Here is a 115,343-nt window from a genome sequence, read left to right on the forward strand (position 1 = left end):
CAAAGTTCGTTTCTTCGTGGATAATATCCATATCGTGCTCTGTTGTTCCCACATCCTCTGCCGTAATGTAGCGGCCGGCAAGGCCTTCAATATAGCGGCCGAATGCACGAAACATTTCTTCGTTTTTATCCGTACGGGCGTCTCCCATAATTACGGCTTTTCCCCCGCCAAGATTCAGCCCGGCCGCTGCATTTTTGTAGGTCATGCCCTTAGCGAGGCGCAGCACATCTTCAAACGCTGCTTCCTCGTTATCATACGTCCACATTCTCGTTCCACCCAGGGCTGGCCCGAGTGTCGTATCATGTATGGCAATAATTGCTTTTAATCCTGAGTTCCGGTCCTGGCAGACTACTACCTGCTCATAGTCGTGCATCTCCATGCGTTTAAACAATTCCATTTTGCATGCTCCTTTTGTATAAACTCATATTTATATCTGCTCTGTGCGCAAACGATCAGATACCACTGCGATAAATTCACTATTTGACGGTTTATACGGCAGAGCGCTGTCCTGGCTCCATCCAAATAAATCAGAAATAGCATGCGTATGGCCACGGTCCCACGCTACAACAATGGCATGTCTTAACGCCCGTTCAACACGGCTTGGTGTCGTCTGAAACTTTCGGGCGATTTCAGGATACAACTGCTTGGTTACTGCATTAATCATGTGCATGTCTTCCATCACAAGCTTCACTGCTTCCTGCATATACACGTAGCCTTTTATGTGCGAAGGAATGCCAACATATTGGATAATATCTTTTATCCGCTCTTCCATGGACTGCTGGGCGGCTATTTTTACTGGGATCGTACCGGTTAACACTTGTGAATTTAAGCTTTCCCTGTGCACGTCCCGGATGTTTGCCATCAGTGCCTCCATATCGAAAGGCTTTAAAACGTAATAAGCGGCTCCATACTCCACTGCTTTTTTTGTTACATCCTCATGGCCAAATGCAGTTAACATAATAATTTTCGTGTTAATGTTATGTTTATTCTTTAAGGCCGTTAATACAGACAGGCCGTCCCGGTGCGGCATAATGATATCTAAAAGCAGCACTTCCGGCTGCTCCTGTTCTACTACCTCAAGGGCTTCTTCTCCATTGTGGGCCGTACCTGCTATCTCCATGTCTTCCTGCTCTTCTATATGTTCGATCAATACCTCAACAAGCTCTTTGTTATCATCAGCTACCGCGACCCGTATCATTTTCCCCCGCCCTTCTGCCACTCTCTTTCTCTCTCAACATTATTTTACCATAGCGTGTCGCATAGAAAAAGACAACTTTGATAGTTGTCTTTCTCAAGTGGACATATTCTTTTGGGGTTACACATTGCTTTTCGCCTTCTCTGCCATCTGCAGCAGCTCAGTGGCGTTTTCTCTCGTTAAGGCTGTCACCTCAACTCCAGAGATCATCCGGGCAATTTCATCGATCTTATAATCAGCGGTTAACGGAGTCACAATTGTTTGGACTCGTTCTGCTTTTTCTTCTTTTTGAATATACAAATGACTGTCTGCCATCGCAGCCACCTGTGGGAGATGGGTGATGCATAGTACTTGAGAGCCTCTGGACACCAAATGGATTTTTTCTGCAATCGCCTGGGCCACCCGGCCGCTGACCCCAGTGTCCACCTCGTCAAAAATCAGGGAGGTAACGTGCTGGAAGCCGGATAGAATAGTTTTCAGTGCCAGCATGATCCTGGAAATTTCCCCGCCGGAAGCTACCTTTGCGAGCGGTTTCAATGGTTCACCGGCATTGGCGGAAATAAGAAATTCAATCTTGTCGGCTCCCTTTTCATTAAACACCCACGTCTCCCCCTCCTCCGTTTGATAGGACTTTCCCCGGCTGAGAGGTGATATCTGCACTTCCATTGTAGCTTTTTCCATATAAAGGGCCTGAAGCTCCTGCTGCACGCTGCCTGCGAGGGCGTGCCCTGCCTGCCTCCGCAGATCGGTTAATGTTTTCGCTTCGGCAATCAGCTCATCTGCCGCCTGGGAAAGAGCCTGTTCGTACTCAGCGATACGTTCTTCTTTATTGGCAAGCGAATCGATTTCTTCTTCAATCTTTGAGGCATAAACTAAAATATCCTCAACCGAATCGCCATATTTTCGTTTCAGCTTATTCAACTCATCAAGCCGGTTTTCCACCTCATTTAACCTCTCCGGATTAAACGCCATGGAATCAGCCTTATCCCGGAGTGTAAACGTCGCTTCTTCCATCATGTAGTAGGCCGAGCTGACCGATTCGGAAAGGCCCCCCAGATCCGTATCGATTTCTGCGGCTTCTTCTACGCTCGATACTGCCATGCCGGCCCAGTCGAGTGCTTTTCCTTCACCATACAGGTGGTCATATGCACCGCGAATCGCCTCGAAAAGCTTTTCGCTGTTGGCGAGAATATGGCGTTCTTTTTCCAAATCTTCGTCTTCTCCTGGCTGCAGGCCGGCAGCTTCAATTTCCTGGAGCTGATATTGAATAAAATCCAACCGGTTTGCGGTTTCCTGATCACTTTCTTTCAACTGCTTCAATTTTGCCTGCAGCTGGTCGAAGCGATGATAGCGTTTTTGATAATCTTCGAGGGCTTCTTCCAGCTCTGTTTTCCCGAAGCGGTCAAGCATCTGCTGGTGACGCTCCGCGTGCATTAAATCCTGGTGTTCATGCTGCCCGTGGATATCTACGAGACTGTGGCCGGTTTCTCTCAATACCGCAAGGGTAACCAGTTTGCCGTTAATCCGGCAGATGCTCTTGCCCTGATGAGTGATGTCCCTGCGCAATACGACCATGTCGTCTTCAATCTCAATGCCTGCGGCTTCTAATTTTTCAACTGCGGGGTGGTTATCCTCCAGGCGGAACAGCCCTTCCATTTCCGCCCGTTTCTCTCCGTGGCGTACATATTCAGCCGAACCCCTTCCACCGATAAGCAGGCCGATCGCATCAATGATGATAGATTTCCCGGCTCCTGTTTCACCGCTTAATACCGTTAATCCATTTTCAAATGAAACGGTTAACTCCTCGATAATGGCAAAATTCTTGATGGAAATTTCTTCAAGCATTTCTGTACCCCATTTCCAATTAGCATTAAAGCATTTCTAAAAACCGGTTGACAATTTCCGGGGAATTTTCTTTCTGCTTGCATATAATAAGTATCGTGTCGTCTCCGCAAATGGTTCCCATAATGTTTTCCCAGTCCAGGTTATCAATGAGAGCACCTACTGCATTGGCGTTTCCCGGCAGTGTTTTCATAACAATTAAATTTTCAGAATGATCGATGCCGACAAAGCTGTCCACGAGCGCTCTTTTCAGTTTTTGCATTGGATTAAAACGCTGATCGGCAGGCAGGCTGTACTTATATCTGCCGTCAATCATCGGCACCTTCACTAAATGAAGCTCCTTAATATCCCGTGATACCGTCGCCTGAGTTACGTTGTAGCCATCTCCCCGGAGTCTCGCTACTAAATCGTCCTGTGTTTCTATATCTGTATTTGAAATTAATTCTCTGATTTTTATGTGCCTTTGTCCCTTATTCATCCCGAAACCTCCCGTGCAAAACTACTTTCATCATAACTATTTCATTATAATTATACAAGTTTATGAGTAAATAGCACGCTCCGTTTTAGGAATTCTTTTGATGTTATGGCCTGAATAGAAAAAAACGCCGAAAAAGATCGGCGTCTACGAAGGTTCAAGTTTTTTCTTAAAGGAGTCATGTGCTTCCCGGACTACAGCAGCTATACGCTCTTCTCCAGGCAGCGGATGTTCACTGCTTGATACAGAACCATAGAGCAAATATTCTATGTTGCCATCTCCCCCGGTTATGGGGGAGAAGTCAAGCGCTTCCGGCATTAGGCCGGTGTCTTCTGCTGACTGAAGTATTTTCTTGAGCACCTCCCTATGAACTGCCGGGTCCCTGACAATACCTTTTTTTCCGACTTTATCACGGCCTGCTTCAAACTGCGGCTTGACCAGCACGCAAAAACCGGCATGCTTTGCGAGTACCTGTGGCATCACAGGAAAAAGCTTTTCCAGCGAAATAAAAGACACATCAGCGATCAGTATTCCGGGCACGCCACGTGCCAGCTGGCTTTTCTCAAGATGCCGAAAGTTCACCCGTTCCATCACCTCTACCCGCGGGTCCTGGCGCAGCTTCCAGGCGAGCTGATTGTAGCCGACATCCAGGGCATACACCAGTGAAGCCCCGTTTTGCAGTGCACAGTCGGTAAAGCCTCCGGTTGAAGCCCCGACATCGAGTACGACGGCATCCTGCAGATCCAGCTGAAACGAGTGAATGGCTTTTTCGAGCTTTAAGCCTCCCCGGCTCACGTAGGGCATCTGCTTTCCCTTCAAGCGTAAAACTGCTTCATCACTAATTTTTGTCCCGGGTTTATCCACTACTTCATCATCTGCCAGTACAAGGCCTGCCATGATTGCCCTTTTGGCTTTTTCCCGGGAATCAAACAGCCCCTTCTGTACTATCAGCGTATCAATTCGTTCTTTATTCATCCCCGGATATTTGTTCTTTCTTTGCTGGTCATCGCCATCACCTTTTCCACTACCTTCTCGGAAGTGAGCCCTAATTCTTCATAAAGCTCCGGCACGCTGCCGTGTTCCACGTAGTAGTCGGCAATCCCCATCCGGCGGACCGGCAGCGAGTCATGCTCATGGTCTGCCATATATTCAAGCACTGCGCTTCCAAAGCTTCCCTTTAGTGCTGCTTCTTCTACTGTCAGCACCGGCTTGCCTTCTTCAGCCAATTCTTCGAGCATTTCATCATCAAGCGGTTTCGCGGAACGGGCATTAACAATACGCACACTTGTGCCGCGCTCGCTCAAGACGGCCGCTGCCTCCTCTACGATCGGAAGCATCGTTCCAAACGAGAGGATCGTACAGTCTGTCCCTTCCCGGACGATTTCCCACTTGCCGTAAGGAATGAGTTGAAACTCTTCGTCCATTTCCACTCCGAGACCATTACCGCGCGGGTACCGGACAGCTGTCGGGCCGTCGTCGTTATGAAAGGCCGAATACAGCATATGCTGCAGTTCATTCTCATCCTTAGGCATCAGAATTTTCATATTCGGCAGATGCCGCAGGTAAGCAATGTCAAACACTCCCTGGTGAGTTTCCCCGTCCGCACCGACTAAACCTGCACGGTCGATCCCAAACAGCACATTCAGGTTCTGGCGGCACACATCATGCACAAGCTGGTCGTAGCCCCGCTGAAGGAACGTGGAATACACACCAAATACCGGCTTCATTCCCTGGGTGGCAAGCGCGCCGGACATTGTTGTGGCATGCTGCTCGGCAATGCCTACGTCAAACATGCGGTCCGGAAATTTTTCTGCAAACGTATCGAGTTTCGTGCCGCCGGACATAGCAGCTGTTACGGCAACAAGCCGCGGGTCCATCTCTGCTATTTTTTGCAGGGTATTGCTGAATACGGCACTGTACGCTGGGGCTGCTGCCGGCTTTTTAATTACTTCACCAGACTCTATTTTATATGGCCCGAGCCCGTGCCAGGTGCCTTTAGCATCATTTTCTGCCGGCGTGTAGCCTTTACCTTTTTTGGACAATACGTGTACTATCACCGGCCCGTTGGTATCTCTCGCGTATTTAATATTGGCATGCAGGTCGTCGAGGTCGTGACCATCCACAGGCCCGAGGTACGTAAAACCAAGCTCTTCGAAAAACATACCGGAGAGCACCATCTGCTTCATACTGTCTTTCATCCGATCGGCATAGGAAGCAAGCTTCGAACCGAAAGCAGGAATTCTGCGCAGCATATGATCTACGTCTTCTTTCGTTCTGCGGTAAGTACCAGCGGTGCGAATGCGGCCGAGCATACTGTGAAGTGCTCCTACGTTCGGCGAAATCGACATTTCGTTGTCGTTAAGAATAATCGTGAGATCAGTTTGCTCATGGCCAATATGGTTCAGCGCTTCAAGAGCCATGCCACCGGTAAGAGCCCCGTCACCGATAATGGCTGCTACTTTGGAATCCCCGCCTTTCAGCTGATTCGCAAGCGCCATTCCTTCGGCTGCAGACAACGACGTTGAGCTGTGGCCGGTCTCCCATACGTCATGTTCACTTTCGGAGCGTTTGGGAAAGCCGCACAGCCCCTGATACTGACGCAGCGAATCAAAGCGGTCCGCCCGCCCCGTCAAAATTTTGTGTACGTATGACTGGTGGCCGACGTCCCAGATAAGTTTATCTTTGGGCGTATCATACAGCTGGTGCAGAGTGAGTGTTAATTCCACTACTCCGAGATTCGGGCCAAGGTGGCCGCCAGTGACGGATAATTTTTCAATTAGAAAGGCACGTATATCTTCACCCAGGGCTTTTAGTTCTTTATCGTTGTACTGCTTCATGAATCCAGGGTCTTGGATGGTTTCCAGGTTCATTTAAATCCCCCTACCTGCTATGTTTTTCTGTTGATGATTTCCATCTTCTTTTCTTTGGAATCAGCTTAATTTTCAGCTTATTTTCAATAAAATACAAGATTCTTCCGACCTGAAAAACGATATTGTTCGCATACGTAATCGCAAATGTTTTTCCAAGTGCTTTTCCGCTGACTGTGAGCGCTGCCACGATAGCTGTAAACACAGTACTGAGGATCAGCTGGCCATTGGAGCTGTTATTTGTTCCAATGGTCATACCAAGCTGTACAACAACTGCCGAGCTGGCTGTACCACTTACAACTCCGCTGATATCACCAATTACGTCGGCACAGAAGTTTGCAACCCTGTCGGCATTCCGCTGAATAAACACACTGTGGGATGCACCGGGAACTTTTTTAGCAGCCATTGCATTAAACGGCCTCGGCTTTGCCGCTGTAGCGGCCACGCCGATCACGTCAAAGACAACCCCGGTAAATACGATAATCAGCACGACAATCATGCCGATCGCCCAGCCGACTCCTGACAGTACTGCCGTTGAAACTACTGAAAAGATAGCTGCGAGTATCAGGGTGACAAATCCAATTAACGTGCTCCATCGGAGCGATTTTCTCCATAAACTATTCATCTTTACTTATCACCAAATTCTTTGTTTTTATCATAACGTACATTTCGTTCTTTTAATATCATTTTGTGTTATGGCCTGATTGTTTATACCCTAAATGGTTCATATTTACGCTTTTCTCCCTGTGCGAGCCTTCCGTAAAAGAAAAAAGCGCCTGTCAGCGCTTCTTCAACTGCTTATGTATAAAGTTGAATGGTCGCCCAGAGCGTAAACCTTGTGGCTTAGGTCCAGTAGGGTTTCCCACCAGGCAGCCAATTCGTCGCCGAATTGGTGGTTTCCCTTTAATGCCTGGTGAACGCCGTCACCGGCAGTTCGACTGAATTACCACTTAGACCACACTGCAATCCACTCTGGACGTGCGTCAAACAGCCTAGGAGTTTTCCTCGGCAGTTCCGTGCCACTTTCTTATCCTCTTTTGCAGAACAGGTTTCAGTTGTTGGGTCCCATACCAGTTGGCCGACCGGTATGATACCAATAGAACAACTTCCCCGCTGTTCCACTCAAGGCAGGCTACGCTGTTGAAAGGTCTTCCCTTGGCCTTTACAACAGGTCTTACCGCAGGATGCATCCGGGACGGTATCCGTCTTCCGGGATGACCCGGATACATTACTGCAGCCTCCACGGCGAAAGGGTTCACTCCCACATGCCATTGTGGATCGCCCTTACGCCTTAACTCCCAGCACCGACCCAGGGCTGGGCGCCGCAAGCCGACGCCAGGAACTTCATCGATGTGCCCTTCAGCGGATTTTTAGGCCCGCCTTCGAAAATGGAGAACCGACTAGGATACTGCACCATTCAACTTTTCAGCCTTATTTTAGCACGGTTTGACTGTCATGAAAACTAATCCGCTCTTTTTTTAGTGGTTTCGCTGCCCAATATAATGTAGAAAGGAGACTAAAAGAGAAGTATCTACTGTCATCAGCCCAAGCAATTTTTCGGCCTCTCCGATATGATAGGTAAGTTTTTCTTTTGCCCCTTCGAGCGTGAGGAGCTTAGGGTACGTACTTTTTTCTTTCGATTCATCGCTACCGGAGGATTTCCCCATTTCTTCGAGAGAGCCTTCCACATCCAGAATATCGTCCTTAATCTGAAAAACGAGACCAAGCTCCCGTCCAAAAGCACGCCAGTTTTCCACGTCTGTGTTCGGGGCTTCTGCTATTAATGAACCGGAAACGACTGCGTATGTCAGCAGGGCCCCTGTTTTATGATGGTGAATGTATTCGAGCTCTTTTAGGTTCAACGCCTGCTTTTCACCTTCCAAGTCGGCCATTTGGCCGCCAACCATGCCTTCGCCTCCGGAGGCCCCAGCCAGTTCCTGAACCAGCTGAAGACGGGCTTCAGCTGAGGCTGGACGCCCCGCCTCAGCAACCCAAGTAAATGCTGTCGTCTGCAGCGCGTCTCCAGCTAAAATGGCAGTTGCTTCTCCAAACTTCCTATGATTCGTCGGCTGGCCGCGGCGCCAGTCGTCATCATCCATCGACGGAAGATCATCATGAACAAGTGAATACGTATGAATCAATTCCACGGCAGAGGCTGCCGGGAGGTCTTCTTCTTCCACCGGGCGGTAGCATTGCAGTACGGCCAGTGCCAGCAGTGGCCGCACACGCTTCCCCCCTGCTTCGAGAGAATACAGCATTGCTGCTTTTAGTGTATCTGGTGTTTTTAACATACTCACCCAGTCAGTCAAAGCTTCGTCGACAGACGGCCGGTAGGTTTCAAAAAAATGCTGGAGGTCGACACTCATTCGTCCGGGGCCTCATTTTCAAGCGGTGTTACCTCGCCGTTTTCATCCACGATTTCATCCATTTGTTTTTCGACCTTTTGCAGCTTTTCATGGCACGTATTGGAAAGCGTCATGCCTTCCTGATACATCGTAATTGCTTTTTCTAAAGGTACTTCGCCTTCCTCAAGCCGTTCCACGATCTGCTCAAGCTTTTCCATCGCCTGTTCAAATGTTTGTTCCTGTTCTGCCAAAATTACCGCTCCTTTTCCGGATGGGAAAGCGCCTCAAAGCCGTCTTCCCCTTTTTCTTTAATTTCACATTGTAGGTAACCATCTGTCACATACATTCTCAAGCTGCTTCCTTCGTCTGCCTGGGCAATCGAAGACAGCACCTTATCATTTTCATCGTAAGCAACATTATACCCGCGTTGCAGAATGGCGAGTGGATTCAGCAGTTCAAGTGCCTGCAGCGACTTTGTAAAAGTCGCCTTTTTTCGCTCCACCTGCTGGTTCATCGCCTTTTGCAGCCGGGCCCGCTTTTCGTGCATTCTCTCGCGTTCAAGTTCAATTAAACGCTCAGGATGCTGGCGCATAAGCCGTTTTTCCATTTCTTCAAGCTTCTGCCTGCTTGTTTTCACTGTCTGGAACGTCTGCTTTTCCAGCCGCTCCATCACCCGGTCAAGGTCCTGTTCCTTTTGTTCGAATAAGCGCGCCGGATATTTAAACGCGTACGAACGCCGGAGCTTGGCAAGCCGGGTCCGCTGCTCCTGAACTTTATAATGCATCTGCCGGTGCAGGCGGTTTTGCATCTGGCGAATTTTCTCTTCAAGCTCGCTGACCATTGGCACAGCTATTTCCGCAGCAGCAGTCGGTGTAGCTGCCCGTACATCGGCTGTAAAATCGGCGATGGTGACGTCTGTTTCGTGGCCCACAGCAGAAATAACTGGTACATTTACATTCCGGATAGCCCGTGCCACCATCTCTTCATTAAACGCCCAGAGATCCTCAATAGAACCGCCTCCGCGCCCGACGATGACTAAATCCGCACTACTCATTTTTTCCACTCTTTCCAAAGCCCGGGTGACTGATTCCGGAGCCTGCTCCCCCTGCACCAGCACAGGGAATAACGTAATTTTTACTGGCGGGAAACGACGCTTAAGGGTAGAAATGATGTCCCGTATGGCTGCCCCGGTTGGCGACGTTATAACAACTATATGTCTTGGAATAGCCGGAAGCATACGTTTTTGATCCGCTGCAAACAACCCTTCTGCTTCGAGCTGCTTTTTCAGCTGTTCAAACCGCACATACAGCTGCCCGATGCCATCCGGTTCCATCGCGTTTACATACATTTGGTACTGCCCAAAAGGCTCATATACGGACACGCTTCCTGTCACCAGAACCTTCATTCCGTTTTCCGGCAGGAACGAAAGGTTTTTGTTTTTTCCGGCAAACATGACTGCTGATATTCTCGCCTGTTCGTCCTTTAGGGTGAAATACATATGGCCTCTACTGTGCTTTTTAAAATTCGAAATTTCTCCGCGGAGCCATACCTTCTGAAGCCCCGGGTTCTGTTCGATAGAACGCTTGATGGCACCTGTCAGCTGGGAAACGGAAAGCCATTTATCCGCAGGCGACTGCATATCTTTAAGCCCCCTGCCGGTGGAATCGTTTTGCAGACTGCAGCGTATTGTAAAGAAGCATCGTAATCGTCATCGGCCCGACTCCTCCCGGCACCGGTGTGAGATATGAAGCCTTCTCGCTCACTTCTTCAAAATCAACATCTCCGCACAGCTTTCCATCATCTTTGCGGTTCATGCCAACGTCTATAACGACAGCTCCCGGTTTAATATCTTTGCCTTTTACGAATTCCTGTTTGCCGATCGCTGCAATCAAAACATCCGCCGACTGCATATATGACTCCAGGTCTTTTGTACGCGAGTGACAATAGGTGACCGTAGCGTTTTTATTCAGCAAAAGCTGTCCCATTGGCTTTCCAACGATATTGCTGCGTCCGAGAACGACAGCATGTTTACCCTCAATCGGGGCGCCGACGTATTCGAGCATTTTAATAATGCCGTACGGCGTACATGGAAGAAAAGCCTCCTGGCCGGTCATCATTCGTCCAATATTGATAGGATGAAATCCATCTACGTCTTTGTCCGGCGAAATGGTTTCAATTACTTTCTTATCTGAAATATGATCCGGAAGCGGGAGCTGCACAAGAATTCCATGAATTTCTTCATTGTCATTATATTCTCTTACAATCTGGAGCAATTCCTCTTCAGTAACGGATTCCGGCAGTTCTTTTAACTCTGAATGGATGCCGACTTCTTTAGAGGCCTTCTGCTTTCCTTTGACATACGACCTCGAAGCCGGATTATCTCCTACTAAAACTACGGCGAGTCCCGGTATTTGCTCTCCATTATTCCAGGAAGCGACTTCCTTCTTGATTTCTTCACGCAAAGAAGCTGCTACTTCTTTGCCGCTGATCAGCTGGGCACTCATTCACTCTCTCTCCCTTCACGTTCACAATCACTTAAAATATTCGACAACACGCCGTTGACAAATTTCCCTGCCTCCACACCACCAAATGCTTTGGCCAGCTCAATAGCTTCATTGACGCTGACATGCAGCGGAATATCAGGCACATATAACATCTCATGTACGCATTCTCTTAAAATAGCACGGTCCACGTTCCCAACCCGTTCAAGAGTCCAGTGTTCAAGCTGATCTACGAGCCGTTCATCAATTTCTACAAGGTGTTCCCATACACCATGCACCGCAGAAATCAGAAATTCATCTGCTTCTTCATCCTCGAGCATGGAATTTTTTATTGCCTGGTCTGCATCAACATCTGTAATATCCATCTGGTACAGTGCCTGTACGGACCGAAGCCTGGCTAAACGTCGATTCATTTCGTGTTCTCCTTTTCTCCTATGTACCCGGAGCCGTATTCGTAAATGAAAGAAGGACGGCTCCCCCGAAAAGCGGTTGCGGGACAGCCCTCCCTGGTCATTTTTCTTGTTCCTGTAACGGCTGCTCTTCTTCAGGGAACTGCAGGCCGATAATGTGTACGTTCACCGCCTCGATGTGAATATCAGTCATCCCCCGTACGGTCTGCTGAATGTTTTCCTGGACCTGCTTAGCCGTAACGGGCACAGAGCTTCCGTAATGCATCAGCATGCTGATTGTCACCACTGCCCCGTGTTCAGTAAATTCTACCTTCACGCCTTTGCCATATGATTTCCGGCCGAAACGCTCTGCTACATCATCTGCGATGCTGCCCTGCAGACCGTATACCCCCTCGACCTCAAGTGCGGCAATGCTTGCCACTACTTCAATCACATCCCGGGCGATCTCAATATTTCCCAGACTTTCTTTTTCTTCATCTATCGTAAGCAGCGTGTATTCGCTCACAGCGCTCCCCGCTTTCTATGCAGCATGATTTTATTCGTCCTGCTCCGCCTCTGCTTCTGCTCTTTCTTTTTCTTCCGCTTCTTTTTGCTTTTGGACGTACTCGTATTTATACTGGCGGAACACGGGATATTCAGAAAGATTATCAGGGATCTTTCCCTTTTCAAGTAGAATCAATTTGACAATATCTTTGTTGCGGGCCATATGATATTTTTCTCCATACTCGTTTTCTTCAGCGAATTGTTTAATGCTTTGATAGTCTTCTTCCTGAATGGACACTGTATATTCATGGCCAGGTTCTCCGTACTCATGTTCAAAGCCTATTTCAAATTCCACGATCTGTATTTGGTCGCTTTTCATGTTGCGGGTCTGTTCAAGCACCGCTTTTGCGCCTTCCGTTAAATCATTCCATTCCATATAATAGCCTCTCTTTCCGTATTACCGCTCAAAATTCCATTCCATTATATCACGGTGTTTCTGCAATTTCACCGGTCCACAGCCGCCTGCGTGTATTGTTCAAGAAAAAACGGCCTCCCCAATGGCAGGCCGTTTGTTTTTAGGCACGGGAGGCGTATGCGCCGGTTCTTGTATCGACAACGATCCGCTCGCCTTCTTCAATGAAAATAGGGACCTGTAGACGGTATCCGGTCTCTACCACTGCCGGTTTGGATCCTCCGGACTGGGTGTTTCCTTTAATGCTCGGGTCTGTTTCTTTAACTTCGAGCTCTACCGTATTAGGCACTTCAACACCAAGCGTTTCTGTACCGTAGCTGGTAATAGACACTTCCATGTTTTCTTTTAGAAAGTTTAATTCATACTTCAACTGCTCGCTCGTCAACTCCATTTGATCAAACGTTTCCATGTCCATAAATGTATGCACGTCGCCGCTAGCGTACAAGTATTGCATTTTCCGGCGTTCAATGTGTGCATTATTTACTTTTTCACCAGCGCGAAAAGTTTTTTCCTGAATGTTGCCCGTACGCAGACTGCGAAGCTTCGAGCGGACAAATGCAGCCCCTTTTCCAGGCTTTACGTGCTGGAATTCGACAACTGTCCAAATATCGCCGTCTGTTTCAATGGTGAGCCCTGTTTTAAAATCGTTAACTGAAACCATAAACGTTCCTCCACTCTTCAATTGATCGATTATTACTATATCACAGCTGCCCGGTTTTTTATATGCAATCCCGGTTAATTGCCGACGATCGTGAGCTCTTTTGCAGAGTAGCTAAGCTTCCGGCTGCCGGTTTCGGTGATAAGAACGTCGTCTTCTATACGAACTCCTCCAAGCTCCGGCACGTATATCCCCGGTTCAATAGTAATTACCATGCCCGGTTCGAGCTCTACATCGCTTTTCGGAGAAACGCCGGGCTGTTCGTGCACTTCCATCCCAAGGCCGTGGCCGAGACTGTGGCCGAAGCGTTCACCGAACCCTTCTTTATTAATGTGATCTCTTGCAATGGCATCTGCTTCTTTCCCGGTCATGCCCGGCCCCACCTGCTCTACAGCTTTCATCTGGGCTTCGTAAACCGTCTGGTATATTTTTTTCATATCATCATTTGGTTCACCGACAGCGAGCGTTCTCGTGATATCCGAGCAGTACCCGTCCACGTAGGCCCCAAAATCAAGTGTCACAAGCTCCCCGTCCTCTATCACCTTATCGGAAGCGATACCATGGGGAAGGGCTCCTCTCCATCCGGAAGCAACGATAATATCAAAGGAAGAGCCCGCTGCACCGTTTTTTCTCATATAAAATTCCAGTTCGTTACTTACATCAAGCTCGGTCATATTCGGTGCAATGATCGATTTGATATGTTCAAACGCATCTTCAGCGATATTGACCGCTGTCTGCAATTTTTCGACTTCCTCCTTTGATTTGTAGGCACGCTGCTTTTCTACGATTCCTGAAACCGGGGAAAGCGATCCGCTTAGTTTTTCTCTCATATCTTCAAACTGCGCATAGGTTACATGCTGCTTTTCAAACCCAACAGAGCTTACGTCCTCGCTTTGGGCAATTTCTTCGACCGTATCCCAGGCTGAGCCCTTCTGTTCGATAACATCGAAATCGAGCGCTTCATCGTTAGCCTGCTCTACGTAACGAAAATCTGTAATTAGGTGAGCCGATTTTTTTGTAATAATCAGCGTACCGGCCGAACCGGTAAAACCACTTACATAGCGTCGATTATAGGGGCTTTGTATAACAAGCGCATCAAGTTTTTTGTGCTCAAGCTCTTCCCGGATACGTGCTGTGATCTCATGCATTACCGACACCTCTTTTTGGATTAACTTTGCTTCCTTGTTTATCGTAACACAACGCGCGGTAAGGAAACAGACTTCGAGAAAGAGGTGGGCTTCTTCTATATATCACGTGTATTCTCATTAGATTATGGGAATGGTATTAATACAGTGAGAGAATGTTTAAAAGTAGCGCTTTCCATATCTTTATTGTAAAATTTAAGTATTAATTCAATTAACGCTTTTATCCACCCCACGCTTTAGGCCTCTGCAGAATCGTTGTCATTTCTCCGCATTGTTTTACAGCATTACTCAGCGGGTATGGAAATAAATCTTCTTATTAATCTGTACAAAGAATAGAAGGACACCTGGGCATTACTCATATATACTATTACATGTATTACGCACTCAGCTTTTTATATAACTACCTCTGGCCGCTGGTAACGCAAAAAATTTTTACGAAATGAGAGGTGTGTTCCATGCAGCAAGCGCTAAAAAACCCTATTGCTACTGTTGTGCTGGGACTTGCCATTTTAGGGGTGGGTTACCGGCTCGTAACAGATCCGCTCGGTCTGCTTCTCTACCTTGTTATTGGTGCAGCTATCGCTGTTGGTTTATATTTCCTTTTCACAAGAGTCATCATGAAGCGCGCGATGATGAACCAATACCAAGCTGGCTCTAATGCTGCCTCCGGTCGTCCCGGATCTGCAAAAGGAAATCAGGCTAAAAATTTTAAACAAGCCCAGAAGCAGCAGAAGAAAAAATCGGCTAAAAGTTCCAGTAAACGGCGTAACGAGGCAAACCTGAAAGTGATTCAGGGAAACAAAAACCGAAAAAAAGACCGGGCGTGACAAACGCCTGGTCTTTTTTTATTCATACGAGCGCTGGATGTCCCTCAGTGCCTGTACCCGCTCGCTGTCGTCTTCAAAATACTGCAGAACGTCTCCAATACGGTCGATGGCATCCCAGCTGAGATGGTGTTCAATTCCTTCTACATCTGCATATATTTTGTCCTCTTCCACCCCGATAATATGTAAAAACTTTTCGAGCAGCTCATGCCTGTAAACCAGTCGTTTACCTATTTTATTTCCTTTTGAAGTCAACACAAGCCCCCGGTACCGTTCGTAAATCAGATATTCCATTTTATCGAGCTTCTGAACCATTTTTGTTACAGAGGAAGGATGTACTTCCAGCGTTTCTGCAATATCTGATACCCTTGCATACCCTTTTGATTCGATCAATTGATAAATCCGCTCTAAATAATCTTCCATACTAGGAGTCGGCATCGGGACCCTCCAATAAATATGATAAAAACTGTTACACAAAAAAATTGGCTTTCTTTATTTTAACGAAACTATTTCTAAAAAACAAACCTTCTTTTTCTTATAATTAACCCTTATTTCTAATTTGCCCTCAGGAAAATTTTTTGTTCGATAATTAATTTCCTCGCATTTGAAGAGCTTTTCTTTTGTTCAACACTGCATTCTTGTACAATATAAAGTATTGAAGGAGGCAGCATTCATGAGCTATGTGATGTATAACGAATCCATTATTCCCAAAGAGGAAGCCGCTATTTCCTTTGACGATCGCGGTTATTATTTTGGCGACGGCATTTATGAAGTGATCCGGGTGTACAACGGAAAATTGTTTCTCCAGGAAGGGCATCTCGAACGGTTTCAGGACAGCGCTTCTAAACTCGATTTGACAGTCCCCTACTCCCCTGACACGATGAAGTCGCTTCTTCGCCGTCTGATTGAGAAAAACGGACTTACTACGGGATATGTCTATTTTCAGCTGACCCGCGGTATTCAGGCCCGGGATCACTTGTACCAGCGCGGAACAGCCCCGGTGTTAACCGGCTTCACGAAAGCTTCCGAAGTGCCATTTGCTAAACAGGCTGACGGCATAAATGTGTACGCCACAGAAGACATCCGCTGGCTTCGCTGTGACATTAAAACCATTAACCTGCTCGGAAACGTGCTTGCCAAACGGGCCGCGGAAGATCACGACTGTGCGGAGGCGCTTCAGCACCGCGGAGAGGTTATTACGGAGGGCTCCTCTACCAATGCCTTTATCGTTAAAGACGAAACGGTCATCACTCATCCGCAGAGCAACTATATTCTTGAAGGTATTACTAAGCGCTACGTCCTTCAGCTGGCAAAGCAGTTGAATATTCCCGTCGAACAACGCCCGTTTACTATCGACGAAGCCATACAGGCTGACGAAATGTTTATGACGAGCACTTCGATTGAGATCGTGCCCGTCCGTTCTATTAAAGGCTCATTTCAAGCCGAGTACGGAAACGATCCAGTAACGAAGGAGCTTCTTGGAGAATTCCGCCGCGAAGTCGAGCTGTTCGAATCCGGGGACACCCAGCCGCTTGTTACCTACAACTAATTGGCCGCAACATCCCTTATATAAACGACCGCCCCGGGGGCGGTCGTTTGTTTTTTAATTGAGAGAGAACATCAGCGCCTGAAATTCCACTCATCGGTCTCGTATCGTTCTGCTGCCAGCGCCTCTACTTCTTTCTCCTGGTCCGCAGTTAGCTGATACTCTTCAAGGTCGGCATGCAGACCGTCGGCAAATCCTTCTTTAAAAGCACTCCTCAGATCTTCCAGCGTGAATGGTTTGTCTGTAAGCTCGTTGATCGCGACGGCTTTATTTTTAAAAGCCTGCTGCATTCTTTCCCGAACGCGCTCACTCGGATACTTAAACAAATCAAATAACTTGTCCTCATCCAGGTCCAGAATAATTGATCCGTGCTGCAGGATGACCCCGCGCTGTCTTGTCTGGGCACTTCCGGCAATTTTCCGGTCCTCTACGACCAGCTCATACCATGACGAGGCGTCAAAACAGTTAGCCGAACGGGGATTCTTTAACGAGTCTTCCTCCTCCTTCGTTTTCGGCACGGAAAAATAAGCATCCAGGCCAAGCTTTAAAAACCCCTGCAAAATTCCTTCCGAGAGTACCCGGTAGGCCTCGGTCACCGTTTCCGGCATTTCCGGATGATCTTCTGAAACAATAATGCTGTAGGTCAGCTCCTGATCGTGCAGAACCGCCCGGCCTCCCGTCGGCCGGCGCACAAAACCTACACCGTGCTTTTCCACTGCCTCCATATCAATATCCTTTTTTGCCTTCTGAAAGTAACCGACTGACAGCGTCGGCGGATTCCATCCGTAAAACCTTATCACCGGCGGAATTTGCCCTTCACTGTGCCACTGCAGCAGTTTTTCGTCGAGAGCCATATTATAGGCCGGCGACCGGTTGCCTGAATCTATAAAAAGCCAAGTATCTTTTGCCATTAACGTTCATCTCTCTTTCTCAATTTTTCCATTTCCATTGTAGCAGAGATCACTGCGTTCCATATATAAAAATGACTGCCCATTAATTAGAAATCTGGCAAAGCAACGGGGTTATGCGTTATAATTAATTTGCAATCGACCTGGAAAGAGGTGAAATAATATATATGATATTTGAATGGTTATGGGTAGTGCTCATTGCAGTATTAGTTTTTCTGATTGTACGCCGGTTTGTCGGACCGAAGGACTTAACTGCATTACCACAGGAAGATTTTATCAAAGGCTATCGTAAAGCCCAGCTTATCGATGTGCGTGAGCCGAAAGAATACGATGGCGGCCACATTCTCGGGGCCCGGAATATTCCCGTTTCGCAAATGAAGCAGCGGATGGTTGAAATCCGGGAAGACCAGCCTGTTTATTTATACTGCCAGTCTGGCATGCGTTCAAAGCAAGCCGCAAAGCTGATCAAAAAGCATAAGGGAAACCGGGATATTTACCACCTGAAAGGCGGATTTAAGCGCTGGACAGGCAAAATCAGTAAAAAGAAAAAAAGCGCATAATTAAAGGGAAGAGCAGGCGCTGCTCTTCCCTTTTTGTGTTTAATTTTCCTTTTATCGTTATTTCATGGATTTGAGCGAGGTTTCAGTATTATACGTCAGTACCGGTTTTCGTGCTGCCAGCGTCTCATCCAGTCTTCCGACTACGGTAGTATGAGGCGCTTCCTGTACCATTTCCGGGCTCTCCTCTGCCTCCCTGGCAATTTCAATCATGGCATCTGCGAAGGCATCAAGCGTTTCCTTGGCCTCGGTTTCAGTCGGCTCAACCATCATGCACTCTTCGACATTAATCGGAAAATAAATCGTTGGCGGATGATAGCCGTAATCCAGCAGTCGTTTAGCTATATCAAGCGTTCGTACTCCAAGCTGTTTCTGCCGCCTTCCTGATATAACAAATTCGTGCTTGCAGTGACGGCCATACGGAAGGTCAAAATACGGCTCGAGCCGTCTCATTAAATAATTGGCGTTCAGCACTGCATATTCCGAAACTTTTTTGAGTCCCTCTGCACCCATCGTCCGGATATAGGTATAAGCACGTACGTTAATGCCAAAGTTCCCGTAATACGGCTTTACGCGGCCGATGGAATGCGGACGGTCTTTGTCCCAGTAGTACTTATCATTTTCTTTCGTGAGTACCGGCCCGGGCAGATAAGGGATCAGCTCTTTTTTTACGCCCACCGGACCGCTGCCGGGACCGCCGCCTCCGTGTGGGCCGGTGAATGTTTTATGGAGATTTAAGTGTACAACGTCAAAGCCCATATCTCCGGGCCTTGTGATGCCCATGATAGCATTGGAGTTGGCTCCGTCGTAATATAAACGCCCGCCAGCCCGGTGAATCATCTCCGCTATTTCCATAATGTCTTCTTCAAACAGCCCAAGCGTGTTTGGATTCGTGAGCATAAGGGCAGCCGTTCTTTCGCCCGTAACTTCTTTTAGATGCTCAAGATCCACCAGGCCCCGGGCGTCCGTCCGGACCGTCACATGATCAAATCCTGCCACTGTTGCTGAAGCAGGGTTCGTTCCGTGCGCAGAGTCGGGGACGATCACTTCGGTGCGTTCCGTTTCACCGTTTGCTTCGTGAAGCGCCCGTATCAGCATCAGGCCGGTCCACTCTCCCTGGGCGCCGGCTGCCGGCTGCAGAGTGACTTCGTCCATGCCGGTTATTTCAGCCAGGGCCTGCTGCAGGTCGTGCATCATTTCGAGATTCCCCTGCACCTGAGTCTCCGGCTGATACGGATGCGTCGCGGCAAATCCAGCCATGCGGGCAGTTTCTTCATTGATCTTCGGATTGTATTTCATTGTGCAGGAGCCGAGGGGATAAAAACCAGAATCCACCCCGTAGTTCCGGTTCGACAGGGCCGTATAGTGGCGTACTAACTGGAGCTCGGACACTTCCGGGAGCGCCGGTTCTTCGTTGCGGATACTAGCCTCCGGCAAAATGTCACTTAGGCTTTGCTCAGGAATATTTGTTTCGGGAAGCGAATACGCTACCCGGCCTGATTTGCTCTGTTCAAAAATTAATGGCTGGTTAGGCTGTTTCATGTACAAGCACCTCCAATTGGTCGGCAAAGGTTTCAAGCTGTTCTCTTGTCCGAAGTTCGGTCACACATACGAGCATCTGGCCTTTTTTATCCGCTGAAACCTCCCCTAAATCATAACCGCCAATGATTCCATGCTGAAATAATTGTTCATTTACCTCCGATGCCGGCCGGCCGAGATTGATGACAAATTCATTAAACGACGGTGATTCGTGGACCACCTGTATTCCTTTTTGCTTTAGCAGCTGCTTTAAAAAGTGAGTACCTTTAATATTTCGTTCTGCTGTTTCCCTCAAACCTTTTTTACCGAGAGCTGTCATCGCTACAGAAGCCGCCAACGCATTCAGAGCCTGGTTCGAGCAAATGTTGGAGGTCGCTTTATCCCGGCGGATGTGCTGCTCTCTTGCCTGGAGGGTCAGTACGTAGCCGCGGCTTCCGTCTTCATCTTCAGTCTGCCCGACAAGCCGTCCGGGAACTTTTCGAATGTGTTTTTTGGTAGTCGCGAAAAAACCACAGTGCGGTCCGCCAAACTGCATCGGGATGCCAAGCGGCTGGGCGTCTCCCGCAACAATATCCGCCCCAAAGTGTCCAGGGGGCGTCAGTATGCCCAGGGACAGAGGGTTAGCAGAAACAATCATTAAAGAATTTTCTTTGTCGGCTGCCTGTCTTACAGCCGCTAAATCTTCAATGGTTCCGTAGAAGTTCGGGTATTGTACAATTACTCCTGCGGTATCAGCATCGATCGTCTTTTCAAGCTTATCCAGATCCGTGCGGCCATCTTTTTCAGGAACAATTTTCACTGTAAGGCCGGGGCCTGCCGCATAGGTTTTCAATACATCGAGCGCTTCAGGATGGATGGTTTCTGATACTACAATGGTCCGCCGTTTCCCTCTGTTCTCACTCGCAGCCATCAGCGCTGCTTCAGCAAGCGCTGTTGGCCCGTCATACATTGACGAATTAGCGATATCCATTCCCGTAAGTTCACTGATCATCGTTTGAAATTCAAATATTGCCTGCAGCTCGCCCTGCGAAATTTCAGGCTGGTACGGAGTATACGCCGTATAAAATTCTGAACGCCGTAGCACGTGGTCGACGACCGTTGGTATATAATGCTCGTACACCCCTGCTCCGAGATAGGATACACAGTCCTGCACGTTAGCGTTCCTGTCACTAAGGCGTTTCATTTCCTTTAGAAGGTCCGTTTCCCCAAGAGCCTTTGGCAGATCCATTTCTCCGGCAAAGCGAATATTTTCCGGCACATCTTCAAATAATTCATCGATGGCATCCACGCCAATTGTTTTGAGCATTTCTTCTTTATCTTCACCAGTGACCGGCAAATAGCGATAATCCATTTTTGACGCCTCCTCGTATTATTTTTTCCGTTTGTAAAAAGGCACAGCTGCCACTTTCGCCCGCTTGGCTTTTCCACGCACATCCACCGCTACCGCCTGATCCAGGTTGCTCCATTCGGCATTTAAAAGTGCGAGTCCTACGTTTTTTTTGAGCGTCGGGGACTGGGTACCTGTCGTGATCCATCCTATTTCTGCTCCGTCATCATTTCGTACGCCGTATCCCGGACGGGGTATCGCCTTATCGACCATTTCAATACCGACCAGCTTGCGTTTCAGTCCTGCTTCTTTTTGTTCCTTTAAAGCTTCTTTTCCGATAAAATCATTTTCTTGCTTCAGCTTTACACAAAAGCCGATGCCGGCTTCAAGCGGGGTGATATCTGCACTCAGTTCCTGTCCATACAAAGGCAGCTTCGCTTCAAACCTCAGGGTATCCCTTGCGCCAAGTCCACAAGGGACAATGCCTCTGCTTTTTCCAGCTTCCATAATAGTCTCCCAGCAGTAAAGCGCATCCCCGGAGCGGCAGTATAATTCAAATCCGTCCTCACCGGTATAGCCAGTTCTTGATATAAGAACGTTTCCTGTTTCTCCGATAGAAGCACTGGCAGCAAATCGAAAAGGCAGTATTTCTGAAAGAGATGCGTCGGTTACTTTCTGCAGTATCGTTTCCGCCTCCGGGCCCTGCACCGCAATTAATGCTGTCCTTTCTGAGATATCCGTGATGCTTACGTTTTCCGTCCCGTGCCGGCGAAGCCATTCGAGGTCCTTCTCAATATTGGCTGCGTTTAAAACAAGCATGTATTTTTCTTCTTCGAGCTGGTACACGAGCAGGTCGTCAACTGTGCCGCCATTTTCATAGCACATAGCGGTGTACAGCGCTTTGCCGGGCTCCAGGTTTTTTATGTTATTTGTGAGCATGTACTGCAGAAAATCAGCAGCCCCTGGACCCTCTACGATCGCCTCGCCCATATGGGAGACGTCGAACAGGCCGGCTTTTGTACGAACCGCTTCGTGTTCGCTTTTGATGCCCGAAAACTGAACTGCCATTTCCCAACCACCAAAATCGACAGTTTTAGCTCCGTATTTTTCATACACTGAATACAGCGGAGTTCGTTTTAGTTCTGCCAAAGAAATCACCTCGTTTAATTATTTTTCTGAAAAATCAAAACAGTAAAAAACAAAAAAGACAGAGCTCCCATGAATTATGGAAGCTCTGTCCTATAACCAGAAAGTTTCTCCTTTCCGCAATGCAGAAAGAGTGTCTTCGTGGGTGGCTTCAAAAGAAGCGCTCTCCAGAGGAGCGTCCAGTAAGAGTCTGTTTGCCTGAGAGATTCACCTGTTACGGTTTGCTCCTTCGGCGCTGCCTGGCAGTCTCTCCCCTTACCATCATCCGCGCATTATATGTACGTTCTTATTTGCTCATATTTTATCATTAATTCATATAAAAACCAATGCTAAAAAAAATGAAACCGAACATTTTCAATAAAACCATATTAATTATTCGTATGTATGTGCAGATCGGTTATTTCTTCCGGGAAAAATATTGTTTATACTAAAGACAGTATACTAATTGGAGGGAAACTATGAACTGGAAACAGCTACCGCTTGGACCACTGCAGACAAACTGCTATGTTCTGTACGATAATGATAAAAACGCTGTTATTATTGACCCGGCCGGTGATGCCGATAAATTGCTCACCTTTCTCCAGGAAAACGAGCTTCACCCCGTAGCAATTCTGTTAACACACGCCCATTTTGATCATATTGGGGCGCTTGATACTGCTCGGGAAGCATACAATATCCCGGTTTATCTTCACGAACAGGAAAGTGACTGGCTTGAAGACCCTCAGAAAAACGGTTCGGGCCGTATGATGCCAGAGGCTGCATTTACCACGAAGCCTGCCGATCACTTGCTGCAGTCAGAAGGAAGGCTTCAATTTGGCGGTTTTGAATTTCAATGGCTTCACACACCGGGGCATTCCCCGGGAAGTGTTTCCTATTGGCATAAAGAAACTAACACAGTATTTTCTGGTGACGTGTTGTTTTCAGGCGGGGTTGGCCGGACCGATCTCTACGGCGGCGATATGGATACACTGTTAGCCTCCATACACGAGCAGCTGCTTGACCTTCCTGAAAATACGGTTGTAGCCTGCGGCCATGGCCCCTTTACAGATATCGAAACCGAAATGAATTCCAATCCGTTTATTAATGGGTTTGGTGCATAATGTGATAAGGACCCCTGTTTTTAAACAGAGGTCCTTTTATAATATATTACAGTGTTTGAAATTATCTTGAGCCCGGCTACCTGTTTTCATCTGAATACTAAGATGCCCGTTACTCTGCTTCTTCAATCCATTGATATACGTGTTCATGCAGCTCTTGTTCCGTTTCTCCGCCTTCAGCCGGGTGCTCTGCTTCAGCCATCGGTTTTACCGTATATTGGTCTTCAGGGCCCGGAACTACCTGAGTAAAGTCAACGTTTGGGTTCGTTATGTTTATTTTTTCCCCGTCTTTTTCTATATCGAATGTTGCAATGCCGCCTGTATCGGTATAGTCCATATCCTGCCCGGAATAAAAATTACCAAGCGAATAATAAACCAGCGTCTCATTGCCTTCTTCGCCCTCCACCCATTCCATCGGCTGAAGCACGTGAGGATGGTGGCCAAGAACTACGTCCACTTCCAGATCTGCAAGAAACTGAGCCAGTTCTTTCTGTTCTTCATTGGGGAGTCTTTCGTATTCACTTCCCCAGTGCATATTCACTACCACAACATCCGATTCATCTCTCATCGCTTCAACGTCTTCCTGTATTTGTTCCTTATCAATTTTCTGAACGACATAATCGTGCTCCTCCGGAATCGAAATGCCGTTCAACCCATACGTATAAGATAGAAAACCAATATCAACGTCTTTCACGTTTACGATACGCTTGCGTTCTGCATCCTCTTCGTCTTTATACACCCCTACGTAGTCCATGCCAATCTGCTCATAATGATTAATCGCGTTATTTACAGCTTCCATTCCGCGGTCGAGTGTATGGTTATTGGCCCCGGAAAGCATGTCCACTCCGGCATCCTGAAGATCATCTACAATCGCGTACGGGCTGTTAAAAGAAGGATAAGCTGACAAGCCGAGCTCTTCCCCGCCAGGGATCGATTCCTGGTTCACAATCATATAATCCGGTTCCTTAAGCATGGGCGTAACTGCCTTCAACGCCGGCGTGAAGTCATACTCTCCGTCTTCTTCCATCCTTTTATATACGCGTCCATGCAGCAGCACATCCCCAGCTGCTCCAACCGTGACGCTCTCATCTTCCTGTGTTTGCTCCTGTCTTTCAGTCTCTTTTTGTGTCTCTGAATTTTCGTTTTCATGCGCTGATTCTTCTCCGGTGCTGCAGCCGCTCAGAACAATAAAACCAACAGTTATGCCTGCATAAAATTTTCGCATGAGTCCCTCTTTTCATTCAAATAGAATTACTAGTCGAAATATACTATAAGTTTACTAATATCTTCATAGAAATTGAAGGGGTTTCATAGCTTTTCATGGCTGCCGGGGAGAAACGTTTTTTCTTCCACGGATAATTAGTATTCCCAAAATACATAATAGCGGTACAATCACCCACCATTCCTGTGTAAGCAACGGATAGGAAAAGTTTTTCGTGGCCACAGGGTATAAAAGCTGGGTGCCATTTCCAAGAAAGTCAATCAGCATAGAGCCCGCCCCCAGCGTAACAAACGCAGCTGCCCAGGCTTTAGGAAATCCTCCACCCAAGGCAGGGCGAACAACTGCAGCGAGCGCCGCAGCAATAAACGGCATTGTTAAAAGCGTATGAAAGATATAGTTGCCAAATAATTTTGGAATATCAGGCACTAGTACTATCGCCCCGAATGCCATGATTTTCAGGCGATCTGAACTGGTTAACCACGGGCTTCCGTAAAATATATACATTATCGCTGCACCAGTCAGCAGGTGAAGCAGTGTGCTTGGTACATGTTCAATTAAAATTTCAATCACAGGCGGTCCTTCTTTCTGCTGGAGATGATTGTTTTATTCACGGTTTTTTATTTTCATAAACTTTATCCGGGGTGCTCTAATTAACCATGTTGGATTATACAGCTGTCAGGGTATGAAAAGAAAAGCACACAATTTATTTTCAGGAGTGATTTATAATGATTCCCGTGGAAAAACCTTCTGCACTCAACCGGGCGAGAAAGAAAAAAGTTGAGGCAATGAAGGCTGAAGGAGACTTTGCCAGCCAGTTGAAAACCATTCTGGTTTTTCAGCACATCGATAAGCACTCAGCTGATAAAATGGACAACAGCTTTCGCCCGAAAAAAGCTATTTTTGCTCTTACCGGGGAAAAAATGTCCTTAAAAGATATAGCTTTTGTCATTAAATTAAAAGGATTTAACGGCCTTTATCGTTTGTTTTCCGCTTATAGTACTGTTTCTCATACAAATGAGTCTGGCGAAGCAGTCGTTATTTTTCAGCGGCGCCGTTAATGGAGACTATATAAAAAAACCAAATCCGTCTTTTATTCTTGCCTAAGCACAGCATACGGCCAATGGTTTGTATAGACAAACCGTTACCTGCTTCCATATACTATTAATAGGTGAGTAGACAGAAAAAGCGGGGCCTTTTTGTTTTTCCTGTCGAATTTTAAATTTCTACATATTACAGAGGAGTGGGTAGTTTAACGCAAGCACCGTTTCGAGCGGAACATGCTGGGAGTTTCCTTCGTCCGGAGCGACTTAAAAAGCCCGGTAACGGTATTCAGATGGTGAATTAAGCGCCGAAGCATTATGGGCCGTTACTGCAGGAAGCTGAAAAATATACGTCGCTTGAACAACCCGGTTTAAGCCCGCAGTGAGGTTTTGCTTCTGCCGAAGAAGGTAATATTTTTACAGAAGAAGAGCAATGGGCGAAAGTACGCCACGTCGTTTCTCTTGCCGAAGACGTCTGGAATTAAGTATTCGGAAAAGAAGCCGGCGCCCCGGCTTCTTTTTTTATCACACCCACGAAGAGTAATGATTTATCTCTTCGCTGCGTTCGAATGCATAAATCTTTTCTGGCATTTATCCCGGTCCCAATATTATAATTTCAGTAAGTATAAAAAAGGTGGAAGATAAAATGGTGATGGAAAGAGATATGGAAGCAATCAGGAAGCTGTTGATTGACTTGAAGGAGCAAAAACCCGGCTTCAGCCTGACATCCAAAAACGAAGAAACCGATTATTACATGTATTTGCTCACCGAAGGAGGCCTGATTGAGGCTACCCGCCACAAAACGTTAAGCAAGCAGGTAACAAGCTATCACAATATTAAAATCACTTTTGCCGGCCATGATTTCATTGATGTGGCCGAGGATGAGGATATTTGGAACAGAACTCAGGAAAAAGCCATGGAAAAGGGCTGGTCAATGTCCAATATCCCTCTGACCGTTTTGACTGACCTACTTAAAACTACGCTCTACCAGCATTTAAGCAATGATTGACAGGCAGAATTAATCACAACTAATTTCTTATGTTTCAGGTTTTCTCACATAGCTCTCTTTAAGCCCCCTGGTTTATCAGAGGGCTTTTTTCATTTGTATGCCCTGGCAAATGCTTTCACCTCCCTTTCTTTGCTGATTTACCTTCCACAATTTTTTAATTCTATTACCCACTGAAAAATTGGTACATTCTTCTTGCTCAATTAAAATCATACTGTTTTTTTCGCTATTTTAATTTGTAACATTACGTTCGCGTTATTGGAAATATGACTTAGGAAAATACTTTTTATCTCTTTATTAATAAGGGTTTTTTAATATTACACATAATTTTTCATATATTTCAGAATGCTTAACCTTGTTACGTTTGCATTACATTCGTCCTATTTAACTTGAAAGTTTTTCTGCTTCAAGTTAAATTTACAAACATGCGACAGGCTAATTCACCATACGTATCTCAAAACTTATTTGCTCACATTCATTAACATTAAATACTTACAAATAAAAATTTTTATACTCTCTGAGGAGGAATTTTTTAATTATGATGAAAACTACGAAAGCTTCACATTGGATCGGCGGCGCAGTTCTTGGTACAGCTTTAGCTTTTGCAGCACCAGCGGTAAGTGACGCATCAGACAGTCTGCTTGTTCAGGGCGATTCCAATGATTCCGTATCCGAAGCCCAGTCTGTACTCGACGATAAAGGGTACTACGATTACGAAGTGGACGGAATTTTCGGTTCAATCACTGCAGCTGCTGTTCGTGATTTTCAGGCTGACGAAGGTCTTACGGTCGATGGTATCATCGGGCCAAATACAAAAGCAGCACTTTATGGGGAAAGCTCCAGCAGTTCCAGTGAAAATGAGGCTGTAGAAAGCTCTGAAGCGGACGGCAGCGGCAAGGAAGCAGTAGAATCTGCCTCCACTTCTGAAAGCAGCAGCTCTAAAGACACTTCCGGCGGAGAGTCCATGACAGTTGAAGCTACTGCTTATACAGCTGACTGCGCAGGCTGCAGCGGCATCACTGCTACAGGGGTTAACTTAAATACCAACCGTTATGCAAAAGTAATAGCTGTAGACCCTGATGTTATTCCACTCGGCTCTGAAGTACAAATCGAAGGCATGGGTACTTATACGGCAGCGGATACTGGCGGAGCCATTAACGGAAATCGCATTGATGTTCACGTTCCAAGCAAATCTGAAGCATACTCTTTTGGGCGCCGAAGCGTTGAAGTAACCGTAGTAGACTAATCTACTTATTGGCTTTTATAGTGAAATGAAAAGACGCCTTTCCATTTTGATTGGAAAGGCGTCTCTTTTATGATGGCTTTAGTCGTTTACCATTTTGTGTACGGGAGAAATTTACCGTTCAACGTGACTACTACCCGGTCTCCACCTGGAGCCTCCTCACGCTCTACGTCCATTTTAAAATCGATGGCGCTCATAATGCCATCACCGAATTCTTCATGAATAATTTCCTTTAATGTGGTGCCGTATACCTGAGTAATTTCATGGAATCGATAAATAAGCGGATCTGTTGGAACGTCTTCGCTTAATGAGCCTTTGTACGGTGGCGTCACCAGTTCATGCTTGATTTCCTCATAAGGAATTTCAAGGTAGTTCAAGAGCGCTTCTGCTTCTTTTTCATCCATCGATGCCTGGCCCTGAATAACAGCAGCCACCCATGTTTTATTGCGACCCACAGCTTCCGCTAGATCCTGATAAGTAGCTCTTTTTCGATTTTTTGCTTCTATCAGCTTGGCGGTGACTTCACTCATATCCATTTATTTTATCTCCTTCCTTGTTTTGTTCTATTTCACCTTAACATGCAGCCATTACCTGAATATATGAATACCGTCATCTTTTTTAATATAAATTAGAAGCAGCAAGCGTTAAATCTAGTTCTAACAGTTCATTTTTCCTCAATACCCCGTTTTATTGTTTCAAAAAGATGCGTCAGGGATATATGTATAGTTACCTGCATATTTTTATGCTGTTTTTAAAAGTGACTCTACTAGGCTTCAGCAGCAATGAGTTAGACCATTGGGAGCTAATCATAAGCTGAAAAGAAAAAGCCCGAGCGCTGATTCTTTTTAGTTCCAGGCATGCATCGGGTGCTTCTGTGACTAAACCAGATTATTACTATTACCCCATGAAGGAGTGCTTGCAATGTCTTATTCTTCTCCCTATATTGTTACAACGGTTGCTGACGCAAATTATGCGGAGCATACAGCTGTTTCCCTGACTTCCTTGCTTACGAACACAGCGAAGCCGGAAAGTATCGAATTTCACGTTATCGAAACTGGCTGGAGCAGCTACCAAAAGCAAATGCTCGAACAACTCGGAGCTCATTTTAAATCCCGTGTCGTCTTCCATGCGATCGACACAAACAAGTATAAAAACCTTTTTCAGGCAAACCATAAATATTCTTATCACATTACTAACGCTGCCTATTACCGGTTATCCATTCCATACTTGTTTACCGACGTAAATAAAGTATTGTATATCGACTGCGATACCATCATTCAAGAGGATATTACAGTACTCTGGAAGGTTCCCTTGCGGCGCCAGGTTATTGCCGCAGTAGAAAACTTCGGCGGTTTTTACCGTAATGATGACCTATTTATGCCCCCCGAAGCTAAGTATTTTAATTCCGGAGTGATGATGATTCAGGTTCCGAATTGGAAAAAACACCAGGTGACCGATCAGGTCGTTCAGTTTATCCAGAAGCATGAAAGCCGGATGCTTTACCACGACCAGGACGGTCTGAATGCTGTGCTTTATAACCATTGGTTCGAGCTCCACCCGAAATGGAATACGATGACCGATATGTTCCTGAAGGCTGTGCCCGATACCAGGCAGGGAAAAAAGGTAACCAGCGCTGCCGGAAACCCGGCCGTTGTCCATTATACCGGCCCGGAAAAACCGTGGCAGCCAAACACCAGGCATCCTTTAAAATCTCTGTATCATAAATACGCCGCCCAAAAAGAAGAAATTGTAGTAAAACCAACTTCCCTATAATATTCCTGCCGCACTTCATCTATAAATGTGCGGCTTTATTTTGCTTCAGACTCCTTGCTGCTGCAGATAAATATTAAATAATTAATATCTTTGTCTAAGTCCCAGATAATAAACGGATCAATCACTTCCCGGGGCATCAGAGCCAGTAAATTTGTTTCTTCAATAATGCTTTTCACAAGTGTCGTTTTCGCGGCTTCAATTTCCCCGGCATGGCCTTCCTCAATAAGCTGGCGCTCTACCGGGGTCAATACACTGGTTCGTTCAATCAGTACTACGCGGTGGTTTAAAGGCTTTGTATCTACTACAGCTGAGAGCCCTTCTTTATTTTCTCCCGCTTTTTTCACTACGCTGTTTACCTCTTCCTGCCATTTATACGCTGTGCCGGATTCCTGCTCCAAAGGCGTATCGATTGTACCAAAAATGACCCCGGAGCGATGGTGCAGGTTCCAGTTCGTGTAAATGTCGAGTATTTCCTCTCCAGTCACTGCTTCAAGCTCTGCTTTAATATCGGCATACAGGACACCCATCAGCATCTCCCTAAGCTCTTCCACTTTTCTGCCCTCATTTTTTTGAATCAAAATTTGTTCCATCGGTACCAGAAAATCACGAATATGGACACAAAAATACGGCGGTGCCCATGTCGTATGTACAGAGATTGGGCCTTTTCCAAAACTCTCCCGCAATACCTTTCCGATATATCCAGCTATTGCTGATTGCACTTCCTTTACTTCTGACATGACACTCTTCTCCTTTTCTTTCAAACCTTATCTTGTTGTACAAGCTTATATACAGCAACCTAAAGAAACGCGCGAAGCCTTATAAAAGCATAAAAAAAGCCACAGAGGAAAAATATCCTTTGTAGCTTACCGTTTAGCTCAAATGTCTAACGATCCTGCATCAATCACTATGTTATTTGGTTGTACGTGGAGTCCTCCGAAAAAGGGTCCATGAACCTTATCTTCCGTCACTATAACGACTTATTTTCAGCCCTATTGTCTAAAAATTTCTATCGTCTGTATAAAACATTCATTTTTTATTCACATTTCACTTTACCTGTTTTGAATCAATTTTGCAATGAATGGATTTACTGGATGGATGCTATAAAATAAACGCCGCTGCCAGGCCACAGATAAACAAGGGGATATTAAAGTGTAGAAATGTGGGTACACATGTGTCCCAAATATGATCATGACGGCCATCAGCATTCAGCCCCGCTGTTGGGCCGAGTGTGCTGTCAGAAGCCGGGGAGCCCGCGTCTCCAATTGCTCCAGCAGTGCCGATTAAAGCTGCTGTAGCAAGCGGTGAAAAGCCGAGTGAGGCACTCAGTGGCACAAACAACGCTGCAAGGATAGGAATCGTTCCAAACGAAGAGCCGATGCCCATGGTAATCAATAGCCCTGTTAAAAGCATTACTACTGCCCCGAGCAGCTGGCTTCCTCCAAGTATGTCAGAAGTAACTGCCACTAATTCCTCCACTGCTCCTGTGTCCTGGAGCACGGTAGCATATCCGGAGGCAAGCAGCATAACAAAGGCGATCATCCCCATCATGCGTACACCGTCATTCACTGTCTGGTCGGCCTCTATAATTGGCACCACCCGGAAAATGAACATGGCTGCAATACCTGTCAACGCACCAATTACTAAAGATTCTGTCCATACCTGAACCACGAGCGCACAGACGATCGCAATTAACGTCAATAGATGTGACAACCGGAATTTATTTGTGTTTTTCAAGCCATTTTCCGCTTCTGTAACGTCTACGTTTCCTGCCCCGGTTTCTTTTTCCCTGCGATACGTAATGAATACAGCCACCAGCAGACCGGCCACCATGCCCACTACTGGAATAAGCATCGCCTGCCAAATCTGTCCGAAAGCAATATTCATGCCGTTTTCGTTCATGCTCTCCTGTATAATTTGATGAAATATTAAACCATATCCTGCAGGAATCAGCATATACGGCGCCTTTAAGCCGAAAGTCAAGCTGACCGCCACCGCCCGCCGGTTGATTTTCATATGGTCAAACAAATACAAAAGCGGCGGGATGAGTATTGGTATAAAGGCAATATGTACTGGGATAACATTCTGCGACAGGCAGGCCACCCCTGCAATAGTCAGCAGTAAAGCCGCCCGTTTATTCTTTAACAGCTTCACTAAATGCGTAACTAAAAAACCTGTAATACCCGAATAACCAATCATGACAGCAAAAACACCGAGCAGGATATAGCTGAGAGCGGTATCCGCCCGGCCGCCCATGCCTGATACGAGCATTTCGACGGAATCGGTAAATGAAAGTCCGGCGATCAGTCCTGCGGTGACTGCTGCCCCCATTAGTGCAAGAATGACATTCAGCCGGAAGAGACTCAGTACAATTAATACCAGCACTGAAACAATAACTGCGTACTCCACTTTGTTTCCCTCGTTTCTCTTCTTTGATCGTTTATGTATATGAATGTGTGTTAAACGCACAAAGAAGATTTTAGCATAAATCCTTTAGCCTGCTCAAACTTTATCAGAGTAAAACATTGTTCGCCACTTAAAACTCCCACTCGTAATGAGTCCAGGCACTTTTTGCCCCGCCGAGCGACTCGTAAAGCCTTCGTGCTTTGTGATTCATCCGGTCTGTTTCAAGCACCATTCCGGCAAAATCCTCCGACTGTACATAAGAAAGCACAAATTCGAGAAGCTCTTTCCCGTAATGATGCCCCTGAAACTCCGGAGTGATATACAGATCGTTTAAGATAGCTGTTTTTTTAACCTTAAGGGTGCTGAATGTCTGGTATAAAGTAGCAAAGCCGATCAGGTCACCGTAATGCTCCACAATAAATTGAATGCCTGTTTCTGGCTGGGCCAAAAGTTTTTTAATTAACGTTTTTAATTTGCCGATGCCGGGATCGGGGTGATCATAGTGGTCTACAATGTATGTCTGCATTACTTCTGCAAGTTCCGGAATATCTTCTGCTTCTACGGTTCGGATTCTTATACTCATGACTGCCTCCTGCATAGTTCTATTACCTTGCTCATAATTGCCTCATCGCACTATAGTTCATCTTATGGCACATAGAAACAGGATACAACCCTGAAACTAAAAGCTGCTGCCGGAAAATATCTTTTTAATTTCATAAAAAACAGGAGCAGCGTAAGCTGCCCCCGTTTTTATCAGTCATGAAAATTTGTGCCGTCAGTAGTTGCTTCAATATAATTTGCGCGGATAACGAAATCCCCAAAATGCTCTCCTTCATACCTCTCTTTGGCAAAACGGGCAAACATTGGTTCAAGCTCGCTTAGTATCTCTTCTTCCCCGATATTTTCCCGATAAAGCTTGCTAAGGCGGTCTCCGTTAAAGCTTGCTCCTAAATACATGTTATATTTACCGGGAGCTTTTCCGATAAAGCCGATTTCCCCAAGCGCAGAACGGGCACAGCCATTTGGACAGCCCGTCATGCGGATTATAATATCTTCATCCCGCAGGCCCTGCTCCTCAAGCATCACTTCAAGTTTATCGACCAAGGACGGAAGGTAACGCTCGGCTTCTGCCATCGCGAGTCCACAGGTCGGGAAAGCCACACAGGCCATAGAATTCCGGCGGAGAGCAGAATAGTGTTTTCCATCTGTAAGGCCATAATCCTCAATCAATTTATTGATCTGCCGTTTTTTATGGCTCGTAATATCAGAAATAACCACATTCTGGTTCGGTGTCATTCGAAAATCACCGGTGTGAATTTTGGCTATTTCACGAAGGCCGGTCATTAATTGATAGTTCTCCTGATCCTTGATTCTCCCATTTTCGATAAACAGGGTAAAATGCCATTTACCGTCATTGCCTTTAACCCATCCATACTCGTCCCCGTTGCTTTCGAACTCATATGGACGGGCGGCCTCTACTTCATAGCCGAGACGCTCGTTCAATTCGCTTTTCAGCCATTCAACCCCGTAACGGTCAATCGTATATTTGAACCGGGCATTTTTCCGGTTGGAACGGTTGCCGTAGTCGCGCTGGACCGTCAGCAGCTTCTCGGAAGCATTCACCACTTCTTCTTTTGGCACAAAGCCGATCACACGCCCAAGCTGCGGGTACGTATCCGGCTCACCATGCGTCATCCCCATGCCGCCGCCAACGGAGACGTTAAAGCCCTGCAACTCCCCATTTTCCACAATGGCAATGTATCCGATGTCCTGGGAGAAAACATCAATATCATTGGAGGGGGGCACTGCTACGCCGATCTTGAATTTTCTCGGCAGATACGTTTCGCCGTAGATGGGTTCAACTACTTCTTTACTGTCCGCCACTTTTTCTTCATCAAGCCAAATTTCATGATAGGCCGTGGTGCGCGGCAGCAAATGGTCGCTGATCTGTTTGGAATATTCATATACTTCTTCATGCACATCGGATTGATGCGGGTTCACGTTACACATAACGTTTCTGTTAACGTCTCCACAGGCGGCGATCGAATCCATCATGGCTGCATTAATTTCCTGCAGATTCTTTTTCATATTCCATTTGAGAATCCCGTGCATTTGAAACGTCTGCCGGGTAGTGAGCCGGAGAGTGCCGTTGCCGTATTTATGCGACACTTCGTCCATTGTGAGCCACTGTTCCGGTGTAATGACGCCTGCCGGCAAACGTACGCGGAGCATAAACTGGTATGCGGGTTCAAGCTTTTGCTGGCGGCGCTCGTTGCGCAGGTCCCGGTCATCCTGCATATAGCTTCCGTGAAACTTCATCAGCTTTCCATCTGCTTCAGGAATGCTTGCAGTGATAGGATTTGCCATTGTTTTAACAAGCGTACCGCGTAAGAAGTTACTGTCTTTTTTCAAGTGCTCCATGCCATCTAACGGGGCATCTTGAATGTTTTTTAAGCTAGTGTATTCTGACATATGCGTTTAATTCCTCCCCGGTAGTTATTAATATACGTCACGCTGGTAGCGTTTTTGCTGCTGAAGATCGAGCATGTACGCTTCAGCTTCTTCATGGGTCATATTTCCTTCATTTTCAAGCACGGTCACGAGAGCTTCATGTACGTCATGGGCCATCCGCTTTTCATCACCGCAGATGTATAGGAACGCGCCATCCTGCAGCCACTGGTACACCTCTCCACTGTTTTCAAGAATCCGGTGCTGAACGTATACTTTTTCTTCATTGTCTCTCGAGAAGGCTACATCCATTTTGGATAAGGAACCGTCTTCAAGCCACTGTTGCCATTCTGTCTGATAGAGAAAATCGGTCCGGAAATGCTGGTCTCCGAAAAACAGCCAGGATTTTCCGTCCGCTTCCACTTCCTCCCGCTCTTCAACAAATGAACGGAATGGCGCGATTCCAGTTCCGGGCCCTACCATGATCACAGGGGCAGACGGGTTCTCCGGAAGCTTGAAATTCGGGTTGTGCTGAATGTAAATAGGGAGCGTATCCCCCGGCTCTGTGCGTTCTGCACACTGTCCAGAACAAACGCCAGTGCGTGGCCTCCCGTGGGCATCGTAACGAACTGCGCCTACCGTTAAATGCACTTCATCCGGATTGGCAGATGGGCTGCTTGCAATGGAGTACAGGCGAGGCGGTATTTTCCTCAGATTACCCACCACGTCGGCAGCTCCCCCCTGCCACGGTCCATAATCCTTTAATAAATCTAACAGGTCGCGTCCTTCAAGGTACGTGCGCAGCTCATCAGCCTGTCCTGTTTCCAGGAGTTCCTGAAGCTTTTCGTTATTTGTCAGTTTGCTCATTTTTTCGAGCAGTGGTTTCGTTAATACTGTAATTTCAAAATGAGAGAGGAGTGCTTCCCGAAGCGAACGAATATCTCCCTGCTTGTTCAATACTACCGTTTCTTCCGGGTTCCAGTCCATTTCACGGATTAGCTGGTCCACCAGAAGCGGATCGTTTTCCGGGAACATGCCGAGGCTGTCCCCTGGTTCAAAGGTTAAACCTGAGCCTTCAAGCGATAGCTCTACGTGGCGGGTTTCCTTTGCGGATCCTCTGCCGTTTAAATTAATGTTCTCCAAAATTTCGGCCCGAAACGGATTTGTCCTTGAATATGCCGGCTGCTCTGCAGTCGGAGCAGTTGGTGCGGCTGCTCCTGCAGGGGCCGCTGCTGCCTGTGCTGTTTCTTCCTGAAGCTCATTCAGGCTTGATAGAACCCCCTGGATCCATTCTTCAGCATCGTCGTCAAAATCAACATCACAATCTACTCTCGGATACAGACGAGTACCTCCAAGGTTTTCGATCCGCTGATCCAGATCTTTACCTGTCTGGCAGAAATGTTCATAAGAAGTATCACCGAGTGCAAGCACAGAAAAGCGTGCATCTTCAAGTTTCGGAGCTTTACGTCCGTGCAGGAACTCATAAAAGGAAAGAGCGTTATCCGGTGGATCGCCTTCTCCGTGTGTACTTACAATAACCAAAAGGTTTTCAATCTTTTTCATATTTTTTGTCTTAAAATCGTCCATCGAACTTACGGTTACATTATATCCATGGTCCTTCAGCCTTCTCGAGCTGTCTTCGGCTATCATTTGGCCGTTTCCAGTCTGAGAGCCAAATAGAATAGTTACTTCTTTGGAAGCCGTTTCGGCCTGTTCGGCCTGCTGTGCCGGTGTTTCTTGGACAGCAGGTGCTTCAGCTGTTGCCGGTGCTGCTCCCGCGCTCGCCTGGGAAGCTAAATACCCACTTAACCAAATTTTCTGATTTTCTGTTAATGTTGGCAGGAGCTGGTTCAGTAAATCTACCTGCTCCTGGCTAAAAGGACTATTGGTAACCTGCAATTGCACTCTCTCCACCTCACAAATAAATTTAACTGCAATCTTATCATTCTAAGGACAAAATAATTTTTTCTCTGTCTTTATTTTATCCATGTGTATAAACTGGTCATTTTATTACGCTCAATTTTATCCGTATAATTCTTATGTGTCAAGTCGGTTTTAAATCCTTAAGGGAATAATGAGCAGTCTTTTATATTCTATCATACCCCTAAGTCCGTTACGTTCGCTTTAAAAAATTATTTACTTGAAAAAAATGGTAGATTATTGCGCAGTTTTACCATATAATAAAATTACTTTTCAGAAAGAAGGTGAGGCCTTGACCAATATCGAATCGTTTACACGGCAGTTGGTGCAGCAGGCAATAGCTGCAGGGGCATCGGATATTCATCTGCTGCCGTCTTATGCAGAAGCTTCTCTATATTTTCGTATTCACGGACGTCTCGAGCTTTCAGACACTTATTCAGCGGCTTTCGCACACAGGCTCATTACCCATTTGAAATTCAGAGCCGGTATGGATATCGGTGAACGAAGACGTCCGCAGGACGGCTCTCTTACGTACCGCTCGCTTCATCCTCCAGTACACCTTCGCCTTTCTACCATGCCTTCAGAACGTATGGAAAGCTTTTCTATCCGGCTGCTTCCGCAAACCTTTCACTATACCTTTCCACAGCTGTTTTTAACTTCCCACACTACCCGCTCATTCGAAAACGTGCTTGCTTCCCGTAAAGGGCTGGTTCTTTTAACCGGTGCCACAGGCTCGGGAAAATCTACTACTCTTTACGCTATGCTTGAACATCTGCTTTCCACCCAGCCACAGCGTATCATCACGATCGAAGACCCTGTCGAACTTCGTCTTCCCGGCTGCATCCAAACCGAAGTCAATGATAAAGCCGGCCTGACCTATGCTTCTCTGCTGAAAGCTTCCATGCGGCATGACCCGGATGTAATTATGATAGGGGAGATCCGGGACGGGGAAACAGCACATCTGGCACTGCGGGCGGCGCTCACCGGCCATCTGGTGCTCACTACTCTGCATGCCGGCAGTACGTTCGGGGTGCTCCGCAGATTGCTCGACCTTGGGCTCTCAAAAACAGATTTGTTTGAAACTATTACCTTCATCGCCCACCAACGGCTCGTTTCCACTTCTTCTCTTTCCGCTCCCAGGCGACTAGCGTTATTTGATTTTTCCACACGTCCAGATATTCATTCCATGCTTCATTCCGATCAACCACTCGATTTCTCCCGAATGAATGACCAGTTGAAACGAGGATACGCGCTCGGCTTATTTGGTAAAGAAACCTTTTCAGAGGCTCCTTTATGAGCCGGCTGTCAAAAAAGAACTGGAAGCCGGAAGCGAAAGCACTGTTTCTTCAGCAGCTAGGTGAACTGCTTGGCAGCGGCTATCATCTGGATCAATCCATTCAAATGCTTTCCTGGGAACAGCCTGCTTTCGTCACTGACTCTCTTCGAAGCATACGAAGACACCTTCGAAGCGGCCGGGAACTGCATCAGCTTTTACTTGACCACCATTTCCCCTCCGACATTGCTGCTTTTGTTTATTTTGCAGAACAGTCCGGACGTCTTTCCGAAGGATTAGCTGCAGCAGGCAGCCATTTTATGAACCGGCTGGAAGCATGGAGCAGCTTTCGTAAAGTTTTGTATTATCCAATGTTTCTTCTGTGGCTCCTGATTGTTCTCGCTTATGTTTTTGTGCGCTATCTTTTCCCCCAGTTTCTCGAGCTGTTTGAACAGCTGAGCATGGACCTCCCCTTTTATACCAGAATGATGATGAAAATGATTTCCTTTGCCCCTGTATTTTTTGTATCCATTTTTATTCTGCTGGCGGGGTTCGGGCTGTTTTACGCTTTTGCTGTCCGGCCAAAGCCTGCTTCTACACGGATTCTTTTTTGGTCAAGGGTGCCGTTTCTCCGCCCTTTTATTGCTATGAGGACTACCTCCTCTTTTGCCGAGCAGTTCGGCTACCTACTATTAAATGGCCTCTCTCTTGCCGAAAGCTGTCTTGTCTTAAAAAATCAGGCACACTCTCCGTTGTTTCAGGAAGAAGGAGGGCGCCTCGAGCAATTGCTTACTTCCGGGACTCCTCTGGCAGAAACGTTCCGGCCTCCCTGGTATCTCGAAAGCCTTAGGCAGGCGGTTCAATACGGGCAGTCCACTGGATCTCTTGGCAAGGTGCTTGTACAATACAGCAGCCAAACGCAGCATAAACTCGAAACGAGCATCCAGCGGTTGACCATGGCCGCCCAGCCTATTCTTTTCTTTTCCGTCGGCATTCTAATTTTAAGTCTTTTTGCTGCCGTATTTTTGCCTATGTACCACATGATTACTTCTATACAATAAAAAGGAGCGACTATTTATGCAAATACCTCACGATTATTTTTTTGAACGACTTTTGGTTCTTGAAAAACGCTTGACGGATCTTGAAAACCATAAAGAAGAAGACATCGCTTCTTTACTCCAGCTGCTTCGCCAATCCCGGGCCTCTAGAAAGGAAAAAAACTATGTTTAAAGACAGTAAAGGTTTCACCATGGTGGAAATGCTGATTGTGCTGCTTATTATTACCGTGCTTCTTTTAATTGCGATCCCAAATATCGGTACAAACAATCAGGTTGCCCAGTCTAAAGGATGCGATGCCACTATTCAGCTTTTAGAAACCCAGGCCGCAGCATACGAAGTGGAGTATGGCAGTGAACCCTCTTCCCTGCAGGACCTTGTGGAGGCTGATTATGTAGAAACTATTACCTGCCCGGACAATACCCCGCTCGTTTACAGTAACGGAGCTGTAAGTAAAGGATCCTGATGTCTTTTTTCTGTTCACGGGGCTATACCTTCCCGGAAGCTATCGCAGTACTGCTTATTTTCAGCGTACTTGCTGCCGTGCCGTTTATTCATTTCTCGTCAGCATACGAGAATGCACGTGAAGATCATTTCGTCAAGCAGCTGGAGGCGGACCTCGTTTACAGCCAGCACTATGCGTACTCCTATAACACCTCCACCCGCATGGAGTGGAAACAGGAGGAGAACTATTATATTCTTAGAGGCAACGACCGCAACAAACTCTACATCCACCGGACCATCCCCGAAGGATTTTTTTCGCCTACCACCTCCAAGATTTTCTTCGAAGAGATATCCTATAATGGAAATGGCGCTATTAAAAAACCAGGGACCATAATTCTCCACGGCCCGTCCCAGTCGTACCGTTTTATCTTTCAAATCGGAAGGGGGCGGCTTCGTGTTGAGAAATCCCCGTAATGGCTTTACCTTGATCGAAGCCGTCAGCGCTCTCTCACTTCTATTTGCTGTGTTTTTACTTACACTTCCCCTGCTTCATCAGACTTACAAGACCTGGGGCAGCCAGCAGCTGTATTACGAGCAGCTGTACGTGATGGAAAAGGAAGCAGGGCGTATTCACCAGTCTGCTTCTGCTGCTGTCGCCCCCGCTGCCTATACGAAAGGAAAAATCCATGTTCATATTAAGGTACACAAAAAAGGCTATAACGTGTGTACTTCCATCGAAGACACGAGAAACGAGCAGTGTGTCTATGTACTTCCGAAACAATAAAGGCATCACGCTTCCTGAGATGATTATTACGCTTATACTGTTCAGCCTCTGGGCTCTCGCCGCCGCAAAATTCAGCAGCCTGCTTTTAACCGACGTCCCTGCGCCTGATACTGAAGCGCGTTTATTTGTTCAGCAAATGGAAGAGGATATGCAGACCGCTCACACACTAACGTATGAAGAACAGCGATTCTACATTGAAGCCCATGAAAACACGTACGAATATTTCATGTCAGAAGGCCGGGTGATACGCCGAGTAGATAATGAAGGGTTTGAAATTATGCTTCAGGGAGCCTCTGCTTTTTTTGTTGAGGCCGGGGATTACGGCGCAGATGTGGAGGTGATATTAAATAATGGACAGCCGATCCGCACCTTTCTTTCCTACCATACAGCCAAAGAGAAACTCCGCACTGCGTGAAGGCTTTATCCTTCCTTCCACCATCTTCTTTCTTCTGTTTGTCTTTTTATTCATGATACTGGCTGCGGGGCTTTTAAAGCTTCAGCTGCTTCAGCAGAATGAAGAGTTCGGCTCCCAGGATGTGAAATGGATGATACGGAATGCTGAAAATATTTATATTGAAGCTCCTTCCGAAGCCGGCCTCCTCTCCATGCCCGAGGGGAGCGTGGAGTGGGAAGAAAGCAGGCATGGCGAAACTAAATTCACGGCCCGCCACCGTATGGGGTTTTCCAAACAGGTGGTTTACCCAACAGAATGGAAATCTTCTATTTATGAAGCCCGCTTCCGTACAGAGCATAAGTAAAGCCGGCAGAATAATTCTGCCGGCTTTACTCTCGTGCTATTGTTTTCTTGCGTTCTGCACGGACTCCATTTTCTTTTTCATTTGCTTTCCTTCTGCGTCCCGGCGGTCATCAATACGGATATTTGTTGACACCCGCTGGTAGCCTTCCTGAAATGGGATCTCGTGTATCTCTCTGACTGCCTGAAGCAGATCATCAATATTTCCTTCGAGAAGGGTACTCATCGGTGTCATTTCAATATCGATTTTATCGTTATGCTTTTCGAGCACGTCCTGAATTTTTGCCACGGTGTCCGACATCCCAGTCCCCTGTTTGTCTATAGGAGAGACTGTCACATCAACAATTGCCATAGATAACTGCTCCTTTCGTTTTCGTCGGAGCCGGTGTGGAAATTCATGTTCAGCCAGCGTGCGAAAAGCCGTAATTGCGGTTTGAACATGTACTTTCTCCGGCACCGAACAAGTAATGTTTCGTTGAAGCCAATACGAAGGCTTCAGCCATGTTTTTCTGCTGCCTGCAAAGTGCCGTTGAAGCACTTTTTCTGCCGCAAAAGCCATTGGCAGTGATATATAGGCACTGACAGCTATAAAAACATTTCCCGGAGAAGAAACAATGTAAACCGGAGACGCCATAACAAGAAACAAAATGAAGTATATAAACACAATATTGGTGGAGCATTGGGGATTTGTAATTGAAGCAAGCTTGATTCTTCTCCAGGAGCTTTTTCGCGGGACCCCCGAAAAGCTGAAAATTTTGTGTTCCGCCCCGTGAAACTTTTTAAGCTGTTCCGGAAAAATAAAATGTGTTCCCATGGCAAACAGCAGAAATGTATAAAACGGAAGCAGTTGAAAGGCTGCGGCTGTGAACCACGCCGCAGCTGCAAGCTTGTACCACCCAGGCATGGCACTTGCAACTGCTGTCATTACCTTTAAGTAAGACCGCAGGGAAAGCGGAAGCAGCTCATTGTGGATCTTTCCTTCCCTGTCAATATAAGCTCTGCTGATAGAGGAGGCTCCAAAGAAAAGCACTCCATGCTGACAAGAAAGCCCGCGGATTTTCATCCCGCCCTTTACTCGCCGTACATGAATCTAGAACCGGCGATCCCCGGCTTGGTCATTTCTTTGGCATCCAGAATTTCATCAAGCTCTTCTTCCGACAATATTCCCCGCTCGATGCAGATGGAGCGTACGCTCTGATCGGTCTCGATGGCTTCTCTTGCGATGCGGGCTGCTGTTTCGTACCCAACATGCGGGTTAATAGCTGTAATAATGCCTACGCTCCGCTCCACCATGTTTCGGCAGTGGTCAATGTTGGCTGTAATGCCTTCAATCGTGTATTCCTGAAACACCTTTAAGCCATTCTGTAGCACAGACAGCGACTGAAGCAGATTAAATACGAGGACCGGTTCCATTACGTTCAATTCAAGCTGGCCCGCTTCCGAGGCATGGCTGATTGTATGATCGTTCCCAATCACCTGAAAAGAAATCTGGTTAATTAATTCGCACATTACCGGGTTCACTTTTCCTGGCATAATTGAGGACCCCGGCTGTCGGGAAGGAAGGTTGATTTCATTTAAGCCGGTCCTCGGGCCAGAGCTCATCAGGCGGAGATCATTCGCCATTTTGGAAAGGTTAATGGCATGTACTTTAAGTGCCGCAGATAATTCAGTGTAGGAATCCGTATTCTGCGTTGCATCCACCAGATCGGTGGCGCTGTAAAAAGGCATCCCAGTATGCTCGGCAAGAATCTCTGCTACACGCCCGATATATTCAGGCATAGCATTAAGCCCTGTACCGACAGCTGTCGCCCCAAGGTTAATTTCATACAAATGATCCACTGAACGCTTAATTCGCCGCAGATCTCTTGTAAGCACCCTGCGGTAGGCTCCGAACTCCTGGCCGAGGCGGATAGGCACTGCGTCCTGCAGATGTGTTCGTCCCATTTTAATCACATTGTCAAACTCTTCTTCTTTCTCACCCATCGCCTCGATTAAGTTATCAAGCGCAGTTACAAGACCCCTGGAAAGGCGCAGTGCTGAAATATGAATAGCGGTCGGAAAGGAATCATTGGTGGATTGGGCCATATTTACGTGAGTGTTCGGGCTGACCCGCAGGTAATCCCCTTTCTCGCCTCCGAGTATTTCAATGGCTCGGTTGGCGATGACTTCGTTTGCATTCATATTAAAGGAAGTACCTGCTCCGCCCTGAATAGAGTCCACGATAAATTGATCATCAAATTTGCCTTCAATGACCTCATCTGCTGCTTCGATGATCGCCTCGGCAATTGATTCATTTAAAAAACCGACTTCTGTATTCGCCGTGGCCGCAGCTTTTTTAACGTACCCAAACCCTTTAATTAATTCCGTGTGCGGCGGGTACCCGGTTATTGGAAAATTTTCTTTTGCCCTGAGCGTCTGGATGCCGTAATAAGCGTCTTTAGGCACTCTCTTTTCTCCTAAAAAGTCACGTTCCACACGGTAGTTTTCCATGTTTTTAGCCCCTTTTTAACAATCGTTTTTTCTGTCTCAGTCGTTCATGTAATGTTGTTTCGCCAGCCACGCGGCTCCCGCTACGCCAGCGTCGTTCCCGAGGTCCGCAATGACAAAATTTGTTCCTTTTTTTACTTTGTCGAGCGCGAAAACATCAAAATGAGCACGAAGCGTATGCAGTAAATCGTCACCGGCAGCTGCCACCCCGCCTCCAATCACGATCCGCTCGGGGTTCAGGGTGTTGGCAATATTGCCGACGGCAAGCCCTAAATAATACATAGCATGATCAATCACGCCGGCACAATAAGGGTCCGCGGATGTCGCGTACGCGAACAAGTCCTTGGTGGTAATTTCTTCTCCGCGCTGATGCACATCATAAATCGGAGAGCCCTCTGCTTCGTCTATATGCTCCAGAGCCCCCCGGACCATGCCCGTGGCTGATGAGATAGTTTCCAGGCAGCCACGCTTCCCGCAGTTACAAAGCCGGCCTCCCTCTGGTTTGACGGTCACATGGCCAACTTCCCCAGCCATGTTGTCTTTGCCGTTCACCAAATTCCCATTAAGCACAATGCCCGCGCCAACGCCCGTACCGAGGGTAATAAAAATCATGTTCCGGACGTCTGTGCCGGCGCCTTTCCAATATTCCCCTGCGGCTGCCAGGTTGGCATCGTTGTCGAGCGCTACGGGGAATCCAAGCTTATCTTCAAGAATACGTGCGACCGGATAGTCTTTCCAGCCTATGTTTGTTGCAAATTCAATAATACCTTTTTCTATGTCAATAAACCCCGGAAGCCCCGCGCCGGCGCCGGCGACTTCCGTCAACGGGATGTGCTTTTCTTGAAGCTCATGCTGAATGGATGCGGCTATTTCATCGAGCACGTATTTTCCGTTTTCTTCCTTACTCGTCTTGATACTCCATTTGTGGTCCATGCCGCCGTTTTGATCGAACAGAGCCATCTTCACTGCAGTGCCGCCGATATCGATTCCTATTACATATTTTCCAGCCATTTGTTTACCCCTTTTCCTGCTCGATTCGTCGTTCTCTTTTTATCGTCAATAAAGCAGTCTGATACATTCTGACATCCAAAAGACCGTTACGATACGCTTCCTTGATTTCTTCTTCCATTAAATCTAAGTCCATCAAACGATTTTTTGTATAAATGAAGGCTCCGACCGTACGAAGCCACGTCCGGATTTCTGTCATGGATTCCATCGTTATCCTGCTTCCTTTCATTATAGCAAGCGAAAGGCAATTTTCTACTACGTATTTTGTTCAGCTCCACCGGTACATGCCGATAGCGAAAAAGGTGGCGAATGCTAAAATAAACATCACAAATGCTCCTATACGCACAAACTGCCAGCGGTGACCCGGCAGGTGCACAAACACAGAAGCAATGAACCCGCCAATAAGACCACCGATATGCGCCCCGTTATCTACTGCCTGTACGGTAAATCCAAATGCCAGGTTGATGCCGAGAATCACAAGCACATTCATGCCAAGCGTACGGAAAAACAGGCGCTGATGGGCCAGTCCCAGATATAAAAGAGCGCCAAAACAGCCAAAAATGGCTCCGCTTGCTCCTGCCGAGACTTGTTCGTTCATAGCAAAGCTGACCGTCGAGGCGAATACACCAGCAGCAAAATAAATAATAATAAACCGCCCTGTGCCGTAAATACGTTCTGTGATACCGCCAATAAAAAACAGGGCCAGACTATTCATAAATAAGTGCAGAAAACCAATATGAAGAAACATAGCAGTAACCAGCCGCCACCATTCTCCTTCGACAATACCCGGATTGTACTTCGCCCCCAGCTCAATAAGGGTGTTGATATTCATGCTGCTGCCAGCGCGTTCCAGCACTAAAAAAATCGCAGCCAGTAATGCCAGCACAGTGTAAGTGACAATTGGCTTTCCACTGGAAAAAAAGGACATATCCTGCTGTTCAAGCTCCCGCTGTTTGTTCTCTGCCTGCCGGCGGTAAAAAGAGGCTCTTTGTTCATGCTCTTCGGGATCAAGCTCTTCTTCGAGCTCTCCCCATATCCATTCATTAGTCTTTAAATACGTACTGACGGCCGAAGGCGGATCCGCTATGCCGCGTCCATTGTCGTCGGCGAACAAAAAGGAATAGGCTTCATGTTCTCCGCTCTCCATTGGCGCTTCCATATCAGCGGGCGGATACGAAGTAATATAGACATTGGCAAATTTTGCTTTCCTTAAGGCAAGCCTGCGCTTCCAGCCGTGAAAGCTTTTTTCAGCCTCTCTCCTGTCCTCTTCTAACCGTTCAAGGCGTTCATATTCTACGCGCGCCATGCGTACCACCCACGGCTGCCCGTTCACGTCCCCCTGAAGCCATATACGTTTTCGGTCGGGCCCGACATCAATCAGGCGGAACGATTCTTCTTCCATGAGCTGCTCTGTAAATTTCCAAAACTGGTGCGTTTCCCGTTTAGACATCCAAACGCCGTCCTTCTTCCGCTATTTCTTTTAAATACAGGGCTGCTTTGTTAAAATCGCTAAACTTTCTTACTGTCTTCGACGAATGATCGTTTTCTTCCCCCCGGGTGTTTACATAAAAGGCTTCCCACCCTGCATTTTCCGCTCCCTTTACATCATGGTCCCAGGAGTCTCCGACAAACAGCGCCTGTTCTCTGCGGCTGCCCAAATGCTGCAGCGCTTCGTCAAAAATGGCCGCCTTCGGCTTCGGGGCTTCAGCCGTTTCCGAAATAAAAAGATGCCTGCGATCTATCCAGCGGTCAAGCTCGAGCTGATAAAACTTTTCTTTTTGGAGCTCCTCCGACCCATTGGTAATAACCCCCAGGCGCACGTTGCTTTTTGTGAGCGATTCCAACAAATCAGGCACGCTCTCGTATAGTTCGCTGAATTCGGGCAGACGCTGCTCGTATTCCTGATGAAAGCTAAGTGCTTCGCGGGCCGAACTCGGAAGTCCGAACACATGCATGGTTTCTTCATACCGCTTGATCCGGTACTGCTCCTGAGTAAGACTACCTTCCTCGTATTCCTGCCAAAACAAATCGCAGTGATATTTAAACACTTCGAACCATCTGTCTTCATGAACAAACGGGGCTTCGCTATTTAATTGCTTTCTGATGGAGACAAACACAGCCTTGATTGTTTTCTGAAAAGCTTTTTCGTGATCATAAAGGGTGTTGTCCAGATCGAAACAAATTGTTGTCCAGCGCATGTACTTGTGCCACCTTTCTTCCTTCCATTATAGCAACCTCCCGCAAAAGGCGAAATCAAAAGGAAAAAAGAAGGGCAGCGTACAATGCTGTAACTATCATCCCGCCGCCAAAAGAGCTTAGCGCATTCACAGCGTTATTGGTCATCCATGAAACGCCCGAAGCATAAATGGTTTTTCTGCCGTGATGAACCTCTGCTTCTGTGTAAGACTTACATTCACTGCACCAGTTTATCCGCTCTGCGTACGCTCCGAGAAACGTGTCTATAAAGCAGCCTCCTGCTCCTGCGATACACACGGAAACAAGCATAAACATCCCAAGCTCTTCAGATAAGTAAAAGACGGCCCCTCCTATAAGGGCGGCGCCCCCGCAGGCACCCAGTGTTCCAACTGTTGAAACCGCTCCGGACCATCCATTTTCTGTTTGTTTTCGACTGCGAATATGAAAGGGGCGGCCTCCGAAGCGCCGGCCGATCTCTGAAGCCCACGTATCCGCATTCGATGCCGCCACTGCCCCAACAGCAGCAGCCAAAAATCCCTCCCACGGAACTGCGCTGTATAAGGCGGCAAATAAAAGCATCGGCCCCCCATTTGCCCATACCTGCCAGCTGTCCCGCTGGGCCTTTTCCTGCCTTTTCAAGCGTGAGAGGGCTGTCGAACTAATAAAAAAAATAAGCAGGGCCGCTGTTCCCGGCCAACTTGTCCATACGTAGATAAGCGTACCAAGCACCCCTGCTGACATCGTACCGAAAAGCGTTAGGGATCGTTTTTGCCAAATGGTGAGTAAAAACAGCGCGAACAGTAGACCCAGTGCTGTTTCACCCCACATGAAGAAGCCCGTCACTGCTGATCAGAGTCTGTACCGGCACATCGTGCGCTTCTACCGGAATATGCTCCTGAAGCTGAAAAGTATGAATCAGGGCAGCCGTGGAAAAATCCGCCCGGTTTAGAAAACGGTCATAGTACCCGCCTCCAAATCCAATACGATAGCCTTCCTTATTAAACACTAGACCAGGCACAAGAATAAGGTCAAGCTGCTCCGGAGGAACGAGGGCACAGACGCTTTTTTTAGGCTCGTATATCTGGCCGATCGAGCGTTCAAGCTCACCGAAATTCTGAATTTCATAAAATTCCATTCCACGCTGTTCGGGATCTATTTTAGGTACACATATCCGCTTTCCTTGCTGCCAGCCAGTTTCAATGATCGGTCCGGTGTTTATTTCATTTTTAAGTGATACCGTTACCGCGATCGTATCCGCCTGTTTCCAGCCGTCCCATTGAAATAAATATTCGTAAATTTTCTTTTCCGCCTTCAGACGCTCGCTTCCGGAAAGGGCCTGGTACGAGCTGTTTATCTGCTGGCGGAGCCTATGTTTATTCAATTGCATCCCCCTTCCACGTTATTTTTCCTTATACGTTGCTTTAAGACAAAAGAAAAAGCAGCTGGGAGATGTAATCTCCTGCTGCTTATTTCGTTTCGCGATGAAGAGTGTGCTTTCCTAAACGAGGAGAATATTTGTTCAATTCAATACGCTCAGGGTTCGTGCGTTTATTTTTGCTGGTAATGTAATTACGGTCACCAGTCTCTGTGCAGGCAAGCGTTATTTGTACACGCATGTGATTCCCTCCCTACTTTCGTACATTTTTCATACTTAGTAATATTATCAGATTCCTATTTGTGCTTCAAGTCTGTGGTGTTAGTTTTTCCAAGGAAAGTTAAGAAGATTTTTCTTAAAAGCGGCAAATCAGGCAAACACGGTATTAATGTGAGGCTCAGCCTCCGGCTGTTGTTCCCAAAGGATTACTGTTCTTCGTCCGCGGATGATTCATCGCCCTCTGCATTTTCTTCGCCTTCCGCATTCTCTTCTCCGTTTTCTTCTTCAGCGTCACCTTCACCACTGCCGGCCCCCGGGCGCTCTTCTTTAAGATTTTCATAGGCCTGCATCGTATCGGCAGCAATGCTGTTGGCAATACCCGATCGTCCGCCCTCATCACTTGAATAAGTATTAGGAACAACTACCGCAATCGCAATCTCCGGGTCTTCATACGGCCCGTAGGCAATAAAGGTCTGGTTGTTAACATCTACTACTTCATTATCGCTTTCCCTGCGCACACTGCGCTCAGCCGTACCAGTTTTCCCAGCAACTTCCATATTTACATCGGTAAAATAGCTGTCCGCTGTGCCAAGCTCGGTGTTTACCACGTCATACATGCCCTCCTGGGCGATATCAAAGTATTCTTTGTCAATATTAACTTGGTTCAGCATGTTCGGTTCAAACTGGTGGAGCACTGCTCCCATCTCGTCGGTATTACGGTTAGGTTCACGAATTTCTTTTACCAGGTGCGGCTCCATCCGTTTTCCGTCCGAAGCAATAGTCGCAGAATACTGCGCCAGCTGCAGCGGCGTGTACGTATCAAGCTGGCCGAAGGAGAAAAATAACAAGCTGCCTGGCACCTGTGTACCAGCATTTAAACCGGTAGCTTCTGATGGAAGATCGACACTTGTCTCCACCCCGAGGCCAAACTGGTGATAGTAGTCTCTCATCGTCGCATATGCTTCGTCCACTTTTTGATTGTTGAAACCATCGTTACTTCCATACTCGTAATCCATCAGCCGCATTGCAATTTCAGACATAAACACGTTGGAAGATTCTTGAATAGCACCGACAACATCTATCGTGCCGATTTCATGAGAAGAGCTGACTTCTCCCCCTGGACCAGGAAGATCAATCGGCCTGTCGTTGATTTTCGTGTCTTCCGTAATGACTTCCTCCTGGAGACCAATCATACCTGTCGCCGGCTTGATCGTGGAACCCATCTCATACGTGTTCGTTACATTCCCGAGCTGGTCATCGTAGCCATTCATGGCAAGTATCTCTCCAGTATTCGGGTCGATCGCAGTCACGTACGCCTGCTGATCGTTTGGAAATGAGCCCTCTGACTGCCCCATCTGATCGTCAATTATCGTCTGTACTTCCCGCTGCAGATCCATGTCAATCGACAGCACCAGGTCATTGCCGCGGCTTCCGTTACTCGTTTCCTCTGCTTCATCGTCTTCACCACTGACGGTTCCTTTTTTGCCTCTCAGTGTATCTTCATAATGTTCTTCGAGAAAGCTCTGGCCTACTTCATCGGAACGCTGGTATCCTTTGGCCAGAAACTCAGACACCGTTTCTTGAGGAATCGATCCTACATTTCCATACAGACTTTGAAACGCCTTTGTGTACTGATAGTCGCGCCTGAAGTCTCTTGTTACATCCACGCCCTCCAGTTCATCGAGGCGGGCACTAATAGCAGTGGCTTCTCCCTCTGTTAAATCCCGTTTCACACGCTGCGGAGAGTCGTAGTAGCCAGAAATCATTTCACTCCAGATGGCCACCACTTCCAGTTCTTCGTCACTGATGTCATTTAATTGTTCGTCTGTAATCCGGTCAAGCTGAACTTCATACGGATCTTTACCGTTTTCCATCAGCCGCTGCTCTTCTTTATCCGAAACGAGTTTATCCGCTTCATTTTCCCGTGTCAAAAGCCAGTAATCCTGCAAATTTCTTTCGGGCATGCTATCGCGATCTGTTTCTTCTTCATCAAACTCAATCAGCTCAGCCAGCTCTTCAGCTGTCTGAATACGTTCGTCGTCCTCGTAGCTTCTCTGGTTCGTGTACGTTAATGTCAGAATAAGGTTGTTGCCCACCAGCTCTGTGCCATTTCGGTCGTACATGATCCCTCGCGGGGCATCAACGCGGCTTGCAGAAGTGGATGCTGTCTCATTTACGTCTTCTTCATATGTATCACCTTCAACGATCTGTACGTACCCAAGCCGCAAAATCAATATAGAAAATAATATAAAAACGGCGAAAAAAAGAACGTTCAGCCGAAAAGGAATGGTAGGTTTTTTATTTTTTCCAGAAGCCACACGCAATCCCTCTCTTAATGTATATATGTTTGCTGATCACTTATTAATTATAGCACAGAAAGAGGCTGCTGCCGAACTTCTGCTTTCTGCCAAAACAAAAAATCCGCTCCCGAAAAGGGGAACGGATTCTGCAGAAATATTATTTTGCTTCCTGATAATTCTTTTCAACTTCGTCCCAGTTCACAACATTCCAGAATGCTGCTACGTAATCCGGGCGACGGTTTTGATATTTCAGGTAATAAGCGTGCTCCCAAACGTCCAGGCCGAGAAGAGGAGTTTTCCCTTCCATAACTGGGGAGTCCTGGTTGAGCGTATCCATAAGTTCAAGCTCACCGTTGTTTAAGACGAGCCATGCCCAACCGGAGCCAAAACGGCCGGTAGCCGTTGCGCCGAATTCTTCTTTAAATTTGTCAAAGCTCCCCCACTTGCTCTTAATGGCATCTGCCACTTCGCCTGTTGGTTCTCCACCGCCGTTCGGGCTGAGAAGCTTCCAGAAAATGGAGTGGTTGGAATGGCCGCCGCCGTTGTTTCTTACTGCGGTACGGATATCTTCAGGTACAGCGTTCAAATCGCTGATCAGTTCATCAACGCTTTTGTTTTGAAGATCGCTGTGGTTTTCCAAGGCTGAATTTAATTTTGTTACATACGTGTTGTGGTGTTTATCGTGGTGAATGTTCATTGTCTGCTCATCGATATGAGGCTCTAATGCGTTTGGTGCATAAGGTAGATCTGGTAGTTGATGTGTACTCATACAAAATGCCCTCCTTGAAAGTTCTGGTGATTTGTACAAAGTGACTATGCAATAATTTAGTATACAAAATTACACTTAGTCTACTTTCACTTTACCAAAACAATACTTATTTTTCAAATCAGCTTTCTGGCTAATTCAAACTAGAAAGCCTGCCACGGTTGATTATTCCCTTCTGCTTTTTCTTTAAACATAAAAAATTCGGCAGTGTTTGCTAAGAATCAGAAAATCAAAAGCTTAAAAATGTCTGCATACACGACCGTCCCTTTTCCGGGCCAACCTGGCTTTCAAACAAAAAAACTTCCCCGGCTTTGCCGAAAAAGTTTAATGGATGTCTATATTAAGTCCGTTTGTGTTTATAATCATAGTTTAATAATGGCGGAGGAAGAGGGATTCGAACCCTCGCGAGCCGTAAAGCTCCTAACGGTTTTCGAGACCGTCCCCTTCAGCCGTACTTGGGTATTCCTCCATAAGAATATTCATCCACTGTTTTTAAAGTGGTGGACCCTGTAGGACTCGAACCTACGACCGGACGGTTATGAGCCGTCTGCTCTAACCAACTGAGCTAAGGGTCCCTAAGAGTAATCCAGACAAAAAAATGGGGCGGTTGATGGGAATTGAACCCACGAATGCCGGAACCACAATCCGGTGCGTTAACCACTTCGCCACAACCGCCGTATGCTTATGTAAATGTATTGGTAGCGGCGGAGGGGATCGAACCCCCGACCTCACGGGTATGAACCGTACGCTCTAGCCAGCTGAGCTACGCCGCCATGGCTCCGCAGGCAGGATTCGAACCTGCGACCAATCGGTTAACAGCCGATTGCTCTACCACTGAGCTACTGCGGAATGTGTTACTGCCGTTTTTACGACAGTAATTACTATATCATTTCCCTTAAAAAGCGTCAAACAGATTTTCGCATTTTTTAAACAAGAATTATTATAATATAAATAGCGTTCACTAGCAATATACCGCCCTTTACAATAACACTTGCGATAAATCCCCCAACAGAGCCAACGCCAATTTTGCCAAGCTGTTTCCACGACTTCTGGCCCCCAATTAATTCTCCGATGACAGCTCCGGCAAGTGCGCCAATCAGAATACCAGCAACCGGAATAATAAACGGCCCGACGACCAGGCCGATCAGGCTTCCCCAGATGCCGTACTTCGTTCCCCCGCTTCGCTGGATACCATAATAGTTAGCGACGTAATCAATGGCAAACAACAGCACGGCGATCACTGCCTGGATAATCCAGTATGCAATGCCAATGTCTGTGAACCCGTACCCGAGTGCAAACAAAAGAGCAGCAGCTGCATGAAATATCCCGCCCGGGAGAATCGGGTAAATAACTGCCACAAGCGCCAGCACGTAGCAGGCGAACCCAAGCAAATACCAGATAATTTCCATAGTTTCCTCCTTATACAGATATACTTTGTCCTATAGTCTTATTCCCCTTTGGACCATCCACAAAAAAGAAGGAGGTGTCCTCCCTCCTTCTCTTCTTATGAAACTTCCCGATCATCTAGTACTGTTTCGGCTATATTCACCGAATGGTCGCCGATACGTTCGAGATTACTGATCATATCGACAAATACAATACCGGCAGACCCGGAACAGCGCCCCTCATTCAAACGGAGAATGTGTTTTTTACGCAGCTTCCGTTCCATCTTATCGATGTCTTCTTCCTGTTTTGCCACCTGCTGGGCAATTTCATAGTCATCCTTTTCAAGCGCTTCAACGGCGCGGGTGAATGTGCTGATCGTCAGTGTGAACATTTCATGTAAATCTTTATATGCTTCTTCTGAAAGCGTCACTTTATTGGACAGCTGATAGTCGACAAGCTCCATGACGTTTTCCATATGGTCGCCCACCCGCTCGATGTCGCGGACAGTATCCATTACGACAGAGTGTTTGCGCGAATTTTCTTTAGACAAAGACCGGGCGGAAATGCCGATCAAATATTCCGTAATGTCTTTATCAAGGTTATTGATCGCTTCTTCATACCGAACAATCTTCTCGGCGTCCTTTTTGTTTTTCGTATCCAGATAGCTTTCGCTTTTCTTAAGACCTCTTCCAGCGTAATCTGCCATTCGGAGCGTTTCAAGCTTCGCCTGGTCTAAAGCAATCGCCGGGGATTGATAAATAAAGCTCGGATCCAAGTGTTTCGGTTTGTATTCAATTTCTTCATCGCTTCCAGGAACCAGCTTGGTAACGATGTACGCCAAAACGCCCACAAAAGGCAGCTGGATAATCATGTTTGAAATGTTAAAAATTCCGTGGGCGAACGCAATCGTCATTGGCTCATTTAAGTTAAGAGCTTCCTGCAGGTAGCTGATAAATGCTGTATACGGCACAAGCAGGATGAGTACAATTGTTGCACCGATCAGATTAAAGATGACGTGGGTCAACGCAGTACGCTTTGCTGCCACGGAAGCGCCGATAGCTGCTATGACCGCTGTAACAGTCGTACCTATATTGTCGCCAAAAAGTATTGGAAGCGCAGCCTCCAGCGATATTGCATTTTGCGTGTACAATTCCTGAAGAAGGCCAATGGTCGCCGAAGAGCTCTGCAGCCCGACGGTAAAGATGACCCCTACCAGCAACCCTAAAAGCGGGTTATTACTCATGCTTATCGTTAAATCGTTAAACGCCGGCAGTTCTTCAAGCGGTGCTACTCCGTCCCCCATAAGTGAGAGCCCAAAGAACAGAGCCCCAAAGCCGAAAAAAGTTTGTCCTATGTTGTTTATTTTTTTGTTTTTAAAGAAAAAGATCAGTACTGTACCAATAAATATAATTGGAAGAGCGTATTCTTCGAGTTTGATCCCAATAATAAACGCCGTCACCGTTGTCCCGACGTTTGCCCCCATAATAACGCCAATCGCCTGGCGCAGCGTCATAAAGCCGGCGCTTACAAGGCCGACTGTAAGTACTGTAGTTCCTGAACTTGATTGAATAAGTATAGTTACGATAATACCGACCAGCACGCCCATAAACGGGTTGGAGGTGAATTTATCCAGAAGGTCCCGAAGCCTGTCACCGGCAATCTTCTGCAGGCCATCCCCCATGTATTTAATTCCAAATAGGAATATTCCCAAACCACCAAAAAAAGTAAACAAAATCGTTTGAATATCCAAACTCTACATCTCCTTAGTCGCTTTATGAATTTTGGCAGTTTTTTGCCGCACCCAGTCTATTTTTAAAGTAATTTAAATGGTTTGTAAAGGAAATATTACTTTTTTCCAAAGTTATTTAACTTTTGTTTTTATGCCGTAAAAAAAGAGCAAGCCAAAGCCTCCTCTTTTTTCATCTACAACCTTTTATTATATGGAAATTATTGTTCTTTTACTGCGGAATCGAGACGCTTCACCCGGATGCGTGTACCGTCCACAGAGGTTACCTCAATTTCTTCGTTGGCATTCAGCCACTGATCGCCGCTTGTCGCACTGTAACGTTCTCCCTCAATATCAATCGTCCCAGTCGGACGGAAAGGAGTAACGGTAGTCCCCGTTTTACCGACCAGCCCTCCGTACGTCTGGTTAATCGAATTGTAGCCCAGATCGCTCGTTAAACTATCCTTAAGCATCAGCTTCGACCACAGATCCCGGCGCGGAAAAACCTTCAGGAAAAACATAGCTGCCATCGCTCCTGCCAGGAATCCGAAAATAACGAGTACGCCGTAAATAATGGTAGGAGTCGGTACTGCAATAGATACCCCCATCAGCAGAAGTCCTACAATAGAGACAGTGCCATCTCCGATAAGCTTGCCGTCAAGCAGAATCAGACCAAGCCCCGCTGCATACAGCACCAGCACCCAAATGCCGGCTGCCCCTTCAAGATGATAAGAAAAGAATAAGACCATAAAGGCTGTGCCCAGAATAAAAAATAAGCTTTTGGACTTAACCAGAAATTCGGAGATTAAAAACATCGTTCCAAGGAAAACGACAATAAATCCTACACTCGGGTTCGCTAACCATTCCATCGTATATACTCCCTTCCACAAAGCTTTTATATTGCCTACTCTATTCGTTTCATAAGCGCTTGATAATCATATATACGCGTAAGCAGCCTGTATCGTTTCACATATATTGTAACTCTTCCGTCTGCCAGTTGTCAGCTGAAAGCGTCTTCTTTCCATAAAAAAAGAGACCCTAGCGGCCTCTTCTTTTTTATCCAATATTATGCCGATTCCCCGGAATCGCTGTTGAACCATCCCTGGACGGAATCAAGCATTTGTTCGAGGAAAGCGACAATGCGTGAAAGGAAGTTCTGCGTGTCCTCGCTGTTCATAAAGCTGTCAATATTTTCGGTAGCCTTATTCAGCTGGCTTTCCATCTGTGACCAGTCAATATTTAAGTTCTGCATCCGGTCGAATAAGGAAACAAGCTCATCTTGCTGCTGTTCGCTCAGCTCAATGTTCATATCACTGGAAACATTCTGTACGATAATCCGGATGTCTTCCGTATTATTAATCTCAGTGTTATTAATCTCCTGCTTGATTTCTGTGATCAGTGTTGTTGCTTCTTCTTTGCCGATGTCTTCGCCAAGCTCAGATGTTTTGGCAATCTCTTCATTTGCCACCTGTTTTTGATCCTCAGATATGCTGACATTGTTCTGCTGTTCGTAAGCTTTTAAAATTCCTGTCAGCGCGGCCGTGCCCGATACTTCAAACGGCGCTGTCACATAAACCTCTGCATCCTCCACTCCTGCTGTGGCAAGCGCGTTGGCATACATCCCTTCTGTAACAGTATCTATTTTGTTCGTTTCAATATCAATGCCTTCACCGTCTTCAGCCGCAGTAATCTTTGCAGAAGATAACGCCCGCGAGCCAATTTCGGAACTGCTTAAATAATCCCCAAGATACTGATACTCTTCTTCATTTGTAACTTCAACCACCGGGACTTCCCCTTCGGTTACCTCCATCTCTTCGAGCAGAGAACTTCTTTGTTCCGAGGAAAGGTCCTGGCCGAGTGTCACTGTTACATCTCCTGCCGCTGCGTCCGCTGACACCTGCTGGCTTACCCCGAGAGCCCCTAACGTAACTACCCCGGCTGCTAATGTCTGTTGCCACCACTTCATTATAATCAGCTCTCCTTCTTATGCCCTTTCATTTCCAAATCATATGCTTTTTTGACCAATATATTTATATTCGTCGCATCTATAGTCGTAAGCTTTGCAAAAAAGTTACACTACCCGCACGCTTTCGTTAATTTCTCATCATTTTACAAAATGCCGGCGCAGTGCATTTCATTTCACTGCGTTAGAAGCAACTGCTTGCCAAGAGCACACGCCCACTGATACAATTACGTTGTGTTATAGACCACTGTCAACTATTGTTGTTGCACTAGAAGAAGCACGAAATAAATTCACCAATATAAAGGGGCGAATGGATACATGAGCCAAATAACCCACCGCAGCGAAACCCGAGCAGTCAAAGTAGGTAATGTGACGATCGGTGGCAGCAATGAAGTAGTAGTACAAAGCATGACCACAACAAAAACCCACGATGTGGAAGCGACCGTCGCAGAAATCCACCGTCTTGAAGAAGCCGGATGCCAGATTGTCCGTGTCGCATGCCCGCAGATGAAGGATGCTGAAGCAATTCCGAAAATTAAACAGCGTATCAATATTCCGCTTGTGGTCGATATCCACTTCGACTATAATATGGCTTTAAAAGCCATTGAGGGCGGCGCCGATAAAATCCGGATCAATCCCGGCAACATCGGCAAGCGGGAAAAAGTAGAAGAGGTTGTTGAAGCAGCCAAAGCCAAAGGCATTCCGATCCGTATCGGTGTGAACGCTGGCTCCCTCGAAAAACGAATTCTTGATAAATACGGGTATCCAACTGCAGACGGAATGGTTGAAAGTGCTCTCTACCACATTTCCATTCTCGAAGAGCTCGGCTTTTACGATATCATTGTTTCAATGAAAGCTTCGGACGTGCACCTTGCTATTGAAGCTTATGAAAAAGCAGCTCAGGCCTTCAGCTATCCGCTTCATTTGGGCATCACTGAATCAGGCACCCAGTTCGCCGGTACGGTTAAAAGTTCGGCCGGCCTTGGCGCTATTCTAAGTAAAGGCATCGGAAGTACACTGCGTATTTCTCTCAGTGCCGATCCGGTGGAGGAAGTAAAAGTAGGCCGCGAACTTCTAAAAACGTTCGGCCTCGCGTCGAACGCCGCTACACTTATTTCCTGCCCTACCTGCGGACGTATCGAAATTGACCTGATTAGTATTGCTAACGATGTCGAAGAGTATATCTCCACAATTAAAGCCCCAATTAAAGTAGCAGTGCTCGGCTGCGCAGTTAATGGCCCTGGTGAGGCAAGAGAAGCTGATATCGGTATTGCCGGTGCAAAAGGCGAAGGTCTTCTTTTCCGCCACGGGGAAATCATCCGGAAGGTTCCGGAAGAAACCATGGTGGAAGAACTGAAAATTGAAGTTGATAAAATTGCTGAAGAGCACTACGCTAAAGAGGCAGAAAAAGAACGCGAAGCTAAAGAAAAGGAACTGACGAACTAAGCTTCTCATGCAAAAGAGGTCCACCCGTCGCGGGTGGACCTCTTTTTTGCTTTTATTGTTATCATCGCAGGTCCAGCGTTTATGCCGGTGCTGCTTCTCTTTGTTTTGCTCGTTTGCATTCAGCGCACAGGCCGTAAATCTCAAATTTATGACCGGTCACTTCAAAACCGCCGTCGACGTTTTCATTCAGCCAGTCCATCGGGCACGTTTCAATTTCTCTGGTTTTTCCACATTCAAGACAGATAAGATGATGATGGTGAGCCGTCGTTGAGCAGGAGAAACGAAAATGCATTTCGCCTTCAAGTTCGGTCATTTCAAGAATATCCATTTCTTCAAATATGGCCAGGTTTCGGTAGACAGTATCCACGCTCATTCCAGGGTAATTTTTTTGCAGGGACTGCAGTACCTCTTTCGCTGTCAGGTAGCGCTTTTCATCAGAAAAGAGCTGAAGCAGTTCTTCGCGCTTCGCAGTATATTTAAACCCTTGTTCTTTCATAATGTTAAGCGCTTTGGTGACGTTCATATTTAAGCCTCCTGTTTCTTTTCCAGTTAATCCATGCTCTAAGAATTAAAGTGGCTAAAAGTATAAAAGCAGCTGTTACCACCGTACCGCCGCCGGAAGCAACCCCAAAAAAGATGGAACCGGCCGCCCCGGCTGCCACAGAGATCTCCCCGATTATAACAGCTATCAGAAGCATTCGTTTAAAGCCAGTGGCCCACTGCATTGCAGCCGCTGCCGGAAGCGTAATTAAAGCCCCTGCGAGCAGCACGCCGACAACCTGCATGGATGCCGATATGACAATTGCAAGCAGCACAGCAAGCAGCACATTGAATATTTTAACCGGAATTCCAGCAGATGCCGCCATTTCTTCATCAAAGGAAAGAAACATTAACTCTCTTCCAAACGCTGCAAGCAGCCCTAGAGCAACAACTGTCATTACCCCAATAAACCAAAGGTCTTCCATCTGCACTGAAACAACACTGCCAAACAGGTAGCCATACCACTCCGTCACCCCATCCGCAGATATGGACATAAACAGAGCACTGAGCCCTACCGCCGCTGCCATTAGAATCGGAGCGGCAAGCTCCTGAAATCCTCCGTAGGTATGACGTACACGTTCGATAATCAGCGACCCGGCAAACGCAAATAAAAAACCGGTATACAAAGGATTAATTTCCCAAAAAGCCTGAAGATTACCGGCGAGCACTCCGGCTGTCACTCCGGTAAGGGTGACGTGAGCGAGAGAATCTGCTATCAGCGAAGAGCGGCGCACAACTAAAAATGAACCGATCAAAGGTGCCGTCAGTCCAATTAACACCGCTGCTATAATGCTTCGTTCCACAAAATTAATATCAAACATAGCCGTCACTCTCTATTCTTTATTTTACACAATGAGCACTTTTTTGTGCTATTGATTTGCTTTGTCCGTCCATTTGGCCGCTTCCCACGGTCTCTGCCGTATTCGCCCAGCCACTTTTTCTGCCAGCACCACAATTGTCCATATTGCAAATGAAATGACTGCTATTGTACCGCCGGAGCTGAGGTCATAATAATAAGAAACAAAAAATCCAGCCAGAACAGCCGCTTCTCCAAACACTATGGCATACAGGAACATGCTTTTGAAGTTGGAGGCGACACGGAGCGCTGCTGCGGCCGGCAGTGTAATTAAGGCAGAAACAAGCAGTACTCCTAAAATAGATATGGAAGAAGCAACTACGACAGCCACGATGCCGGCAAATAATAAATTTACTCTCTGAACTGGAATTCCGTTTGCATCAGCCTGCTCCTCATCAAAAGCCAAAAACAATAATTCTTTGTAAAACAGCAGAAACAGCAGCAGCGACACAGCGGAAATGATGCCAATTACCATTGTGTCTGTGACGTTCACCGTGAGAATACTTCCAAATAAAAAGTTAAAAAGATCGTTGTTAAAACCGTCTGCCAAAGAAATAAAAACAACTCCAAGCCCAATGGCCGAAGCCATTACTACTGGTATTGAAAGCTCCTGAAATGTTTTAAACCGCCGGCGCAGGTATTCAATGATGAAGGAGACAATAAAAGTAAACAAAATGCCAGTGTAAAGAGGATTCCATTCGCTGAGCCAAACCCAGAAAGAAGCAAGCCAAAGGTGAAAGGCAATGCCGGTTAATGCCGTATGCGACATGGCATCGGCAATCATCGGTGTCTTTCTTACCACCACAAAGACACCGGCAGCCGGAGCAACCACTCCAAGCATAAGGCCGATGATCAGCGCATATCTTAGAAAATCAAATTCCAGAAAAACCATTAGGCTCCTCCCGCGTGGTGATCATGCTCATGGTGGATAATATGCACATCGTGCCCGTAAGTGCCGGCAAGATCACTTTCTTCAAACTCCCTCGTCGTTCCGTGAAAATGAAGCTGCTGATTCAGGCAGGCCACTTTTGTTACATACTTGGTCATCGCTCCTACATCATGGGTGACAAGAATAAGAGTAATGCCCTTCTCTCTGTTCCAGTAGCTCAGTCTTTCATAGAATGACTGAGCCGAGGCAGCATCCACCCCCACGGTCGGTTCGTCCAGAATCAGCACCTCAGGGTCGCTTACAAGCGCGCGCGCAATAAATACCCGCTGCTGCTGTCCTCCGGAAAGCCGGCCCATATTTTTCTTTTTATAGCCAAGCATATCCACCTGTTCGAGAGCTTCGTGAATCCGCTGCTTGTCTTTGCGGTTCAAAAACCGGAGCAGCCCTTTTTTACCATACAGTCCCATCGCAACGACCTCATATACAGTTACCGGGAAGCCGGCATTAAAACGATTTGCTTTTTGCGATACGTAGCCAATCTTCGGCCATTGATGAAAATGGCGGGCCGGAGTTCCAAACCAGCGGACTTCTCCTCTATATTGCTTATGCAGGCCTAACAGAATCCGTACAAGCGTGGATTTCCCTGAACCGTTCGGCCCAACCAGGCCGACAAAATCTCCGTGGTTTATATTCATATTGATGTCATCGAGCACGAGTTCTGACTCGTAGCGAAAGGACAGGTGATTCACTTCAAGCAGCGTATTCGTTGAATCTTCCATCAGGAAGCCTCCTTTTTTCCAAAAAACAATTAAGAATGGTTACGATTTATTGCTAGGAAAAGTATACAAAACCTTTTTGGTTCTGTAAATCTTCTTTGCTTAATCGTATATACAATTCATGGTTTTTCTTTGTATGATAGTTAATAGAAAAGCAGGCAACGAAATCAAATCCAATTCTAAGGAATGATGCATATGTTTCAAGCGAAAGAAAAAGTCGCCGTTATCGATATTGGCTCCAATTCCATTCGTCTTGTAATTAATGAAGTGGATGAAAAACGGGGCTACCGCGAACTTCATAATTTAAAAACCGTCGCCCGCCTAAGTAACCATATTGATGATCAGGATGCGCTCACTGCTGAAGGGAGAGATATTCTGCTGCATACGCTGCAGCAGTTTGAAGAAGTTCTTCGTTTTCACGATGTTCAAACCATTCATGCCGTGGCCACCGCAGCTGTACGTGGTGCGTCCAACCGTGAAGAAATTCTGCAATACATTGAAGAACGCATTGATTTTCCTATCCGCGTGCTCTCCGGCGAGGAAGAAGCCTCTTACGGCTATCTGGCAGTCGTGAATTCCACCAGTCTATCTGAAGGTATTACGATTGATATTGGTGGTGGAAGTACAGAAGTGACCATGTTCAAAAACAGGGAACTTGTACGCACTCACAGCTTTCCTTTTGGCGCTCTCACCTTAAAACAGAAATTCCTTCCAAATGATGATAAAATTACCTCAAGTAACTTAAAGCAAATGAATAAATGGATTGAAAAACAGTTCCAGAAGGTGCCCTGGTTAAAAAAGGAGGGTGAAAATCTTCCGGTTGTCGGTATCGGCGGCAGTTCCCGTAACATGGTGCTCGTCCACCAGGCTTCCATCAACTATCCCCTGGCCGGTTTGCATCAGTATTCCATGAGCGGTCGCGATATTGCTGAAACCATGGACCTTCTTGAAAAATCAAGCTTATCGGAACGGGAAAACATCGAGGGTCTTTCCAAGGACCGGGCGGACGTTATTATCCCGGCAGTCCGGATCATTTCCCAGCTTTACAATCATATCGATGCCCCCTCCTATTTAATCAGCAATAAGGGTCTTCGTGACGGTCTGCTGTTTGAAGAGCTGCTTCGGGACAAAACATATCCTCATTTTCCGGACGTAATAGAAGAAAGCTTCTACCAGCTGAACCGTGAATTTGAGATTAATCCAGACTATGTGGATGAAGTCGGTAACATTGCTTCTTCTATGTACAATAGCCTCGAGCCTTATATTCCAAAATCCTATTTGCATGAAGATAATCATCGCCTGCTGAACCGGGCCGCCCAGGTGCTGTATATCGGAGAGTACATCAGCTCTGAGGCGAGCAGCCAGCATACTTTTTACATTTTAACCAACCGTTCCATCGATGGCATCATGCATGAAGAGCGCATAGCCATGTCCCTTGTATCATCCTTTAAATCAAAATCAATGTTTAAAGAGTTTGCAAAGCCGTTTCGTCCCTATCTTCAGAAAAACAGCCTAAAACGGCTCGAATTTCTCGGAAGCATCTTAAAGTTCTCTTATTCGCTCAATCGCACGCGCCGCAATATCGTTTCAGGGCTCGGCATTGACAAAGAAGGCAAAGAACTCCACTTCCACATTTATTGCCGCGAGGGGATGCATTCTGCTTTTGAAGAAGCCAAAGCAGATAAGTACAAAAAACACCTGGAGAAAATGATCAGCCGGGACGTGGTGCTTCATTTCCATGAACAGTCCCCCGTTTCTGCTTTTTCAAGCTGAACGATGCTTTTTTCGTGGATCTTTACATGCACTTAACATTTCATTGATACAATTGGCCCAGAAGTGAACAGGGTGTAAAGAAAGGCGGATTCTACTATGACCGAAACGACACAGTCATATATTGACCTCAATAATCCAGCATATTATAACAACCGCGAAATCAGCTGGCTTGCTTTTAATGAACGGGTGCTTGAAGAAGCGCTTGATGAAACCAATCCGCTCCTTGAGCGCCTGAAGTTTTTAGGTATTTTCAGCTCCAACCTGGACGAGTTTTTCATGGTCCGGGTCGCAGGTTTAAAAGACCAGGTGAAAGCAGGATTTAATAAGCCTGAAAATAAAGCCGGGCTCACGCCGAAGCAGCAGCTCTCCGAAATCACTAAAAAAAATTCAGAGCTCGTACGACTGCAGGATCACTTTTTTACAGAAACAGCTGTACCGCTGTTAGCCTCGGAAAATATCCGTTTTCTTTCAACGCTCGAATTAAACAGCGGCCAGTATGAATATATTCAGGAATACTTCATGTCCAATATTATGCCGGTGCTGACACCAATGGCCGTCGATGCCTACCGTCCGTTTCCGATGCTGCTGAACAAGTCATTAAACCTGGCTGTACGGCTGCAAAAAGAGGATAGCGGAGAAAAGGAAAGCATCGCCATCGTACAGGTCCCCGGCGTGCTCCCGCGCTTCCTCGCACTTCCATCAGCCAACGGCAGCCGGGAGTATATACTGCTTGAGCAGGTGCTTGCCGAATTTATACACATGCTTTTCAGGGGGTTTTCCGTGGTAAGTGCTTCTCCGTTCCGGATTACCCGCAACGCGGATTTAACGATCCATGAAGAAGGCGCCCGCGATTTGCTCAGGGAAATTGAAAAGGAATTAAAAAAGCGCAAATGGGGCGCTGCCGTTCGCCTCGAATGCCAGCAAGGCATGATGGACGAATATATTCTTTCCTTTCTGCTCGAGGCTCTTGAGATTCATACGGACGATGTATATACGCTGAAGGGCCCGATCGATTTAACCTTTCTGTTTCCGCTCTGCGATGAACTAGGAGAGGCCTGGGAGCACCTTTCGTACGAAACGCTTATCCCTCAGCCGCCTGAAGATTTAATTGCCGACTCCGACGTGTTCAACGCTTCCGACGAACGGGATATTTTATTGCATCATCCATACGAATCGTTCCAGCCGGTGATTGATTTTATTTCCAAATCTGCCGATGACCCTGATGTACTTGCCATTAAACAGACTCTTTACCGTGTCAGCGGGGACTCTCCTATTATTGCTGCGCTGGCAAGAGCTGCAGAGCAGGGTAAGCAGGTCACGGTACTTGTAGAGCTGAAAGCACGCTTTGACGAAGAAAATAACATCCAGTGGGCGAAGACCCTCGAAAAATCCGGGGTCCATGTCATTTATGGGATCACGTCGCTCAAAACTCACAGTAAAATTGTGCTGATCGTTAAAAAAACAGCGGCCGGCATTAAACGGTATGTGCACCTCGGCACCGGGAATTATAACGATTCCACCGCCAAGGTATACACCGACATGGGCATGATTACCACCCGCCCGTCCTTCGGTGAGGATGCTACTAACTTTTTTAATCACTTAAGCGGGTTTTCCCAGCAGCCTTCCTGGAATGAGATCAGCACTTCTCCGGACGGGATCCGTGATGAGCTGCTCCAATTGATCCAGCGGGAAATTGAATGTCACCAGCGGGATGGGAACGGACGAATTATCGCGAAGATGAACTCTTTAACAGACAAGGACCTCATCATTAAACTGTATGAAGCTTCCAGGGCCGGCGTTCGCATCGAACTTATCGTGCGCGGTATTTGCTGCCTAAAACCGGGTATCCCCGGAGTAAGCGAAAATATCACCGTCCGAAGCATTGTCGGCCGGTTTCTCGAGCATACCCGCATTTTTTATTTTGCCCACAGCGGCAGCGACTATTATTACTTGTCCTCGGCTGACTGGATGACACGCAATATGGAAAAACGGATCGAAATTATGTTTCCAGTTTATGAAGCTATTTTAAAGGAACGGCTCAACTCCATTTTACAGCTGATTCTGCAGGATAATGTCAAAGCACGGGAGCAGGACAGCAGCGGCCGTTATTATTACGTCGAGCCTTCCTCTGGAGAGCCTTCCATTAACAGCCAGCTCGTCTTATTTGAGTGGGCATCAAGGTTTCTGGACATGAATAACGAATAAAACCACGCCCTGCACATTCATGAATGCGCAGGGCGTGCTTGTTATGGGAGAGGCCTATCTCTTTGCTCCGTTTTGATTCCTCAGAAACCCAGATGTAATTTACACCCCTGTACCAGGCATTTATACCTCTGCTGGCATGAGTTCATCCCGCCAGTTCGCCTTCCATTCTTTTTGTCTGAGCATAGCAATTTCATGCTTATACGGTGGTTGTTTGTTTTTCTTATCTGTGCCTACATAAGGTGTTTCTAATATTTTCGGCACAGATGCAAATGCCTCGTGGTGCACAATTTCCGCCAGCGTATTGTAGCCAATATACCCATAACCGATATTTTCATGGCGGTCTTTGCCTGCTCCGCGCTCGTTTTTACTGTCGTTAATATGAAGCACCTTCAGTCGGTCCAGGCCGACATAATGATCGAACGCTTCCAGGACGCCGTCAAGGTCTCCTGTGATATCGTAGCCCGCGTCGTGGGTGTGGCATGTATCAAAGCAGACGCTCAATTTATCATTGTGGGTTACTCCGCTGATAATCTCTGAAAGCTCCTCAAAGCTTCTTCCGCATTCCGACCCTTTTCCGGCCATTGTTTCAAGCGCGATTTGAACCTTCTGATCCGGATATATGACTTCATTTAATCCTTCAATGATTTTTTTAATTCCCGCCTCTGTGCCAGCTCCGACATGCGCACCCGGATGAAGTACGATCTGCTTTGCCCCGAGTGATTCGGCTCTGCTGATTTCATTGCGCAAAAAATCGACGCCCAACTGAAACGTTTCCGGCTTGGTGGTGTTGCCGATATTAATAATATACGGTGCGTGAACCACAACCTCCTGGATGCCATTTTCTTTCATATGCGCATGCCCGTTTTCGATATTTAATTCTTCGATAGGTTTGCGCCTGGTGTTCTGCGGCGCTCCTGTGTAGATCATCATCGCTTTCGCTCCGTACGAAGCCGCTTCTTCGCTCGAACCAAGAAGCATTTTTTTTCCGTTCATAGATACATGTGAGCCTAAAAGCACAGTCATCACCTCGGTTATTATTTTCGTTTACGGCGGCGGGATGTTGTTTGGTCCGCCATTGCTTTTTTCTTATACCCCGGCTTCACTTTCTTCGGTTTTTTTACCGGCATGGCATCTGACGCAGGAGCAGGTTTTCGCTTCGTCTGCTTGGTCGCAAACAGCGGCTTGGATAGTTCAGTCCAGGCGCCTTTACGAAAGTCCATAAACGTAAAACGAATACCCTGCTTCTGAAGGGAAAGCACAGCTTTCCGGTCTTCTTCCCCCATCAGAGTATACGATTCTCCTGTCAGCCCCGCCCGTCCAGCGCGACCCGTCCGGTGGATAAAGTATTCCAGCTCTTTCGGCAGACTGTAGTTAATAATATGCGAAATTCCGGGAATATCCATGCCCCGGGCAGCAAGGTCGGTAGCTACCAGGTACTGGACTTCGAGATTTTGAATCCGTTTCATGACCTGCTTGCGCTGCCGTGAAGGCAGTCCGCCGTGCAGCACTTCTACCGGGTATTGCTTTTTAAACATTTCTCCAGCCAGTTCATCGGCTTCGTCCTTCGTGCTCGCAAATATAATGGCTAGAAACGGCTGCAGCCGGTCCACAAGCTCCATCGTCACATCGAGCCGGCTGCGGTGCCTAAGGGCGATGCCGTAATGAGTCATCTCCTTCGGTGTCGCATGCTCCGGCTTGACGTGTACATGCTTCGGATTATTCATATATTTGCGCAGAAAGGGCTGCAGGCTTTCCGGAACCGTAGCAGAAAATACCATCATCTGCAGATTGTCCGCCATTTTACCGGCCACCGGGTCAATCTCTTCCAGAAAGCCCATGTCAAGCATCTGGTCGGCTTCATCAATGACGAGCATGGTGGCAGTGTGCACATTGATAACATTTTCTCCTACCATATCTTTCAACCGGCCCGGTGTTGCTACAATAATGTGAGGCGGGTTACGGAGCTGCTCCATTACCCTTGAGCGTTCCGTGCCTCCGGACACCTGCTTGGCACGTACCGAAGAAGTTTCGTCTTCATCTATAAGTTCCTTCAGCACCCCGAAGATCTGGCCGGCAAGCTCACGTGTAGGCGCTGTAATGACTGCCTGTAATTCCGCTTTGGAGGTGTCGATCCTGCTCAAAATCGGGAGCAGGTACGCTAGTGTCTTTCCAGACCCCGTCTGTGACTGGCCAATAACATCTTTTCCATTAATGGCAGACGGAATCAGCCGTTCCTGAATATCCGTTGGTTTTTGAATTCGTTTTTTATCCAGCAGCTTGAGGGCATAAGCTGGAATGTTATATTGTTTAAAGCGGTTTTCCACGCTATTCACCTAACTCTCTTTTCATTTACGCATTTTTTGCATCTCCATATTTTATCATAGTTAAAATAGAAACCATAGCTTCTCCTCTGCTTCTGTTCACAAAATATTAAAGGAATGGTATTTGGCCAGCTGTCCTTTCTTTTCAACCAGACGCTTAGGTAGTATAATGAATCCAGAATCGTTTTATATGACTGCATACGTAAAGTCAGCGCGTACACGCAAGACCTCACGGTTCAAATTATGAAACAGGAGGCCTTTATGGAAGTAACGAAAATTTCACCACGGGGATACTGCTACGGCGTTGTTGATGCGATGGTAATGGCGAAGAAAGCCGCCGGCAACCAGGAGCTCCCACGTCCCATCTATATTTTAGGCATGATCGTACACAATAAACACGTGACTGACGCGTTTGAAGAAGAAGGCGTTATTTCTCTCGACGGACCCAACCGGCTTGAAATACTCCGCCAGGTGGACAAAGGCACGGTCGTCTTTACGGCTCACGGCGTTTCGCCGGAAGTCCGCGAGCTCGCCGAAGAAAAAGGACTGACGACTATTGACGCTACCTGCCCGGACGTTACCGTGACGCACGACTTAATACGGGAAAAACGGGACCAGGGCTATGAATTTATCTATGTCGGCAAAAAGGGGCATCCGGAGCCGGAAGGCGCTGTCGGTGTCGCTCCGGACATCGTACATTTAGTAGAAACACTCGATGATCTTGAGAGCTTAAATATCCAGTCGGAACGGATTATTATGACCAACCAGACGACGATGAGTCAATGGGATGTTTCCGACATTATGGACCGGGCGAGAGAAATTTACCCGCACGCAGAGGTTCATAACGAAATCTGTAATGCCACTCAGGTACGCCAGGAAGCGGTAGCTGAGCAGGCAAAGGATGTGGATCTTGTGCTCGTTGTCGGCGATCCGAAAAGCAACAACTCCAACCGGCTTGCCCAGGTCTCGGAGCAGGTTGCAGGAACCACTGCGTACCGGATCAGCAACTTGGCCGAGCTGGATTTAAGCTGGCTTGAAAATGTCAATTCTGTCGGGGTTACAGCAGGCGCTTCCACACCGACGCTAATCACAAAGGAAGTCATTTTGTTTATCGACCAGTACGACCCTAATGATTCGTCTACGTGGGACACCGAATCCCGGATCGATAAATCAAAAATTCTTCCAAAAGTTAAAGCAAAATCATAAAAAAATTCCTCCGTTAAAAGCGGAGGAATTTTTCTGTTACGCCAACCGGAATGGCTCAGTGGACAGATCAGAAGCGACCCATTCGACCTGCAGCAGGCCCTGGCTGCGGCTTTGCATTTCCTTCTGAACGCCCTTTTTCATGATTTTCTCCACATGATGGCCGGGATCGATCATCGTAAGACCGTCCATAGCTGCATCCTGGGCTGTATGGAAATAAATATCGCCCGTGATGTACACATCTGCCTGCTTGGAAAGCGCCTGCTGCCAGTACTTGTTGCCGTCGCCTCCAAGCAGTGCCACGCGTTTAATCCGGTCGGTTTTTCCATCCACCACCCGGACAAACGGCACATCATAGCTCTTTTTCACCTGTTTCACAAATGCGTCAAGCGTCATTTCCTCTGGGAGTTCTCCAACCCTGCCTAATCCGTAAGGCTCTCCTGGGAGGGCAAGCGGGTACAGATCATATGCCGGCTCTTCATATGGATGAGCGGCAGTTAAAGCGGCTTCCACTTTTTTCCGGAGGGAGTGCGGCACAATCGTTTCCATCCGTTTTTCGTCTGCAAATTCCATTTTTCCCTGCTCACCCAGAAAGGGGTCGGTGCCGTCTCCGGGGATAAACGTTCCGGTCCCTGAGGCAGAAAACGTGCAATGGCTGTATCCACCGATATAACCGGCGCCCGCGGCTCCCACTGCCTGCCGTACTTCTTCAGCGTGGGATTCCGGCACAAAAGCCACCAGCTTGTACAGCTGATCTTCACCGGTTGGGGCCAGCACTTCTGTATTCGTTAAACCGAGTGCTTCTGCCATCATGTCATTCACTCCCCCCGGAGCTATGTCCAGGTTTGTATGAGCGGCATAGACAGTTAAATCATGCTTAATACACTTTTCAATTACCGGTCCCTGCCCGTTCGCCACGTCAAGCGACTTTATCGGGCGGAACAGGAGCGGGTGGTGGGCAATGATTAGCTCTGCTCCGTTTTTGACCGCTTCATCCACTACTTCTTCGGTCACATCAAGGGTCGTAAGTACTTTTGTTACCGGCTGGTTCCAATCCCCGATCATCAGTCCTACCCGGTCCCCTTCCACAGCCAGCGATGGCGGCGCCCACTCTTCAAACAACCGGATAACGTCACGTACAGTATTCATGCAATAACCTCCTCAGCCCATGCAATGTATTGGCTTAATTCTTGTTTCTTTGCCGTGATTTTTTCTGTCGGAACGGCGTTTGTCAACTGGTGCAAAATCTGCTGCCAGTTATCTTTTTCCCTCATCCATTTCTCCTTAAAAGCATTGTTTCTTTCTTCAAGCAGGTAAGGCCCGAACAGCAGCTGCTTTTCAAGCGGTTCTCCGCACTCTTGGTACGGCGCTTCTGCTTCTCCAGGTACAGCTGTCAGTACTTCGTATACGTGGCGCTCCTCCTTCAGGATTCGCTCGCCTGTAAGCTTCCAGCCGTTATCAAGCAGCCATTTGCGGACGCGGACCGCCGAAACGTTGGGCTGAAGAACCAGCTTCTGTACAAAATGAAGCTTTATCTTCCCCTGTTCTAAAATATCAGCGATCAGTGTGCCACCCATTCCGGCGATAACGACCGTATCAACCGCGTCTTTTTTAGTTAAGACAGCAAGACCGCTGCCCAGGCGGATATCGATTTTATCAGTCAGTCCGCAGGAAGCAATGTAGTCCGACGCAGCCTGGAGCGGTCCCGCATTTACATCTGCCGCCACCGCACGCTCCGCCTTGCGGTGCGCCACTGCCTCCACCGGGACAAGCCCGTGATCCGTGCCTATATCTGCGACTACCGCCCCCGGGTCGATTTGTTCAGCGATGAGTGCCAGTCTATCCGGCAATACAGATTTCTTCATGTTTTCCTCTCTCTTCTATGTAAAATAAAAAAGGGACACCTGCTTATTGGAAGCATGCGTCCCCTTGTATCTATAATGAATTCATTAGTCCATGAAATCTTTTAATCGCTTGCTGCGGCTAGGGTGACGAAGCTTTCTTAACGCCTTGGCCTCGATCTGGCGAATACGTTCTCTTGTTACGCCAAACACTTTGCCCACTTCTTCGAGCGTACGGGTGCGCCCGTCATCAAGACCAAACCGGAGACGAAGAACATTTTCTTCACGGTCCGTAAGCGTATCAAGCACGTCTTCAAGCTGCTCTTTCAGCAATTCATAGGCGGCTGCATCCGAAGGCGCCATTGCTTCCTGGTCTTCAATAAAGTCACCAAGATGGGAATCATCTTCTTCACCGATCGGAGTTTCCAGCGACACCGGCTCCTGGGCAATTTTGAGAATTTCCCTGACTTTATCCGGAGTCAGGTCCATTTCTTTGGCAACTTCTTCCGGAAGCGGCTCCCGGCCGAGATCCTGCAGCAGCTGGCGCTGCACGCGGATTAATTTATTGATCGTTTCCACCATGTGCACCGGAATACGGATGGTTCTCGCCTGGTCGGCAATAGCACGGGTGATTGCCTGACGGATCCACCACGTAGCGTACGTACTGAATTTAAACCCTTTGCTGTGGTCAAATTTCTCCACCGCTTTAATCAGGCCCATGTTGCCTTCCTGGATTAAGTCGAGAAATAGCATGCCGCGCCCGACATAACGTTTTGCGATAGAGACCACCAGACGAAGGTTGGCTTCTGCAAGACGGCGTTTTGCTTCTTCATCGCCTTCTTCGATTTTAGTCGCAAGATTAATTTCTTCTTCCGCAGAAAGAAGTGGCACGCGGCCAATTTCTTTTAAATACATGCGGACTGGATCGTTAATTTTAATGCCTGGAGGGACGCTTAAATCATTCAAGTCGAGAGATTCTTCTTTTTCTACCTGTTCCATGCTCGGAACTTCTTCTCCCTCGTTGATAATATCAACGCCTTGTTCACCAAGGTATTCAAAAAACTCATCCATTTGCTCAGAATCCTGGTCGTAACTGGAGAGTTTTTCTGTTATTTCTGCGTACGTTAATGTTCCACGTTTTTTGCCCGTTTCGAGCAATTGTTCTTTTACCTGATCGACCGACATTTCACCTTCCGCCAGCGGACGGCTTGGTTTTTCCGCCATTCGATCTCCCTCCTTCCAAGCTTCACACCTTGAATCCTACCCTGTCTCTTTACATGCCCGCAATTGTCTGTGCCGACGATTTCTTTTCCTGGTATTTTCTTAGCTGGTTGAAAGGACGGCAGGCACATAGAAAGAGCGTGCACATCAAACTGGCACGCTTTTCTACTATCGTGATCATATCTTATCAACCACAAAGGAAAAGCGCAAGCAAATTGCTTCAGGCTAGTTTTTCTTCAGCTGCATCATCAATTCCATAATTCTCGCACCCAGCTTTTGGGCTGCTTCTGAATCACGACTTCTTTCAGCGTCTTTAAGCTGTTTCTGCCTTTGCAGTAATTCTTCCCGTTTTGGTCGAATTTTAATCTGTTCAACATAGTCAGACATTTCATTATCTGATATTTCTGTTGGAATGTCAAGATGCGCCAGCTCAGATACAAGATTTATAAGTTCCTGCTCTTCGACGTATTCCATAAAGCGACTTACGTCCGGCTCATGCTCATCGTCATAATAAGCATATAAATAAGCCGCAAGCGCTGTATGGGCATCAATGTTAAATTCTCCCCCAATGCGCTCCTTAACCTCCTCAGCTATTTCCCGGTTCTGAAGCATAAATGCAAGGAGCGTCCGTTCAGCATTTTCGTAGGCTGAGCGCATCGATACCTGCTTTTTCGGAAGCGCCCCGCTTCTCCATCTTTTACCGGCTTCAGAAGCAGACGGAGCCCTAGCAGCCTTTTCTTTCTGATCTTCTTTCTGGACTTTGCGCTCTTCCTTCCGGAGTGCATCCATCGACAGATCAAATTCTTCTGCCAGCTGCTTCATGTAAAATTCACGTTCCACAGCACTGCTGATTACAGATGTTTCCCGGAGTACTTCTTCGATATAGGCAAGCCGGTCTCCTTCATTTTGAAGGTTTTTATTTTCACGAAGCTCCTGAACCTTAAAGGACATGAAAGGGACAGCCCGTTCCGCCAGCTGCTTTCTGAATGCTTCGGGGCCCCGGGCCTGGATAAAATCGTCCGGATCCATCTGTTCAGGAAACAGCGCTACCCGGACGTCAACGCCCTGGTTTACAAGAGTATCCCCGGTTTTCCAGGCAGCTGCCCGACCTGCATTATCACCGTCATAAGCAATTACAGCCTTGTCTGTCGCTTTTCGGATCTGCTCGGCCTGTCGTTTGGAAAAAGCTGTGCCAAGGCCCGCTACTCCATTCTTCACTCCAGCTTTCCAGGCGGCGATAACGTCCATGTAGCCTTCAAAGAGGACAGCTTCGTCCTGTTTGCGAATTGCCTGGCGCGCTTTGGGGAATGCATATAGCGTTTCGTGTTTTAAAAAGATGGGCGTTTCCGGGCTGTTTAAGTATTTCGGCTTTCCTTCCCCAAGTGCACGGCCTCCGAAGGCAACAGCCTGCCCGCGCTGATTATGAATAGGAAACATGACCCGCCCTCGAAAGCGGTCGTACCGTTGCCACGTGGATTCCTGGCGGAGAATCAGGCCGGCCTCTTCCATTTCTTCAAGGTCGTATTCCCTTTTTTCAAGCAGCTGCACAAGCATGTCATTCCGCTCCGGCGCATAGCCGAGCTGAAATTCTTCAATAATCTCTTCACTGATACCCCGGGCTGTTAAGTAATCATACGCTTCTTTTCCCTGTTCTGTATTCATCAGCAAGTGATGATAAAACTTGGCTGCCATTTGATGCGCTTCTTTTTTTGATTGATGCTGTTCCCGTTCGCCAGGATATTGATCTTCGAGTTCAGGCAGATCCACATTTGTTTTAGCTGCGAGAGACTGAATGGCTTCCACAAACGTCAGGCCGTCATGCTCCATCAAAAAAGAAATGGCGTTGCCACCCGCTCCGCAGCCAAAGCAATGATACAACTGCCGTTCCGGCGAGACGGAAAATGACGGAGTATTTTCCCCGTGAAAAGGACACAGGCCAAGGTAGTGTTTGCCCTGCTTCTTTAACTGGACGTAATCATTGATAACTTCTACGATATCTACCTTTTCCCGCACCTCAGCAACTTTTTCTTCTGGAATAAACGCTGCCAATTTGCTTCCTCCCTGATGAGCCTATTACCATTTGGACGCACTATCGCCTGTTTCAAAAACCTTCAGGCCTTCAAAAAACCGTTGGCGCTCTTCGGGCGATATTGCTTTAGGCCCTTTAACTCTTTGCTTTCCCTGTTTAGCCAACACGCCGGCATACCGGCCGGCAAGCAGCCATTCTTCGTCGCCTTTTTTCCAGCGTTTCCCCCGGAAGGAGAGCACTGACGCTCCCTTCTCAAGGACGATTGCTGCCAGGCCGTGGTCGTCGGCAATAACCAGGTCGCCGGCAGAGACATGATTCCAAATGTACATGTCCGCTGCTTCGGGTTCGTTTTCTACCATTACGGTCTCTGCTTCATACATTTTATTTGATGCGTGGGCACTGCTCGCCACAAAAACGATTGCCATGTTTTTATCTGCGCCCCACGTATCGATCGTTTCTTTGTGCGGGCATGCATCAGCGTCCACATACACTGTGGGTTCCTTTTTCGTCATGTTGAGTCTCTCCTAGCGCTGCTGAAACATATTGGAGATGATATTAGCTGTCTCTTCCACAGCTTTATTGGATACATCAATGACCGTACAGCCGATCTTGTTCATCAGCTCTTCCGAGTAGTCAAGCTCTTCCTGGATACGCTCCATGCTCGCATAATTTGCTTCCGGCCTCAGTCCAAGGGCTTTCAGGCGTTCTGAACGAATACGGTTCAATTTATCAGCACTGATCCGCAGGCCGATACATTTCTCACTTGGAATGTTAAACAATTCCTCCGGCGGGTCCACTTCCGGTACAAGCGGCACATTCGCCACCTTCAGGCGCTTATGGGCCAGATACTGGGAAAGCGGCGTTTTCGAAGTTCGCGATACGCCGATCAGCACAATGTCCGCCCGGACGATGCCCCGCGGGTCCCGGCCGTCATCGTATTTAACCGCAAACTCAATCGCCTCCACCTTACGGAAGTAGTCTTCATCCAAACGATATACGAGCCCAGGTTCATATCTTGGCTGCTGGTTCGTGAGGGTCACCATTTTATCGAGCACCGGCCCCATAATATCAACAGTATCTACGCCAGCCTTCTCCGCACGTTCCCGAAGGTACTGATTGATTTCTGGAATTACTAGCGTAAAGGCAATCATCGCCTTGGCTTCCTTGGCGAGCTGGATGACCTCTTCAACCGTGCCTTCATCTTCAACGTACGGGATGCGGCGCACCTCCATCCCGTCTTCCCCAAACTGACTCGCAGCAGCTTTTACTACTAGTTCAGCTGTTTCTCCTACCGAATCGGACACTACGTACACTACTGGACGCTCTTGTTTTGTGGTCATGTCTGCCTCCCCGGGTTAAAATAATTGATTATTGGCCAGATCCACCAATACTTTGGTTATATTCGTTTTTGTGACCCTGCCGACCACTTCATACTTTTCACCGCCGGCATCTTTTACGACCGGAAGCGCGTCAATCTGGCGTTCAATCAGCTTGGTGGCCGCGTAAACCACCAGATCTTCTTTTTTACAAACTGTGATATTGGGCATCCTTGTCATTATAATACTTACCGGGATAGCTTCTGTATCCTGGCGGCCAAGACTAGCCCGCAGCAGGTCTTTTCTTGAAAGGACGCCGGCCAGGTGGCTTTGTTTATCCACTACAAAGAGGGTACCGACATCTTCAAGGAACATAGTGCATATGGCATCGTACACGCTATCCGATTCTGAAACGACCACCGCAATCGACTGATAATGTTTAACGGTCAGTTTGTGCAGCTGATTATTCAGTTCTTCCGTATCCGTTTTTCCGGTGTAATAATACCCTACTCTTGGTCTTGCTTCTAAAAACCCTGACATTGTGAGAATAGCCAGATCGGGTCGCAGCGTAGCTCTCGTAAGTGAGAGTCTGTCTGCGATATGCTCCCCGGTGATTGGCCCGTTGTCTTTAACAATCTGCAGGATGGTTTCCTGACGCTCTGTTAATTCGATAATGACTCCCCACCTTCATCGGCGCTTCGCACGGAGGCACTGTTTTATGAAGAAAAAACAATACTCCGAAAGCGGGCGAACCGTTCAATTTCTTTAGATAACAGTGTCATCTGCTGCAGTCTGTTTTGCTTTACCTGTTCATCTTCAGCCATAACCATGACATGATCGAAGTAGGCGTTGATCGCTGGCGTCACTGCCTGAAGCGATTGATAAGCACCGGCCACGTCAGCCTGGTCGAGCCTGTCATCGAGCTGTTGATTCAAGGTTTTGCTTTTTTCGTAAAGCTCTCTTTCCTCTTCAGCCTGGAACAGCTCTGTTTGAATATCCGAGCCGCTGTCTGTATTTTTTGCGATATTGGTCACCCGGCTGAGGGCTTCCACCGTTTCTTTAAAGTCTGCTTCTTCGGCACGTGACTGAATAAATCCAGCTTTCTCTGTCACTACATCAATTCTTTCGCCAAGATGAAGCAGCACAGCATCCGCGATATCATGACGGATCCCCTCATCAAGGAGCTTCTGGCGGACACGCTGAACAAAGAAGTCTTCGAGGTCCTTCAAGACATCCGCCTCCTCCCGCTGGAGAAGAGAACGCTCTTTAATTTCATCCATTACAAGGACAATCAGCTGTTGAATCGTCAGCGGAAGGCGGTGCCCGTTGATTGTCTGGACAATACTTGCTGCCTGTCTTCTCAATCCGTGAGGGTCCTGGGAGCCGGTGGGCACCATCCCTACCCCAAAGCTTGAAATGATAGTATCCATTTTATCCACTACACTAATGACCGCGCCTTCAATGTTTTCCGGCAGAGAATCGCCAGCAGCCTTGGGCTTGTAATGTTCTGCAACAGCTTCGGCAACTGCTGTGTTTTCTCCTGCCAGAAGGGCATACTCTTTTCCCATAATACCCTGGAGTTCCGTAAATTCATCCACCATTAACGTAACTAGGTCGAATTTGGAAATGTGGGCAGCGCGTTTGATGTTTTGCCCCTTTGTGCTGTCCAGCTGCAGATATTCTGCCAGCCGGGTGCTGACAGCTTCCACCCGCATTACCTTCTCACCGACTGTACCGAGATTTTCCTGATAAATAACGTGATTTAATTTTTCTACCGCTTCATCCGGTGATAGCTTCTGATCTTCATCATAGAAGAACTGGGCATCCGCCAGGCGAGCACGAAGCACTTTTTCGTTCCCTTTCCGAACCTGGTCAAGATGTTCTGCGTTACCGTTTCGTACTGTAATGAAATATGAAAGAAGGCTGCCCTCATCATTTTCCACCGGGAAATACCGTTGGTGCTCTTTCATGGAGGTTACAAGCACCTCCCGCGGAATATTCAAATATGATTCGTCAAATGAGCCATGCAGCGCGGTCGGATATTCCACAAGCTGATTCACTTCAGCAAGCAGCCCTTGATCGATCGGAATATGCCAGCTGTTTTCCGCTTCGATCTCTTCGATTTGGCTGCGGATCAGTTCTGTCCTTTCAGCAGCGTCTACAATGACATACTCCTCTTTTAGCTGCTGCTCATACGTTTCCGGTTTATGGATCGTTACCGCATTTCCCAAAAACCGGTGGCCGTGAGAAACATTTCCGGCTGTATGGCCTGTAATAGTGAACGGGATCACTGCTTCACCGTACAATGCAACGAGCCATTGAATCGGACGCACAAAGCGGAGCTCATGGCTTCCCCAGCGCATATTTTTTGGAAAAGCAAGCGATGTAATAATCGTTTTCATTTCCTGCAGCAGTTCTGTAGTTGATTGTCCTTTATGTTCTTTTTCCACAAAAACGTATTCGGTGCCTTTGACCTCTTTAAAATACAGATCCCCCGCATCGACCTGCTGGCCTCTGGCAAATCCTAAAGCAGCCTTGCTCCACTCCCCTTCATCTGTGAGGGCAATTTTCTTGGCCGGGCCGCGGGCTTCCTCGACCATATCCTCCTGATAATCAGCCAGATCTTCCACGCGGAGCGCGAGCCGTCTCGGCGTGGAAAACATATGAACGGCACTATAGCTTAAGCGCTGTTCCTCCAGCCAGGTTTCTGTTTTTTCCTTCAGCTGCTTTACTGCCCCTTCCACAAAGCGGGCAGGCATTTCTTCCACGCCAATTTCAAGTAAAAAATGATTAGCTGCCATAATTCATCGCCTCCTGCTTCTGTAGCGGAAATCCTAGTTTTTCCCGTTCTTCATAATATGCCTTCCCGCATTTTCTTGCCAGATTGCGCACACGTGCAATATATCCAGTTCTTTCCGTCACTGAAATCGCCCCGCGGGCATCGAGCAGATTAAACAAATGCGAGCATTTTAATACGTGGTCGTAGGCCGGCAGCACCAGCTTTTCATCAATCGCCCGTTCTGCTTCTTTTTCATTGGCGGCGAACTGATTCAACAGCAGCTCTTTATCCGCAATTTCAAACGAATACTTCGAATGCTCGTATTCTGCCTGCAAAAACATATCCCCGTACGAAACGCCCTGCACCCATTCCAGGTCAAACACATTTTCCTTGTCCTGAATATACGACGCCAGCCGTTCAATGCCATACGTAATCTCAGCTGTCACCGGGTGAGCATCCATACCGCCGACGTGCTGGAAATATGTGAACTGAGTGATTTCCATGCCGTCGATCCACACTTCCCAGCCAAGGCCCCAGGCACTCAATGTTGGAGCTTCCCAGTTATCCTCCACAAAACGGATGTCGTGGGCAAGCGGGTCAATGCCAATGGCTTCCAGGCTTTTTAAATACAGCTCCTGAATATTGTCCGGCGAAGGCTTCATGACCACCTGAAACTGATGATGCTGATACAAACGGTTTGGGTTCTCTCCGTAACGGCCGTCTCCTGGCCGTCTCGAAGGCTCTACGTATGCTGCGTTCCACGGTTCGGGCCCGATACTGCGCAAAAACGTCATCGGGTTCATCGTCCCCGCTCCCTTTTCCACGTCATAGGCCTGCATTATAATACAATTCTGACTGGCCCAGTAATTCTGCAATGTTAAAATCATTTCCTGTATGTTCATTGCCATGTTAAACACCCCTTCTGCTTCTGGATTATTTCATTAAAAAAGTCCCTATACCTGTCACTCAGGTATAGGGACGGTTATTACCGCGGTTCCACCCTACTTGCTTTTAGGCACTATGGCCGAAAAGCCGCTTTATCCATCATACGCTCCAGAACGCCTTCACAACCGGTCAGCGTGCAGCTTTCACTATCCTGCACTCGCTAAGACTGAAGAAGATTGCTACTACTTTCTTTCCTTGCGCATCGTTATGATTGTATTGAAATAGTACTTAACATTTGCGAGTGTGTCAAGCACTCATTCGACGTTCCACTTTTCCATCTGTTCTAAAAAACGCCTCGCCTTTAAATGAATACCTGCGTATGAATCATAATAGCTGTTTAGGACATCCTTCAGCTCTTTTTTCGTTTCTGCCGATACAGAAACCGAACCGATCCGATGCACGTCAATATAGAAAAACGTCCGCAAAAGCCGCACCGTCTTCGGCTGAATGCGGAAGCGGTACGGATCGATTTCCCAGCAATGGTGGCAGAGAAATCCGGCTTCACGAATAGAGAAATGAAATGTTCCTTCCTGCCGGCCACAATTCACGCATCGGTCAATCACGGGCTGAATGCCCGCCACCGCAGTCATTTTCACTTCAAAGAGGCGGATAAGCACTTCGGCGTCCTCCCCTTCGTCGATACGCCTCAGAAGTTGCCAGAACAGCTCAAACAAATAGGGATTTCGTTCCTGGTCCACAGTAACTTTATCAAGAAGTTCGGACAAATAGGAAGCGTAGGAAGTGAGAACGATGTCTTCGCGCACGCTGCGGAAAGAATCTGTTACATCTCCCTGGCTGAGTGTCCTCATTCCTTTACCTGGATAGTACACAAATGTTCCATAAACAAAGGGCTGCGAGATTGAACGCAGGCGGCTGCTTGGTTTCTTTGCCCCTTTGGCCATCATCGCCATCTTGCCGTGCTCTCTTGTATATACTGTTAACACTACGTTGGATTCCCCGTACGAAGCAGTCCGCAAAACGATGCCTTCTGTTTTCTGAATCATGCTGTTCCTCCGCTCACAGGCGTTTTCTTAATACTCGTCCTCGCGATATCCGTTCTCCCGAAGCAGATACGCACTGTTTCTCCAGTCTTTTTCCACCTTCACCCAAAGTTCCACGAATACCTTCGATCCAAGCATCGATTCAATATCTGCCCGGGCCCGCTGGCCGATTTCCTTGAGCATCGATCCCTGTTTGCCGATAATAATGCCTTTTTGGGTCGGGCGCTCAACGACAATGGTAGCCGCCACATATACGGCCCCATTTTCCCGCTCTTTCATTTCATCGATAACGACGGCGAGCGAATGCGGCACTTCCTCCCGGGTGAGCTGCAGAGCTTTTTCACGTATTAATTCACTTACAATAAACCGTTCCGGATGGTCGGTGACCTGATCTTCCGGATAAAACTGAGGGCCTTCCTCGAGGTATTTGGTAAGTTCTTCGAGAAGCGTCGTCACGTTATTGCCGTTCAAAGCAGAAACCGGCACTACCTCAGCAAAATCATACCGTTCGGAATAGCTTGCAATAACCTTGAGCAGTTCATCCGGATGGACTTTATCGATTTTATTTACGATTAAAAACACCGGTGTGTCTGTCCGCTTCAGTTTTTCGATAATATATTCTTCTCCGGGGCCGTAGGACTCGGACGCATCAATCAAATATAAAATAATATCGACGTCGTTCAGCGTCTGCAAAGCAGCACGAACCATAAAATCGCCCAGCTTGTGCTTCGGTTTATGAATGCCCGGAGTATCGATAAAAACAACCTGGGATTCTTCCGTCGTATAGACTCCCTGGATTTTATTTCTCGTGGTCTGTGCTTTGTCGCTCATGATCGCAATTTTTTGGCCAAGCACCTGATTCATTAATGTAGATTTTCCCGCATTGGGCCGCCCGATTAGAGCGGCAAATCCGGAACGATACGATTCACTCATTGTTTTCCCTCTTCTTTCCTGCTTTCATACTATAAATCCTCCGGGCCGAATGCTCCCGGGAGCAGCTCTTCCATTGTTGTTACTTTCATGTCACCCTGCAGGTTGCCTAAAACAATCCGGGCGTCCTTTGGCAGAAACTCAGAAAGCACCTGCCGGCAGGCGCCGCATGGGGCGACCGGCCCTTTTGTATCGGCAATGACAGCTATCATTTTTCCACTGCGCATGCCCGTGCGCAGTGCACTGAATACGGCTGTCCGTTCTGCACAGTTGCTTAACCCATATGACGAGTTCTCAATATTGCATCCTTCGAACCATTCGCCGTTTTCCCCTACGAAAACCGCTCCAACCGGGAACTTGGAATACGGGACATATGCTTGTTCTCTTGCCTGTTTAGCCCGTTCAAGCAGTTCGTTTTCTATAGCCAATGTTCTTCCCCCTTTGTCAGCTCAGCCATTCCCAAAGGAATGGCGCAAAAATCATCAATCCGATGGCAACAGCAAATACCGCGTAAATGAGCACCGCCCCGGCTGCAATATCTTTCACGTCTCCTGCGATTTTATTCCATTCCGGAGAAATCAAATTCACCAGGCGCTCCAGTGCTGAATTAACCATTTCGAGGACGAGCATGCCAGCGATCGCTAGTAAGAGAACGGTCCACTGCCATAATACAATACCGCACAGCCAGCCCAGAAAGACAGCTGCTAGGCCAAAAAAGACATGGAAGCGCATATGACGCTCCTCCCGAAACGCCAGGCGAATGCCTTTTCCGGCAAACACAAATCCGTCTCTCCAGCGCTTGGGAAACAATTTATCGCGGTAGCCCATACGCTTCAAGAATCCTTTCCTGACGCGAAAACATTCTCTCTTCTTCCTCTTTTTCCATATGATCGTAACCAAGCAGATGCAGCAGGCCGTGAACAGCCAGAAACCCCAGTTCCCTTTCAAATGAGTGCTCGTACTCTTCCGCCTGTTCCCGAGCCTTTGGGATGCTGATAATAATATCTCCAAGCAGGTTCGGGATGCCTTCGGCCTGCGGCTGGATCTCGTCGTCATTCAATGCAAACGAAATCACGTCCGTCGGACGGTCAATTTCCCGGTATTCTCTGTTGACTGTTTGAATCATTTCATTGTCTACAAAGCTTACGGAAACTTCCGACCCGTCTACGACTCCTTCCTCTTCACATGCGAACTGCAGTATGTTCTGTACCAGCTCCCAGTGTTTTGACTCTACTCGCTCCGTCTCATCCACCATATCCACTTCAATACTCACACGTGTCCACCCCCGGCTAGTTGTTTGTTGGTTTGTCCGGCCGGTTCACCGTACGCTTTGGATCGCCTTCTTCCTGTTCATAGGCATCCAGAATCTGCTGCACTAGTGTATGCCGGACAACATCTGTCGCTTCGAGATAAACGAATCCGATATGATCAATGTTTCTTAAAATCCGGGCTGCAACCTTCAAACCAGACTGCTGTCCTTTTGGAAGATCAATCTGGGTGAGGTCTCCATTGACAATCATTTTTGAACCAAAGCCCAGCCTTGTTAAAAACATCTTGATCTGCTCTTTCGTCGTATTTTGTGCTTCATCAAGAATAACGAAAGCATCATCAAGCGTCCGCCCTCTCATGTAAGCAAGCGGGGCTACTTCAATCGTACCCCGTTCCATAAGCCGCTGTGTATGCTCCGCCCCAAAAATATTATGCAGGGCATCATACAGCGGGCGCAGGTACGGATCCACTTTTTCTTTTAAATCTCCCGGAAGAAACCCAAGGCTTTCTCCGGCTTCCACCGCCGGCCGGGTTAACACAATTCGTTTCACCCGTCCTTCTTTTAAGGCATTGACCGCCATCACTACTGCCAAATAGGTTTTACCTGTCCCTGCCGGACCTACACCGAATATCATATCCTTACGGCGGATTTGATCGATATACTCCTTCTGTCCTAAGGTTTTAATCATGACTGGCTTGCCTTCAGCGTTTATAGCGATCTGTTCCTGAAATAAATCTTCAAGCTTTTCAAGCTTTCCTTCCTCGGCAAGCTGCGCTGCATAAACGACATCCCGTTCTGAAATCCGCACCCGTTTTTTCAAAAGTCTCGCTAATGCTTCAATCACTTCTTCCACCTGTGCCGCTTGTTTTTCATCGCCTTCCACGATCAGTGATCCACCGCGGGTAATTATTGAAACATCCAATTTTTCTTCAAGCCTTTCAATGTGCACGTCATTGGGGCCGAACAGCTGCTGGATATCATTCATTTCATTCACTTGTAATTCTAGCGTTTTCTTTTCGGTCAATATAGCTCAGTCTCCTCGAATATATTATCATATCCTTGCTCTCATCAGTTTTTACGTTAGTATGCTAACTCTACTCTACCACCACGCTTTAGGTGTTGCAAAAATTAGCAGACATTTTACGTAATTGAAGCAAAAAAAGAGCCTGATCCGAAGACCAGGCTTACTCATTGCTGCTTTTTTTGGTGGAACGGTGCGGCGCGACTATCTCACGCGACATTGTTGATTGCCGCTGGTAAGGATAGCCGCTGCGTCTTGTAACCGGCGGACTGAGAACCTCCGCCCACACAAGTCCATTCGCTGCTTCTTTTTTGTTTATTGCATGTGGATTTCTCCGTCTTCCACCGATTTCTCCCTCTGACGTGACGCTGCCATGTTCAGCAGATTGTCTTGAAGCACGCTCAAGACGCTGGCTTGCATTCTTTTTTTGCTGCTGCAGTTCTTCACGGCGTTTTTCGTATTCTTTTAAAGCTGCGCTTTTATTCTGAGGTTCATCTGCCTCTTCCTTGTACAGCTCTGCCTCTGCTTCCGGCACCCGGCGGGTGGGATGACTGCCGGAACGTCCGGAAGGATCATTCTGAGGACGGTTCGGTGTGTTTTCTTTCCGGGCGTTTTCAAATTCCTCAAACAAGTCCTCAAGTTTTCCGAAAGCACCGCCCCGTTTCTTCGAATCGCTGCCACTGCCGTCCTGCTGCTGGCTGCTGTCCCCCCGGCCCATAAACGTAATCAAACCGCCGAAGAGCAGCAGTAAAATCCACAGGTTATTAAACACTAGTTCAAATAGCTGCTCCATCGCTTTATTCACCTTCTTCTACGGGCAAAGTCCCTTAATTATCGGTGTGCGGACGGCTATACGGCCCGTTTTGATCGTCGTCTTTACCGGATTTACTGATGGATTCACGCATATCTGTATCAGACATTACATTTTGAATATTCATGTAATCCATAACACCAAGATTTCCGGAACGCAGTGCTTCCGCCATTGCCATTGGTACTTCTGCTTCGGATTCGGTAACTTTCGCGCGCATTTCTTCTACACGTGCTTTCATTTCCTGCTCTTGGGCTACAGCCATCGCACGGCGTTCTTCGGCTTTTGCCTGGGCGATGTTTTTATCTGCTTCCGCCTGGTCCGTCTGCAGTTCTGCGCCGATGTTCTTGCCGATATCAATATCGGCTATATCAATGGATAAAATCTCAAAAGCCGTACCTGAGTCCAAGCCTTTGGAAAGAACCGTCTGGGAAATGCTGTCCGGGTTTTCCAATACTTGCTTATGGTTTTGGGATGAACCGATCGTTGAAACAATGCCTTCACCAACCCGGGCGATGACGGTATCTTCACCAGCGCCCCCCACGAGGCGGTCAATGTTTGCCCGTACCGTTATTCTTGCTTTTGCTTTCACTTCAATACCATCCATTGCAACACCGGCGATAAACGGTGTTTCAATAACTTTCGGGTTAACGCTCATCTGTACAGCTTCCAGTACGTCACGGCCGGCAAGGTCAATGGCGGCACAACGCTCAAATGTAAGTTCAATATTTGCACGCTGGGCAGCAATTAAGGCGTTGACCACCCGGTCCACGTTACCACCGGCCAGATAGTGGCCTTCAAGCTTGTTCAGTTCAATATCAAGTCCGGCTTTTTCCGCTTTAATCAACGGGTTTACTACTCTTGACGGAATAACCCTCCGGAGCCGCATACCGACCAGTTGGAAAATACCTACTTTCACCCCTGCTGCAAGCGCCGAAATCCAAAGCGCAACTGGTACAAAAGTAAATAGAATGACGAGTGCTATTAAAATAATAGCTAATACAACAACGAGACCTAAATCAATGCCCATGTTATGATTCCCTTCTTTCTTTGTTAGAGTATGGCTTTACTACAACACGCGTGCCTTCTACACGCACTACCTGCACATCGTCTCCGCGGTCAAGATAGCGGCCGTCTGAAACAACATCGATTTTTTCACCGTCAATATCTACCGCGCCGGTAGGATGCAGCGGGGTTAATGCTGTTCCTTTCCTGCCTAATAAATCTTTTCTGCCTTCACTCGACACGTATCCTTCCTTCGAAGAGAAAGTATCCTGCAGGACCAGCTTTTTCATCGGCCCCCGTTTTCCAAAGCCAACCACCATGACTACTGCTGCAATGATAGCCGCTACGGCTGCCAGCGCAACGGAAATTGCCATGACCGAAACAGAAAACGAGGACATAAATAAGCTGCCGACAACTGCCCCTATACCTAATATACCAAAAATTCCAAAACCAGGAACAAAGAATTCTACCAGCAGTAATATTAAGCCGACGCCAAACAGAAGCAGCCCTTCGAAGCCAGCAAACCCGGCAATCATATGACCAAAAAAGAAAAGTCCTAAAGACGCAAGGCCGATGCCTCCAAAAATGCCAAAGCCCGGCGAAAACACTTCAAGTATTAACCCGATCATGCCGACGCTCAGTAAAATCGGGATTACATAGGGACTGGTCACCCATCTGGCTATCTGCTCGGCTGCACTGATGTCTGCTTCTTCTACTGCCGCGTCTCCCAGGTTCATCTGGCTGAGAAGATCCTCTCTGCTGTCAGCAATGTATTCTGCATAACCTACTTCCTCAGAAGCTGCCTCCGAGGCTGTAAGCGTTAACAGCTCACTTTCACCGGCACGGTAATCAGGCAGATCCACTCCAGGATCGGCCATGGCTTCTGCATACACCGGATCTCTGTCATTTGATTCAGCAGCATTGACCATATTGGATACCCAGGCTGATTGAGCCTTATCAGATGCTGCGTTACCTGAGCCGTCAATAACCTGGGCTGCTCCCATTTCCGTGTCAGGTGCCATCGCAATTTCGTCAGCACTCAGAGCCAGAAATGCCCCTGCTGACATCGCCTGTTCCGTTACGTATGCTGTCGTTGGAATAGACGTTTCATTAATAATTGAAGCAATCTCTCCTGCGGCATCTACCGCACCACCAGGAGTGTCAAGCTCAAAAATAATCCGGTCGGCTTCCGCTTCTTCTGCTTCCTCTACCGATCGTTCCAAAAATGCAGCCATTCCCTGCTCCACGGTCTGCTCAACCGGAATAACGTACACTGTCTGATTTTCACCAGCTCCCTGTACAGAAGCTGGAAGCCACGCGGCCATCGTAAAAAGAATCGCAAGAAAGACAGCCAGCCATCTGCTTTTTCTCTGCTCCACCATTATCCCTCCTCCCGTTCAATAGTTATATGTCTATATTCTTATGTACGAGGATAAAGATAAAAGCGTTTCAATTTTTTCCCGTTTATTTCAGTAGTAAGAGCGGCATAAGTTTAAAAAAAGAGACCGAACCGGCACTAAACCCTGATTCGATCTCTAGATTTCTTATTATCAAGAAGACAGATGCTTTTTCACTAATTGATTTACCTGAGAACCATCTGCTTTTCCGCTAATTTTAGGCATCACTGCAGACATCACTATTCCCATATCTTTCATCGAAGAAGCATTCTGCTCTTGAATGGTTTCTTTTACAATCGATTCCAGTTCTTCATTCGATAAAGGAGCAGGAAGATATTCAGATATGACGTTCATTTCGAACCTGGTCTGTTCTGCTAAATCTTCCCGTCCTGCGTTTTCAAACTCATGGAGGGAATCTTTTCTTTGTTTCATTTCACGGTTTAACACCGCTGTTGCTTCACTTTCATCAAGCTCTTTAGTGAGCTTGATGGCTTCATTTTGCATCGAAGCCCTCAGGCCTCTGATAACATTCAAACGCTGTTTTTCCTTGTTTTTCATTGCTGATTTCATGTCACTGCTTAAACGATCCATGAGTTCCAAGGATGCAGCACCTTCTTTACTTAAAACTTACGTTTTCTAGCTTCTTCGCTTTTTTTCTTACGACGAACACTAGGTTTTTCGTAGTGTTTGCGTTTTTTCACTTCAGCCATTGTTCCTTCTTTGGAAAGGCTACGCTTAAAACGGCGAAGAGCGGCATCAATATCTTCATTCTTTTTCTTTCTTGTCTCTGCCATGTGATTCCCTCCCTCCGAACAACCAATCTAACCAATACATGAATAAAGAAGTTTACTCAAATACTAGCCATTTGGTAAATAGTATAAAGCATCTATGCCAAAAAATCAACGAGCAGGAAAGTTCAGATTGTTAGTAGTTTTCGCTTGAGGTTTCGCCTTGCAGAATTTTCACACCGGAACTTGCACCGAGCCGGGAAGCTCCGGCCTCAATTAATGCAAGAGCGGTCTGCCGGTCTTTGACCCCGCCACTTGCTTTCACTCCGGCGCGGTCGCCCACCGCTTCTTTCATCAGCCGCACATCTTCAATTGTTGCTCCGCCTCCATTAAATCCAGTGGAGGTCTTTACAAAATCTGCGCCGGCTTCTACGGCAAGACTGCAGGCCGTTTTCTTTTCATCATCCGTCAGCAGCGCTGTTTCGATGATGACTTTCACCAGTGCTTCCTTATTGGCAGCCTGTACTACTGCTTCAATATCTGCGCGGACCAGGGCGTCTTCCCCGCTCTTTAGCGCGCCTATATTAATAACCATATCAATTTCCTTTGCTCCATTAGCAAGGGCATTTTTTACTTCAAACGCTTTTGTTTCCGGATTCGTAGCACCGAGCGGAAAGCCAATTACCGTGCAAACGAGCACATCGGAGCCTTCTAGTTCCTTAGCCGCTAACGGGACCATTGCCGGATTAATGCACACAGATTTGAAATGATTATCTTTCGCTTCGGTGGCGATACGTTTAATGTCTTCAAATGTTGTTTCCGGCTTCAGCAGCGTATGATCGATATACTGCGCGAGATCTGCCATGCTTTCTCCTCCAGTTCAACTATTATAGTTATACAAGCGTTGCCGCGTCAGGGTCGAGCACGCGGACAAATTCCCCTTCATTCAACGGGTAGCCGGCGTCCGTAATTTTCACACGTACAATCTCACCGCGCCATTCCGGTTTCGCAGGGAAACGGACTTTTATATAATTTGTCGAATAGCCGACAAAGTATCCTGGTTTTTCCTTATCTTCCTCTTCCGGGATTACTTCCACGACTTCATTTTCGAAACGCGAAGCATATTCTTTGGCCAATTGGTTGGAAAGTTCAATCAGACGGTGCACCCGATCATTTTTTTCTTCCTCCTCAACTTGGTCATTCATTTTAGCAGCAGGCGTACCCGTGCGCTTCGAATACGGAAACACGTGCAGCTCTGAGAAACGCTGGTCCCGGATAAAGTCGTACGTCTGCTGAAATTCTTCTTTTGTTTCTCCTGGGAAACCTACGATCACGTCTGTGGTGATAGCACATTCCGGCAGGGCTTCGCGCAGTTTTTCGAGGCGGTCTGCATAAAACTCCACGCTGTATTTTCTTCTCATTCGTTTAAGCACGGTGTTCGAGCCGGCTTGAAGCGGCACGTGCAGATGATTTACTACTTTGTTGGAGTTGCGGAGCACATCAATTACTTCATCGGTGATCTGACTTGCTTCGATGGAGGAAATCCGGATTCGTTTTAGACCCTCGATTGTTTCAAGGTCCCGCAGAAGCCCAGCAAGGTTGTAGTCCTTCAGGTCTTCCCCGTATCCGCCTGTATGGATACCTGTAAGCACTAATTCTTTGTAGCCTTTATCAACTAACTGATGGGCTTGATGCATGACATCTTCCGGATTTCTCGAACGAAGAAGGCCGCGGGCCCATGGAATAATACAGAAGGTACAGAAATTATTGCATCCTTCCTGAATTTTAAGCGATGCTCTCGTACGATCGGTAAATTCCGGCACATCAAGCTCTTCATACACCCGGTTTTTCATAATGTTGCTTACACCGTTAATCGGTTCCCGGGATACCGTGTACTCTTCAATATAGTCGAGCATTTTTTTGCGGTCCTGCGTACCTACGACAATGTCGACGCCGGGAATATCCATGATCTCTCCCGGGGACGTCTGGGCATAACAGCCGGTAACGCAAATAATAGCTTCCGGATTTTTGCGCACTGCGCGCCGGATAACCTGGCGGCTTTTTTTGTCTCCGGTGTTGGTCACCGTACAGGTGTTGATGACATAGACATCTGCGGTTTGATCAAATTCCTTTTTTTCGTAGCCGTTATTTTTAAACAGCTGCCATATGGCTTCCGTTTCGTAGTGATTTACTTTACAGCCAAGAGTATGAAACGCCACTGATCTCATTGTATGTTCCCCTCCTGAATTTCATAATAATATGTCACTGCCCCGAGAAGCAGCAAAGAAGCAGTTTCGCTGCGGACAATTCTTTTTCCGAGCGACGTCATAGGAATTTCGTTTTCTTCAAGCAGAGAAAGCTCATTACTGGAAAAACCGCCCTCCGGCCCGATGAAAGCGAGCAGCGTTTCAGGCTTCCGGCTGAATACGGCTGGAAGCTGTGCAGGCCTGCCTGCCCTGGCCTCTGCTTCCGATAAAACGATTCTGCTCTCCATAGAAGACGTATTTTCTACAACCTTCCGTACAGAAGCAAAATAAGCAACTTCCGGTATATACATCCGCTCTGACTGCTCTGCTGCTTCTTTAGCAATTCGGTTTAAACGATCAATTTTCTTTTGCCGTTTATTCGCATCCCATTTTACCACAGAATGCTCCGCTTCATAAAAATAAATCGCCGCGGCTCCCAATTCCGTTGCTTTTTGTACAACGGTGTCCATCTTTTCTCCCTTAATCAGAGCCTGGGCTGCGATGACATTTACAGGAAGTTCTGCACCGGCTGTCCATTCGCTGACTATTTTTGCACGAACACTCTTTTCTTCAACGCTTTCGATTTCACTCACAAAAGCATGTCCCTGGTTGTCTTTGCATACAATTTCTTCTCCCGGGCCCATACGCATAACACGGGCAATGTGCTTTGCATCATTACCCGTGATTTGTATATATTCGTGCTGTATGGAGGAGGGGTCCACAAAATAATGCTGCATATTCCTCTCCTTTATAACGCCTGCGGACGGCGGGCGATAATGCACAGCCAGTCTTCGACTGCCCGCACATCCTCAATAACGAAACCCGCTTCCGTCAGAGCCTGCTCAACATCTGTACGTTTGCTTTCAATGATGCCTGAAGTAATAAACACACCATCCGGTTGAAGAGAGCTGAACGCATCTTCCGCGAGGCGGATAATAATTGGCGCTAAAATATTAGCTACAATGATATCTGCCTGCATTGATTGGTATTCCAGCAGATCCGATTGAGCCACAGTGATCTTTTCTGCCATACCGTTACGGCTAATATTTTCTTTCGCACTTCTGACAGCCACTTCATCGAGATCGAGCGCAAGAATCTCTCCCGCTTCAAACAAGGAGGCTCCTATAGCAAGCACGCCGGAACCGGTCCCTACATCCAGCACCGCATCTCCCGGACGTGTATACTCTTCAAGAGCCTGCATGCTGAGTACGGTTGTCGGATGGGTGCCGGTACCAAATGCCATGCCCGGATCAAGCGTAATGATTTTTTCACTGCTCTTTTTTTCGTACTCTTCCCAGGAAGGCACAATAGTGATTTTATTCGTGATCTGGACAGGCTTGTAATATTTTTTCCACGCCTCTGCCCAGTCCTCCTCGGCAATCTCTTTGAGCACCACCTGGTTTCGTCCTAAATCAATATCGTAAAGGAGCAGTTCGTTAATGGATTGCTTGATTTCCTCCACAGTATCGGTGACGTAGCTTGTCATTGGAAGGTAGGCCTTCACGAGCGTGCCTTCATCCGGATAATTATCTTCAGAAAGCATAAACCATTCATCTTCCGCCTCTTCCCATTCACGCTCCAGGTCGGCCGAATCTTCAATCACCACTCCGCTCGCTCCTGCTTCCTGAAGCACAAATGAAACAGGGTCAATTGCTTCCTGGGTGGTGTGGACAGAAATTTCAATCCAATTCATAAGCCTGCTCCTCTCTTTTACTCTCCACGAAAAGCCCGTTTCACGCGGTCAAAGAAATTTCCGTGCTGTTCATCGGTCTCTTCATCGCCGCTGATTTCTGCAAATTCCCGCAGCAGCTCTTTCTGGCGGTCCGTTAATTTTTTCGGTGTCACTACCTGGACTTTGACATGCTGGTCGCCCTGCCCGCGGCCGTGTACATTACTAATACCTTTATTACGGAGGCGGAATTTCGTGCCGGACTGTGTACCTGCCGGTATTTTCAGTTTCACTTTCCCGCGCAGTGTCGGCACTTCAATTTCATCACCAAGCGTTACCTGAACAAATGTAAGCGGCATTTCACAGTAGACGTCGTCTCCGTCACGTTCAAAGAACTCATGCGGTTGTACGTTGAATACAACAAACAGGTCGCCTGGCGGTCCGCCGTTTGCACCAGGCTCGCCCTGTCCGCTCACGCGGATCTGCTGGCCGTGGTCGACGCCCTCCGGAATGTGAATATTAATCTTTTTGTTCCGGCGGATGCGTCCGTTTCCATTACACGTAGGACATTTTTCCTCCACTTCGACGCCGGAGCCGCTGCAACGGTCACATACGCGCCGGTTCACGACACGTCCAAACGGCGTATTCTGTTCTACGTTCATCTGGCCTTGGCCACCGCACTGGCGACATGTTCTTTTTTCAGTTCCCGGCTTCGCGCCGTCGCCGCCACACGTTTCACAGTTTTCTTCTTTTGGAATTTCAATTTCTGTGTCCTTGCCGAAAGCTGCTTCTTTAAAGGTGAGCGTCATTGTATACTGCAGATCCGCGCCCTGTCTCGGAGCATTTGGATCTCTGGAAGCACCGCCGCCGAAAAACATATCGAAAATATCGCCGAAGCCGCCGCCAAAACCGCCAGCTCCACCACCGCCGCCAAAGCCCTGATTAGGATCTTCATGGCCGAAACGATCGTAATTTGAACGCTTCTGTGGATCGCTTAATGTATCGTAGGCGTCTTTGATTTCAATAAATTTTTCTTCGGCGTCGTCTTCTTTGTTGACGTCCGGGTGATACTGGCGCGCCAGTTTTCTATATGCTTTTTTTATTTCCTGCTCATCTGCGTCTTTGCTGACGCCAAGCACGTCATAATAATCGCGTTTACTCATCGTTCATCTTCACTCCTCGCTCTTGTCCATACGTGTTATCTTATCATTCTACAAGAAGACGCTTCAATCTGAAAAACATATTCTTTACAGAAAGAAGGGGCTATCCCCTTGAATAGAAGCAGTCAAGTGACCACTATTCGGGACAGCCCCATTCATCAGCGCTACAGATCGTTAGCTGTTTTTGTTGTTGTCATTGTCATCATTAACGTCTTCGTACTCAGCGTCTACAGTGTCTTCACTGCTTTCGCCGCCGGCTTCGCCCTGCTCCTGCTGAGCCTGTTGCGCTGCCTGCTCGTACATTTTGGTTGTGAGCTGCTGAACGATTTCCTGAAGCTCGTCTTTCGCTGTGCGAATAGCTTCAATATCTTCGCCTTCAAGCGCCGTTTTTACTTTTTCTTTTGCGTCTTCTGCCTGTTGTTTTTCTTCCTCTGTTACGTTTTCACCGAGATCGCTCAATGTTTTTTCGGTAGTGAAGACGAGCTGGTCCGCTTCGTTGCGTACTTCTACCTCTTCTTTACGCTTTTTGTCTTCTTCCGCGTTTTCTTCAGCATCTTTTACCATTTGTTCAATTTCTTCTTCAGAGAGGCCGGAAGAAGAAGTGATGGTAATGGACTGCTCTTTGTTTGTGCCAAGATCTTTCGCACGCACATTCACAATACCGTTGGCGTCAATATCAAAAGTAACTTCGATTTGAGGCACACCGCGCGGAGCCGGTGGAATATCCGTCAACTGGAACCGGCCAAGTGTTTTATTGTCCGCAGCCATTTCACGCTCACCCTGAAGCACATGAATATCCACGGAAGGCTGGTTATCTGCCGCTGTAGAGAACGTTTGGGACTTACTTGTCGGGATCGTAGTGTTCCGATCGATTAGTTTCGTCGTCACTCCGCCCATTGTTTCGATACCAAGCGAAAGCGGTGTAACGTCGAGAAGCACAACGTCTTTTACGTCACCAGTGAGGACGCCTGCCTGCACGGCAGCACCTACGGCTACCACTTCATCCGGGTTAACCCCTTTGTGTGGTTCTTTACCGGTTAAGTTTTTAATTCCTTCCTGTACAGCTGGAATACGGGTGGAACCACCAACAAGGATGACTTTATCCACTTCGGAAGCACTGAGACCGGCGTCTTTCATTGCCTGTCTTGTAGGTCCCATTGTGCGTTCAACCAGCTTCGAGGAAAGCTCATCAAACTTGGCGCGTGTCAGTGTAAGCTCGAGGTGCTTTGGCCCGCTTTGATCTGCTGTAATAAACGGCAGGGAAATTTGGGTCTGCGTAACGCCGGAAAGATCTTTCTTCGCTTTTTCAGCTGCATCTTTTAAACGTTGGACAGCCATTTTATCCTGGGAAAGGTCAATGCCGTTTTCTTTACGGAATTCATCCACCAAATGATCGATAATTACCTGGTCAAAGTCATCGCCGCCAAGCTTATTGTCGCCGGACGTGGAACGCACTTCGAAAAAGCCTTCGCCAAGCTCAAGAATGGAAACGTCAAATGTACCGCCGCCAAGGTCAAACACGAGAATCGTCTGATCCTCTTCTTTTTCCAGCCCGTATGCAAGCGCTGCTGCTGTCGGCTCGTTGACAATCCGGTCTACTTCAAGACCTGCGACGCGGCCGGCGTCTTTTGTAGCCTGACGCTGGGAGTCGTTAAAGTAAGCCGGCACTGTAATAACCGCGTTTGTAACAGTTTCGCCAAGATAGCTTTCAGCATCAGACTTCAATTTTTGAAGAATAATCGCAGAAACTTCCTGCGGATTGTATTCTTTGTCTTCGATTTCCACCTTATAATCTGTGCCCATGTGACGCTTGATGGAACTGATCGTGTTAGGGTTTGTGATGGACTGGCGCTTTGCCACTTCCCCAACCTGACGTTCTCCGTCTTTGAACGCTACAACTGAAGGAGTTGTGCGGTTGCCTTCCGGATTCGGAATAACCTGTGCTTCGCCGCCTTCCATAACGGCTACGCAGGAGTTTGTTGTACCTAAGTCAATGCCAATTGTTCTACTCATTTTTCTTCCTCCTATACAGTACTCTATATATGAATTATTAGTTGTTCACTTTTACCATTGAAGGGCGCAGTACACGATCTTTCAGTCTGTATCCCTTCTGCATTTCTTCCACAATCTGATTAGACTCAAACCCTTCTTCGTCAGCCTGCATGACAGCCTGGTGAATGGTTGGGTCAAAGTATTCGCCCTGTGCCGGGATTTCTTCTACTCCCTGCTGTTCAAGCGCGGTCCGGAATTGATTGTAAACCATAGCCATGCCGTCAATAAATGACTGGGTACTTTCATTATCCGGCTGGGTCTGCATCGCTCTTTCGAAGTTATCCATTACCGGCAGAAGCTCCTCTGCAAGAGGCTGAACCCGGTATTTGGCGTCCTCTTCTTTTTCCGCTTTTGCTCTGCGGCGCACGTTTTCTAGATCGGCCTGCGCGCGAAGAGCACGGTTTTTCCATTCCTCTACTTCTTTTTCGAGTTCCGCTTCACGCGACCCTGTTTCTTCTTCCAGTTCATCTTCCTCAACATCTTCAGGTTCGATGATTTCAACATCTTCTTCTGTTACTTCTTCATTCGGTGTTTCTTGTTCATTTTTTTCTTGTTCCTGCTGTTTGTTCTTTTCGCTCACCTGCGCCACCTCCATAAATGCTGTTGCTATCGTTCAGAGCTACATTTTATCCGGCTCTTTATTAAGTTCATCAACCAATAACAAATACTATCATTAAGAGTCTCTCCGGTACAAGTCATCCAACACATTTGACAGTCCGTAGGAAAGATGGTTGATAAGGGTTATGACTTTTTGGTATTCCATCCTTGTCGGCCCTACAATGCCAATGGTTCCGACCGGCTTCCCGGCAAGAGAATAGGTGGCAGAAATAATACTGCAGTGTTCAAACGCTTCATTCGTATTTTCCTGGCCGATCCTAATTGTCATTCCATTCATGGTTGGCTTTAAGAGCTCATGGATCAAATGCTCTTCCTCCATTAATTCAAGCAGCGCCCGCACACGGTCCACGTCTTTAAATTCCGGCTGGTTAAGCAGGTTGGTCTTTCCTCCGTAAAAGATTTTTTCATGCCTTGACTTGCGAAGAGCTTCTTCTGTAAATGAAAGAGCTGCTTCATAGTTAAGCACATACTTTTTCAGAAGGTCCCTTACTTCAGAGAACAACGCCCGCTGCAGCTGATAAAGCGGAATGCCCCGCAGGCGTTCGTTTAAAATATTCGTAATTTGTTCGAGCTCTCCTGCTTCGAGAGAGGGGGGAAGAGCTACCGTGTGGTTTTCCACATAGCCTGTATCCGTTACGATGACAGCAACAGCAGCTGCTTTTCCGATCGGAACAATCTGAATCTGCCTGAGCCTGGATTCAAACATCTCCGGGCCAAGCACAATAGAGGCATAGCTCGTCAGCTCAGACAATATCCCCGCTGTTTCCTTCACTGCTTCTTCAGCTTCGAGTATTTTACCAGCAAAAAGTGATTGAATATTATTCATTTCAGGCTCACTGAACCGGTACGGAAGCAGCAGGCGGTCCACATAGAGCCGGTAAGCTTTTTGGGAAGGAATGCGTCCGGACGAGCTGTGGGTTTTTTCTAAAAAACCGAGCTCCTCCAAATCCGCCATATCGTTACGGATAGTGGCCGGACTGAACGTAATGCTGTTTTTTTTGGAGATGCTTCTTGAACCCACAGGCTCAGCCGATTGAATATAATCTTCAATGATCGATTGCAAAATGAGTAATTGTCGATCGGTAAGCATTACACATTCTCCTCTGTTAGCACTCGTTTTACCCGAGTGCTAAATCTATTTTATAAGCTATCAAAGGATTTTTGCTTTGTCAATTATTTTCGGGCTCCTCGTCCAACAAAAATAACGTAAACACTTCATTGCCGAGCAGTTTTCCTTCTTCCGTTAAAAACAGATAGCCGCCTGCTTCTGCCAGCCATCCTTTCTGCTTTGCTTCCTGAATGCTTTCCGGATATATATTTTCGACTGTGCGGCCGTATTTCTGATAAAAACGTTCCGTAGACACACCCTCGTATAGACGAAGCCCGAGAAACATTTCTTCTTCGATCTGCTCTTTTCTCGTCACTGGATGCGTTGACTGGATTGGATTGCCTTTTTCCTGTACTGCCTGGATATAGTGGTTCAGCGGTTTAACGTTAGCATAGCGCACGCCATTAATATATCCATGAGCCCCGGCCCCAGCCCCAATGTACTCTTCATTCTGCCAGTATATCCGGTTGTGGCGGCTGCTGTGCCCCGCACGCGCAAAATTGCTGATTTCATAAGCCTGCAGCCCATAATTCTCAAGGCGATCCACGAGCAGTTCATACATGTCCGCTTCCTCTTCTTCCGGAAGCGGTGCGATCTTCCCTTCCCTCCACCAGTTATAAAACCGGGTCTGCTTTTCAATTTTCAGAGAGTAAGCCGATACGTGCGGGGGGGCAAGCGCCATCGCTTCATCAAGCGTTTCTTCCCAGTCCTTCATTGTCTGTCCCGGCAGCCCGAACATTAAATCAATAGAAATGTTATCAAATCCGGACTTTCTGGCGGCCTGGACCGTTTCTTTCGCTTCTTCCGCTGAATGCCCCCGGCCAATCTTGTTTAGCTGGGTGTCATGGAACGTCTGGACACCAATGCTCAACCGGTCGACTTTACCTGCCTTTAGCAGTGACAGCTTCTCTTCCCCAACATCTCCTGGATTCACTTCCACCGTGTACTCTTTCAACTGGGACACCGGAACGTGCCGGCTCACAATCTGCATCAGCTTCTCCACCTGTTCGACTGAAAGTGCAGTCGGTGTACCCCCGCCGATATAGACCGTCTGCAGCTGATCCATCTTATAAGAAGCAAGCTCCTGGTCCAGCGCTTCTAAATATTCATCCACCGGCTGATTGTTAATGAGAAATTTATTAAAATCACAGTAATAACAAATGTATTCGCAAAAAGGGATGTGGACGTACAATCCTTTGGCCACGTTTTTCTCTCCTTATTTATAGAAAAAGCAAAGGCCGCCCGGAAGGCAGCCGCTTTGCTTAGTCTTTATCCATCTTTAATACAGACATAAATGCTTCCTGCGGAACATCTACTTTTCCAACGCTTTTCATGCGTTTTTTACCTTCCTTCTGCTTTTCAAGCAGTTTGCGCTTCCGCGTAATGTCGCCGCCATAACATTTCGACAAAACGTTTTTCCTCATGGCTTTGATCGTTGAACGGGCAATGACGCTTTTTCCAATCGTCGCCTGCACCGGCACTTCAAACTGTTGGCGCGGAATTAAATCCTTTAATTTTTCAACGATAGCTTTTCCGCGTTCGTAGGCTGCCTCCCGGTGAACAATAACAGACAGTGCATCGACATTTTCGCCGTTTAACAATATATCCATTTTCACGAGATTGCTCTCTTTAAAGCCGATAAATTCATAATCAAACGAAGCATATCCTTTCGTCTGCGATTTCAGCTGATCGAAAAAATCATAAACAATTTCGGTTAACGGAAGATCGTAAACGATATTTACACGCGTATCATCCATATACTGCATATCTTTAAATTCTCCGCGTTTGGCCTGGCAAAGCTCCATGACGGCGCCCACGTAATCATTTGGTACCATGACAGTCGCTTTCACAAACGGTTCTTCCACCCATTCCACCTGCTGGGCTTCGGGCATATTGGAAGGATTGTCAATTTCCTTCATTTCCCCGTCCACCATCTGCACGTGATAAATGACGCTCGGGGCGGTAGTAATCAGTTCGATATTATATTCGCGCTCGATGCGCTCCTGAATAATTTCCATGTGCAGCAGGCCAAGAAACCCGCAGCGGAAACCGAATCCTAGCGCCTGGGACGTTTCTGCTTCAAACTGCAGCGAGCTGTCGTTAAGCTCGAGCCGTTCGAGCGCGTCCCGGAGGGCGTTATATTTGCTTGCATCTGTCGGGAACAGGCCGCAGAAAACCATCGGATTCATGCGTTTGTATCCCGGAAGAGGTTCTGCAGCCGGGTTGTGGGCGTTTGTAATTGTATCGCCCACCCTCGAATCACCGACGTTTTTGATGCCGGCAATCAAAAATCCAACGTCTCCCACTGTCAGTTCATCGCAGGATACAGGTTTAGGATTAAAAACCCCGACATCCGAAACTTCGAATTCTTTTCCCGTCTGCATCATCCGGATTTTTTCCCCAGGCTTGACCGTTCCTTCTTTAATCCGGATATAGGCAATAACCCCGCGATACGTATCATAGACGGAGTCAAAAATCATACCCTGCAGCGGAGCCGAGGGGTCTCCCTGCGGAGGCGGGACTTTTTCCACGATCTGCTTTAAAATTTCTTCTGTTCCGAGTCCATCCTTTGCCGAGGCAAGCACTGCCTCCGAAGCGTCCAGGCCGATAACGTCTTCCACTTCCTGTTTCACCCGGTCAGGTTCGGCGCTCGGCAGGTCCACTTTATTGATAACAGGCAGAATTTCCAGATCGTTATCGAGGGCCAGGTACACGTTGGCAAGCGTCTGGGCTTCAATGCCCTGGGCGGCGTCTACTATTAAAAGAGCCCCTTCACAGGCTGCCAGGCTCCGCGACACTTCATAGGAAAAGTCGACGTGTCCCGGCGTATCGATAAGGTGAAAAATGTATTCCACTCCATCTGTATGTGTATATTTCAGCTGTACAGAATTAAGTTTAATCGTAATACCGCGTTCTCTTTCTAAATCCATCGCATCCAGCATCTGGGCCTTCATTTCACGCTGGGTCAACGCGCTGGTCGATTCTAAAATCCGGTCAGCAAGCGTCGATTTCCCGTGATCAATATGGGCGATGATCGAAAAGTTACGAATGCGCTTCTGGCGCTCAAGTTTTTCATGCTCTTTCATTGATTCGATCACTCCTGTTATTACTACTTTGCCGTGCGTTCCGTTCGCAGAGACTAACGTCTATTATAGCAATGCCCCGCCTTTCCTTCAACGTTCGCGTTCACTTCGCTTTAATTCTGAAAATTTCCTCCATTTAACTCTTTGCTGCTGAATCTTGCGCTTAGTCGTGATTTTTGATAGAATCCTTTTGTGCTGATAAAAGAAATGACCGGTAACTAAAGGAGGTGACCACCATGGCAAATATTAAATCCGCAAAAAAGCGCGTGATTATTAACGAAAATCAACGTGTGAAGCAGCAGGCTTTCCGTTCTTCCATGCGTTCGGCTATTAAAGAATTCGACAAAAACATCGATGCAAACAACATTGATGCTGCGAAGAATTCTTACGCGCTCGCGATGAAGAAAGTAGACAAAGCAGCGAGCAAAAACATGATTCACAAAAACGCGGCCAACCGCGCTAAATCCAGAATGCACAAGCGCCTAAGCGCAGTAGCACAATAAGGATAAAACGACTCGGGCCCGAGTCGTTTTTTTATTGTCCAATTTTCTGCCCTGAAACAAGCTTCATAAAACAGAGTTCCAGTGCGAGCTGCTTATCCATTTTTCCTGCTTTCATCTGGTAATCTGTGGCACTCAGCAGCTTCATGGCCTCCTGAAGGTACGCGTGGGAAAATGCTGCCGCCGGCTTTTCAGCCAGCTGCACCGCGTACGGATGGATTTTAATCGACCCAGCCATGCGTTTTCGCGAATAGCCCTGCTGCTTCAGGTTTTTTACGTGATAAATGATACGGATCTGCCTGGCAAGCAGCGCCAGAATTTTAATCGGCTCTTCTCCCTGCTTGAGCAGGTCGTAATATATACGCAGCATTGTTTTTGCCTGGCCCTTGACTACAGCATCCACCAGTTCAAACACATTGTCCTCAAGCGATCGCGGAACCAATTTATCTACTGTCTCCATCGTTACTTCCCCGCTGCCGGTATAGAGCTGCAGCTTTTTCGCCTCTTCGGCAAGCATCAAAAGGTCTTTGCCGGCAAGAGCAATGAAACGGTCCATAACTTCCCGGCTCATCACAAGCTGGTGGGCCTGGTTAAACTGCTGCATCCATTTTTTCATTGTCTCTTCGCCGGCGGCTGCTGCTTCGAGCACCACCGCCTGTTTTTTTATTTCTTTAACTACTTTCTTTCTGGCGTCAAGCTTTTCATAGGGCGCGGACAGTATTAACACGGTAGTCGGGTTTGGCTGCCTGGCATAGGTCTCAAGCGCTTCGATTTTATGCTCTACCTTCTCTTTTTCTCTTGCCCCCGTTAAAAAATAACAGTTTTTCAGCACAATCACTCTCCGCTCCCCGAAAAAAGGGAGGGTTTCCGCCTCTTCTACAGCAATTTCGATTGGCGTTTCACGCATATCAAACGTGGACAGGTTAAATTCTTTCTCTCCTTCTGCCAGCGCTTTACCGATAATTTTCTGCTGAATATCCTGAATCATATAGCTTTCTTCGCCCTGCAAAAGGTAAAACGGCTGCACTTCCTCCTGCTGTACCTTTTTTTCCATCGTTATATAATCCATCTGCTCACACTTTCCGAACGTATTCTTTTTCTATTTTATCGTATTTTCTTTTTCTTTCCTATGAGAAACTCTGAGTTACTTGCACGCCGGAAGCATTTCTTTACGCACCGTATGTATGCCTGGCTCTTCCCTGGGGAAAACAGTAAACTGGACGGCTCCTTGAAGATCAGTACGCCATATATTTATCCCTGCCCTTTCAAGTATCTCGAGCGGCTCAGGATGCGGGTGTCCAAAACGGTTGCAGTAGCCAGCCGATATGACCGCGTGCTCCGGCTCCAACGCTTCCACAAAATCCCGGGACGTGGAGGTGCTGCTGCCATGATGGCCAGTTTTTAAAATATCAGCCCGGAGGCCGGGATAATTCTGTATCATCCGTTTTTCCTGTTCGGCGGAAACGTCTCCTGTCAACAGCCACCTTTTTTCGCCAAGCTCAAAATACAACACCACAGAACGGTCGTTTTTGTCTTTCCATTCCCCGCGGGGATGCAACACATAGAAGGACGTGCCTCCGATCTGGTACGTTTCCCCGCCTTCAACCAGCCTGATGTCAGTATGCTCGTCAAATTCTGCTAAAAGCTCCAGCTCTTCAGGTTCGTAGTGAGTGCTTCTGCCATACCATAGTTCCCCCGTCGGCACATGCTCCATCAAATATTTCAGGCCGTTCACATGGTCAGCATCCCCGTGCGTTGCTACTACTGTATCCAAATGCCGGATACCCCGGTATTTTAGATATTCAGCGACCACTGCTTCACCAGGGTCAAATGGCTTTTCCTGCTGCTCCCACTCCACCTCATTAAAACTAACCCGGCCGCCTCCATCAACCACAACCACTCCGCGCCGGTAGGGAAGCTCTATAACTGTGCTGTCTCCCTGTCCGACATCAAGATAAGTCACTGTCCCCCGGCTGTCTGTATAAGGAGCCACCCACTGCCAGCCAACAGCGGCAAGCATGGCTGCTGCTGACAGATATAGTGCTTGTCTTCGCATCCCCCTATTCCAAGCAGCTACAAACACTGTGCAGCCTGCTGCATATACGATAGTAAAAACAGCTCCCGGTTTTCCTAGAAGTACTGTAGACCAAGACATGCCGGACAAATAAATAAAAAGGGCGTGCATCCATTCGATACCTGAGAACATTATGGAAAATACTTCAGGAGGAGAGGCAAGGAAAAACGAGAGAAGATAATTTAAAAATAAAAATGGGAGAACAAGAAGTAGAAGAACCGGGGTGAATAGAAAATTAATCATTACATTCCAGAGGGAGAATTGGTAAAAGTTCCATAATACAATCGGGAGAGAAACAAGCATTGAAGAACCAGCGACCCATGCCATATTCGTCCACTTGCCCACGGCCGCCATCTTTTTCCGGCATAAAAGTAGATGCCCGCTCAATAAAAAGGAAAGTTGAAACCCAATATGAAAAAGATAGCCTGGGTTAAAGAAAAGCATAGCTCCCATGACAGCCAGAAGAATCACCGCCGGATCCAAACGCTGACCGGGCGGCCCCCATTTCTGCCAGGCAATGAAAATCCCCGCAGCAATCGATGCACGAAGCACTGATGGAGCCCCTCCGGTCAAAACAGCGTACACAGGCAGAAGGCAAAGTACAATAGTATAGGAATGTTCCTTTGTCATGCCAATTCGTTTCAAAAGAAAAAATGCAGCCCCGCTTACGATAGCGACGTGCATGCCGGACACTACAAGCACATGAATGAGACCGAGCGAGCGATAAGCTTCTTCAACCTCTCCGGTCATTGAAGCACGTTCTCCAAACAGCAGTGAAGCTGCCAATCCGCCAGCCTGTTCCGGAAAAAAATTATCCATCCGCTGTACCTGCTGGGCCCTCAGCCGCTGCAGCGTGTCCACCACTCCCGTGGATTGGTTAAAACATTTTATCTCCTGGCCGTTTTCCACCGTAAACAGCCAGTGTATCTTGTTCCAATACAGGTAGGTCTTATAGCTGAAGGCCCCTGGATTGCCAGCTGTCCCCGGTTTACGCAGCTCCCCGGCCCACTGGCAACGGTCTCCGGGAAGCAGTCGTTTGCTTTGCTGCATTTCTTCTTCCGTCTCAAACCACCACGTAACCGGTATATGTTCCTCTTGATCCGTGCGCAGATCAAACCGGGCCCTCCCGCCGTCATACGTCAGCGGCGATGACACGGTACCCGTGATTTTTGTTTCTGTGCCGTCTAAAGCCGAATCATTATGCGCAGTCCAGTACAGGGAGCTGCCAGCAAAAATCAACATCAACGCTGCTCCGGCAGCAAGCATCCAAAAGCGCCTGACAATTATCCATCCGGCGCCGAAGCACAGCCAAATGGCCCCCCACGCCCATAAGTCTCCGCGGAGTACCATCGCGGCCGGGGCTGTCATAGATATAAGTATCCAAAGAACGGGGATTGCATCCACCTCCCCATAATTGTTAAATAGTACGTCGGGAAAAGAAAAAGAAAGGGCCTGCCCGTGGAGGCAGGCTTTAGCGTTCGAGGTTTATTTCTGGCTTTCGTGGAGAGCTTTTTCTAAATCGCGGAGAATGTCGTCGATATGCTCTATTCCGACCGAGAGCCGGATAAGGTCTGAAGATACACCTGCTGCGCGCTGGTCTTCTTCAGAAAGCTGCTGGTGCGTTGTACTCGCCGGATGAATAACTAAAGACTTGGCGTCTCCGACATTCGCTACGTGCGAGTGCAAATTGCACGCTTCAATGAATTTTTTTCCTTCAGCGAGGCCGCCTTTTATACCAAAGGTTAGAATGGCCCCCTTTCCTTTAGGCAAGTATTTTTCCGCTGTAGCGTACGTATCATGCGAAGAAAGCCCTGGGTAGTTCACCCAGTCCACCAGCTCATGCTGCTCTAAAAACGCCGCTGCATTTTCGGCATTTTCGCAATGACGTTCCATTCGCAGGTGAAGCGTTTCAAGCCCCTGGAGAAGCAAAAAAGAGTTCATTGGTGAAATAGCGGGCCCTAAATCACGCAGCAGCTGTACCCGCGCTTTTAAAATATAAGCCATCTCCCCGGCTGCTTCAGTAAATACGACGCCGTGATAGCTCGGATCCGGTTCTGTCAGACCGGGAAATTTACCGTTCTCCCAGTTGAACTTTCCACTGTCGACAATCACTCCGCCAATAGTCGTGCCATGGCCTCCGATAAATTTTGTAGCAGAATGCACCACGATGTCTGCTCCGTAATCAATGGGCCGGCATAAAACTGGCGTAACTGTGGTAGCATCCACGACTAACGGCAGGCCGTTATCGTGCGCCACTGCTGCCACCTCTTCAATATCGAGCACATTGCCATTAGGATTTCCTATAATTTCGCTGAATATTAATTTTGTATTTTCATTTATCTTTTCTTCGTATGCTTTTGGATCCGTCCCCTCCACTAAATGCACATGAATGCCCATCTTCGGGAGCGTATGCATAAACATGTTGTACGTACCGCCGTACAAGCCGCTTGAAGCAACAATTTCATCTCCCGCGCTGCAGATATTTAAAACGGCAATATGAATGGCAGAACTGCCGCTTGCAGTTGCAAGCGCTCCAATACCGCCGTCCAGAGCAGCCATTCGCTTTTCAAACACGTCAGAGGTCGGGTTCATGATACGGGTATAAATATTCCCGAACTCCTGAAGGCCGAATAAGTTTGCAGCATGATCGGTATCATTGAATTCATAGGAAGTGGTTTGATAAATAGGTACTGCTCTTGCATTGGTAGCCGGATCGGGAGTCTGGCCGGCATGTACGGAAAGCGTCTCGAGTTTCCAGTCTTTATGTTCTTCCACGGTAAAGCTCCTTTCTTTCAAATTATTAATATACCTTTCTTAACTTTATCAGACTATTTCGAAAAGTAAATATTAGAGAGAAATGTAATCTTGGAGCTGCTCCACCGTTTTTTCCCCTATTCCGCTGACGTTGGATAAATCCTCAATCGTTTCAAAGGAGCCATTTTCCTCACGATAGCTTAAAATAGCTGCGGCTTTTGCCGGGCCTATTCCTGGTATGGTCTCTAAATCCGTCTGCTCCGCTTCGTTCACATTCACCATTGCCGTATCTGCACTGCTTTCTTCAGGCGGCGCATTAAGAGGCTCCTCTCCTTCACCGGGAATGTGAATAACCATCTCGTCCTCTATTTTTTCTGCCAGGTTCACCTGAAGCATATCCGCATTGTCTGTCGCCCCACCAGCCTTTTGAACCGCTTCCTTGACTCTTTCGTCTGCCTGAAGCACATAAACACCAGGAGCCTTCACTTCTCCTTTTACATCCACCTGAACCTTTTTTTCCGGCTCTTCCTCTTTTTCAACAGAAGCGCCCGCGGACATTTCCTCCTGGTTTATTTCTTCAGAATGACTCTCCCACGGCACAGGCTCCTGCGTTGCTGACTGTTCGCGGGGCAGACCACTCCAGAATAGTAGAAACATAATTCCAAAACACACGGCACCGCCGGCGCTGACTGCAATTAATTTCCAACGGGTCATCAAGGACAGCATCAACTCCAAATTCTATTTTGTTTGCTCAATGGGTAAGAAAAAATCAGGGAAGGGGTGAAGGGAGCAGGCGCTCCCAGTATAAGAGGGGGCAATTTCTATATATTACATTATTTTACACCATTTGTCTGTTTTTTAGCTACAAAAAATATGCGCTCGCTTTGTTCGTTTGGAAAATCAGCTGTGAAATCTGCCGTAATGCGAATATTTGAAAAACCGGCTTCTTCCAGCCACTCCTTGTATTCATTAATAGCAAACGTCCGCTGCACGTGGTCTTCATCGTAGCGGTTATAGGTGCCGTCTATATTTTTTGAAAAAATCGTCAGTTCATGCTCAACTTCCCAGTTTTGCTCTGATGGATACACATCCCAAATAAAAGAAATTTCCTCATCATTGTCTGCAAAAGAAACTTCAGCCAGTATGTCTTCTATGTAGTGAATGGAATGAACATCAAACATAAAAACTCCTTCCGCTTCAAGATGGCTGTACACCCCAGCAAAGGTATTTTTAACATCTTCCGGCGCCGTTAAATAGTTCAGGGAATCACAAAAACAATAAATGAACTGATACGTATCAGGTGCCTCCAGAACCCTCATGTCCTGATGAAACAATACAGGCTTTTCATCTGATAAACCCCATTTCTGTGCAGCTACTGCAAGCATGTCGGCAGAAAGATCCATACCATCCACCCGGAAGCCTTCCCCATACAGATGTTTCATAATCTCTCCGGTTCCGCATCCAAGCTCGAGCATTTTGACGCTTTTGCCTGGTGTTTCCTGTATTACAGCATCCTTCCAGGCTTGATACGGGGCGTCAGCCATCAGCCGGTCATATACTTCGGCAAAGCCATTGTACATTGAATCATCCATCCCGAGTTCCCCCTTTCGGTTAAATTAGAAAAAGGCCTGAAAAATCAGGCCTTTCAGGCATGCATTATTACTGGGAGAGCACCGTTTCAAGCTCTACATATGCGGCATCTCCCCATAGTTTTTCGAGGTTGTAGTAATTTCGTTCATCTTCATGAAAAATGTGGACGACCACGTCTCCGAGATCGATCAACACCCACTTGGCTTCGTTGTAGCCTTCAAGCCTCTGTACATCAAGGCCCTGCTTATGCGCAGCTTTTTTTAACTCTGTCGCAATCGCCTGTACCTGCTTTTCGGATGTGCCGTGTCCAATCACAAAATAGTCTGCGACCGGCGAGATGCCTCTCATATCCATTGCCACGATATCATGTGCATTTTTGCTGTCAGCAGTTTGTACCGCTAATTCAAGCAGTTCCTTTTCGTTCATCTACAGACCTCCATTATTTACGTTCCATCACCAGATCGTTATAGGCAGCAAGCGTCTCTGGAAATACAGGAACATTTTTTGAAATTAAAAACTGAATCGTATTGCCAAGAGCCATCACGATAGCAGCATCTATATCTTTTTCTGCTGTCTCCCGGACCTCTTCCACTCCGGGAAATGTCCGGTTTGGTTCTATATAATCTGCTAAAAAAAGCACCTTTTCATAGGCAGTCATATTAGGCTTTCCAGTGGTGTGCCAATAAATAGAAGAAACAATATCACCATCGGCAACACCTGCTTCTGTTTGAATGAAATAAGCACCGGCAGGAGCGTGAAGCAGTTCATCTCCGTAAGCAATAAACCTCGCGGCTTCTTCTTTCCCCCGGAGCAGTTCGCGCATTTCTTCGACCGGCCGGTATTTAGCATAGTCATGCAAAATAGCTGCTATCTCAACTTTATTATAATCGATATTAAAGCGTTTTGCCAAATATAGCGCGGTCTCACGCACACCGAGTGTATGCTTGTACCTATTCTCTGTCAATTGTTCTTTGACGATTTGAAGAGCTTTACTTTTGTCCATACAGCTTTTTCCTCTCAATCTCTTTTAATACATTATCCGGCACAATATAACGAACGGTTTCTCCGTCCCAGAGCCGGCGGCGTATCATCGAAGAAGAAACGTGCATTGTAGGAGCCTCCACCTGCTTCAGCCATGAAGGCTTGTGGGCGTTGTAACCCGGACGGTTCACAAATATAAATTCGACCAGGCCGCGCAGTTCTTCAATATCTTTCCATTTATCCATCTGATCTGCCATGTCACCGCCGATTAAAAAGAAAAAATCTGTTTCCGGTGCCTGCTGCCTAAAGTACCGCACGGTATCAATTGTATACGAAGCGCCGCCACGCTCAAGCTCCACGGAAGAAGTCCGAAAACCCGGGTTATCTTTAATCGCTGCTTCCACAAGCGCCAGACGTTCTTCCCCGGAAATCATATTTTCTCTCTGTTTATGCGGGGGCGTATGCACTGGTATAAACCAGACTTCATCCAAATCCAGTGCGTTCTTTGCCTCTTCTGCCATAATTAGATGAGCTAAATGCGGTGGGTCAAATGTGCCTCCAAACAGGCCTATACGTTCACTCATAGCAGGTCTCCTTGTTTACTTTGGAAGTTCAATCCCAGGATTGTCTTTCGATCTCCGGTACAACACGATCGTGCTCCCGATCACCTGTACTACTTCTGAACCTGTGCCTTCGGCAAGCTCAGCCGCCACTTCATGTTTATCTTCCATACAGTTCTGCAGCAGATTCACTTTTAAAATTTCTCTTTTTTCAATAGCTTCATCTACATGAGTAATAATCTGCTCGTTCATGCCTTCTTTTCCAATTTGGAAAAGCGGCTTTAATGAGTGCGCTTCTCTGCGCAGGGCACGTTTTTGTTTATTATTCAGCATTATGTTCTCCTTTTAGATGGTTTTCGACGAGGGAGTGCATCGCTTTACGGTCCGGTTCCTGACCCGTCCAATATTTAAATGCAAGTGCTCCCTGGTTAACAAACATTCCACTTCCGTTCAAGGTGTCAAGGCCAGCCTTCCGGGCTTCCTTCAGCCATCTGGTTTCCCACGGGTTGTAAATAAGATCACTGCATAGCGCAGAAGTTTTGACATTTTTTAAAGGCCACGGAGACCGGTCCGTCTCAGGACTCATCCCAATTGAAGTCGTATTAATCAATATATCGTATTCAGAATTCCTGCTTTCTGCTTCTTCTTTCGGCACCACTTCGATGGACGCTATATCCTCAAGGTGGCTTTTCAGCTGTTCTGCCTTTTCCTGCGTCCGGTTCACGAGAATAATGTTGTTAGGACGCCGGAGACTTAGCGCATAGCACACCGCGCGTGCCGCCCCGCCTGCTCCGATCACCAGGATATTTGCATTTTTTATTTGTTCCAATGAACGTACGGCCAGTAAAGATTCCAGGTACCCCTCCCCGTCTGTATTATATCCGACAAGCTCTTCGTTTTCCCTTACGACCGTGTTCACTGCACCAATCCGTTCGGCCGACGAATCGACCCTGTCAATATAGGCCATCACGCTGACTTTGTAAGGAATAGTAATGTTAAAGCCTGCAGTCCCGAGCTGTCGGAGCGCCTGTACGCTTTCCTGCAGTTCTTCTGTCGGTGTATCAAACAAATGATAGTATCCATCCAGTCCAAGCCGTCTAAATTGCTCATTGTGCATTTGCGGAGAGAGCGAATGGCCAAGCGGATGGCCGATTAAGCCAAGCAGCGTCTTCGGCATTTAAATCACCGCCTCCCGCTTTGATACCCCTGTACCGACCGGCACGTAAATATCCACCGAAGCGTGAGGCTTCGTCACTGTAATCCATCCGAGTCCCTGTACGACAATATCTGTTTTTTCTTCTTTAATTTCTATACGGTGTTTCGTTAATTCCGGTGCCTCCTCCACCCGGTACGGCGGCTTCAATACATCTCCGACTCTGTCCGGATGAAGACGGTCAGCGTTCTCCTGTTTCGTGCGGTGGACCGGAAGGCGGTTGGACATAAACACAACAAATGAATTAGAGTCTCCTTCAACAAAGTCCATGCGCACGTAACCGCCGATAAATATCGTCTGTCCGCTTTCAAGCTGGTAGACCTTTGGCTTTAATTCTTTCTCCGGGATAAATTCCTTCCGTTCCTGAAGACTTCTTTTACGCCCAAACTGCTTATCATTAATAAGCCCCGGCGTATCATACAGGCTTGTCTGGTCATCTAAAGGAATTTCAATCATATCAAGCGTTGTGCCGGGAAAATGAGAGGTAGTAATGTCTTGTTCTTCGTTTTCACCAAATTCGGCAATCAAGGCGTTAATAAAGGTGGACTTACCAACGTTCGTACATCCTGTGACATACACATCTCTGCCTTTCCTTAATTCTTCAAGGCGTGAGGCAGCTTCCCTGATTCCCTGTTTATTTTTAGCGCTCAGCAAAACGACATCCTTCGGCTTTAACCCCTGTTCCTTTGCCTGGCGGCGAATCCAGTGAAGGAGCCTGTTTTCATTTACGGAATGCGGCAGCAGATCTGTTTTGTTGACCATGAGCAGCACTGGATTGTTTCCGATATACCTTTGAAATCCCGGGATCCAGCTGCCCTCAAAATCAAACACATCAACAATTTTCACAATAAGTGCTTGCTTGTTACCAAGCTCGTGCAATTTATTACGGAAATCCTGATCTTCCATATCCACGTCCTGGACTTCATTATAATGCTTCAAACGAAAACAACGCTGGCAGATCACTGTCGCTCTGTCTACTAGCGCTGATGTTGGGACGTACCCCGCTTTATTTTTATCCTCATTTTGAATAGGCGCCCCGCATCCGGCGCAATGCAGCTCTTCGGTCATTGTTGGTCCTCCCATTGAATTAATCCTCTATCTTTTAACCGTTTCATTACCCGGCGTTCTACTTTCCTGTTGATTTTTGTCAGGAAACCATCGCTTTGGGCCACTGGTACGACTAATACAGTATAAAATCCGGCCCGGTTTCCGCCGAACACATCTGTCAGCACCTGGTCACCGACTACAACGACTTCATGCTTTTTCAGCCCCATTCGCCTGGTCGCTTTACGAAACGCCCGTCCCATTGGCTTTTTAGCTGAGTGAATAAAATGGATACCATTAGGTTCTGAAAATGACCGGACGCGGTGCTCTGAATTGTTGGATACAATTGTCACCTGGAACCCCTGCTCCCGCAAAAAGAAAAACCAATCGTCAAGCTCCGTTGTTATATCCGGCCGGTCCCATTCTACAAGAGTATTGTCTAAGTCAGTAATAATGCCTTTAATGTTATTTTCACGCAGGTGTTCTAAGTCGAGATCCAGAACACTTGGCAGATATTCATTTGGCATAAATCGTTTAATCAACATCCCGTCCCCCTTCGCGCAGGTTTTCGTGTTCTCACTCCTGCCATTGTATTACAAATTCGTCCGCTGCTTCTATTTTAACAAAACCGTGTCCAAATATCGTATCGATTCGGCATGCTTTCCTCATAAGCCGTACAAACAGCTAGTATAACCGTCAGAGGCTTTTTTTTCAATTTCCTTTAGGCTTGTGACAAAATATCGAACAAAATTGTGAACACTTCCCCTTCTCTTCATATATATTTGTTAAAAACAAAGGTCTTTTCCGGAATTCGCTTCTAATGCAAGGCGTTTAGATATACGCTATAATGTGAAAAGAATTCAGTGGCGACCGAAACCAACAAGGAGGTTCATCATGTTTACTATTTTACACCTTGCCATCATCGCACCGTTTCTGGCCGCTGTGCTGGTGCCTTTACTGTATAAATTCATCCCGCGTATACATACAGGATGGTTCGTACTTATTGTTCCTATTGTGCTTTTCAGTTATTTCCTGACTTATCTCCCTGACGTATCCGGTACAGGGTCAGTCATAAAGACATTTGAATGGATCCCCTCGTTAGGCATTAATTACGTTGCCTACGTAGACGGACTCGGTCTTTTATTTGCTCTGCTTATTACAGGCATAGGAGCGCTCGTGGTTCTGTATTCCATTTATTATCTGAATAAGCATAAAGAGCAGTTAAATAACTTTTATACATATTTAATGCTATTTATGGGAGCCATGCTCGGCCTTACATTGTCAGATAATTTAATCGTTTTATATACGTTCTGGGAAATTACGAGCATTTCTTCCTTTTTGCTGATTTCGTATTGGTACACGAAGGAAAAGTCCCGTTATGGAGCGTTGAAATCACTGCTCATTACCTTTATAGGAGGATTTGCTTTATTGGTCGGCTTTGTGCTGATTGCCTCCGTAACCGGTACTTACAGCATTCGCGGGATTTTGGATGCTTCTGACCAGCTTGCGGCCAGCCCGTTGTTCTTACCCGCCATGCTTTTAATTCTGCTCGGGGCGTTTACAAAGTCCGCCCAGTTCCCATTTCACATTTGGCTGCCTGATGCCATGGAGGCTCCAACACCGGTAAGTGCCTATTTGCACTCCGCTACGATGGTTAAGGCGGGGATTTATTTAGTAGCCCGCCTCACACCGTTGTTTGCAGTCAGTGCTTACTGGTTCTGGCTTGTTACCGGCTTCGGTCTCCTGACTCTTATATGGGGATCGCTTTCTGCGATACGGCAGACTGATTTAAAGGGTATTCTCGCTTATTCCACTGTCAGCCAGCTGGGAATGATCTTATCGATGCTCGGCGCCGGAGCTGCAGCTCTTCACTATGACAGTGTTGATAACAATGCCTATACCGTTGCTGTGGCAGCTGCTATTTTTCATTTGATCAATCATGCCACGTACAAAGGAAGCCTATTTATGATGGCAGGTATCATCGACCACGAAACGGGTACACGGGACATCCGGCGGCTTGGCGGACTCATGACCTTGATGCCTATTTCTTTTACCATCGCAGTAATCGGCGGCTTTTCCATGGCTGGCCTGCCTCCGTTCAACGGCTTTTTGAGTAAAGAAATGTTTTTTATGTCGATGGTGGAAATCACACATTTTTCCCAGTATGGCATGGGCTCCATTGGCCTGTTGCTTCCGATTGTTGCATGGACTGCCAGTATCTTTACCTTTGTTTACTGTATGATACTCGTTTTCCGGACATTCACCGGGAAACTCCAGGAAGAGAAGCTTCCTGCCAAACCGCACGAAGCTCCATTCGGTATGCTTTTAGCTCCTTTGATTCTCGTGGCGCTCGTTGTAGTCTTCGGCTTTTTCCCGAATACGCTTGTACCGGCCATCATTGAACCAGCCATGGCTTCTATCATGCCGGAACTTGCCCAGACAGGTTCTTTTGGGGTGGACATCTATTTTTGGCACGGCTTTTCTCCTGAATTGTTTATGACCATCGGCGTGGTGCTGCTGGGGACGATTATTTTTCTCGTATTGCAGAAGTGGAGCAGCATATACGCTGTCTTCCCGGACAACCGCCTGTTTAATCAGACCTATAATCGTTTTTTGGAAGGAATTGAACGTACTTCATACACTGTTATATCCTGGCACATGACGGGGCTTGTGAGAGATTATTTCATTTACATTTTTTCTTTCACCGTAGTATTGCTTCTTTTCTCGCTTTTTGGTACAGGAGCTTTTGCCATCGACACTGCGAATATGGTGCCGGTAACTCCTTATGAGGCCGTTCTCTCGCTTGTGCTGGTAGGGTCTTCTCTCATTCTGATGTTCACTCGTTCACGATTAAAAGCAGTGATTTCCCTTGGTGTGCTTGGCTATACGGTAGCGTTATTTTTCGTGCTGTTCCGGGCGCCCGATCTGGCGCTGACCCAGTTGACGATTGAAACAGTCTCAGTAACACTGTTTTTGCTCTGTTTCTATCATTTCCCGCAGATTTTCGACGCTTTAAAAGAAACGAAGTTCCACGCTGCCAACCTGGTTATTTCTGTGGCAGTGGGACTCACCGTTACCCTGATCGGGCTTTCTGCGAGCGGCACCAGGCTGTTTCCTGCCATTTCGGATTACTTTTTGGAAAACAGCTATAAAGAAGCAGGCGGAAACAACGTCGTAAACGTGATTCTCGTAGATTTCCGCGGATTTGATACCCTGCTTGAAATTCTCGTGTTAGGCATCGCCTCTCTCGGGGTCTATTCCCTAATTAAATTAAGGCTGGCAGGAGGCGAAAATAAATGAAGTACAATGACGTGATTCTGCAGACAGTAACGAAATTCATTTCATTTCTGATTTTTCTATTTGCTATCTATATTTTCTTCAACGGCCACCAGGAGCCTGGAGGCGGCTTTGCCGGAGGATTGATGACAAGCGCTGCTTTAGTTCTTCTGCTCCTGGCCTTTGATATGGATACGATTCGCCGGGCCATGCCGATTGATTATAAAACCATGATAGCCATTGGTCTTGTTTTTGGGGTGGGCACCGGCGTAGGGTCATTTTTCTTTTCGACACCGTTCCTTTCGCAAACGTTCGGCTATTTCCATTTTCCTGTACTGGGTGAATTAGAGCTGACAACTACCCTCGCTTTCGACCTGGGCGTCTATTTGACCGTGGTAGGAGCAACTATGACTATTATTCAAACGATCGGAGAGGATAAATAGTGGAAATAATTATGTCTATCCTTGCCGGCTTCTTATTTACTGTCGGTTTGTATTTGATACTGACAAAAAACTTAATCCGCATCATCATCGGCAGCTCGGTTTTAAGCCACGGCGCCCACTTGCTGCTTTTAACCATGGCAGGGCTGAAAACAGGAGCACCTCCGTTGCTTGGCCTGAATGCTGACACTTACGTAGACCCACTGCCCCAGGCATTGATACTAACTGCGATCGTTATCAGCTTCGGAGTAACTTCGTTTATTCTTGTGCTGGGCTACCGCACGTACAAAGTAACCGGGGCAGCTGAGACTGACCAACTGAGAGGAACTGATACTGATGAGTAATTGGCTGATCCTTCCGGTGCTTATCCCACTCATCGCAGGAATCGTGGCGCTATTTTTTCCAAAGCGTGTCACTGCCCAGCGTATTTGGGCATTTATTACAAGTTTGATTTTAATCGGCGTTAATGTCTTCTTGCTTACGTACATATTAGCAAACGGCATTATGACTCTTGAACTTGGCGGCTGGGAAGCACCGTTTGGCATTGTGCTTGTAGGTGATTCCTTAGCTGTGCTTTTAACTACGACCACTTCGTTGGTAACACTGCCTATTATCTATTTTTCCTTTAGTACTATCGGAGTGGGCCGGGAAAAATATTACTACTATTCTTTTATACAATTCTTGATCGCCGGAGTATCCGGAGCTTTCCTTACGGGAGATATTTTTAATCTGTTCGTCTGTTTTGAAGTGCTTCTTTTAGCTTCTTACGCTTTAATCGGCCATGGCAGTACAAAAACGCAGCTGAAAGAATCTTTTAACTACGTTATCGTGAACGTTGTTTCTTCCGCTTTTTTCGTTATTGGCGTAGCTTATTTGTATGCTGTCACGGGGACCCTGAATATGGCACAGCTCAGCCAGCGGGTCAGCGAAGCCGGTGCTGAACCAATAATTACGGTTATCGCTATCCTGTTTCTAATCGTTTTTGGCCTAAAGGGGGCCCTGTTCCCCCTGTACTTCTGGCTGCCAGGCTCCTATTCTGTACCGCCGACAGCCATCGGGGCAATTTTTGCTGCTCTTTTAACTAAAGTTGGTATCTACAGCATTTTTAGAACCTACTCTATTATTTTTAATGAAGATACGGCTGTAACTCACACTATTCTTCTGGTTCTTTCCGCCGTCACAATGATCATTGGTGTTATCGGCGCCATTGCTTACAGGGATGTAAAACTGATCTTAGTGTACAACGTAATTGTGGCTGTTGGGTTTATCCTGTTTGGCGTTGCCTCGCTGAACAGCGATGCGTTTGTCGGAGCCATTTACTATCTGCTGCACGACATTGTCATCAAAGCCGCTCTGTTCTTAATCATCGGAGCACTGATCACAGCAGCCGGCACCAGCAAGCTCTCAGGTATGGGAGGAATTATTAAGCACCACCCGCTCCTTACATGGATGTTTTTCATTTCCGCTCTTGCCCTTGCCGGCGTCCCACCTCTTGGTGGATTTCCCGGAAAGCTAATGTTGGTTGTAGGCGGAGCCGAAGCCGGGCATTATATCGTCGTAGCAGTTATGATGATCGCAAGCCTGCTCGTGCTGTTTTCGGTAATACGTATTTTTCTCCAGGGCTTCCTCGGAGAACCGAAGCTCACCCACGCTGAACAACATGGCAGCATAAAAGCACAGATGCCTCCAATTGTATTTCTTGTAGCACTGTCTGTATTTATGGGGATCGGAGCAGAAGTTATGTATCCTTTTGTAGAAAGCGCAGCACAAACACTCATCAATCCTCAAGCTTATATTGAGGCCGTGTTAGGGGGGGAAGCATAATGGCTTTTCAGATTATGATTAATCTGGTTATGGCTCTGCTTTGGATGGTTATTAATAATGCCTGGTCCTTTGCATCCTTCATCAGCGGCTTTTTTCTCGGTCTTCTCGTGCTGTATTTTGTGAGAGGTTTTTTTCGGGAAAGGTTGTATTTTCACCGAATCTACGCTTCGCTAGTACTTGTTCTTATCTTTTTTAAAGAATTAGTTCTTTCAAGTTTCTCAGTAGCCCGGCAGATCCTCAGCCCCCGCTTAAATATCAGGCCCGGTATCTTCGAAATGGAAACGACGCTTGAGAGCGAATGGGAAGTGACTTTGCTCTCCCTTTTGATCACGCTGACGCCGGGGACCTTGGTGGTAGAAGTAGCACCGGATAACCGCTCTTTATTTATTCATGCTATGGATCTTCAGAGCGTAGAAGCCACAGAAGAGGAAATCCGTGATTCATTCGAAAAAGCAATTAGGGAGGTCAGCAGACAATGATATTAAATATAATTTATATCACGGCAGCCGTTCTTGTGACCCTGTCTATTTTAATCACGCTGTACCGAATATTCAAAGGACCTTCGATGCCGGATCGTGTCATTGCACTTGACGTGATTGGCATTCAATTAATCAGCTTAATTGCCTTGTTTTGTATCATCTTAAATACAAACGCATTTATCGAAGTTATGCTGCTGCTTGCGATCCTGGCCTTTATTGGTACTGTTGCTTTTGCTAAATATA

General features: G+C 47.2%; 119 protein-coding genes, 5 tRNA genes and 2 riboswitches (2 of these 126 cut by a window edge). Of the genes, 27 read left to right on the top strand and 97 right to left on the bottom strand.

Features of this window, described 5'->3' with window-relative positions; all coding sequences use genetic code 11:
- From B5066_RS15340 to B5066_RS15420, 16 genes are all read right to left on the bottom strand, one after another.
- Positions 1–397, bottom strand: the 5' end (the start) of a protein-coding gene (locus tag B5066_RS15340; RefSeq protein ID WP_079476771.1) for a Leu/Phe/Val dehydrogenase. The gene continues 704 nt to the left of window position 1, outside the view; only the first 397 of its 1,101 coding nucleotides appear in the window; its start codon is at positions 395–397; its stop codon lies off the left edge, out of view.
- Between the two features lie 30 nt (positions 398–427).
- Positions 428–1,198 carry a sporulation transcription factor Spo0A gene (spo0A, locus tag B5066_RS15345; protein ID WP_079476772.1) on the bottom strand — a complete coding sequence of 257 codons (771 nt, stop codon included), beginning with the start codon at positions 1,196–1,198 and terminating at the stop codon, positions 428–430.
- A 117-nt stretch (positions 1,199–1,315) separates the two neighbouring features.
- On the bottom strand, positions 1,316–3,040 hold the full coding sequence (recN, locus tag B5066_RS15350; RefSeq protein WP_079476773.1) for a DNA repair protein RecN: 1,725 nt from the start codon (positions 3,038–3,040) through the stop codon (positions 1,316–1,318).
- Between the two features lie 25 nt (positions 3,041–3,065).
- On the bottom strand, positions 3,066–3,515 hold the full coding sequence (ahrC, locus tag B5066_RS15355) for a transcriptional regulator AhrC/ArgR (RefSeq protein WP_079476774.1): 450 nt from the start codon (positions 3,513–3,515) through the stop codon (positions 3,066–3,068).
- 144 nt (positions 3,516–3,659) lie between these two features.
- Entirely contained in the window at positions 3,660–4,487 is an 828-nt protein-coding gene (locus B5066_RS15360) for a TlyA family RNA methyltransferase (RefSeq protein WP_079476775.1), read from the bottom strand.
- Positions 4,484–6,382, bottom strand: a complete 1,899-nt coding sequence (gene dxs / locus B5066_RS15365; protein ID WP_079476776.1) for a 1-deoxy-D-xylulose-5-phosphate synthase — start codon at positions 6,380–6,382, stop codon at positions 4,484–4,486. The genes B5066_RS15360 and dxs overlap by 4 nt, the downstream gene beginning before the upstream one ends.
- A gap of 10 nt (positions 6,383–6,392) precedes the next feature.
- Positions 6,393–7,004, bottom strand: a complete 612-nt coding sequence (locus B5066_RS15370; RefSeq protein ID WP_079476777.1) for a hypothetical protein — start codon at positions 7,002–7,004, stop codon at positions 6,393–6,395.
- 853 nt (positions 7,005–7,857) lie between these two features.
- Positions 7,858–8,745 (bottom strand): polyprenyl synthetase family protein, encoded by an 888-nt coding sequence (locus B5066_RS15380; RefSeq protein ID WP_079476779.1) that lies wholly within the window; start codon positions 8,743–8,745, stop codon positions 7,858–7,860.
- The gene (gene xseB, locus B5066_RS15385; protein WP_261763971.1) at positions 8,742–8,975 is read right to left on the bottom strand and encodes an exodeoxyribonuclease VII small subunit; all 234 of its coding nucleotides are present in this window, start codon (positions 8,973–8,975) and stop codon (positions 8,742–8,744) included. Before xseB ends, B5066_RS15380 begins: the two co-directional genes overlap by 4 nt.
- Before the next feature lie 2 nt (positions 8,976–8,977).
- On the bottom strand, positions 8,978–10,363 hold the full coding sequence (gene xseA, locus B5066_RS15390) for an exodeoxyribonuclease VII large subunit (RefSeq protein WP_079476780.1): 1,386 nt from the start codon (positions 10,361–10,363) through the stop codon (positions 8,978–8,980).
- Between the two features lie 4 nt (positions 10,364–10,367).
- A complete protein-coding gene (gene folD, locus B5066_RS15395; protein WP_079476781.1) occupies positions 10,368–11,228 on the bottom strand; it encodes a bifunctional methylenetetrahydrofolate dehydrogenase/methenyltetrahydrofolate cyclohydrolase FolD in 861 nt (286 codons plus the stop codon).
- Positions 11,225–11,638 carry a transcription antitermination factor NusB gene (nusB, locus tag B5066_RS15400; RefSeq protein WP_022793584.1) on the bottom strand — a complete coding sequence of 138 codons (414 nt, stop codon included), beginning with the start codon at positions 11,636–11,638 and terminating at the stop codon, positions 11,225–11,227. Before nusB ends, folD begins: the two co-directional genes overlap by 4 nt.
- Positions 11,639–11,735: 97 nt before the next feature.
- Positions 11,736–12,140, bottom strand: coding sequence for an Asp23/Gls24 family envelope stress response protein (locus B5066_RS15405; RefSeq protein WP_079476782.1), 405 nt, complete (start codon positions 12,138–12,140; stop codon positions 11,736–11,738).
- Between the two features lie 30 nt (positions 12,141–12,170).
- Positions 12,171–12,554, bottom strand: coding sequence for a hypothetical protein (locus B5066_RS15410; RefSeq protein ID WP_079476783.1), 384 nt, complete (start codon positions 12,552–12,554; stop codon positions 12,171–12,173).
- A gap of 139 nt (positions 12,555–12,693) precedes the next feature.
- Positions 12,694–13,251: an elongation factor P gene (gene efp, locus B5066_RS15415; RefSeq protein WP_079476784.1), complete on the bottom strand. Its 558-nt coding sequence runs from the start codon at positions 13,249–13,251 to the stop codon at positions 12,694–12,696.
- Positions 13,252–13,325: 74 nt separating this feature from the next.
- Positions 13,326–14,396 carry a M24 family metallopeptidase gene (locus B5066_RS15420; RefSeq protein ID WP_079476785.1) on the bottom strand — a complete coding sequence of 357 codons (1,071 nt, stop codon included), beginning with the start codon at positions 14,394–14,396 and terminating at the stop codon, positions 13,326–13,328.
- A gap of 452 nt (positions 14,397–14,848) precedes the next feature.
- Here B5066_RS15420 and B5066_RS15425 point away from each other — a divergent pair, with 452 nt between their 5' ends.
- Positions 14,849–15,220 (top strand): hypothetical protein, encoded by a 372-nt coding sequence (locus B5066_RS15425; protein WP_079476786.1) that lies wholly within the window; start codon positions 14,849–14,851, stop codon positions 15,218–15,220.
- 18 nt (positions 15,221–15,238) lie between these two features.
- On the opposite strand, the gene mntR is transcribed toward B5066_RS15425, so the two are convergent.
- Positions 15,239–15,655 (bottom strand): transcriptional regulator MntR, encoded by a 417-nt coding sequence (mntR, locus tag B5066_RS15430; protein WP_079476787.1) that lies wholly within the window; start codon positions 15,653–15,655, stop codon positions 15,239–15,241.
- A 235-nt stretch (positions 15,656–15,890) separates the two neighbouring features.
- On the opposite strand from mntR, the gene dat reads away from it, so the two are divergent.
- Entirely contained in the window at positions 15,891–16,766 is an 876-nt protein-coding gene (gene dat / locus B5066_RS15435) for a D-amino-acid transaminase (protein WP_079476788.1), read from the top strand.
- A gap of 71 nt (positions 16,767–16,837) precedes the next feature.
- On the opposite strand, the gene B5066_RS15440 is transcribed toward dat, so the two are convergent.
- Entirely contained in the window at positions 16,838–17,674 is an 837-nt protein-coding gene (locus B5066_RS15440) for a lipoate--protein ligase family protein (RefSeq protein WP_079476789.1), read from the bottom strand.
- A gap of 164 nt (positions 17,675–17,838) precedes the next feature.
- Here B5066_RS15440 and B5066_RS15445 point away from each other — a divergent pair, with 164 nt between their 5' ends.
- Entirely contained in the window at positions 17,839–18,231 is a 393-nt protein-coding gene (locus tag B5066_RS15445; RefSeq protein ID WP_022793593.1) for a rhodanese-like domain-containing protein, read from the top strand.
- Between the two features lie 57 nt (positions 18,232–18,288).
- Here the strand turns inward: B5066_RS15445 and gcvPB are convergent, their stop codons facing one another.
- Genes gcvPB through gcvT form a run of 3 tightly spaced genes read right to left on the bottom strand, consistent with a single transcriptional unit; the run spans position 18,289 to position 22,243 of the window.
- On the bottom strand, positions 18,289–19,770 hold the full coding sequence (gene gcvPB / locus B5066_RS15450) for an aminomethyl-transferring glycine dehydrogenase subunit GcvPB (RefSeq protein ID WP_079476790.1): 1,482 nt from the start codon (positions 19,768–19,770) through the stop codon (positions 18,289–18,291).
- Positions 19,757–21,118, bottom strand: a complete 1,362-nt coding sequence (gene gcvPA / locus B5066_RS15455) for an aminomethyl-transferring glycine dehydrogenase subunit GcvPA (protein ID WP_079476791.1) — start codon at positions 21,116–21,118, stop codon at positions 19,757–19,759. The genes gcvPB and gcvPA overlap by 14 nt, the downstream gene beginning before the upstream one ends.
- A gap of 18 nt (positions 21,119–21,136) precedes the next feature.
- On the bottom strand, positions 21,137–22,243 hold the full coding sequence (gene gcvT / locus B5066_RS15460; protein WP_079476792.1) for a glycine cleavage system aminomethyltransferase GcvT: 1,107 nt from the start codon (positions 22,241–22,243) through the stop codon (positions 21,137–21,139).
- An 83-nt stretch (positions 22,244–22,326) separates the two neighbouring features.
- A riboswitch (glycine riboswitch) is annotated at positions 22,327–22,413 on the bottom strand.
- A gap of 3 nt (positions 22,414–22,416) precedes the next feature.
- Positions 22,417–22,505, bottom strand: a riboswitch (glycine riboswitch).
- A 193-nt stretch (positions 22,506–22,698) separates the two neighbouring features.
- Here gcvT and B5066_RS15465 point away from each other — a divergent pair.
- A complete protein-coding gene (locus B5066_RS15465) occupies positions 22,699–23,340 on the top strand; it encodes an MBL fold metallo-hydrolase (protein ID WP_079476793.1) in 642 nt (213 codons plus the stop codon).
- Between the two features lie 109 nt (positions 23,341–23,449).
- On the opposite strand, the gene B5066_RS15470 is transcribed toward B5066_RS15465, so the two are convergent.
- Together B5066_RS15470 and B5066_RS15475 are read right to left on the bottom strand one after the other, a co-directional pair.
- Positions 23,450–24,562, bottom strand: coding sequence for a CapA family protein (locus tag B5066_RS15470; RefSeq protein ID WP_079476794.1), 1,113 nt, complete (start codon positions 24,560–24,562; stop codon positions 23,450–23,452).
- Between the two features lie 93 nt (positions 24,563–24,655).
- Positions 24,656–25,129, bottom strand: coding sequence for a metal-dependent hydrolase (locus tag B5066_RS15475; protein WP_079476795.1), 474 nt, complete (start codon positions 25,127–25,129; stop codon positions 24,656–24,658).
- 155 nt (positions 25,130–25,284) lie between these two features.
- On the opposite strand from B5066_RS15475, the gene B5066_RS15480 reads away from it, so the two are divergent.
- From B5066_RS15480 to B5066_RS15490, 3 genes are all read left to right on the top strand, one after another.
- The gene (locus B5066_RS15480; protein WP_079476796.1) at positions 25,285–25,617 is read left to right on the top strand and encodes a hypothetical protein; all 333 of its coding nucleotides are present in this window, start codon (positions 25,285–25,287) and stop codon (positions 25,615–25,617) included.
- A 628-nt stretch (positions 25,618–26,245) separates the two neighbouring features.
- Positions 26,246–26,608 carry a DUF2513 domain-containing protein gene (locus B5066_RS15485; RefSeq protein WP_079476797.1) on the top strand — a complete coding sequence of 121 codons (363 nt, stop codon included), beginning with the start codon at positions 26,246–26,248 and terminating at the stop codon, positions 26,606–26,608.
- A 535-nt stretch (positions 26,609–27,143) separates the two neighbouring features.
- A complete protein-coding gene (locus B5066_RS15490; RefSeq protein ID WP_079476798.1) occupies positions 27,144–27,851 on the top strand; it encodes a 3D domain-containing protein in 708 nt (235 codons plus the stop codon).
- An 86-nt stretch (positions 27,852–27,937) separates the two neighbouring features.
- Here the strand turns inward: B5066_RS15490 and cynS are convergent, their stop codons facing one another.
- Positions 27,938–28,384, bottom strand: a complete 447-nt coding sequence (gene cynS, locus B5066_RS15495; protein ID WP_079476799.1) for a cyanase — start codon at positions 28,382–28,384, stop codon at positions 27,938–27,940.
- Positions 28,385–28,769: 385 nt separating this feature from the next.
- Between cynS and B5066_RS15500 the strand changes: the two genes are divergently transcribed.
- Positions 28,770–29,621 (top strand): glycosyltransferase family 8 protein, encoded by an 852-nt coding sequence (locus tag B5066_RS15500; RefSeq protein ID WP_079476800.1) that lies wholly within the window; start codon positions 28,770–28,772, stop codon positions 29,619–29,621.
- Between the two features lie 35 nt (positions 29,622–29,656).
- Here the strand turns inward: B5066_RS15500 and B5066_RS15505 are convergent, their stop codons facing one another.
- The 5 genes from B5066_RS15505 to B5066_RS15525 form a co-directional block, all read right to left on the bottom strand.
- Positions 29,657–30,358 (bottom strand): Na-translocating system protein MpsC family protein, encoded by a 702-nt coding sequence (locus B5066_RS15505; RefSeq protein WP_079476801.1) that lies wholly within the window; start codon positions 30,356–30,358, stop codon positions 29,657–29,659.
- A 361-nt stretch (positions 30,359–30,719) separates the two neighbouring features.
- Positions 30,720–32,027 (bottom strand): Na+/H+ antiporter family protein, encoded by a 1,308-nt coding sequence (locus tag B5066_RS15510; RefSeq protein ID WP_079476802.1) that lies wholly within the window; start codon positions 32,025–32,027, stop codon positions 30,720–30,722.
- Between the two features lie 127 nt (positions 32,028–32,154).
- Positions 32,155–32,607: a GNAT family N-acetyltransferase gene (locus B5066_RS15515; RefSeq protein ID WP_079476803.1), complete on the bottom strand. Its 453-nt coding sequence runs from the start codon at positions 32,605–32,607 to the stop codon at positions 32,155–32,157.
- A gap of 170 nt (positions 32,608–32,777) precedes the next feature.
- Positions 32,778–34,496: an assimilatory sulfite reductase (NADPH) hemoprotein subunit gene (cysI, locus tag B5066_RS15520; protein WP_079476804.1), complete on the bottom strand. Its 1,719-nt coding sequence runs from the start codon at positions 34,494–34,496 to the stop codon at positions 32,778–32,780.
- Positions 34,497–34,523: 27 nt separating this feature from the next.
- Positions 34,524–36,377 carry an assimilatory sulfite reductase (NADPH) flavoprotein subunit gene (locus B5066_RS15525; RefSeq protein ID WP_079476805.1) on the bottom strand — a complete coding sequence of 618 codons (1,854 nt, stop codon included), beginning with the start codon at positions 36,375–36,377 and terminating at the stop codon, positions 34,524–34,526.
- A 307-nt stretch (positions 36,378–36,684) separates the two neighbouring features.
- On the opposite strand from B5066_RS15525, the gene comGA reads away from it, so the two are divergent.
- The 8 genes from comGA to B5066_RS16605 all read left to right on the top strand — a co-directional run bounded on the left by comGA (position 36,685) and on the right by B5066_RS16605 (position 40,707).
- Positions 36,685–37,689: a competence type IV pilus ATPase ComGA gene (comGA, locus tag B5066_RS15530; RefSeq protein WP_179124134.1), complete on the top strand. Its 1,005-nt coding sequence runs from the start codon at positions 36,685–36,687 to the stop codon at positions 37,687–37,689.
- A complete protein-coding gene (comGB, locus tag B5066_RS15535; protein WP_079476807.1) occupies positions 37,686–38,726 on the top strand; it encodes a competence type IV pilus assembly protein ComGB in 1,041 nt (346 codons plus the stop codon). Before comGA ends, comGB begins: the two co-directional genes overlap by 4 nt.
- 16 nt (positions 38,727–38,742) lie before the next feature.
- Positions 38,743–38,895 carry a hypothetical protein gene (locus B5066_RS16865; protein ID WP_158219063.1) on the top strand — a complete coding sequence of 51 codons (153 nt, stop codon included), beginning with the start codon at positions 38,743–38,745 and terminating at the stop codon, positions 38,893–38,895.
- Positions 38,888–39,187, top strand: a complete 300-nt coding sequence (gene comGC / locus B5066_RS15540; RefSeq protein WP_079476808.1) for a competence type IV pilus major pilin ComGC — start codon at positions 38,888–38,890, stop codon at positions 39,185–39,187. Before B5066_RS16865 ends, comGC begins: the two co-directional genes overlap by 8 nt.
- Positions 39,187–39,639: a competence type IV pilus minor pilin ComGD gene (comGD, locus tag B5066_RS15545; protein ID WP_079476809.1), complete on the top strand. Its 453-nt coding sequence runs from the start codon at positions 39,187–39,189 to the stop codon at positions 39,637–39,639. Before comGC ends, comGD begins: the two co-directional genes overlap by 1 nt.
- The gene (locus B5066_RS15550; RefSeq protein ID WP_079476810.1) at positions 39,620–39,949 is read left to right on the top strand and encodes a hypothetical protein; all 330 of its coding nucleotides are present in this window, start codon (positions 39,620–39,622) and stop codon (positions 39,947–39,949) included. The genes comGD and B5066_RS15550 overlap by 20 nt, the downstream gene beginning before the upstream one ends.
- Positions 39,930–40,364: a ComGF family competence protein gene (locus B5066_RS15555; RefSeq protein ID WP_079476811.1), complete on the top strand. Its 435-nt coding sequence runs from the start codon at positions 39,930–39,932 to the stop codon at positions 40,362–40,364. Before B5066_RS15550 ends, B5066_RS15555 begins: the two co-directional genes overlap by 20 nt.
- A 130-nt stretch (positions 40,365–40,494) precedes the next feature.
- Positions 40,495–40,707: a hypothetical protein gene (locus B5066_RS16605; protein WP_143745451.1), complete on the top strand. Its 213-nt coding sequence runs from the start codon at positions 40,495–40,497 to the stop codon at positions 40,705–40,707.
- A 36-nt stretch (positions 40,708–40,743) separates the two neighbouring features.
- Here the strand turns inward: B5066_RS16605 and B5066_RS15565 are convergent, their stop codons facing one another.
- The 20 genes from B5066_RS15565 to B5066_RS15660 form a co-directional block, all read right to left on the bottom strand.
- On the bottom strand, positions 40,744–41,766 hold the full coding sequence (locus tag B5066_RS15565) for an MTH1187 family thiamine-binding protein (protein WP_079476813.1): 1,023 nt from the start codon (positions 41,764–41,766) through the stop codon (positions 40,744–40,746).
- An 8-nt stretch (positions 41,767–41,774) separates the two neighbouring features.
- On the bottom strand, positions 41,775–43,193 hold the full coding sequence (gene aspA, locus B5066_RS15570) for an aspartate ammonia-lyase (protein WP_079476814.1): 1,419 nt from the start codon (positions 43,191–43,193) through the stop codon (positions 41,775–41,777).
- Between the two features lie 36 nt (positions 43,194–43,229).
- Entirely contained in the window at positions 43,230–44,201 is a 972-nt protein-coding gene (locus B5066_RS15575; protein WP_079476815.1) for an ROK family glucokinase, read from the bottom strand.
- Positions 44,202–44,205: 4 nt separating this feature from the next.
- Complete coding sequence (locus B5066_RS15580) at positions 44,206–44,406, bottom strand: YqgQ family protein (protein WP_079476816.1); 201 nt, start codon at positions 44,404–44,406, stop codon at positions 44,206–44,208.
- A 60-nt stretch (positions 44,407–44,466) separates the two neighbouring features.
- Positions 44,467–45,648, bottom strand: coding sequence for a rhomboid family intramembrane serine protease (locus B5066_RS15585; protein WP_079476817.1), 1,182 nt, complete (start codon positions 45,646–45,648; stop codon positions 44,467–44,469).
- Positions 45,641–46,396, bottom strand: coding sequence for an HAD family hydrolase (locus B5066_RS15590; RefSeq protein WP_079476818.1), 756 nt, complete (start codon positions 46,394–46,396; stop codon positions 45,641–45,643). Before B5066_RS15590 ends, B5066_RS15585 begins: the two co-directional genes overlap by 8 nt.
- A 55-nt stretch (positions 46,397–46,451) precedes the next feature.
- On the bottom strand, positions 46,452–47,222 hold the full coding sequence (locus B5066_RS15595) for a DUF92 domain-containing protein (protein WP_079476819.1): 771 nt from the start codon (positions 47,220–47,222) through the stop codon (positions 46,452–46,454).
- The gene (locus B5066_RS15600; protein WP_179124135.1) at positions 47,212–47,775 is read right to left on the bottom strand and encodes a 5-formyltetrahydrofolate cyclo-ligase; all 564 of its coding nucleotides are present in this window, start codon (positions 47,773–47,775) and stop codon (positions 47,212–47,214) included. The genes B5066_RS15595 and B5066_RS15600 overlap by 11 nt, the downstream gene beginning before the upstream one ends.
- Positions 47,776–47,860: 85 nt before the next feature.
- Complete coding sequence (gene rpmG, locus B5066_RS15605) at positions 47,861–48,010, bottom strand: 50S ribosomal protein L33 (protein WP_079476821.1); 150 nt, start codon at positions 48,008–48,010, stop codon at positions 47,861–47,863.
- A 184-nt stretch (positions 48,011–48,194) separates the two neighbouring features.
- Positions 48,195–50,306, bottom strand: a complete 2,112-nt coding sequence (locus tag B5066_RS15610; RefSeq protein ID WP_079476822.1) for a peptidoglycan D,D-transpeptidase FtsI family protein — start codon at positions 50,304–50,306, stop codon at positions 48,195–48,197.
- Positions 50,307–50,445: 139 nt separating this feature from the next.
- A complete protein-coding gene (locus B5066_RS15615) occupies positions 50,446–51,057 on the bottom strand; it encodes a superoxide dismutase (RefSeq protein WP_079476823.1) in 612 nt (203 codons plus the stop codon).
- Positions 51,058–51,430: 373 nt separating this feature from the next.
- Positions 51,431–51,523 (bottom strand) — tRNA-Ser (locus B5066_RS15620).
- Between the two features lie 29 nt (positions 51,524–51,552).
- Positions 51,553–51,629, bottom strand: a tRNA-Ile gene (locus B5066_RS15625).
- A gap of 24 nt (positions 51,630–51,653) precedes the next feature.
- Positions 51,654–51,729, bottom strand: a tRNA-His gene (locus B5066_RS15630).
- Between the two features lie 21 nt (positions 51,730–51,750).
- Positions 51,751–51,827: transfer RNA gene (locus B5066_RS15635), tRNA-Met, on the bottom strand.
- A 1-nt stretch (position 51,828) separates the two neighbouring features.
- A tRNA-Asn gene (locus B5066_RS15640) sits at positions 51,829–51,903 on the bottom strand.
- A gap of 77 nt (positions 51,904–51,980) precedes the next feature.
- Positions 51,981–52,463: a DUF456 domain-containing protein gene (locus B5066_RS15645; protein WP_079476824.1), complete on the bottom strand. Its 483-nt coding sequence runs from the start codon at positions 52,461–52,463 to the stop codon at positions 51,981–51,983.
- 95 nt (positions 52,464–52,558) lie between these two features.
- Complete coding sequence (locus B5066_RS15650) at positions 52,559–54,190, bottom strand: Na/Pi cotransporter family protein (protein WP_079476825.1); 1,632 nt, start codon at positions 54,188–54,190, stop codon at positions 52,559–52,561.
- Positions 54,191–54,387: 197 nt separating this feature from the next.
- Positions 54,388–55,035 carry an NfeD family protein gene (locus B5066_RS15655; RefSeq protein ID WP_079476826.1) on the bottom strand — a complete coding sequence of 216 codons (648 nt, stop codon included), beginning with the start codon at positions 55,033–55,035 and terminating at the stop codon, positions 54,388–54,390.
- 197 nt (positions 55,036–55,232) lie between these two features.
- On the bottom strand, positions 55,233–56,132 hold the full coding sequence (locus tag B5066_RS15660; RefSeq protein WP_143745452.1) for a DUF1002 domain-containing protein: 900 nt from the start codon (positions 56,130–56,132) through the stop codon (positions 55,233–55,235).
- A 315-nt stretch (positions 56,133–56,447) separates the two neighbouring features.
- Between B5066_RS15660 and ispG the strand changes: the two genes are divergently transcribed.
- The gene (gene ispG, locus B5066_RS15665; RefSeq protein WP_079476828.1) at positions 56,448–57,575 is read left to right on the top strand and encodes a flavodoxin-dependent (E)-4-hydroxy-3-methylbut-2-enyl-diphosphate synthase; all 1,128 of its coding nucleotides are present in this window, start codon (positions 56,448–56,450) and stop codon (positions 57,573–57,575) included.
- 79 nt (positions 57,576–57,654) lie between these two features.
- On the opposite strand, the gene B5066_RS15670 is transcribed toward ispG, so the two are convergent.
- Genes B5066_RS15670 through B5066_RS15685 form a run of 4 tightly spaced genes read right to left on the bottom strand, consistent with a single transcriptional unit; the run spans position 57,655 to position 60,639 of the window.
- Positions 57,655–58,098 (bottom strand): Fur family transcriptional regulator, encoded by a 444-nt coding sequence (locus B5066_RS15670; RefSeq protein WP_079476829.1) that lies wholly within the window; start codon positions 58,096–58,098, stop codon positions 57,655–57,657.
- Positions 58,076–58,936, bottom strand: a complete 861-nt coding sequence (locus B5066_RS15675) for a metal ABC transporter permease (protein WP_079476830.1) — start codon at positions 58,934–58,936, stop codon at positions 58,076–58,078. Before B5066_RS15675 ends, B5066_RS15670 begins: the two co-directional genes overlap by 23 nt.
- 48 nt (positions 58,937–58,984) lie before the next feature.
- Positions 58,985–59,863, bottom strand: a complete 879-nt coding sequence (locus B5066_RS15680; RefSeq protein WP_079476831.1) for a metal ABC transporter permease — start codon at positions 59,861–59,863, stop codon at positions 58,985–58,987.
- Complete coding sequence (locus tag B5066_RS15685) at positions 59,863–60,639, bottom strand: metal ABC transporter ATP-binding protein (protein ID WP_079476832.1); 777 nt, start codon at positions 60,637–60,639, stop codon at positions 59,863–59,865. The genes B5066_RS15680 and B5066_RS15685 overlap by 1 nt, the downstream gene beginning before the upstream one ends.
- Before the next feature lie 192 nt (positions 60,640–60,831).
- Between B5066_RS15685 and ppx the strand changes: the two genes are divergently transcribed.
- Both ppx and B5066_RS15695 read left to right on the top strand, forming a co-directional pair.
- Positions 60,832–62,409 carry an exopolyphosphatase gene (gene ppx, locus B5066_RS15690; protein WP_079476833.1) on the top strand — a complete coding sequence of 526 codons (1,578 nt, stop codon included), beginning with the start codon at positions 60,832–60,834 and terminating at the stop codon, positions 62,407–62,409.
- Positions 62,410–62,505: 96 nt separating this feature from the next.
- Positions 62,506–64,614, top strand: a complete 2,109-nt coding sequence (locus tag B5066_RS15695; protein WP_079476834.1) for an RNA degradosome polyphosphate kinase — start codon at positions 62,506–62,508, stop codon at positions 64,612–64,614.
- A gap of 120 nt (positions 64,615–64,734) precedes the next feature.
- Here B5066_RS15695 and B5066_RS15700 read toward each other — a convergent pair whose 3' ends face one another.
- Together B5066_RS15700 and B5066_RS15705 are read right to left on the bottom strand one after the other, a co-directional pair.
- Complete coding sequence (locus B5066_RS15700) at positions 64,735–65,637, bottom strand: deoxyribonuclease IV (RefSeq protein ID WP_079476835.1); 903 nt, start codon at positions 65,635–65,637, stop codon at positions 64,735–64,737.
- Positions 65,638–65,648: 11 nt separating this feature from the next.
- The gene (locus tag B5066_RS15705) at positions 65,649–66,938 is read right to left on the bottom strand and encodes a DEAD/DEAH box helicase (protein WP_079476836.1); all 1,290 of its coding nucleotides are present in this window, start codon (positions 66,936–66,938) and stop codon (positions 65,649–65,651) included.
- 258 nt (positions 66,939–67,196) lie between these two features.
- Between B5066_RS15705 and B5066_RS15710 the strand changes: the two genes are divergently transcribed.
- Positions 67,197–68,141, top strand: a complete 945-nt coding sequence (locus B5066_RS15710; RefSeq protein ID WP_079476837.1) for a 4-hydroxy-3-methylbut-2-enyl diphosphate reductase — start codon at positions 67,197–67,199, stop codon at positions 68,139–68,141.
- Between the two features lie 36 nt (positions 68,142–68,177).
- Here the strand turns inward: B5066_RS15710 and B5066_RS15715 are convergent, their stop codons facing one another.
- The 30 genes from B5066_RS15715 to lepA all read right to left on the bottom strand — a co-directional run bounded on the left by B5066_RS15715 (position 68,178) and on the right by lepA (position 98,368).
- On the bottom strand, positions 68,178–69,287 hold the full coding sequence (locus tag B5066_RS15715; RefSeq protein WP_079476838.1) for a Nif3-like dinuclear metal center hexameric protein: 1,110 nt from the start codon (positions 69,285–69,287) through the stop codon (positions 68,178–68,180).
- Positions 69,284–70,003 (bottom strand): tRNA (adenine(22)-N(1))-methyltransferase, encoded by a 720-nt coding sequence (locus tag B5066_RS15720; RefSeq protein WP_079476839.1) that lies wholly within the window; start codon positions 70,001–70,003, stop codon positions 69,284–69,286. The genes B5066_RS15715 and B5066_RS15720 overlap by 4 nt, the downstream gene beginning before the upstream one ends.
- Positions 70,004–70,087: 84 nt before the next feature.
- Positions 70,088–71,203, bottom strand: coding sequence for an RNA polymerase sigma factor RpoD (rpoD, locus tag B5066_RS15725; RefSeq protein ID WP_079476840.1), 1,116 nt, complete (start codon positions 71,201–71,203; stop codon positions 70,088–70,090).
- 222 nt (positions 71,204–71,425) lie between these two features.
- Entirely contained in the window at positions 71,426–73,249 is a 1,824-nt protein-coding gene (gene dnaG, locus B5066_RS15730; RefSeq protein WP_079476841.1) for a DNA primase, read from the bottom strand.
- 24 nt (positions 73,250–73,273) lie between these two features.
- Positions 73,274–73,741: a DUF188 domain-containing protein gene (locus B5066_RS15735; RefSeq protein ID WP_079476842.1), complete on the bottom strand. Its 468-nt coding sequence runs from the start codon at positions 73,739–73,741 to the stop codon at positions 73,274–73,276.
- A gap of 12 nt (positions 73,742–73,753) precedes the next feature.
- Entirely contained in the window at positions 73,754–74,569 is an 816-nt protein-coding gene (locus tag B5066_RS15740; protein ID WP_079476843.1) for a pyruvate, water dikinase regulatory protein, read from the bottom strand.
- 15 nt (positions 74,570–74,584) lie between these two features.
- Positions 74,585–75,217 (bottom strand): transcriptional regulator CcpN, encoded by a 633-nt coding sequence (gene ccpN / locus B5066_RS15745; RefSeq protein WP_079476844.1) that lies wholly within the window; start codon positions 75,215–75,217, stop codon positions 74,585–74,587.
- 44 nt (positions 75,218–75,261) lie between these two features.
- A complete protein-coding gene (glyS, locus tag B5066_RS15750) occupies positions 75,262–77,346 on the bottom strand; it encodes a glycine--tRNA ligase subunit beta (RefSeq protein WP_079476845.1) in 2,085 nt (694 codons plus the stop codon).
- Positions 77,336–78,226 (bottom strand): glycine--tRNA ligase subunit alpha, encoded by an 891-nt coding sequence (gene glyQ, locus B5066_RS15755; RefSeq protein WP_079477053.1) that lies wholly within the window; start codon positions 78,224–78,226, stop codon positions 77,336–77,338. The genes glyS and glyQ overlap by 11 nt, the downstream gene beginning before the upstream one ends.
- Positions 78,227–78,523: 297 nt before the next feature.
- The gene (gene recO, locus B5066_RS15760) at positions 78,524–79,273 is read right to left on the bottom strand and encodes a DNA repair protein RecO (protein ID WP_079476846.1); all 750 of its coding nucleotides are present in this window, start codon (positions 79,271–79,273) and stop codon (positions 78,524–78,526) included.
- Positions 79,274–79,300: 27 nt separating this feature from the next.
- Positions 79,301–80,203 (bottom strand): GTPase Era, encoded by a 903-nt coding sequence (gene era, locus B5066_RS15765; protein ID WP_079476847.1) that lies wholly within the window; start codon positions 80,201–80,203, stop codon positions 79,301–79,303.
- A 29-nt stretch (positions 80,204–80,232) separates the two neighbouring features.
- On the bottom strand, positions 80,233–80,628 hold the full coding sequence (locus B5066_RS15770; protein ID WP_079476848.1) for a cytidine deaminase: 396 nt from the start codon (positions 80,626–80,628) through the stop codon (positions 80,233–80,235).
- Between the two features lie 16 nt (positions 80,629–80,644).
- Positions 80,645–81,028 carry a diacylglycerol kinase family protein gene (locus tag B5066_RS15775; protein WP_079476849.1) on the bottom strand — a complete coding sequence of 128 codons (384 nt, stop codon included), beginning with the start codon at positions 81,026–81,028 and terminating at the stop codon, positions 80,645–80,647.
- Positions 81,012–81,473, bottom strand: a complete 462-nt coding sequence (gene ybeY / locus B5066_RS15780) for an rRNA maturation RNase YbeY (RefSeq protein WP_094907965.1) — start codon at positions 81,471–81,473, stop codon at positions 81,012–81,014. The genes B5066_RS15775 and ybeY overlap by 17 nt, the downstream gene beginning before the upstream one ends.
- Before the next feature lie 16 nt (positions 81,474–81,489).
- On the bottom strand, positions 81,490–82,494 hold the full coding sequence (locus tag B5066_RS15785; protein WP_079476850.1) for a PhoH family protein: 1,005 nt from the start codon (positions 82,492–82,494) through the stop codon (positions 81,490–81,492).
- A 160-nt stretch (positions 82,495–82,654) separates the two neighbouring features.
- Positions 82,655–83,284 (bottom strand): hypothetical protein, encoded by a 630-nt coding sequence (locus B5066_RS15790; RefSeq protein ID WP_079476851.1) that lies wholly within the window; start codon positions 83,282–83,284, stop codon positions 82,655–82,657.
- 34 nt (positions 83,285–83,318) lie between these two features.
- Positions 83,319–84,329 carry a flotillin-like protein FloA gene (gene floA / locus B5066_RS15795; protein ID WP_371862268.1) on the bottom strand — a complete coding sequence of 337 codons (1,011 nt, stop codon included), beginning with the start codon at positions 84,327–84,329 and terminating at the stop codon, positions 83,319–83,321.
- A 1-nt stretch (position 84,330) separates the two neighbouring features.
- Positions 84,331–85,686 carry an NfeD family protein gene (locus tag B5066_RS15800; RefSeq protein WP_079476852.1) on the bottom strand — a complete coding sequence of 452 codons (1,356 nt, stop codon included), beginning with the start codon at positions 85,684–85,686 and terminating at the stop codon, positions 84,331–84,333.
- A gap of 168 nt (positions 85,687–85,854) precedes the next feature.
- Entirely contained in the window at positions 85,855–86,301 is a 447-nt protein-coding gene (locus tag B5066_RS15805) for a GatB/YqeY domain-containing protein (protein ID WP_079476853.1), read from the bottom strand.
- A gap of 20 nt (positions 86,302–86,321) precedes the next feature.
- Positions 86,322–86,495 carry a 30S ribosomal protein S21 gene (gene rpsU, locus B5066_RS15810; protein WP_022794945.1) on the bottom strand — a complete coding sequence of 58 codons (174 nt, stop codon included), beginning with the start codon at positions 86,493–86,495 and terminating at the stop codon, positions 86,322–86,324.
- A gap of 130 nt (positions 86,496–86,625) precedes the next feature.
- Positions 86,626–87,294 carry a deoxyribose-phosphate aldolase gene (deoC, locus tag B5066_RS15815; protein ID WP_079476854.1) on the bottom strand — a complete coding sequence of 223 codons (669 nt, stop codon included), beginning with the start codon at positions 87,292–87,294 and terminating at the stop codon, positions 86,626–86,628.
- A 28-nt stretch (positions 87,295–87,322) separates the two neighbouring features.
- Positions 87,323–88,657 carry a tRNA (N(6)-L-threonylcarbamoyladenosine(37)-C(2))-methylthiotransferase MtaB gene (gene mtaB / locus B5066_RS15820; protein WP_079476855.1) on the bottom strand — a complete coding sequence of 445 codons (1,335 nt, stop codon included), beginning with the start codon at positions 88,655–88,657 and terminating at the stop codon, positions 87,323–87,325.
- Positions 88,654–89,412 carry an RsmE family RNA methyltransferase gene (locus B5066_RS15825; RefSeq protein ID WP_079476856.1) on the bottom strand — a complete coding sequence of 253 codons (759 nt, stop codon included), beginning with the start codon at positions 89,410–89,412 and terminating at the stop codon, positions 88,654–88,656. The genes mtaB and B5066_RS15825 overlap by 4 nt, the downstream gene beginning before the upstream one ends.
- Before the next feature lie 11 nt (positions 89,413–89,423).
- The gene (gene prmA, locus B5066_RS15830) at positions 89,424–90,368 is read right to left on the bottom strand and encodes a 50S ribosomal protein L11 methyltransferase (RefSeq protein WP_079476857.1); all 945 of its coding nucleotides are present in this window, start codon (positions 90,366–90,368) and stop codon (positions 89,424–89,426) included.
- Positions 90,369–90,385: 17 nt separating this feature from the next.
- Positions 90,386–91,507 (bottom strand): molecular chaperone DnaJ, encoded by a 1,122-nt coding sequence (gene dnaJ / locus B5066_RS15835; RefSeq protein WP_079476858.1) that lies wholly within the window; start codon positions 91,505–91,507, stop codon positions 90,386–90,388.
- A 171-nt stretch (positions 91,508–91,678) separates the two neighbouring features.
- Complete coding sequence (gene dnaK, locus B5066_RS15840) at positions 91,679–93,517, bottom strand: molecular chaperone DnaK (protein WP_079476859.1); 1,839 nt, start codon at positions 93,515–93,517, stop codon at positions 91,679–91,681.
- A 37-nt stretch (positions 93,518–93,554) separates the two neighbouring features.
- On the bottom strand, positions 93,555–94,151 hold the full coding sequence (grpE, locus tag B5066_RS15845) for a nucleotide exchange factor GrpE (RefSeq protein WP_079476860.1): 597 nt from the start codon (positions 94,149–94,151) through the stop codon (positions 93,555–93,557).
- Between the two features lie 78 nt (positions 94,152–94,229).
- Entirely contained in the window at positions 94,230–95,264 is a 1,035-nt protein-coding gene (gene hrcA, locus B5066_RS15850; RefSeq protein WP_079476861.1) for a heat-inducible transcriptional repressor HrcA, read from the bottom strand.
- 79 nt (positions 95,265–95,343) lie between these two features.
- The gene (gene hemW, locus B5066_RS15855) at positions 95,344–96,486 is read right to left on the bottom strand and encodes a radical SAM family heme chaperone HemW (protein ID WP_079476862.1); all 1,143 of its coding nucleotides are present in this window, start codon (positions 96,484–96,486) and stop codon (positions 95,344–95,346) included.
- Between the two features lie 58 nt (positions 96,487–96,544).
- Entirely contained in the window at positions 96,545–98,368 is a 1,824-nt protein-coding gene (lepA, locus tag B5066_RS15860; protein ID WP_079476863.1) for a translation elongation factor 4, read from the bottom strand.
- A gap of 233 nt (positions 98,369–98,601) precedes the next feature.
- Between lepA and rpsT the strand changes: the two genes are divergently transcribed.
- Positions 98,602–98,868, top strand: a complete 267-nt coding sequence (gene rpsT / locus B5066_RS15865) for a 30S ribosomal protein S20 (RefSeq protein WP_022794935.1) — start codon at positions 98,602–98,604, stop codon at positions 98,866–98,868.
- A gap of 31 nt (positions 98,869–98,899) precedes the next feature.
- On the opposite strand, the gene holA is transcribed toward rpsT, so the two are convergent.
- From holA to B5066_RS15925, 12 genes are all read right to left on the bottom strand, one after another.
- Positions 98,900–99,919: a DNA polymerase III subunit delta gene (gene holA, locus B5066_RS15870; RefSeq protein ID WP_179124136.1), complete on the bottom strand. Its 1,020-nt coding sequence runs from the start codon at positions 99,917–99,919 to the stop codon at positions 98,900–98,902.
- Between the two features lie 90 nt (positions 99,920–100,009).
- Positions 100,010–102,307 (bottom strand): DNA internalization-related competence protein ComEC/Rec2, encoded by a 2,298-nt coding sequence (locus B5066_RS15875; protein ID WP_079476865.1) that lies wholly within the window; start codon positions 102,305–102,307, stop codon positions 100,010–100,012.
- Positions 102,308–102,424: 117 nt separating this feature from the next.
- Positions 102,425–103,714, bottom strand: a complete 1,290-nt coding sequence (locus tag B5066_RS15880; protein WP_079476866.1) for a homocysteine synthase — start codon at positions 103,712–103,714, stop codon at positions 102,425–102,427.
- A 72-nt stretch (positions 103,715–103,786) separates the two neighbouring features.
- Positions 103,787–104,407 carry a helix-hairpin-helix domain-containing protein gene (locus tag B5066_RS15885; RefSeq protein WP_244897393.1) on the bottom strand — a complete coding sequence of 207 codons (621 nt, stop codon included), beginning with the start codon at positions 104,405–104,407 and terminating at the stop codon, positions 103,787–103,789.
- 119 nt (positions 104,408–104,526) lie between these two features.
- Positions 104,527–105,285, bottom strand: a complete 759-nt coding sequence (locus B5066_RS15890) for a class I SAM-dependent DNA methyltransferase (RefSeq protein ID WP_244897378.1) — start codon at positions 105,283–105,285, stop codon at positions 104,527–104,529.
- Positions 105,286–105,352: 67 nt separating this feature from the next.
- Entirely contained in the window at positions 105,353–105,709 is a 357-nt protein-coding gene (gene rsfS / locus B5066_RS15895) for a ribosome silencing factor (RefSeq protein ID WP_079476868.1), read from the bottom strand.
- Positions 105,710–105,722: 13 nt separating this feature from the next.
- Positions 105,723–106,286 (bottom strand): bis(5'-nucleosyl)-tetraphosphatase (symmetrical) YqeK, encoded by a 564-nt coding sequence (yqeK, locus tag B5066_RS15900; protein WP_079476869.1) that lies wholly within the window; start codon positions 106,284–106,286, stop codon positions 105,723–105,725.
- The gene (locus tag B5066_RS15905; protein ID WP_079476870.1) at positions 106,273–106,848 is read right to left on the bottom strand and encodes a nicotinate-nucleotide adenylyltransferase; all 576 of its coding nucleotides are present in this window, start codon (positions 106,846–106,848) and stop codon (positions 106,273–106,275) included. Before B5066_RS15905 ends, yqeK begins: the two co-directional genes overlap by 14 nt.
- A 15-nt stretch (positions 106,849–106,863) precedes the next feature.
- Entirely contained in the window at positions 106,864–107,157 is a 294-nt protein-coding gene (gene yhbY, locus B5066_RS15910; RefSeq protein WP_079476871.1) for a ribosome assembly RNA-binding protein YhbY, read from the bottom strand.
- Positions 107,147–108,001: a shikimate dehydrogenase gene (gene aroE / locus B5066_RS15915; protein ID WP_079476872.1), complete on the bottom strand. Its 855-nt coding sequence runs from the start codon at positions 107,999–108,001 to the stop codon at positions 107,147–107,149. The genes yhbY and aroE overlap by 11 nt, the downstream gene beginning before the upstream one ends.
- Positions 108,002–109,105 carry a ribosome biogenesis GTPase YqeH gene (yqeH, locus tag B5066_RS15920; protein ID WP_079476873.1) on the bottom strand — a complete coding sequence of 368 codons (1,104 nt, stop codon included), beginning with the start codon at positions 109,103–109,105 and terminating at the stop codon, positions 108,002–108,004.
- Positions 109,102–109,626 carry a YqeG family HAD IIIA-type phosphatase gene (locus B5066_RS15925; RefSeq protein WP_079476874.1) on the bottom strand — a complete coding sequence of 175 codons (525 nt, stop codon included), beginning with the start codon at positions 109,624–109,626 and terminating at the stop codon, positions 109,102–109,104. The genes yqeH and B5066_RS15925 overlap by 4 nt, the downstream gene beginning before the upstream one ends.
- A gap of 349 nt (positions 109,627–109,975) precedes the next feature.
- Between B5066_RS15925 and B5066_RS15930 the strand changes: the two genes are divergently transcribed.
- The 6 genes in view from B5066_RS15930 to B5066_RS15955 are tightly spaced (each overlapping or abutting the next) and all read left to right on the top strand, a layout consistent with a single transcriptional unit that may run on beyond the window.
- On the top strand, positions 109,976–112,381 hold the full coding sequence (locus B5066_RS15930) for a Na+/H+ antiporter subunit A (protein ID WP_079476875.1): 2,406 nt from the start codon (positions 109,976–109,978) through the stop codon (positions 112,379–112,381).
- A complete protein-coding gene (locus tag B5066_RS15935; protein WP_079476876.1) occupies positions 112,378–112,800 on the top strand; it encodes a Na(+)/H(+) antiporter subunit B in 423 nt (140 codons plus the stop codon). The genes B5066_RS15930 and B5066_RS15935 overlap by 4 nt, the downstream gene beginning before the upstream one ends.
- On the top strand, positions 112,800–113,141 hold the full coding sequence (locus B5066_RS15940) for a Na(+)/H(+) antiporter subunit C (RefSeq protein ID WP_079476877.1): 342 nt from the start codon (positions 112,800–112,802) through the stop codon (positions 113,139–113,141). The genes B5066_RS15935 and B5066_RS15940 overlap by 1 nt, the downstream gene beginning before the upstream one ends.
- Complete coding sequence (locus B5066_RS15945; RefSeq protein WP_079476878.1) at positions 113,134–114,621, top strand: Na+/H+ antiporter subunit D; 1,488 nt, start codon at positions 113,134–113,136, stop codon at positions 114,619–114,621. Before B5066_RS15940 ends, B5066_RS15945 begins: the two co-directional genes overlap by 8 nt.
- Complete coding sequence (locus tag B5066_RS15950; RefSeq protein WP_079476879.1) at positions 114,621–115,100, top strand: Na+/H+ antiporter subunit E; 480 nt, start codon at positions 114,621–114,623, stop codon at positions 115,098–115,100. Before B5066_RS15945 ends, B5066_RS15950 begins: the two co-directional genes overlap by 1 nt.
- Positions 115,097–115,343: the 5' portion of a Na(+)/H(+) antiporter subunit F1 gene (locus B5066_RS15955; RefSeq protein ID WP_179124138.1), read on the top strand. Its footprint extends 41 nt past the window's final position; the window shows 247 of its 288 coding nt (coding positions 1–247); its start codon is at positions 115,097–115,099; its stop codon lies beyond the right edge, outside the window. The genes B5066_RS15950 and B5066_RS15955 overlap by 4 nt, the downstream gene beginning before the upstream one ends.

This window comes from Marinococcus halophilus (assembly GCF_900166605.1).
Taxonomy (GTDB): Bacteria; Bacillota; Bacilli; order Bacillales; family Marinococcaceae; genus Marinococcus; species Marinococcus halophilus.

Coding starts and splice junctions, on each gene's coding strand:
- B5066_RS15470 (WP_079476794.1), bottom strand. CDS start 24,562: ATGCGAAAATTTTATGCAGGCATAACTGTTGGTTTTATTGTTCTGAGC.
- B5066_RS15930 (WP_079476875.1), top strand. CDS start 109,976: ATGTTTACTATTTTACACCTTGCCATCATCGCACCGTTTCTGGCCGCT.
- yhbY (WP_079476871.1), bottom strand. CDS start 107,157: ATGCTGAATAATAAACAAAAACGTGCCCTGCGCAGAGAAGCGCACTCA.
- B5066_RS15590 (WP_079476818.1), bottom strand. CDS start 46,396: ATGCGCTGGACAACAATTTGTTTCGATCTGGACAACACCCTTTATGAT.
- B5066_RS15440 (WP_079476789.1), bottom strand. CDS start 17,674: ATGGCAAAAGATACTTGGCTTTTTATAGATTCAGGCAACCGGTCGCCG.
- B5066_RS15565 (WP_079476813.1), bottom strand. CDS start 41,766: ATGAAAATCCGCGGGCTTTCTTGTCAGCATGGAGTGCTTTTCTTTGGA.
- ispG (WP_079476828.1), top strand. CDS start 56,448: ATGAGCCAAATAACCCACCGCAGCGAAACCCGAGCAGTCAAAGTAGGT.
- B5066_RS15575 (WP_079476815.1), bottom strand. CDS start 44,201: ATGGCTGGAAAATATGTAATAGGAATCGATATCGGCGGCACTGCAGTG.
- glyS (WP_079476845.1), bottom strand. CDS start 77,346: ATGGCAGCTAATCATTTTTTACTTGAAATTGGCGTGGAAGAAATGCCT.
- yqeH (WP_079476873.1), bottom strand. CDS start 109,105: ATGACCGAAGAGCTGCATTGCGCCGGATGCGGGGCGCCTATTCAAAAT.
- B5066_RS15885 (WP_244897393.1), bottom strand. CDS start 104,407: ATGACCCGTTGGAAATTAATTGCAGTCAGCGCCGGCGGTGCCGTGTGT.
- ppx (WP_079476833.1), top strand. CDS start 60,832: ATGTTTCAAGCGAAAGAAAAAGTCGCCGTTATCGATATTGGCTCCAAT.
- mntR (WP_079476787.1), bottom strand. CDS start 15,655: ATGCCGACTCCTAGTATGGAAGATTATTTAGAGCGGATTTATCAATTG.
- B5066_RS15505 (WP_079476801.1), bottom strand. CDS start 30,358: ATGTCAGAAGTAAAGGAAGTGCAATCAGCAATAGCTGGATATATCGGA.
- B5066_RS15925 (WP_079476874.1), bottom strand. CDS start 109,626: ATGTTGATTAAACGATTTATGCCAAATGAATATCTGCCAAGTGTTCTG.
- dnaJ (WP_079476858.1), bottom strand. CDS start 91,507: ATGAGTAAACGCGATTATTATGACGTGCTTGGCGTCAGCAAAGACGCA.
- B5066_RS15465 (WP_079476793.1), top strand. CDS start 22,699: ATGAACTGGAAACAGCTACCGCTTGGACCACTGCAGACAAACTGCTAT.
- B5066_RS15700 (WP_079476835.1), bottom strand. CDS start 65,637: ATGACTGTGCTTTTAGGCTCACATGTATCTATGAACGGAAAAAAAATG.
- B5066_RS15720 (WP_079476839.1), bottom strand. CDS start 70,003: ATGAAGAAATCTGTATTGCCGGATAGACTGGCACTCATCGCTGAACAA.
- B5066_RS15370 (WP_079476777.1), bottom strand. CDS start 7,004: ATGAATAGTTTATGGAGAAAATCGCTCCGATGGAGCACGTTAATTGGA.
- B5066_RS15675 (WP_079476830.1), bottom strand. CDS start 58,936: ATGTTTGATATTAATTTTGTGGAACGAAGCATTATAGCAGCGGTGTTA.
- cysI (WP_079476804.1), bottom strand. CDS start 34,496: ATGTCAGAATACACTAGCTTAAAAAACATTCAAGATGCCCCGTTAGAT.
- B5066_RS15890 (WP_244897378.1), bottom strand. CDS start 105,285: ATGGATGATTCAATGTACAATGGCTTTGCCGAAGTATATGACCGGCTG.
- dnaK (WP_079476859.1), bottom strand. CDS start 93,517: ATGAGTAGAACAATTGGCATTGACTTAGGTACAACAAACTCCTGCGTA.
- B5066_RS15775 (WP_079476849.1), bottom strand. CDS start 81,028: ATGGGCTACCGCGATAAATTGTTTCCCAAGCGCTGGAGAGACGGATTT.
- B5066_RS15595 (WP_079476819.1), bottom strand. CDS start 47,222: ATGTGGGGTGAAACAGCACTGGGTCTACTGTTCGCGCTGTTTTTACTC.
- ahrC (WP_079476774.1), bottom strand. CDS start 3,515: ATGAATAAGGGACAAAGGCACATAAAAATCAGAGAATTAATTTCAAAT.
- nusB (WP_022793584.1), bottom strand. CDS start 11,638: ATGAATCGACGTTTAGCCAGGCTTCGGTCCGTACAGGCACTGTACCAG.
- recN (WP_079476773.1), bottom strand. CDS start 3,040: ATGCTTGAAGAAATTTCCATCAAGAATTTTGCCATTATCGAGGAGTTA.
- B5066_RS15685 (WP_079476832.1), bottom strand. CDS start 60,639: ATGGAAGATTCAACGAATACGCTGCTTGAAGTGAATCACCTGTCCTTT.
- B5066_RS15715 (WP_079476838.1), bottom strand. CDS start 69,287: ATGAATACTGTACGTGACGTTATCCGGTTGTTTGAAGAGTGGGCGCCG.
- B5066_RS15945 (WP_079476878.1), top strand. CDS start 113,134: ATGAGTAATTGGCTGATCCTTCCGGTGCTTATCCCACTCATCGCAGGA.
- comGC (WP_079476808.1), top strand. CDS start 38,888: ATGTTTAAAGACAGTAAAGGTTTCACCATGGTGGAAATGCTGATTGTG.
- B5066_RS15645 (WP_079476824.1), bottom strand. CDS start 52,463: ATGGAAATTATCTGGTATTTGCTTGGGTTCGCCTGCTACGTGCTGGCG.
- B5066_RS15480 (WP_079476796.1), top strand. CDS start 25,285: ATGATTCCCGTGGAAAAACCTTCTGCACTCAACCGGGCGAGAAAGAAA.
- B5066_RS15695 (WP_079476834.1), top strand. CDS start 62,506: ATGACCGAAACGACACAGTCATATATTGACCTCAATAATCCAGCATAT.
- grpE (WP_079476860.1), bottom strand. CDS start 94,151: ATGGAGGTGGCGCAGGTGAGCGAAAAGAACAAACAGCAGGAACAAGAA.
- B5066_RS15420 (WP_079476785.1), bottom strand. CDS start 14,396: ATGCATGAGATCACAGCACGTATCCGGGAAGAGCTTGAGCACAAAAAA.
- comGB (WP_079476807.1), top strand. CDS start 37,686: ATGAGCCGGCTGTCAAAAAAGAACTGGAAGCCGGAAGCGAAAGCACTG.
- B5066_RS15800 (WP_079476852.1), bottom strand. CDS start 85,686: ATGGTGGAGCAGAGAAAAAGCAGATGGCTGGCTGTCTTTCTTGCGATT.
- B5066_RS15660 (WP_143745452.1), bottom strand. CDS start 56,132: ATGAAGTGGTGGCAACAGACATTAGCAGCCGGGGTAGTTACGTTAGGG.
- dxs (WP_079476776.1), bottom strand. CDS start 6,382: ATGAACCTGGAAACCATCCAAGACCCTGGATTCATGAAGCAGTACAAC.
- B5066_RS15555 (WP_079476811.1), top strand. CDS start 39,930: ATGTACTTCCGAAACAATAAAGGCATCACGCTTCCTGAGATGATTATT.
- B5066_RS15485 (WP_079476797.1), top strand. CDS start 26,246: ATGGTGATGGAAAGAGATATGGAAGCAATCAGGAAGCTGTTGATTGAC.
- dat (WP_079476788.1), top strand. CDS start 15,891: ATGAGCTATGTGATGTATAACGAATCCATTATTCCCAAAGAGGAAGCC.
- holA (WP_179124136.1), bottom strand. CDS start 99,919: ATGGAAAAAAAGGTACAGCAGGAGGAAGTGCAGCCGTTTTACCTTTTG.
- aspA (WP_079476814.1), bottom strand. CDS start 43,193: ATGGAAAACTACCGTGTGGAACGTGACTTTTTAGGAGAAAAGAGAGTG.
- folD (WP_079476781.1), bottom strand. CDS start 11,228: ATGAGTGCCCAGCTGATCAGCGGCAAAGAAGTAGCAGCTTCTTTGCGT.
- B5066_RS16605 (WP_143745451.1), top strand. CDS start 40,495: ATGATACGGAATGCTGAAAATATTTATATTGAAGCTCCTTCCGAAGCC.
- B5066_RS15935 (WP_079476876.1), top strand. CDS start 112,378: ATGAAGTACAATGACGTGATTCTGCAGACAGTAACGAAATTCATTTCA.
- B5066_RS15655 (WP_079476826.1), bottom strand. CDS start 55,035: ATGGAATGGTTAGCGAACCCGAGTGTAGGATTTATTGTCGTTTTCCTT.
- B5066_RS15615 (WP_079476823.1), bottom strand. CDS start 51,057: ATGAGTACACATCAACTACCAGATCTACCTTATGCACCAAACGCATTA.
- B5066_RS15670 (WP_079476829.1), bottom strand. CDS start 58,098: ATGAACGTCACCAAAGCGCTTAACATTATGAAAGAACAAGGGTTTAAA.
- B5066_RS15905 (WP_079476870.1), bottom strand. CDS start 106,848: ATGAGTGAACGTATAGGCCTGTTTGGAGGCACATTTGACCCACCGCAT.
- yqeK (WP_079476869.1), bottom strand. CDS start 106,286: ATGGACAAAAGTAAAGCTCTTCAAATCGTCAAAGAACAATTGACAGAG.
- rpoD (WP_079476840.1), bottom strand. CDS start 71,203: ATGGCGGAAAAACCAAGCCGTCCGCTGGCGGAAGGTGAAATGTCGGTC.
- efp (WP_079476784.1), bottom strand. CDS start 13,251: ATGGTTTCAGTTAACGATTTTAAAACAGGGCTCACCATTGAAACAGAC.
- prmA (WP_079476857.1), bottom strand. CDS start 90,368: ATGAATTGGATTGAAATTTCTGTCCACACCACCCAGGAAGCAATTGAC.
- rsfS (WP_079476868.1), bottom strand. CDS start 105,709: ATGAACGAAAAGGAACTGCTTGAATTAGCGGTACAAACTGCTGACAGC.
- comGD (WP_079476809.1), top strand. CDS start 39,187: ATGTCTTTTTTCTGTTCACGGGGCTATACCTTCCCGGAAGCTATCGCA.
- B5066_RS15950 (WP_079476879.1), top strand. CDS start 114,621: ATGGCTTTTCAGATTATGATTAATCTGGTTATGGCTCTGCTTTGGATG.
- mtaB (WP_079476855.1), bottom strand. CDS start 88,657: ATGAGATCAGTGGCGTTTCATACTCTTGGCTGTAAAGTAAATCACTAC.
- B5066_RS15735 (WP_079476842.1), bottom strand. CDS start 73,741: ATGACGAAAAAGGAACCCACAGTGTATGTGGACGCTGATGCATGCCCG.
- B5066_RS15380 (WP_079476779.1), bottom strand. CDS start 8,745: ATGAGTGTCGACCTCCAGCATTTTTTTGAAACCTACCGGCCGTCTGTC.
- cynS (WP_079476799.1), bottom strand. CDS start 28,384: ATGGATATGAGTGAAGTCACCGCCAAGCTGATAGAAGCAAAAAATCGA.
- B5066_RS15410 (WP_079476783.1), bottom strand. CDS start 12,554: ATGGAATGGAATGATTTAACGGAAGGCGCAAAAGCGGTGCTTGAACAG.
- gcvPB (WP_079476790.1), bottom strand. CDS start 19,770: ATGAAACAGCCTAACCAGCCATTAATTTTTGAACAGAGCAAATCAGGC.
- B5066_RS15875 (WP_079476865.1), bottom strand. CDS start 102,307: ATGACAGCCCCGGCCGCGATGGTACTCCGCGGAGACTTATGGGCGTGG.
- B5066_RS15580 (WP_079476816.1), bottom strand. CDS start 44,406: ATGGAATCCATGACAGAAATCCGGACGTGGCTTCGTACGGTCGGAGCC.
- gcvPA (WP_079476791.1), bottom strand. CDS start 21,118: ATGGATTATCGCTATTTGCCGGTCACTGGTGAAGATAAAGAAGAAATG.
- B5066_RS15825 (WP_079476856.1), bottom strand. CDS start 89,412: ATGCAGCATTATTTTGTGGACCCCTCCTCCATACAGCACGAATATATA.
- rpsU (WP_022794945.1), bottom strand. CDS start 86,495: ATGGCAGAGACAAGAAAGAAAAAGAATGAAGATATTGATGCCGCTCTT.
- aroE (WP_079476872.1), bottom strand. CDS start 108,001: ATGCCGAAGACGCTGCTTGGCTTAATCGGCCATCCGCTTGGCCATTCG.
- spo0A (WP_079476772.1), bottom strand. CDS start 1,198: ATGATACGGGTCGCGGTAGCTGATGATAACAAAGAGCTTGTTGAGGTA.
- B5066_RS15790 (WP_079476851.1), bottom strand. CDS start 83,284: ATGGAGCAGCTATTTGAACTAGTGTTTAATAACCTGTGGATTTTACTG.
- B5066_RS16865 (WP_158219063.1), top strand. CDS start 38,743: ATGCAAATACCTCACGATTATTTTTTTGAACGACTTTTGGTTCTTGAA.
- deoC (WP_079476854.1), bottom strand. CDS start 87,294: ATGGCAGATCTCGCGCAGTATATCGATCATACGCTGCTGAAGCCGGAA.
- B5066_RS15680 (WP_079476831.1), bottom strand. CDS start 59,863: ATGGTTTTTCTGGAATTTGATTTTCTAAGATATGCGCTGATCATCGGC.
- glyQ (WP_079477053.1), bottom strand. CDS start 78,226: ATGAACATACAGGAAATGATTTTAACATTGCAGAATTACTGGGCCAGT.
- lepA (WP_079476863.1), bottom strand. CDS start 98,368: ATGAAAGAGCATGAAAAACTTGAGCGCCAGAAGCGCATTCGTAACTTT.
- rpmG (WP_079476821.1), bottom strand. CDS start 48,010: ATGCGTGTACAAATAACGCTTGCCTGCACAGAGACTGGTGACCGTAAT.
- floA (WP_371862268.1), bottom strand. CDS start 84,329: ATGGGCATTGATTTAGGTCTCGTTGTTGTATTAGCTATTATTTTAATA.
- B5066_RS15500 (WP_079476800.1), top strand. CDS start 28,770: ATGTCTTATTCTTCTCCCTATATTGTTACAACGGTTGCTGACGCAAAT.
- recO (WP_079476846.1), bottom strand. CDS start 79,273: ATGATTCAGAAAACAGAAGGCATCGTTTTGCGGACTGCTTCGTACGGG.
- B5066_RS15360 (WP_079476775.1), bottom strand. CDS start 4,487: ATGAATAAAGAACGAATTGATACGCTGATAGTACAGAAGGGGCTGTTT.
- hrcA (WP_079476861.1), bottom strand. CDS start 95,264: ATGCTTACCGATCGACAATTACTCATTTTGCAATCGATCATTGAAGAT.
- B5066_RS15445 (WP_022793593.1), top strand. CDS start 17,839: ATGATATTTGAATGGTTATGGGTAGTGCTCATTGCAGTATTAGTTTTT.
- B5066_RS15740 (WP_079476843.1), bottom strand. CDS start 74,569: ATGACCACAAAACAAGAGCGTCCAGTAGTGTACGTAGTGTCCGATTCG.
- era (WP_079476847.1), bottom strand. CDS start 80,203: ATGAGTGAATCGTATCGTTCCGGATTTGCCGCTCTAATCGGGCGGCCC.
- B5066_RS15515 (WP_079476803.1), bottom strand. CDS start 32,607: ATGAGTATAAGAATCCGAACCGTAGAAGCAGAAGATATTCCGGAACTT.
- rpsT (WP_022794935.1), top strand. CDS start 98,602: ATGGCAAATATTAAATCCGCAAAAAAGCGCGTGATTATTAACGAAAAT.
- B5066_RS15585 (WP_079476817.1), bottom strand. CDS start 45,648: ATGTCTAAACGGGAAACGCACCAGTTTTGGAAATTTACAGAGCAGCTC.
- B5066_RS15490 (WP_079476798.1), top strand. CDS start 27,144: ATGATGAAAACTACGAAAGCTTCACATTGGATCGGCGGCGCAGTTCTT.
- B5066_RS15425 (WP_079476786.1), top strand. CDS start 14,849: ATGCAGCAAGCGCTAAAAAACCCTATTGCTACTGTTGTGCTGGGACTT.
- B5066_RS15710 (WP_079476837.1), top strand. CDS start 67,197: ATGGAAGTAACGAAAATTTCACCACGGGGATACTGCTACGGCGTTGTT.
- xseA (WP_079476780.1), bottom strand. CDS start 10,363: ATGCAGTCGCCTGCGGATAAATGGCTTTCCGTTTCCCAGCTGACAGGT.